At 69.9% G+C, this 112,906-nt stretch carries 104 protein-coding genes and 6 pseudogenes (2 of these 110 running past the window's edge); 57 read left to right on the forward strand and 53 right to left on the reverse strand.

The window, feature by feature from the left end; translation table 11 throughout:
• Positions 1-197, reverse strand: the 5' end (the start) of a protein-coding gene (locus tag D1369_RS01600; protein WP_007386894.1) for a MarR family transcriptional regulator. It extends 289 nt beyond the left edge of the window; 197 of the gene's 486 nt are visible here — the first part of the coding sequence; it begins with the start codon at positions 195-197; the stop codon falls past the left edge of the window.
• Between the two features lie 82 nt (positions 198-279).
• On the opposite strand from D1369_RS01600, the gene D1369_RS01605 reads away from it, so the two are divergent.
• Genes D1369_RS01605 through D1369_RS01615 form a run of 3 tightly spaced genes read left to right on the forward strand, consistent with a single transcriptional unit; the run spans position 280 to position 2,572 of the window.
• A complete protein-coding gene (locus tag D1369_RS01605; protein WP_037902516.1) occupies positions 280-1,137 on the forward strand; it encodes an NAD(P)H-binding protein in 858 nt (285 codons plus the stop codon).
• A 29-nt stretch (positions 1,138-1,166) separates the two neighbouring features.
• Positions 1,167-1,730: a DUF1772 domain-containing protein gene (locus tag D1369_RS01610; protein ID WP_240436036.1), complete on the forward strand. Its 564-nt coding sequence runs from the start codon at positions 1,167-1,169 to the stop codon at positions 1,728-1,730.
• 5 nt (positions 1,731-1,735) lie between these two features.
• Positions 1,736-2,572 (forward strand): alpha/beta hydrolase, encoded by an 837-nt coding sequence (locus D1369_RS01615; RefSeq protein WP_037904048.1) that lies wholly within the window; start codon positions 1,736-1,738, stop codon positions 2,570-2,572.
• Positions 2,573-2,685: 113 nt separating this feature from the next.
• On the opposite strand, the gene D1369_RS01620 is transcribed toward D1369_RS01615, so the two are convergent.
• Both D1369_RS01620 and D1369_RS01625 read right to left on the reverse strand, forming a co-directional pair.
• Entirely contained in the window at positions 2,686-3,099 is a 414-nt protein-coding gene (locus tag D1369_RS01620) for a VOC family protein (RefSeq protein ID WP_037902510.1), read from the reverse strand.
• 122 nt (positions 3,100-3,221) lie between these two features.
• A complete protein-coding gene (locus tag D1369_RS01625; protein WP_007386889.1) occupies positions 3,222-5,363 on the reverse strand; it encodes a discoidin domain-containing protein in 2,142 nt (713 codons plus the stop codon).
• A 291-nt stretch (positions 5,364-5,654) separates the two neighbouring features.
• On the opposite strand from D1369_RS01625, the gene D1369_RS01630 reads away from it, so the two are divergent.
• A complete protein-coding gene (locus D1369_RS01630) occupies positions 5,655-7,010 on the forward strand; it encodes a beta-1,3-glucanase family protein (RefSeq protein WP_007386888.1) in 1,356 nt (451 codons plus the stop codon).
• A gap of 282 nt (positions 7,011-7,292) precedes the next feature.
• Complete coding sequence (locus D1369_RS42780) at positions 7,293-7,439, forward strand: hypothetical protein (protein WP_158680185.1); 147 nt, start codon at positions 7,293-7,295, stop codon at positions 7,437-7,439.
• Between the two features lie 163 nt (positions 7,440-7,602).
• On the opposite strand, the gene D1369_RS01635 is transcribed toward D1369_RS42780, so the two are convergent.
• Positions 7,603-8,493, reverse strand: coding sequence for a phosphotransferase (locus D1369_RS01635; RefSeq protein WP_007386887.1), 891 nt, complete (start codon positions 8,491-8,493; stop codon positions 7,603-7,605).
• Between the two features lie 254 nt (positions 8,494-8,747).
• On the opposite strand from D1369_RS01635, the gene D1369_RS01640 reads away from it, so the two are divergent.
• From D1369_RS01640 to D1369_RS01650, 3 genes are all read left to right on the forward strand, one after another.
• A complete protein-coding gene (locus D1369_RS01640) occupies positions 8,748-9,179 on the forward strand; it encodes an ATP-binding protein (protein WP_007386886.1) in 432 nt (143 codons plus the stop codon).
• Positions 9,180-9,220: 41 nt separating this feature from the next.
• Positions 9,221-9,619 carry a hypothetical protein gene (locus D1369_RS43395; RefSeq protein WP_007386885.1) on the forward strand — a complete coding sequence of 133 codons (399 nt, stop codon included), beginning with the start codon at positions 9,221-9,223 and terminating at the stop codon, positions 9,617-9,619.
• Positions 9,620-9,811: 192 nt separating this feature from the next.
• On the forward strand, positions 9,812-10,573 hold the full coding sequence (locus D1369_RS01650; protein ID WP_037902508.1) for a class I SAM-dependent methyltransferase: 762 nt from the start codon (positions 9,812-9,814) through the stop codon (positions 10,571-10,573).
• An 87-nt stretch (positions 10,574-10,660) separates the two neighbouring features.
• Here the strand turns inward: D1369_RS01650 and D1369_RS01655 are convergent, their stop codons facing one another.
• A complete protein-coding gene (locus tag D1369_RS01655; protein WP_007386883.1) occupies positions 10,661-11,050 on the reverse strand; it encodes a hypothetical protein in 390 nt (129 codons plus the stop codon).
• A gap of 79 nt (positions 11,051-11,129) precedes the next feature.
• Here D1369_RS01655 and D1369_RS01660 point away from each other — a divergent pair, with 79 nt between their 5' ends.
• Positions 11,130-11,408: a GlsB/YeaQ/YmgE family stress response membrane protein gene (locus D1369_RS01660; RefSeq protein ID WP_020120489.1), complete on the forward strand. Its 279-nt coding sequence runs from the start codon at positions 11,130-11,132 to the stop codon at positions 11,406-11,408.
• 770 nt (positions 11,409-12,178) lie between these two features.
• On the opposite strand, the gene D1369_RS01665 is transcribed toward D1369_RS01660, so the two are convergent.
• Positions 12,179-12,871, reverse strand: a complete 693-nt coding sequence (locus D1369_RS01665) for a TetR/AcrR family transcriptional regulator C-terminal domain-containing protein (RefSeq protein ID WP_007386881.1) — start codon at positions 12,869-12,871, stop codon at positions 12,179-12,181.
• 53 nt (positions 12,872-12,924) lie between these two features.
• On the opposite strand from D1369_RS01665, the gene D1369_RS01670 reads away from it, so the two are divergent.
• Together D1369_RS01670 and D1369_RS01675 are read left to right on the forward strand one after the other, a co-directional pair.
• Positions 12,925-14,043 carry an NAD(P)/FAD-dependent oxidoreductase gene (locus tag D1369_RS01670; protein ID WP_037902499.1) on the forward strand — a complete coding sequence of 373 codons (1,119 nt, stop codon included), beginning with the start codon at positions 12,925-12,927 and terminating at the stop codon, positions 14,041-14,043.
• A gap of 328 nt (positions 14,044-14,371) precedes the next feature.
• A complete protein-coding gene (locus D1369_RS01675) occupies positions 14,372-15,295 on the forward strand; it encodes a carbon-nitrogen hydrolase family protein (protein ID WP_240436037.1) in 924 nt (307 codons plus the stop codon).
• Positions 15,296-15,597: 302 nt separating this feature from the next.
• Here D1369_RS01675 and D1369_RS01685 read toward each other — a convergent pair whose 3' ends face one another.
• Entirely contained in the window at positions 15,598-16,194 is a 597-nt protein-coding gene (locus D1369_RS01685) for an NAD(P)-binding domain-containing protein (protein WP_007386878.1), read from the reverse strand.
• Positions 16,195-16,238: 44 nt separating this feature from the next.
• Complete coding sequence (locus D1369_RS01690) at positions 16,239-17,090, reverse strand: 3'(2'),5'-bisphosphate nucleotidase CysQ (protein WP_007386877.1); 852 nt, start codon at positions 17,088-17,090, stop codon at positions 16,239-16,241.
• Positions 17,091-17,225: 135 nt separating this feature from the next.
• Here D1369_RS01690 and D1369_RS01695 point away from each other — a divergent pair, with 135 nt between their 5' ends.
• The gene (locus D1369_RS01695) at positions 17,226-18,137 is read left to right on the forward strand and encodes a LysR family transcriptional regulator (protein WP_037902496.1); all 912 of its coding nucleotides are present in this window, start codon (positions 17,226-17,228) and stop codon (positions 18,135-18,137) included.
• 123 nt (positions 18,138-18,260) lie between these two features.
• Here D1369_RS01695 and D1369_RS01700 read toward each other — a convergent pair whose 3' ends face one another.
• From D1369_RS01700 to D1369_RS01710, 3 genes are all read right to left on the reverse strand, one after another.
• Positions 18,261-19,112, reverse strand: a complete 852-nt coding sequence (locus D1369_RS01700) for a class I SAM-dependent methyltransferase (RefSeq protein ID WP_007386874.1) — start codon at positions 19,110-19,112, stop codon at positions 18,261-18,263.
• Positions 19,113-19,210: 98 nt separating this feature from the next.
• Positions 19,211-20,140, reverse strand: coding sequence for an SDR family NAD(P)-dependent oxidoreductase (locus D1369_RS01705; protein WP_007386873.1), 930 nt, complete (start codon positions 20,138-20,140; stop codon positions 19,211-19,213).
• A gap of 49 nt (positions 20,141-20,189) precedes the next feature.
• Positions 20,190-21,077, reverse strand: coding sequence for an SDR family NAD(P)-dependent oxidoreductase (locus D1369_RS01710; RefSeq protein ID WP_007386872.1), 888 nt, complete (start codon positions 21,075-21,077; stop codon positions 20,190-20,192).
• Positions 21,078-21,148: 71 nt separating this feature from the next.
• Between D1369_RS01710 and D1369_RS01715 the strand changes: the two genes are divergently transcribed.
• Together D1369_RS01715 and D1369_RS44465 are read left to right on the forward strand one after the other, a co-directional pair.
• The gene (locus D1369_RS01715) at positions 21,149-22,090 is read left to right on the forward strand and encodes a LysR family transcriptional regulator (RefSeq protein WP_037902491.1); all 942 of its coding nucleotides are present in this window, start codon (positions 21,149-21,151) and stop codon (positions 22,088-22,090) included.
• Positions 22,091-22,382: 292 nt separating this feature from the next.
• Positions 22,383-22,517: a hypothetical protein gene (locus tag D1369_RS44465; RefSeq protein WP_272920829.1), complete on the forward strand. Its 135-nt coding sequence runs from the start codon at positions 22,383-22,385 to the stop codon at positions 22,515-22,517.
• A gap of 29 nt (positions 22,518-22,546) precedes the next feature.
• On the opposite strand, the gene D1369_RS01720 is transcribed toward D1369_RS44465, so the two are convergent.
• From D1369_RS01720 to D1369_RS01730, 3 genes are read right to left on the reverse strand one after another with little or no spacing between them, the layout of a single operon-like run.
• On the reverse strand, positions 22,547-23,569 hold the full coding sequence (locus tag D1369_RS01720; RefSeq protein ID WP_007386870.1) for an aldehyde reductase: 1,023 nt from the start codon (positions 23,567-23,569) through the stop codon (positions 22,547-22,549).
• A gap of 10 nt (positions 23,570-23,579) precedes the next feature.
• A complete protein-coding gene (locus D1369_RS01725) occupies positions 23,580-24,299 on the reverse strand; it encodes a DUF998 domain-containing protein (RefSeq protein WP_007386869.1) in 720 nt (239 codons plus the stop codon).
• Positions 24,296-25,345 carry an aldo/keto reductase gene (locus D1369_RS01730; RefSeq protein WP_007386868.1) on the reverse strand — a complete coding sequence of 350 codons (1,050 nt, stop codon included), beginning with the start codon at positions 25,343-25,345 and terminating at the stop codon, positions 24,296-24,298. Before D1369_RS01730 ends, D1369_RS01725 begins: the two co-directional genes overlap by 4 nt.
• A 75-nt stretch (positions 25,346-25,420) precedes the next feature.
• Here D1369_RS01730 and D1369_RS01735 point away from each other — a divergent pair, with 75 nt between their 5' ends.
• The 7 genes from D1369_RS01735 to D1369_RS01765 all read left to right on the forward strand — a co-directional run bounded on the left by D1369_RS01735 (position 25,421) and on the right by D1369_RS01765 (position 30,317).
• Positions 25,421-25,957: a TetR/AcrR family transcriptional regulator gene (locus tag D1369_RS01735; RefSeq protein WP_007386867.1), complete on the forward strand. Its 537-nt coding sequence runs from the start codon at positions 25,421-25,423 to the stop codon at positions 25,955-25,957.
• 184 nt (positions 25,958-26,141) lie between these two features.
• Positions 26,142-27,143 carry a hypothetical protein gene (locus tag D1369_RS01740; protein WP_106433552.1) on the forward strand — a complete coding sequence of 334 codons (1,002 nt, stop codon included), beginning with the start codon at positions 26,142-26,144 and terminating at the stop codon, positions 27,141-27,143.
• A gap of 132 nt (positions 27,144-27,275) precedes the next feature.
• A complete protein-coding gene (locus D1369_RS01745; RefSeq protein WP_007386865.1) occupies positions 27,276-28,337 on the forward strand; it encodes a YihY/virulence factor BrkB family protein in 1,062 nt (353 codons plus the stop codon).
• Positions 28,338-28,445: 108 nt separating this feature from the next.
• A complete protein-coding gene (locus D1369_RS01750; RefSeq protein ID WP_007386864.1) occupies positions 28,446-28,865 on the forward strand; it encodes a phage holin family protein in 420 nt (139 codons plus the stop codon).
• Positions 28,862-29,332 carry a DUF3618 domain-containing protein gene (locus D1369_RS01755; protein WP_007386863.1) on the forward strand — a complete coding sequence of 157 codons (471 nt, stop codon included), beginning with the start codon at positions 28,862-28,864 and terminating at the stop codon, positions 29,330-29,332. Before D1369_RS01750 ends, D1369_RS01755 begins: the two co-directional genes overlap by 4 nt.
• Positions 29,329-29,595 carry a DUF4235 domain-containing protein gene (locus D1369_RS01760; RefSeq protein WP_007386862.1) on the forward strand — a complete coding sequence of 89 codons (267 nt, stop codon included), beginning with the start codon at positions 29,329-29,331 and terminating at the stop codon, positions 29,593-29,595. Before D1369_RS01755 ends, D1369_RS01760 begins: the two co-directional genes overlap by 4 nt.
• Before the next feature lie 116 nt (positions 29,596-29,711).
• Positions 29,712-30,317, forward strand: coding sequence for a dihydrofolate reductase family protein (locus D1369_RS01765; RefSeq protein ID WP_007386861.1), 606 nt, complete (start codon positions 29,712-29,714; stop codon positions 30,315-30,317).
• A gap of 401 nt (positions 30,318-30,718) precedes the next feature.
• On the opposite strand, the gene D1369_RS01770 is transcribed toward D1369_RS01765, so the two are convergent.
• Entirely contained in the window at positions 30,719-31,516 is a 798-nt protein-coding gene (locus tag D1369_RS01770; RefSeq protein ID WP_037902485.1) for an FCD domain-containing protein, read from the reverse strand.
• Positions 31,517-31,850: 334 nt separating this feature from the next.
• Here D1369_RS01770 and D1369_RS43670 point away from each other — a divergent pair.
• A pseudogene (locus D1369_RS43670) lies at positions 31,851-31,961 on the forward strand (aldo/keto reductase); the annotation flags it as partial.
• Positions 31,962-32,249: 288 nt separating this feature from the next.
• Here D1369_RS43670 and D1369_RS01780 read toward each other — a convergent pair.
• A complete protein-coding gene (locus D1369_RS01780; RefSeq protein ID WP_007386859.1) occupies positions 32,250-34,934 on the reverse strand; it encodes an RICIN domain-containing protein in 2,685 nt (894 codons plus the stop codon).
• Positions 34,935-36,297: 1,363 nt separating this feature from the next.
• Here D1369_RS01780 and D1369_RS01790 point away from each other — a divergent pair.
• Positions 36,298-36,678 carry a DUF2568 domain-containing protein gene (locus D1369_RS01790; protein ID WP_037902480.1) on the forward strand — a complete coding sequence of 127 codons (381 nt, stop codon included), beginning with the start codon at positions 36,298-36,300 and terminating at the stop codon, positions 36,676-36,678.
• 211 nt (positions 36,679-36,889) lie between these two features.
• On the forward strand, positions 36,890-39,247 hold the full coding sequence (locus D1369_RS01795; protein ID WP_118082207.1) for an alpha-L-fucosidase: 2,358 nt from the start codon (positions 36,890-36,892) through the stop codon (positions 39,245-39,247).
• Between the two features lie 255 nt (positions 39,248-39,502).
• Here the strand turns inward: D1369_RS01795 and D1369_RS01805 are convergent, their stop codons facing one another.
• On the reverse strand, positions 39,503-40,501 hold the full coding sequence (locus D1369_RS01805; protein WP_037902475.1) for an XRE family transcriptional regulator: 999 nt from the start codon (positions 40,499-40,501) through the stop codon (positions 39,503-39,505).
• On the reverse strand, positions 40,498-41,313 hold the full coding sequence (locus tag D1369_RS01810; RefSeq protein WP_037902472.1) for a peptidoglycan-binding protein: 816 nt from the start codon (positions 41,311-41,313) through the stop codon (positions 40,498-40,500). The genes D1369_RS01805 and D1369_RS01810 overlap by 4 nt, the downstream gene beginning before the upstream one ends.
• Before the next feature lie 275 nt (positions 41,314-41,588).
• Between D1369_RS01810 and D1369_RS01815 the strand changes: the two genes are divergently transcribed.
• Both D1369_RS01815 and D1369_RS01820 read left to right on the forward strand, forming a co-directional pair.
• The gene (locus D1369_RS01815; RefSeq protein ID WP_037902469.1) at positions 41,589-42,035 is read left to right on the forward strand and encodes a peptidoglycan-binding domain-containing protein; all 447 of its coding nucleotides are present in this window, start codon (positions 41,589-41,591) and stop codon (positions 42,033-42,035) included.
• Positions 42,036-42,186: 151 nt separating this feature from the next.
• Complete coding sequence (locus D1369_RS01820) at positions 42,187-43,833, forward strand: peptidoglycan-binding protein (protein ID WP_037902468.1); 1,647 nt, start codon at positions 42,187-42,189, stop codon at positions 43,831-43,833.
• Positions 43,834-43,935: 102 nt separating this feature from the next.
• Here the strand turns inward: D1369_RS01820 and D1369_RS01825 are convergent.
• From D1369_RS01825 to D1369_RS01835, 3 genes and pseudogenes are all read right to left on the reverse strand, one after another.
• A pseudogene (locus D1369_RS01825) lies at positions 43,936-44,151 on the reverse strand (alpha/beta fold hydrolase); the annotation flags it as partial.
• A gap of 138 nt (positions 44,152-44,289) precedes the next feature.
• Positions 44,290-44,961, reverse strand: a complete 672-nt coding sequence (locus tag D1369_RS01830) for a class I SAM-dependent methyltransferase (RefSeq protein WP_007386851.1) — start codon at positions 44,959-44,961, stop codon at positions 44,290-44,292.
• Between the two features lie 206 nt (positions 44,962-45,167).
• On the reverse strand, positions 45,168-46,346 hold the full coding sequence (locus tag D1369_RS01835) for a cytochrome P450 (protein WP_007386850.1): 1,179 nt from the start codon (positions 46,344-46,346) through the stop codon (positions 45,168-45,170).
• Positions 46,347-46,471: 125 nt separating this feature from the next.
• Here D1369_RS01835 and D1369_RS01840 point away from each other — a divergent pair, with 125 nt between their 5' ends.
• Together D1369_RS01840 and D1369_RS01845 are read left to right on the forward strand one after the other, a co-directional pair.
• Entirely contained in the window at positions 46,472-47,077 is a 606-nt protein-coding gene (locus D1369_RS01840; protein WP_106433551.1) for a hypothetical protein, read from the forward strand.
• A gap of 252 nt (positions 47,078-47,329) precedes the next feature.
• Positions 47,330-47,866, forward strand: coding sequence for a hypothetical protein (locus tag D1369_RS01845; protein ID WP_050789814.1), 537 nt, complete (start codon positions 47,330-47,332; stop codon positions 47,864-47,866).
• A gap of 120 nt (positions 47,867-47,986) precedes the next feature.
• On the opposite strand, the gene D1369_RS01850 is transcribed toward D1369_RS01845, so the two are convergent.
• Positions 47,987-49,201: an amidohydrolase family protein gene (locus tag D1369_RS01850; protein ID WP_007386847.1), complete on the reverse strand. Its 1,215-nt coding sequence runs from the start codon at positions 49,199-49,201 to the stop codon at positions 47,987-47,989.
• A 103-nt stretch (positions 49,202-49,304) separates the two neighbouring features.
• Here D1369_RS01850 and D1369_RS01855 point away from each other — a divergent pair, with 103 nt between their 5' ends.
• The 3 genes from D1369_RS01855 (at position 49,305) to D1369_RS01865 (ending at position 51,528) form a co-directional block, all read left to right on the forward strand.
• Positions 49,305-49,772 carry a MarR family winged helix-turn-helix transcriptional regulator gene (locus D1369_RS01855; RefSeq protein WP_037902467.1) on the forward strand — a complete coding sequence of 156 codons (468 nt, stop codon included), beginning with the start codon at positions 49,305-49,307 and terminating at the stop codon, positions 49,770-49,772.
• 260 nt (positions 49,773-50,032) lie between these two features.
• Positions 50,033-50,875, forward strand: coding sequence for an alpha/beta hydrolase (locus D1369_RS01860; protein WP_007386844.1), 843 nt, complete (start codon positions 50,033-50,035; stop codon positions 50,873-50,875).
• A 56-nt stretch (positions 50,876-50,931) separates the two neighbouring features.
• Complete coding sequence (locus D1369_RS01865; protein ID WP_007386843.1) at positions 50,932-51,528, forward strand: DinB family protein; 597 nt, start codon at positions 50,932-50,934, stop codon at positions 51,526-51,528.
• 14 nt (positions 51,529-51,542) lie between these two features.
• Here the strand turns inward: D1369_RS01865 and D1369_RS44700 are convergent, their stop codons facing one another.
• Positions 51,543-51,998: a hypothetical protein gene (locus D1369_RS44700; protein ID WP_342364932.1), complete on the reverse strand. Its 456-nt coding sequence runs from the start codon at positions 51,996-51,998 to the stop codon at positions 51,543-51,545.
• A 784-nt stretch (positions 51,999-52,782) separates the two neighbouring features.
• Between D1369_RS44700 and D1369_RS44470 the strand changes: the two genes are divergently transcribed.
• Together D1369_RS44470 and D1369_RS01875 are read left to right on the forward strand one after the other, a co-directional pair.
• Entirely contained in the window at positions 52,783-52,911 is a 129-nt protein-coding gene (locus D1369_RS44470; RefSeq protein ID WP_276147275.1) for a hypothetical protein, read from the forward strand.
• Positions 52,908-53,846, forward strand: a complete 939-nt coding sequence (locus D1369_RS01875) for a hypothetical protein (RefSeq protein ID WP_007386840.1) — start codon at positions 52,908-52,910, stop codon at positions 53,844-53,846. The genes D1369_RS44470 and D1369_RS01875 overlap by 4 nt, the downstream gene beginning before the upstream one ends.
• A gap of 261 nt (positions 53,847-54,107) precedes the next feature.
• On the opposite strand, the gene D1369_RS01880 is transcribed toward D1369_RS01875, so the two are convergent.
• Both D1369_RS01880 and D1369_RS01885 read right to left on the reverse strand, forming a co-directional pair.
• Positions 54,108-54,533, reverse strand: a complete 426-nt coding sequence (locus tag D1369_RS01880) for a DUF4267 domain-containing protein (RefSeq protein ID WP_007386839.1) — start codon at positions 54,531-54,533, stop codon at positions 54,108-54,110.
• A 152-nt stretch (positions 54,534-54,685) separates the two neighbouring features.
• Positions 54,686-55,132 (reverse strand): DUF1772 domain-containing protein, encoded by a 447-nt coding sequence (locus D1369_RS01885; protein ID WP_007386838.1) that lies wholly within the window; start codon positions 55,130-55,132, stop codon positions 54,686-54,688.
• Between the two features lie 91 nt (positions 55,133-55,223).
• Between D1369_RS01885 and D1369_RS01890 the strand changes: the two genes are divergently transcribed.
• The gene (locus D1369_RS01890) at positions 55,224-55,802 is read left to right on the forward strand and encodes a TetR/AcrR family transcriptional regulator (protein WP_007386837.1); all 579 of its coding nucleotides are present in this window, start codon (positions 55,224-55,226) and stop codon (positions 55,800-55,802) included.
• A gap of 437 nt (positions 55,803-56,239) precedes the next feature.
• Here D1369_RS01890 and D1369_RS43675 read toward each other — a convergent pair.
• A pseudogene (locus tag D1369_RS43675) lies at positions 56,240-56,446 on the reverse strand (hypothetical protein); the annotation flags it as partial.
• A 284-nt stretch (positions 56,447-56,730) separates the two neighbouring features.
• On the opposite strand from D1369_RS43675, the gene rox reads away from it, so the two are divergent.
• From rox to D1369_RS01910, 3 genes are all read left to right on the forward strand, one after another.
• Complete coding sequence (gene rox / locus D1369_RS01900) at positions 56,731-58,224, forward strand: rifampin monooxygenase (protein ID WP_007386835.1); 1,494 nt, start codon at positions 56,731-56,733, stop codon at positions 58,222-58,224.
• 241 nt (positions 58,225-58,465) lie between these two features.
• Positions 58,466-59,050: a hypothetical protein gene (locus tag D1369_RS01905; RefSeq protein ID WP_037902465.1), complete on the forward strand. Its 585-nt coding sequence runs from the start codon at positions 58,466-58,468 to the stop codon at positions 59,048-59,050.
• A gap of 207 nt (positions 59,051-59,257) precedes the next feature.
• Positions 59,258-59,881 carry a TetR/AcrR family transcriptional regulator gene (locus D1369_RS01910; protein WP_007386833.1) on the forward strand — a complete coding sequence of 208 codons (624 nt, stop codon included), beginning with the start codon at positions 59,258-59,260 and terminating at the stop codon, positions 59,879-59,881.
• A 598-nt stretch (positions 59,882-60,479) separates the two neighbouring features.
• Here the strand turns inward: D1369_RS01910 and D1369_RS01920 are convergent.
• Positions 60,480-61,091: a dihydrofolate reductase family protein gene (locus D1369_RS01920; protein WP_007386832.1), complete on the reverse strand. Its 612-nt coding sequence runs from the start codon at positions 61,089-61,091 to the stop codon at positions 60,480-60,482.
• Between the two features lie 210 nt (positions 61,092-61,301).
• Here D1369_RS01920 and D1369_RS01930 point away from each other — a divergent pair, with 210 nt between their 5' ends.
• The 3 genes from D1369_RS01930 to D1369_RS01940 all read left to right on the forward strand — a co-directional run bounded on the left by D1369_RS01930 (position 61,302) and on the right by D1369_RS01940 (position 63,970).
• The gene (locus tag D1369_RS01930; protein ID WP_237557704.1) at positions 61,302-61,472 is read left to right on the forward strand and encodes a hypothetical protein; all 171 of its coding nucleotides are present in this window, start codon (positions 61,302-61,304) and stop codon (positions 61,470-61,472) included.
• 426 nt (positions 61,473-61,898) lie between these two features.
• Positions 61,899-62,342, forward strand: coding sequence for a DUF485 domain-containing protein (locus D1369_RS01935; RefSeq protein WP_007386831.1), 444 nt, complete (start codon positions 61,899-61,901; stop codon positions 62,340-62,342).
• Positions 62,339-63,970, forward strand: coding sequence for a cation acetate symporter (locus D1369_RS01940; protein WP_007386830.1), 1,632 nt, complete (start codon positions 62,339-62,341; stop codon positions 63,968-63,970). The genes D1369_RS01935 and D1369_RS01940 overlap by 4 nt, the downstream gene beginning before the upstream one ends.
• Before the next feature lie 96 nt (positions 63,971-64,066).
• Here the strand turns inward: D1369_RS01940 and D1369_RS01945 are convergent, their stop codons facing one another.
• Both D1369_RS01945 and D1369_RS01950 read right to left on the reverse strand, forming a co-directional pair.
• Entirely contained in the window at positions 64,067-68,242 is a 4,176-nt protein-coding gene (locus D1369_RS01945) for a beta-galactosidase (RefSeq protein ID WP_037902463.1), read from the reverse strand.
• Between the two features lie 210 nt (positions 68,243-68,452).
• Positions 68,453-69,637 carry an ROK family transcriptional regulator gene (locus D1369_RS01950; protein ID WP_037902460.1) on the reverse strand — a complete coding sequence of 395 codons (1,185 nt, stop codon included), beginning with the start codon at positions 69,635-69,637 and terminating at the stop codon, positions 68,453-68,455.
• 137 nt (positions 69,638-69,774) lie between these two features.
• Between D1369_RS01950 and D1369_RS01955 the strand changes: the two genes are divergently transcribed.
• Positions 69,775-71,229 carry an APC family permease gene (locus D1369_RS01955; RefSeq protein WP_007386827.1) on the forward strand — a complete coding sequence of 485 codons (1,455 nt, stop codon included), beginning with the start codon at positions 69,775-69,777 and terminating at the stop codon, positions 71,227-71,229.
• A 73-nt stretch (positions 71,230-71,302) separates the two neighbouring features.
• Here D1369_RS01955 and D1369_RS01960 read toward each other — a convergent pair whose 3' ends face one another.
• The 5 genes from D1369_RS01960 to D1369_RS01980 all read right to left on the reverse strand — a co-directional run bounded on the left by D1369_RS01960 (position 71,303) and on the right by D1369_RS01980 (position 78,536).
• Positions 71,303-73,072, reverse strand: a complete 1,770-nt coding sequence (locus D1369_RS01960) for an RICIN domain-containing protein (protein WP_007386826.1) — start codon at positions 73,070-73,072, stop codon at positions 71,303-71,305.
• A 181-nt stretch (positions 73,073-73,253) separates the two neighbouring features.
• Positions 73,254-74,075: a carbohydrate ABC transporter permease gene (locus tag D1369_RS01965; RefSeq protein ID WP_007386825.1), complete on the reverse strand. Its 822-nt coding sequence runs from the start codon at positions 74,073-74,075 to the stop codon at positions 73,254-73,256.
• Positions 74,072-75,055 (reverse strand): sugar ABC transporter permease, encoded by a 984-nt coding sequence (locus D1369_RS01970; protein WP_007386824.1) that lies wholly within the window; start codon positions 75,053-75,055, stop codon positions 74,072-74,074. Before D1369_RS01970 ends, D1369_RS01965 begins: the two co-directional genes overlap by 4 nt.
• Positions 75,056-75,169: 114 nt before the next feature.
• The gene (locus D1369_RS01975) at positions 75,170-76,423 is read right to left on the reverse strand and encodes an extracellular solute-binding protein (protein ID WP_118082208.1); all 1,254 of its coding nucleotides are present in this window, start codon (positions 76,421-76,423) and stop codon (positions 75,170-75,172) included.
• Positions 76,424-76,550: 127 nt separating this feature from the next.
• Positions 76,551-78,536, reverse strand: a complete 1,986-nt coding sequence (locus tag D1369_RS01980) for a beta-L-arabinofuranosidase domain-containing protein (protein WP_037902457.1) — start codon at positions 78,534-78,536, stop codon at positions 76,551-76,553.
• Between the two features lie 261 nt (positions 78,537-78,797).
• Here D1369_RS01980 and D1369_RS01985 point away from each other — a divergent pair, with 261 nt between their 5' ends.
• Positions 78,798-79,817 carry a LacI family DNA-binding transcriptional regulator gene (locus D1369_RS01985; RefSeq protein ID WP_007386821.1) on the forward strand — a complete coding sequence of 340 codons (1,020 nt, stop codon included), beginning with the start codon at positions 78,798-78,800 and terminating at the stop codon, positions 79,815-79,817.
• Between the two features lie 107 nt (positions 79,818-79,924).
• Here D1369_RS01985 and D1369_RS01990 read toward each other — a convergent pair whose 3' ends face one another.
• On the reverse strand, positions 79,925-80,779 hold the full coding sequence (locus tag D1369_RS01990; RefSeq protein ID WP_037902453.1) for an oxygenase MpaB family protein: 855 nt from the start codon (positions 80,777-80,779) through the stop codon (positions 79,925-79,927).
• Positions 80,780-80,972: 193 nt separating this feature from the next.
• Complete coding sequence (locus D1369_RS01995; RefSeq protein WP_162950992.1) at positions 80,973-81,122, reverse strand: hypothetical protein; 150 nt, start codon at positions 81,120-81,122, stop codon at positions 80,973-80,975.
• 199 nt (positions 81,123-81,321) lie between these two features.
• Between D1369_RS01995 and D1369_RS02000 the strand changes: the two genes are divergently transcribed.
• On the forward strand, positions 81,322-81,714 hold the full coding sequence (locus D1369_RS02000; protein WP_037904036.1) for a VOC family protein: 393 nt from the start codon (positions 81,322-81,324) through the stop codon (positions 81,712-81,714).
• 455 nt (positions 81,715-82,169) lie between these two features.
• Here the strand turns inward: D1369_RS02000 and D1369_RS02005 are convergent, their stop codons facing one another.
• Positions 82,170-82,964 (reverse strand): alpha/beta hydrolase, encoded by a 795-nt coding sequence (locus D1369_RS02005; RefSeq protein ID WP_086023291.1) that lies wholly within the window; start codon positions 82,962-82,964, stop codon positions 82,170-82,172.
• A 62-nt stretch (positions 82,965-83,026) separates the two neighbouring features.
• On the opposite strand from D1369_RS02005, the gene D1369_RS02010 reads away from it, so the two are divergent.
• The 5 genes from D1369_RS02010 to D1369_RS02030 all read left to right on the forward strand — a co-directional run bounded on the left by D1369_RS02010 (position 83,027) and on the right by D1369_RS02030 (position 86,362).
• Positions 83,027-83,446 (forward strand): MarR family winged helix-turn-helix transcriptional regulator, encoded by a 420-nt coding sequence (locus tag D1369_RS02010; protein WP_007386816.1) that lies wholly within the window; start codon positions 83,027-83,029, stop codon positions 83,444-83,446.
• 128 nt (positions 83,447-83,574) lie between these two features.
• Positions 83,575-84,066, forward strand: a complete 492-nt coding sequence (locus tag D1369_RS02015; protein ID WP_007386815.1) for a DUF2975 domain-containing protein — start codon at positions 83,575-83,577, stop codon at positions 84,064-84,066.
• Complete coding sequence (locus D1369_RS02020) at positions 84,066-84,332, forward strand: helix-turn-helix transcriptional regulator (RefSeq protein ID WP_007386814.1); 267 nt, start codon at positions 84,066-84,068, stop codon at positions 84,330-84,332. The genes D1369_RS02015 and D1369_RS02020 overlap by 1 nt, the downstream gene beginning before the upstream one ends.
• A 429-nt stretch (positions 84,333-84,761) precedes the next feature.
• Complete coding sequence (locus D1369_RS02025; protein WP_276147276.1) at positions 84,762-85,589, forward strand: adenosine deaminase family protein; 828 nt, start codon at positions 84,762-84,764, stop codon at positions 85,587-85,589.
• A gap of 194 nt (positions 85,590-85,783) precedes the next feature.
• Positions 85,784-86,362, forward strand: coding sequence for a hypothetical protein (locus D1369_RS02030; RefSeq protein ID WP_037902451.1), 579 nt, complete (start codon positions 85,784-85,786; stop codon positions 86,360-86,362).
• Between the two features lie 120 nt (positions 86,363-86,482).
• On the opposite strand, the gene D1369_RS02035 is transcribed toward D1369_RS02030, so the two are convergent.
• The gene (locus D1369_RS02035; protein WP_007386811.1) at positions 86,483-87,253 is read right to left on the reverse strand and encodes a polysaccharide deacetylase family protein; all 771 of its coding nucleotides are present in this window, start codon (positions 87,251-87,253) and stop codon (positions 86,483-86,485) included.
• A 337-nt stretch (positions 87,254-87,590) separates the two neighbouring features.
• On the opposite strand from D1369_RS02035, the gene D1369_RS02040 reads away from it, so the two are divergent.
• The 3 genes from D1369_RS02040 to D1369_RS02050 all read left to right on the forward strand — a co-directional run bounded on the left by D1369_RS02040 (position 87,591) and on the right by D1369_RS02050 (position 89,500).
• The gene (locus tag D1369_RS02040; RefSeq protein ID WP_007386810.1) at positions 87,591-88,259 is read left to right on the forward strand and encodes a DUF4097 family beta strand repeat-containing protein; all 669 of its coding nucleotides are present in this window, start codon (positions 87,591-87,593) and stop codon (positions 88,257-88,259) included.
• A 13-nt stretch (positions 88,260-88,272) separates the two neighbouring features.
• The gene (locus tag D1369_RS02045) at positions 88,273-88,920 is read left to right on the forward strand and encodes a hypothetical protein (protein ID WP_007386809.1); all 648 of its coding nucleotides are present in this window, start codon (positions 88,273-88,275) and stop codon (positions 88,918-88,920) included.
• Between the two features lie 61 nt (positions 88,921-88,981).
• Complete coding sequence (locus D1369_RS02050; RefSeq protein WP_007386808.1) at positions 88,982-89,500, forward strand: hypothetical protein; 519 nt, start codon at positions 88,982-88,984, stop codon at positions 89,498-89,500.
• An 85-nt stretch (positions 89,501-89,585) separates the two neighbouring features.
• Here D1369_RS02050 and D1369_RS02060 read toward each other — a convergent pair.
• Both D1369_RS02060 and D1369_RS02065 read right to left on the reverse strand, forming a co-directional pair.
• Positions 89,586-89,771, reverse strand: a pseudogene (locus tag D1369_RS02060) (VOC family protein); the annotation flags it as partial.
• Between the two features lie 189 nt (positions 89,772-89,960).
• Positions 89,961-90,866, reverse strand: a complete 906-nt coding sequence (locus D1369_RS02065; protein ID WP_240436038.1) for a LysR family transcriptional regulator — start codon at positions 90,864-90,866, stop codon at positions 89,961-89,963.
• A gap of 95 nt (positions 90,867-90,961) precedes the next feature.
• Between D1369_RS02065 and D1369_RS02070 the strand changes: the two genes are divergently transcribed.
• The 3 genes from D1369_RS02070 to D1369_RS02080 are packed head-to-tail and all read left to right on the forward strand — an operon-like array spanning position 90,962 to position 93,277.
• Positions 90,962-91,828, forward strand: a complete 867-nt coding sequence (locus D1369_RS02070) for an alpha/beta fold hydrolase (protein ID WP_007386806.1) — start codon at positions 90,962-90,964, stop codon at positions 91,826-91,828.
• Positions 91,825-92,580, forward strand: a complete 756-nt coding sequence (locus tag D1369_RS02075; protein ID WP_240436039.1) for an LLM class flavin-dependent oxidoreductase — start codon at positions 91,825-91,827, stop codon at positions 92,578-92,580. The genes D1369_RS02070 and D1369_RS02075 overlap by 4 nt, the downstream gene beginning before the upstream one ends.
• The gene (locus D1369_RS02080) at positions 92,507-93,277 is read left to right on the forward strand and encodes a class I SAM-dependent methyltransferase (RefSeq protein ID WP_007386804.1); all 771 of its coding nucleotides are present in this window, start codon (positions 92,507-92,509) and stop codon (positions 93,275-93,277) included. Before D1369_RS02075 ends, D1369_RS02080 begins: the two co-directional genes overlap by 74 nt.
• Before the next feature lie 32 nt (positions 93,278-93,309).
• Here the strand turns inward: D1369_RS02080 and D1369_RS02085 are convergent, their stop codons facing one another.
• The 3 genes from D1369_RS02085 to D1369_RS02095 form a co-directional block, all read right to left on the reverse strand.
• Complete coding sequence (locus D1369_RS02085; protein ID WP_240436040.1) at positions 93,310-93,954, reverse strand: ATP-binding protein; 645 nt, start codon at positions 93,952-93,954, stop codon at positions 93,310-93,312.
• Positions 93,955-94,101: 147 nt separating this feature from the next.
• Positions 94,102-94,803 (reverse strand): GAF and ANTAR domain-containing protein, encoded by a 702-nt coding sequence (locus D1369_RS02090; RefSeq protein WP_037904027.1) that lies wholly within the window; start codon positions 94,801-94,803, stop codon positions 94,102-94,104.
• A 376-nt stretch (positions 94,804-95,179) separates the two neighbouring features.
• Positions 95,180-96,193 (reverse strand): zinc-binding dehydrogenase, encoded by a 1,014-nt coding sequence (locus D1369_RS02095; RefSeq protein WP_240436041.1) that lies wholly within the window; start codon positions 96,191-96,193, stop codon positions 95,180-95,182.
• 214 nt (positions 96,194-96,407) lie between these two features.
• Here D1369_RS02095 and D1369_RS02100 point away from each other — a divergent pair, with 214 nt between their 5' ends.
• Entirely contained in the window at positions 96,408-98,165 is a 1,758-nt protein-coding gene (locus D1369_RS02100) for a serine/threonine-protein kinase (RefSeq protein ID WP_037902450.1), read from the forward strand.
• A 31-nt stretch (positions 98,166-98,196) separates the two neighbouring features.
• Here the strand turns inward: D1369_RS02100 and D1369_RS44480 are convergent, their stop codons facing one another.
• The 5 genes and pseudogenes from D1369_RS44480 to D1369_RS02125 form a co-directional block, all read right to left on the reverse strand.
• A complete protein-coding gene (locus tag D1369_RS44480; RefSeq protein WP_272920895.1) occupies positions 98,197-98,388 on the reverse strand; it encodes an FG-GAP repeat protein in 192 nt (63 codons plus the stop codon).
• A 16-nt stretch (positions 98,389-98,404) separates the two neighbouring features.
• A pseudogene (locus tag D1369_RS02110) lies at positions 98,405-98,638 on the reverse strand (VOC family protein); the annotation flags it as partial.
• Between the two features lie 131 nt (positions 98,639-98,769).
• Positions 98,770-100,020, reverse strand: coding sequence for a 4-hydroxybenzoate 3-monooxygenase (locus tag D1369_RS02115; protein WP_276147277.1), 1,251 nt, complete (start codon positions 100,018-100,020; stop codon positions 98,770-98,772).
• 104 nt (positions 100,021-100,124) lie between these two features.
• A complete protein-coding gene (locus tag D1369_RS02120; RefSeq protein WP_037902449.1) occupies positions 100,125-102,023 on the reverse strand; it encodes a glycoside hydrolase family 97 protein in 1,899 nt (632 codons plus the stop codon).
• A gap of 35 nt (positions 102,024-102,058) precedes the next feature.
• The gene (locus D1369_RS02125) at positions 102,059-104,368 is read right to left on the reverse strand and encodes a hypothetical protein (protein WP_007386795.1); all 2,310 of its coding nucleotides are present in this window, start codon (positions 104,366-104,368) and stop codon (positions 102,059-102,061) included.
• Between the two features lie 269 nt (positions 104,369-104,637).
• Between D1369_RS02125 and D1369_RS02130 the strand changes: the two are divergent.
• Positions 104,638-104,847: pseudogene (locus D1369_RS02130) on the forward strand (DUF5707 domain-containing protein); the annotation flags it as partial.
• Positions 104,848-104,878: 31 nt separating this feature from the next.
• Here the strand turns inward: D1369_RS02130 and D1369_RS02135 are convergent.
• Positions 104,879-105,601: a FadR/GntR family transcriptional regulator gene (locus D1369_RS02135; protein ID WP_007386793.1), complete on the reverse strand. Its 723-nt coding sequence runs from the start codon at positions 105,599-105,601 to the stop codon at positions 104,879-104,881.
• Between the two features lie 548 nt (positions 105,602-106,149).
• Here D1369_RS02135 and D1369_RS02140 point away from each other — a divergent pair.
• The gene (locus D1369_RS02140; RefSeq protein ID WP_050789813.1) at positions 106,150-108,648 is read left to right on the forward strand and encodes a SpoIIE family protein phosphatase; all 2,499 of its coding nucleotides are present in this window, start codon (positions 106,150-106,152) and stop codon (positions 108,646-108,648) included.
• 89 nt (positions 108,649-108,737) lie between these two features.
• On the opposite strand, the gene D1369_RS02145 is transcribed toward D1369_RS02140, so the two are convergent.
• The 4 genes in view from D1369_RS02145 to D1369_RS02160 are tightly spaced (at most 51 nt apart) and all read right to left on the reverse strand, a layout consistent with a single transcriptional unit that may run on beyond the window.
• Positions 108,738-110,021: an FAD-binding oxidoreductase gene (locus D1369_RS02145; RefSeq protein WP_007386791.1), complete on the reverse strand. Its 1,284-nt coding sequence runs from the start codon at positions 110,019-110,021 to the stop codon at positions 108,738-108,740.
• A 51-nt stretch (positions 110,022-110,072) separates the two neighbouring features.
• Positions 110,073-110,738 carry a haloacid dehalogenase type II gene (locus D1369_RS02150; RefSeq protein ID WP_037902448.1) on the reverse strand — a complete coding sequence of 222 codons (666 nt, stop codon included), beginning with the start codon at positions 110,736-110,738 and terminating at the stop codon, positions 110,073-110,075.
• 45 nt (positions 110,739-110,783) lie between these two features.
• Positions 110,784-111,722 (reverse strand): aldo/keto reductase, encoded by a 939-nt coding sequence (locus D1369_RS02155; protein ID WP_007386789.1) that lies wholly within the window; start codon positions 111,720-111,722, stop codon positions 110,784-110,786.
• Positions 111,719-112,906, reverse strand: the 3' portion of a protein-coding gene (locus D1369_RS02160) for an aldehyde dehydrogenase family protein (protein WP_007386788.1). It continues 273 nt past the right edge of the window; only the last 1,188 of its 1,461 coding nucleotides appear in the window; its start codon lies off the right edge, out of view; the stop codon is at positions 111,719-111,721. The genes D1369_RS02155 and D1369_RS02160 overlap by 4 nt, the downstream gene beginning before the upstream one ends.

Raw genomic sequence — 112,906 nt, forward strand, 5'->3', positions numbered from 1 at the left:
AGCGCGGTCGGGCTCAGCGGCCCGTGGGCGTTGATGAGGTCGAGGCAGTCCAGGTCGATGTCCTTGAGTCCGAGGCGCGCGCCGACCCGGCGGTTGAGCAGAGTCAGCTCGGCTCCCAGCTCGCGCAGCCCCTGCTTGACCTCGACCGTGGCCCGCCGTCGACGGCGGGCCTCATCCCCAGATGGTACGGGAACCATAATGTACGCCCCTCAAACTAATATGCTACGGTTCTCGTATATTACGGCACTCGAATGAGTCGCCGAGTCAGGGGGCATCGTCATGTTCGTGGTGATCGGAGCGACCGGGAGCGTAGGACGGGAAACGGTCCGTCTCTTGCTTCAGGCCGGGGAGAAGGCGGTGGCGGTCACCCGCGATCCAGCCGCCGTGCTGCCCGATGGTACGCAGGTGGTGACCGGGGATCCGTCCCGGCCGGACAGTCTCACGGCAATGCCCGACGGCGTGGAGGCGGTCCTGCTCAGCCCACGCGCTGTCGGTGGAGCCGCCGCCGAGCTGCTGGCGCTGGCCGCGGCCAGGGGCGCGCGGCGGGTGGTGGCACTGTCGGCCGCGACCGTGGAGCGCCCAGCCGGACACCGGCGGTTCGCAGACGAGTTCAGGGCGGTGGAGGAAGCGGTCAGGCGCTCAGGTCTGCAGTGGACGCTCCTGCGGTGCGCCGACTTCGCCGCCAACGCTCTGGCCTGGGCTCCGCAGATCCGCGCGACCGGAGTCGTGCGGGGCGCCTACGGCGACGCGGCGACCTCGCCGATCCATCAGCGCGACATCGCGGAGGTGGCCGTACGGGCACTCACCGACGTGCACGCAGTGCACAAGGGCCGCGCCTACCTGCTCACCGGCCCACAGTCACTCGACCAGCGGGACAAGGTCCGTCTCATCGGCGACGCCATCGGCCGGGAGCTGTCCTTCCAGGAACTCGCCCCCACTCAGGTCCGCCAGGCCATGCTCGCCCAGGGCCTCGCCGAGGACATTCCCGACCGGCTCCTCGGCTCCCTGGCCGACTTCGCGAACAAGCCGGGCCCGGCCACGGACACCGTGGAACGGCTCCTGGGCCGCCCGGCACTCACCTTCGCCACGTGGGCCGCCGAGAACAGCGCCGCCTTCACGTCCCCGGTCCGCTCATGAGCCCGCGGCGCCGGCGGAGAGGAACGAACGTGCCGAACAGCCCGGTTGCCACGATGGCGCGAGGGGCCGGCCTGTTGTTCACGGGCGTCTTCACGGGCTTCCTCGTCGCCGTACTCGTCCTCGAACTGTCCCTGCGGGGCTTCGACCGTCACGTCTACACCCAGGTCCGTCAGGTCGAACTCGATTCGCTCGACAAGCTGGCGGTCGTCACGCTCCTGCCCGCACTGATCACCACGGGATTGCTCGTCGCCACCACGTTCAGGCAGGGCGGCCGCACCTCTTGGTGGACGCTGACGGCATTCACCCTGCTGGTCGGGATCCTCGCCCTGACTCTCGTGATCAATATGCCCATCAACGCCGACCAGCTCGACTGGAGCGTGCAGGCGCCGCCCGCGGACTGGACGTCCGTACGTGATCGCTGGCAGATCGCCCACAGCGTGCGGACCGGTGCGGCCGTGCTCGCGTTCGGAGCTCTGATCGCCGACACGGCGCGAACATCGCACCGCCCGCATCAGGGGACACCGGCGGCACCGCCGCACGAACTCCCGGCCGCACCAGAGGATTCCGCACCGCAGCAACGGACAGGAAGGTGACCGCCATGAGGGAGATCGAACTGTCCTCCGGAACCATCGCCTACGAGGACACCGGCGGCGACGGCCCTACGGTCGTGCTCCTGCACGGATGGATGATGGACGCCTCGCTGTGGGACGGCCCGATCGCCGACCTGTCCGCCGACCACCGGTGCATCGCACCGACCCTGCCGTTCGGCGCCCACCGTCACCCGATGTCCGCCGACGCCGATCTGTCACTGCCCGGTATCGCACGGCTGGTCACGGAATTCCTCGACCGCCTCGATCTCCACGACGTCACGCTCGTCGGCAACGACACCGGCGGAGCACTCGTCCAACTGCTCATGTGCGAAGGGGTCGCCCGTGTGGGACAGGCTGTGCTCGTCTCGTGCGACGCGTTCGACAACTTCCCGCCGGGCCTGACAGGCAAGACACTCGCGCTCACCGGCAAGCTCCCGCCCCGCCTGTTCGGACTGTTCATGCAGCAGATGAGACTGCGGCCGCTCCGGCGCCTGCCGTTCGCGTTCGGGTGGCTCACCCTGCGCGGAGACGCCGCCACCGCCCGGTGGACGAAGCCGGTCATGGAGCAGCAAGAGATTCGCTACGACGCCGTACGAACGCTTCGAGCCGCGACGACAGACGCCCAACTCCTGCTCGCCGCAGCCGAACGCCTGCCGAGCTTCGAGCAGCCCGCCCTGGTGGTCTGGGCCGGCGCAGACCGCGTGATGCCACCCGAACACGGCCGACGCCTCGCCGAACTCCTCCCTCAGGGTCGCCTGGTCGACATCGCAGACAGCTACACCCTCATCCCCCTGGACCAGCCGACAGAACTCGCACATCACATCCGCGAGTTCACCCATGCCTGAGCCCCTTGGAGTGGCAGATAGTCGCTCCGCTGACACCGACCGGGATTTCCTCACCGGAACGGGGCACTGCCCGCGGGCAGCAGTCACCCGAGGTCGCCGTCCGCTACCTGGCCCTACTGGTCGCGCTTGGGCCAGATGAGGCCCTGATCGGTCCAGATGACACCCTTGTTGCGGCAGAGGCAGAAGGGGTGGCCGACGGGGTCGGCGTAGACGCGGAAACCGTAGCCCTCGGGGCCGACGCAGTCCCGCTGCAGGGTCGCGCCGAGGGCCAGAACGCGGCGCTGTTCGGCCTCGATGTCGTCGACTTCGAAGTCGAGGTGGAACTGCTTGGGGTGCTCGCTGTCGGGCCACCGCGGGGCGCGATAGTCCTCCACCTGGATGAAGGCCAGTTCGAGCTCGCCGAACTGGATGCCGGCCCAGTTCTCGTTACTGCCCTGCTTGACCGGGAGCCCCACCACCTCGGAGTAGAAGGCTGCCAGCTCCATCGTGTCCGGGCAGTCGATGATGAAGTCGGTTAGTCGTAGCATCCCGCGATCTTGCCACAAGCTCAGACGAGCCGGACTTGCCCAACTGGCCCGGACATCGGCCCGCCACCGAAGCCACAAATCGCGGACTTCGGTGACGGGCCGACGGCGGTGCTTCGCGTCGGTTACGGGAACTGCGTGACTTTGGAGGGCACCGTGTCGGTGCCGGACGTAGGCGCACCGGTGTCGTTGACGACGTGGGCGTACTGGCCCTTGCCGCCCAGCGAGATCACCAGCAGATCATGCATCTTGACACCGGATCTGACCGGCACCTGGAAGCCGTGGTGCTGCACGATGGAGGGATCCGAGGTGTAGTTGCAATAGCTGCCCAGCCCCCACGCCTCGTGCTGTGTCACGGTGTCGGCGACCTTGTAGGCCGCGTAGCCGACGATGCCGTCATGGGTGATGGCGGCGGCGTTCGGGGCGTCGTAGGCCTTCTCGTTCTGGAAGAAGATCGTCCGGCCCCGTTCGCCGCTCCACAGCACGTCGTACTTGTTGAAGTGCTCCACGAACAGCCCGGTGGCCAGGACGTCGTCGCCGTTGACCTTCAGTCCGTAGTCGGCGCGATTGGTGTCCCATCCGACTCCGTCGCCGTGGTCGGCGCGCCACAGCCAGGTGTGGTCGATGACCACGTCGTCGCTGTTGACGACGACGGAGTTGGTCGCGAGCCCAGGGCCCGCTCCGCCGATGCGGACGAAGACGTCCTGCATGGTGGTGGGGTCGGCCGCGTGGTCGGCGGAGGCGCCGGGCTCGCCGATCCGCAGCAGCGTGTCGGAGTTGGCGCGACCGGCGTCGATGAGGAAACCGGCGAGCCGTACGCCGTCGACGTCGGCCACGTGCATGGCGTCGAGGCCGTTGTCCGGCACGAGCGTGGCCAGGCCCAGTCCGAGCACCACGGTGCCGGGCCGTGTCACGTCGATGGTCCGGTCGAGGTGGTAGACCCCGGGAGTGAACAGCAGGTTGAGTCCCTGGGCCAGCGCCTGGTTGATGGTGGCGGCGGTGGCGCCCGGCTTGACGACGTAGAACCGGTCCAGCGGGAGCGAGGTACCGGCGTTCGCCGGCCAGGACACCCCGCGCGCGTTGGTGCGCTTGGCGGGCACGAACACCTTGTAGGTGCTGCCGTCGAGGTAGAGGAACGGTTTCTCGCGGGAGACGGGGGTCGTGTCGAGGGTGGTGTACGGGCCCGAGTCGAAGTTGGTCGCCGGCGCGCCCTGAACCCCGGTGAACGTCATGTTCCACACGCCGTTGGTCCAGCCGCCGACGGAACTGTCGCGGGTGTACCACTGCTGCTGGGAGTACGGGCCGACGGTGCCGTCGATCTTCGAGTCGGCGATGTAGCCGCCGGAGGCCCAACCGTAGCCGTTGGGCGCCAGGTTGAGACCACCCTGGATGTGGATGCGGCGGAAGGGCGCGGCCTGGGCCACGGCCCAGCGGTCGGTGCCGTTGGACGGCCTGATGGCGAGGTTCTCCGCCGAACGCCAGAAGTTCTGGGTGGCGTTGCCGTTGAACCAGCCCGCGTCGACGGTGACGTCACCGTTGATCTGGGTGTCGTCGGGGTTCAGCCCCAGGCCTGAGATCGAGGTGTAGAAGCCGAGTTGGGCGTTGATGCCGTTGTAGGTGCCGGGCTTGAGCAGGAACTGGTAGCGCCCCGACCCGAACTGCGCCGACTCCTGCTGGGCGAAGACCTGATCGAACTTCTGCTGGAGGTTGGGGGTGGACGGGTCCACGACGATCACGTTCGGACCGAGGTCACCGCCGCCCTGGATCGGGCCGCTGCCGCCGCCCGTGGTGCCGAAGACCTGGAACTCCCAGGTGGAGTAGCCCCATTGGGTGGCGCGGTGGATGCCCAGGAGCCGTACGTACCGGCCTTGACCGGAGACGTCGAGGGTGTCGGTTCCGCCGTCTCCACCGGTGACCGAGCGCAGGTCGGTCCAGGTGCTGCCGTCGCTCGAGGACTGGACCTTGTAGTCCTTGCCGTAGGCGGCCTCCCAGTTGATGACGACTTGGCTGATGGAGGCGGTGGCCCCGAGGTCGACCTGCAGCCACTGGTCATCGGTGAATGCCGAGGACCATCGGGTGGCGGTGTTGCCGTCCACTGCCGCGCTCGCGGGAGTGCCGGCGTTCTCGATGCTGGAGGACGTCGCCACCCTGCCCTGGGACAGGTTGGTGTCGGCGCTCGCGGCCGCGGCCGCCGGGAGTTGGGTGGTGGGCAGGGTGATCAGTGCTGCCGTGGCGGCAAGCGCGACACCCAGGGATCTGAGTCTCATGAAGATTCCTGCGGGTGCGTCGGGGGTGAGTGGGGAGCGCCGACGGCAGGGAGCCTGGGGACATGGTTCGTTCGCCGCGGCAGCGCTTAGTTCACGTCTTGATTTAACTAATGAGTTACAAGCTTCGGCAAGCCTTCGGAAGTTGAAATCTTTCCGGGCCTACTCCCGCCGGATCCCTTGACACCTTGATGTCATGCCCTCAACACTCCTCCGCGAGAGAGCGCTCTCACATCTGCTGTTGCTGCTGTTGCTCCATCCCCCCGCACGCCGCACCGGCTTGAGGAGACTCCCATGCAGAGGATCGTCAGCGCCCCCACCAGCAGTCCCCCAGCCGGCGCCGCACGCCCACGCGCGGCGCTCGGCCTCGTCGTCGTCCTGATAGCCGCCTTGTTCACGGTCCTGGCGCCCACGCCCGCACGGGCCGCGGACCAGCTGTTGTCCCAGGGCAGACCGGCCACCGCATCATCGACCGAGAACGCGGGCACCCCCGCGAGCGCAGCCGTGGACGGCGACACCGGCACCCGCTGGTCCTCCGCCTTCTCCGACCCGCAATGGATACGGGTCGACCTCGGATCCGTCCAGCAGCTCAGCCGTGTCAGCCTCAACTGGGAGGCCGCCTACGCGACCGCCTTCCAGATCCAGACCTCCACCGACGCCACCACCTGGACCACCGTCCACTCGACCACCACCGCGACCGGCGGCACCCAGAGCATCACCATCTCCGGCAGCGGACGCTACGTCCGCCTCTACGGCACCGCGCGCGGGACCCCGTACGGCTACTCCCTGTGGGAGTTCCAGGTCTACGGCCCCGGCGGCACCACTCCGCCGGACGACTTCTGGGGCAGCACCACCGACATACCCCCGGCGAGCAACGCCGTCGAGGTGAAGATCCTCAACCGCACCAACGGCAAGTACCCCGACAGCCAGGTGTACTGGAGCTTCAACGGTCAAACGCACTCCATCGCCGAGCAGCCCTACCTCGACATGCCCGCCAACTCCGCCGGCCGCATGTACTTCTACCTCGGCTCCCCCAACAGCCCCTACTACGACTTCATCGAGTTCACCGTCGGCAACAACGTCTTCAACGGCAACACCACCCGGGTCGACGCCTTCGGCCTGAAACTGGCCATGCGCCTGCACACCAAGGACGGCTACGACGCCGAGGTCGGCGAGAACCGGCAGACCTTCGCCGAGGACCGCGCCACCACGTTCCAGCGCTTCACCGACGCCGTACCGGACCAGTTCAAGGTGCTGGCCCGGACCCAGGCGCCGTACCGGATCATCGCGCCCGGAAGCGACCCGAGCTTCCGCGCGGGCGGCGCCAACGCCAACTACTTCACCGCCTACGCCCAGTCCGTGGGCGTGAACGCGGCCACCTCCGACATCTTCGGCTGCGCCGCCTCCCTGGCGGGCAACCCCGACATGTGCGCCGCCCTCAACCGCCACGTCGCCACGCTGCCGGCCTCCCAGCAGTCCGACCCGGCGCAGTTCTACAAGGCGGCACCGGCGAACTACTACGCCAAGTTCTGGCACGACAACGCCATCAACCACCTCGCCTACGGCTTCCCCTACGACGACGTGGCGGGCCAGTCCTCCTTCATCTCCCACGCCAACCCGCAATGGCTCCTGGTAGCGGTCGGCTGGTAGACCGGACGCCTGGAACGTCCTGAACACACCTGGTCGCCGAGCTGCCCCCATGCGGCTGGGGCGGTTCGGCAGCCCGCGTACTGCTGCTGGACCCCGTGCTCCTGCCGCCGACGCTGGCTCGTCTCATCGAACGACTGAGCGCTGAGGGCCGAAGGCACTCGGCGGTGGGAGCCCTGCCCGTCAGCGAGCACCAGGAGCTTCTTCTCCCGGGCCGTCTCGCCGCCGGCCGCGAAGCCATGGAGGTCTGGCGCCGCAGCGGCCCGTAACACGACCTTGTTCGGCATGGCCGGTGAACCTCCGCCGGGCATCATGCGCGGCCTCTTCGGGATTCGCAGAAGCACCGCCGCCCAAGGGGCCGTCCTGGCTCAGGACAGTTGGGCCGGTTACCTCGCCGCCCTGCGCAGAGAAGCTGCTGGCAAGTACGAGTAGTGAGTGATCTCGGTCCTGCCCGAGCACCCTGGACGCCCCCTCCCGAAGCTGTCGGCCCCACGGTGAGCGGGATACGTGGCGCTGTTCACCTCGACCGTGTTCCTGACCGGAGCCCACACTCTCCATCAAGATCGAGAACAGGCTCGAAGCAGCGGAGTGCGCGTCACACGCCTTTCAGAACACGATCCAGTGCCGCCCGGCCTACAGGTCCCCAGTGCGGCTTGCCACCGGGCAGTCCCCGATCTCCGTTCTGCCCCATCAGCATCAGGAAGAGGCTCTTCATAGCGGCCAGCCCGCGGGCGCGTCGGATCGCCGCCTCGTCTGCCCGCGCATACATGTCGAAGAACCGTGAAGCCGTGCCCGCCGGGAGCAGCATCCATGCGGCGGCGAGGTCCCACGCCGGATCGCCGGCGAACATGTCGCCGAAGTCGACGATGCCCGAGAGGGTTCCGTCCGAGACGACGACGTTGGCGGGATGGAGGTCGCCGTGCACCCAGACCCGCGGACCTTCCCATGCCTGGGCCGCAACGGCGTCGTCCCAGACGGCCCGGACGTCGGCGGTGATGCCGTCAAGGACCACGGCCTGGAGGAAGTTCTCGAAGCCGTCGGTGCAGTGCTTGGGATGGGCACCGCGGTCTGCGGCGATCGGCGCCTCGGCGGGTGCCTCCACGTGGAGCGCTCGGAGGAAGCCTGCCAGCGTGTCGGCCGCGTGGTCGCCGTGGATGATCGAGCCGTGGTCCAGCGGCTCACCGGGGACCCACGTCATCACGGTCCAGTGCTTGGGGAAGCGCTCGGTCGGTTCGCCGAACCGCACCGGGACCGGCACCGGGAGCGGCAGGTGGGGGGCCAGCAGAGGGAGCCACCGCCGCTCTTTGAGCTGGAGTTCCGGGGTGGGGTCCATACGTTGCATGCGCACGGCCAACTCGTCCCCGAGGCGCCACATTTGGTTGCCCCAGCCGCCGGGCACCTCGCGGATGGCCAGCCCCGCAAGGTCTGGATGTTGGTCCTGCAGCAGGTCGCGGACCAAGTCCGCGGTGATCTCGGTGTCGGTCATGTGAAGTCACAGTACTGAGGCACCACTGAGGTGGCAGGTGGACGGGTTCTCGCCCCCGAAATGCCGGCCATGCTTCCTCTGCCGCTGGTGGGTGCCTGTTGGTGTGGAGCCACCTCGTCGCGGGGTCGACAGTCAGCGCGAGTTGTCGCAGCAGGCTCGGCGCCGGGACAGAAGTGCGTCGTCATGCCTGTTGACTCGGGGGCCGGGTACACGGTGCGTGCACGCGACGTTGGCCAAGGAGAGGAAGTCGGACAGTGGCGGTGAAGGCGATGGGGTGGGCGCACTCGTTCCCCATGTCCGAAGGAGTGCGCGTCGGCCGGGAGTGGACCCGCAGGCGTCTTGAGTCCCTGCCTTGGACCGCTGCCGAACCGGACACGGTGGACGCCGTCGTGCTGGCGGTGTCCGAGCTGATCACCAATGCGCACATCCACGCGCACAGCGACGCACACCTGGTCCTCACCTGGGACGGTGACTGCCTGCAGGTGAGCGTCCACGACGAGGACCCGTCGCTGCCGCGGCAGCGCGAACCGGAGCAGGGCGCGGTCTCCGGCCGTGGGGTGGCCATCGTGAGCAAGCTCGCCGATGAGTGGGGGACGAGGTGCCAACGGCACGGCAAGACGGTGACGGCGTGCTTCCGCCCCGCTGACCCTGCTGCCGCCACCGGCCATCAGGACAGCGGCAGTTGAGTTCTGCTCACCGGTGAAGCCCACTGTGGAGGACAGGCGTCATGTATCTGGCACGAGGATCGAGTGACGACCCGTACGCCTGGCTCTGGATCCTCGGGGCTCTCGCACTGTACGCACTGATCAGCTACGGGCTGACGTACCGGGCACGTGTCCGGCGCGGATCCGCACATCCAGCTCGTGACGCCGTGCACGATCTCAAGGACCGCGAGGAACCGCAGTCGCCCAGGCAGCGTTTCATCAGTCGCGTGCTCATGCTGTGCGGCGCGGGACTCACCGTTCTGGCCGCCGCCCTGACCAGCGGCACCGTACGGATCGTGGCAGTCGCGCTCACGGCCGGCGTGGCGGTGGCGGTGTGGGCGTACTACGACTACCGCACGGAGAGGCGCGTTCCGCGCAGCGACGATGCGGCGCCGGGGCGCACTCGGACGGGCAGGCCCTGACTCGTGAGGCGGGGGCAGACACCCTGGCGGCAGCAGGATCATGTCGACCGCGACGACAGTCCGAATACGGCGACGCGGCGACGCGGCGACGCGGCGACGCAGCAGGCGGCGCGGCGGGGAGGACGGTTCCCGACGCGGCGATACCGTCATGAGGTGACAGGAATCAATGCCGACCGGCGGTGGTCCGAGTCCATGCCGGGCGCCTATGAGCAGTACCTCGTGCCGGTGATCTTCCGGCCCTTCGCCGAGGACCTGGCCGCCCGGGCCGCCGCACTCAACCCTGGGCGAGTCCTTGAACTAGCCGCGGGTACGGGCGTGTTGACGTCGCGCCTGCTCACAGCGGCACCCTCGGTCGAGGTGACGGCCACGGACCTGAACGAGGCCATGGTCGTTCTCGGGTCGACCCGGGCACCGGGTGCGGTGTGGCGGCAGGCGGACGCGCAGCAGCTGCCGTTCCCGGACGGAGGCTTCGACCTGGTGGTCTGCCAGTTCGGCGTGATGTTCTTTCCCGACCGCGTCGAGGCCTTCAGCGAGATCAACCGGGTGCTGGCGTCGGGAGGCCGGTTCCTGTTCAACACCTGGGCCCCGCTCGAGACGCACGCTTTCGAAGTCGCACTGCAAGCCGGGCTGGAACGGGCCTTTCCCGTCGACCCGCCGCGGTTCTTCCCGACGGTTCCGCACGGTTATTCCGACCCCGCTGTCGTGGCCGCTGATCTGGCGGCCGCCGGGTTCGCTGTCGAGGACGAGCAGGAGGTGACGCTTCAGGGCCGGGCCGTGTCGACCGCCGACCTTGCCACGGGGTACCTCACCGGGACACCGGTGCGCGCGGCCGTTGAGGAGCGCGGCGACGGACCGGCCGTCCGGGCCACCGTCATCGAGGAGATGACGGCCCGTCTGGGCCCTGGGCCGGTCACCGCCCCGATGACGGCGTACGTCTTCCTCGCTGCGGCCTGAAGGTCGGACGGGCCGGCGCCCAATCCCCCATTGCCATCAACTCGTCCGCACAGCAAGGGATGTTGGTGGTGGCAGCGAGGCGTACGCCTACACGGTTTCCGGGCTGCCGTTCAGTCGTCCCGGGCTTGAACTCATTCCGGCACCTCGGCACAGTTTGCGGACGTGCATCGCAATCTGCGCACCGCACTCACCGAGACCGTCGCGGTACCGGGCCAGCATCTCCATCTCCCGGGTGAACACAGCGCGGCCCGCCGACTCGGTACGGATCTTCTGCAGCCCCAGCATCCGGTCAGTCGGCGTGAGCTTGGCTTTGCGTCTGCGACGGGCCACCAGTCGGTCGTGACCGCCCCGCGTGCGGAGCACCGGCTCGTGCGGGACGCCCAGCACCAGTGTGGGCGCGTCGATGATCTCGCTCAGTTGCTGGCTGGGCGCCCCGATCAACTCGGGGTGCGGGCGAGGGGTCTGTCCGCCACGCAACGGCCAGACTTATTCCAGGTTTATCTTTCCCGTCCGTGCGCATCCGGGTGGGGAAGGTATTTCTCAACGAGGAGGAAACGTGGGCATCATCGCCTGGATTCTGATCGGCCTGCTGGCCGGCGCCATCGCCAAGCTTCTGCTGCCCGGCAAGGACCCGGGTGGCATCATCATCACCATGCTGATCGGCATCGTTGGCGGCCTGCTCGGCGGCTGGCTCGGCAAGGTGATCTTCGGTGTCGACTCGATCGACGGTTTCTTCGACCTGTCGACCTGGATAGCCGCCATCGTCGGCTCCCTCATCCTGCTCGTGCTGTACCGGGTGGTCACCGGCAACCGACGGTCGCACCGCCACGCCTGATGTCCCGATCTCGGCCGGCCTGCCGTTCGACGGCAGGCCGGCCGAGGCGTGTTCCGCCGCCGTTGGTACGGGGGCTGGTGACCGTGGGTCTGCGCCGGCGCTGTCGGCGTTCCGGCATGTGCCTGCGTGCGAGACCGAGGCGTTCGCCGAGCACGGCGCCCCGCTCGCGCTGGCGGGCGGCTTCCGGGGCGGTCCCGACACCGAGAAGGCCGCTGGCGAAGGGCCCCACCAGGACTCCGCGGTGCTTCAGCATCGAGACCGCACGCCGATGCGCCGGGCGGGGGGGGATCATCGCAGGCCTACCGGATGGTCGCGGCAGTCCTCCAGTACGGCGCTTGGGACGCAGCTGCGATGGGAGCGCCTGCCCTCCGGCCCTTGCACGAGGGGCCACCAGTGGTGTGACTGGAGATGCGGACCGAGCGGGCCGCGGTCTCGAGCAGGCATTTCAGCGAGGCTGCCGGGCAGGGCAACATCGCCACGGTGGGCCACCGCCACCTCAGCAGCAGGACCATCTGACTTACGGGACTTGGTCGGCCACGCCCGGCCACCGGGTACCTCGCCGCACTCGGTACGCCCTCCTGGCACGCACGCCTCGCAGCTCAGGTGACGGCCTTTCGCAGCACGGGACGATCCGAGATGGCCCGGCCGCCGCCGTCTTCTCCGCGCAGGAGGCGTGAGCGCGCCCGTCAGCGTCCTCATCGACCTCGTCGTCCGAGCCTGCGCGCCCCGCCCGCCCTCCTCGGAAGCGCTGCGACGCAAGAGCCAAGGCGTCACGCAGGCGGACGGGTGAGTCTGGCGGCCACGGCGTCGAGGACCCAGTCCAGGCCGGTCGCGAAGGACGTCTCGGCGTCCACGTCCGTGCCGTCGTACACCGCCTTGGCGAGCGCCGGGAAGCGGCCCGTGGCCAGCATCTTCGTCACATGCGCACCGGAGGCGCGCTGCCAGTCGCGCTTGGACAGGCCTGTGGCGCGCTCGGCCCGGAGGTTCGCGATCTCGCGCCTGATCGCGCCGGTGAAGTAGGCGCTGACGGTCTCCACAGCGCGCATCACGGTGTCGATGTCGGCGAGGCCGTCGAGGGCGGCCAGTTTGGCCTCGGTTACGGCGAGGCCGTTGGGACCCAGGGTCGGCCGGCCGCCGAGCAGGTCGGCCAGCCATTCGTGCCGGAGAGCGGTCTGCCGGGTGCGGAGGGCGAGGACGCGCAGCGCCTCCCGCCAGTCACCGGGCTGCTCCTCGGGAAGGATCTCGGCCTGGACCTCGTCCACCATGAGGTCGAACAGCTCCCCCTTCGTGGAGATGTATCCGTACAGCCGCATCGGGCCGGCGTTCAGCCGGGCGGCGACCTTGCGCAACGACACCGCCTCCAGCCCGCCCTCGTCGGCCAGCGCGATGGCGGCGGCGACGATCCGCTCGCGGTCGAGCGGCACGGGGCGATTCGGCGGCTCCGGCCTGTCCCACACAGTCATGGTCTCACCGTACTGTTGCGATACATCGTCACGTGACAATACAGTGTATCGACATGAGACATCGCATCGCAGTGGTCGGGAGCGGCCCCGGCGGCCTCACCTTCGCCCGCGTCCTGCACCGCCATGGTCACGCCGTCACCGTCCTCGAACGCGATCCCGGCCCCGACGCCCGCCCCCCGGGCGGCACACTGGACCTGCACGAAGGACTCGGCCAGCTCGCGCTGGACAAGGCCGGACTATTGGCGGAGTTCGAGGCGCTGTCTCGCCCCGAGGGCCAGGCCATGCGCATCCTGGACACGGACGGGACCGTCCTGCGCGACTGGCGCCCCCGTACGGATGACCGGGCCAATCCCGAGATCGACCGCAGGCAACTCCGTGACCTGCTGCTGGCCCCTCTCGACGTCCAGTGGGGCCGGAGGGTGACACAGGTGGTGCCGGGGCAACAGGAGGGCACACAGGTCCACTTCGCAGACGGGCGACAGGAGACGTTCGACCTCGTGGTCGGCGCGGACGGTGCCTGGTCTCGGACCCGCCCGGCAGTCTCGCCGGTGGCGCCGCACTACACCGGCGTCACCTCGGTCGAGACCTCCCTCGACGACGTGGACACCCGCCACCCCGACCTCGCCCGGTTGATCGGTGACGGTTCCGTGGCTGCGTACGGCGTCAACCGTTCCCTCGTCGCCCAGCGCAACAACGGCGGTCACGTCAAGGTGTACGCCAAGTTCCGCGCGCCGCTGGACTGGCACACGAACCTGGACCCGGCCGATGCCGAGGCCGTGCGAGCGAGCCTGCTGGCCCTGTTCGACGGCTGGGCCGCTCCCATCCTCGACCTCCTTCGCCACGGCACCGCCTTCGTCCACCGCCCGTTGTACGCCCTGCCCGTGTCCCACACCTGGACCCACGTCCCCGGAGTGACGCTCCTGGGTGACGCCGCCCATCTGATGCCCCCGCTGGGGGCGGGCGCGAACCTCGCGATGCTGGAAGGCGCCGAACTCGCCGAGTCCCTCGCCACCGCCCCCGGAGATCCGGACGAGGCCGTCCGCGCCTTCGAGGAGCGGATGTGGGCACGGGCCGGCCGGTGGGCGAAGATCACGACAGCCGGACTGGAACGCCTCGTGAGCCCCGACCCCGCCGAAGCCATCGCCCAGTTCGACCGGGTCCAACCATCCTGACGGCGAGCGCGAGAGAGCTTGGCCGGGGGATGTTGACGGAGTCTGCGAGCGACGGCATGATGACCGACTGCGTGGCCTACGCCGAACCTCCCGCGACCGTCCCCAGCACGGTCTCCCGTCGGAGGCAAAGGGACCAGCGTCTCAGGCCGTTGTCGCAGCCCGATCGCCTGGAGCGAGGTTGCTGGGGAGCTGTCGTTTCAAGGCGTGGAAGGCCGCGATGACTGCCCGTAGGAACTTCAAGCGCCAGGTGCGTGCCCGCGCCGCCAAGACCGGTGAGTCCTACACGTCCGCCCTCCGGCACTTCCTTCCGACTCCCTCAGGAGACGTCATGTCGGAAGCGTCGGAAGCGTCGGAAGCGTCGGAAGCAAGGAAACTCGAAAGCGTACGGCTCGCCGTAGCGCAGACCCCCGTACGCGAAGACCCCCGAGACGTGGAAGCGCTGCGCGCGAGCGGACGTGAGGTCCGTGCCCTGATGCGCGAGGCCAGTGCTCGGGGAGCGAGGATCGGGCACTTCCCGGAAGGCGCGATCTGCTTTCCCAGCAAGCTGGTCATGTCCGTCGACGGCCCGGACGCGGTCGGCCCGGCGGACTGGAGCCGGTGCCAATGGCCGGTGCTGCAAGCGGAGTTGGCCGCGATCGCCGAGTTGGCCGGCAGGCTGCGGTTGTGGACGGTGATCGCGTCGGTGCACCGTCTGACCGACCCGAACCGTCCGCACAACAGCCTCTACGTCATCTCCGACCGCGGCGAGATCGTCACGCGGTACGACGAGCGCCTGCTGTCGAAGACGAAGGTCTCGTACATGTACTCGCCGGGCGTCTCACCCGTGACCTTCGAGGTCGACGGTGTGCGCTTCGGCTGCCTGCTCGGCATGGAGATCCACTACCCGGAGCTGTTCGCGGAGTACGAGAAGCTGGATGTCGACTGCGTCCTGTTCTCCACAAGCGGCACCCCCGGCAACACCGCCGCACAAGCCCAAGGCCACGCCACGGTCAACAGCTACTGGGTCAGCTTGTCCGTACCCGCGCAGCACCCCACACCGTCCGGAATCGTCGCTCCCAACGGCGACTGGCTCGCACGCTGCCCCGCGGACGGCTCGCCATCCGTAGCCGTCGTGAACCTCGACGACAGGTCCGAGGCCGCCGCCGACGCGGTGACCTACGGGCGTCCCTGGCGTCGTGAGGCGCGCGCGGGCATCTACACCGAGCACCAGGTGAACGACCCGCGCAGCGAAGACCGGACAGCTGCCTTCTAGAGAGTCAGGCCCCGGGTCAGGGACGAAGCCGGCCGGGGTCTGAGGTCGCCCAAGGGCCGCATCCGGGGCCGAGGGTGCCGCACCCCGGTGGTGCGGGTCACCGCCGTCCGCACCGAAGGTGTCCCGATGGCGGCGCTGATCCGCACCAGGGCCGGACGCAGACCACGGCTGATGTGTCGCATCGACCTCGACCGTGGTCCCGCGACCGGCCGTCGCGAGCATTTCACCGAGTCCGACTACGGCCCCCTGCTGGCTGCCGCGCACCGGCAGCGCTCCCGAGCTCACCCCGTCGCGTCGGGCCGTCAGCGGGTGATCGAGATGGCGAAGGGCGTGAATCCGCTGGATCGGATCACGTGGGGTACGAACAGGATCGCGGCCTCGGCGGCCCGCGCGGTCTCGATCCCGCCGAGGTCCGTGATCCACTCCTGCTGCCAGCTGAGGTCGGTGAGAAGGCCGCGTACGACCTGCTTGGCGTCCGTGTCGTCGCCGGAGAGGAAGGCGGTCGGCGTCTGGGTGAGGGCGGTGGGCGCGGTCATCACCGTGTAGAGCATCGTGTTGAGCGTCTTGACGACGCGGGTCTCGCGAAGAGCTGCTTGAAGTTGCTCCGCGAGGCTCGAGCCGGGGTAGAGCAGGTCGGCGGGCAGTCCGTCCGGTCCGTCGACGGTGGCGTTGGAGACGTCCACGAGGATCTTGCCCTGCAGTTCCTCGCGCAGCGCGGTGAGGCGCTCCAGTGAGCCGGCGCCCGGGGTGGCGTTGATGACGAGCTGCGCTGTCCGGGCGGCGTCGGCGGCGGAGTTCGGTGAGCGGTCCGCCACGGTCACCTCGTGCCCGGCCCGGGTGAGGGCAAGGGCGAGGCTGCCGCCGACGCGGCCGTTTCCGAGAACTGCGATCCTGGTCATGCTGATGTGGTCCCTTCGGCTTCTGTTGTTCGTGGGGCGGTCGGTCAGCGGGAGAGCGTGGTGACGGCTGCGGTGTGCACGCCGGGCGCGGCAGCCAGGAAGCTCTCGCTCTGCGGGGTCCAGGGACGGCCCTCGGCGTCGGATATCCGCCCGCCGGCCTCCGTGACGAGCAGCGCCCCGGGAAGCAGGTCCGCGCGGGCCCCGGCGAACTGCCAGAAGGCGTCGATCCGGCCGGCGGCCACGTTCAGCAGGTGCAGGGTGGCGGGCACGGATGTGCGTACCACGAGCGCGTCGAAGAGCATCGAGGTGATCGAGGAGCCGATGCGCCGCACGACCGTCTCGACCTCGTCCGGCCTGGCCTGACTCGTCGCCACGAGGCTCAGGCCGAGGTCCGTGGTCGGGGACACGTGCAGGGGGCGGCCGTCGAGGTGGGCTCCGGCCCCGGCGAGCGCGGTGTAGGTCTCACCGGTCAACGGCAGGTGAACCGCGGTGAGCACCGGCTGGTTGTCGCGAACGAGAGTGGCGGTCACCGCCCACTCCGGCAGGGCGTGCAGGTGGTTGACGTTGCCTTCGGCCGGATCCAGGACCCACCATTCGCCGGGCGGCAGGGCCCCGCCCGCGAGCTCGTCCTCCACCAAGCGGGCATCCGGACGCAGGAGGGCGAGGCGCGGGCGCAGGATGTCCAGGGCCACGTCGTCGTTGGCGGCGAGCGCCCCCATCAGCTCTTCGCGGGTCTCGTAGCGGACCACGTCGCCGAACCGCTCCCGCAGCGCCGAACCCGCATCGCGCACGGCGATCGCGGTCTGCGCGAGCAGCTCGGCGTCGGACGCGGAGCCGGTGGTGGCGGTGGCGGGTGCGGTGGCGGCAATCCCGGTGGTCCGAATCGACTCGGGCATGGCGGTGCTCCCATCTGAGCAGGGGTGATGAGGCGGACCAGGCGAAGATCGTGTTTCTCTCGCGCCTGCACCTCGAAGGTAGGAGGGCCCGTCATTAACAGCAAGTGCATGTAAAGCACGGCTAGGATGACTCTCATGCAATTGGACTTGAACCTCCTCGCCGCGCTCGATGCGCTCCTGGAGGAAGGCAGCGTGGCCGGAGCCGCTGAGCGCCTGCATGTCACCGCCCCCGCGATGAGTCGAAGCCTCGGCCGGATCCGGCGCACGACGGGGGATCAGATCCTGGTGCGTACCGGGCGCACGATGACCCCGACGCCGTACGCGATCGCCGTCCGGGAACAGGTTCATGAGCTGCTGCAGCAGGTCCGGGGCGTCCTGGCGCCGAGCCGCGAACTCGACCTCTCGACACTCGAGCGCACCTTCACACTCCGCTGGCACGACTCGCTCGTCGCCCTCGGCGGTCCCGCGCTTCTCGCGGCCGTACGCGAGCAGGCGCCGGGCGTGCGTTTGCGCTTCATCGCTGAGTCGAGCGTCGACACCCCCGAGCTGCGGCGCGGTGAGATCGACCTGGAGGCCAACGCGAACCGCCCGACCGCGCCCGACCTTCGCGCCGATCAGGTGGCTGAGACCCCGCACGTCATCGTCGTGCGGCGCGGGCACCCGCTCACCCGGGTCAAGGCCGTCACCGCCGCGCGATACGCCACGGCCGAACACATCACGGTCTCGCGGCGCGGCAAGCTGAGCAACGCCCTCGACGACGCTCTCGCGCGGCTCGGCCTCACCCGACGGGTGGTGGCGGCCGCGCCCACCGACTGGGCCGCGTTCGAGTTCGTGCGCGGCTCCGACCTCCTCGTCACAGCCCCCGAGTCGACGACGCGTTCAGCGGCCACGGCTCTCGGTCTGACCCTGCTCCCCCTGCCGTTCGAACTACCGCCGGCCGCGGTGTACCTGTCCTGGCATCAGCGCTATGACACCGACCCCGCACACGTCTGGCTACGCGATCTGGCGCGGACCGCGTTGGCGTCCCGAGGTGACCCACACCTTTGACCAGCAGATGGAGATCCAGTCCCGGAACAACTGCTGGAAGCACGACGAAGACCGGGCGGAAGGCTGCGAGCGGGCCCGTATCGGACGTCGCGAGTGGCGAAGCCCCGGTCAGCCGGAGGCGTTCTACCGGCGTACCGCCGAGATCAGGCCACCGGGCCGCTCCTCCCGCTGCGGCGGGGTGCTGATCGGGCGGCCGTAGGCGGCAGCGCACTCGCGCAGGGTGTGGCTGCGGGCCTCCCAGCCGTGCCCCGCCAGCCAGGCGACCGGGTCGTCGGGCATCTCCGAAAGCCACATGGACGCCGCCGATCCCGGCACCGCGCCCGCGCCGAAGCGCTCGATCACGCCACGTGAGCCCAACGTCAGACCCATCCGACTGCCTGCCGCCGACTGCGTGCTGATGCGGGCCAGCAGGAGCTCCACCGCATCCTCGGGCAGATAGATCAGCAGCCCTTCGGCGATCCACGCGGTCGGCTCGGTCGGGTCGTGCCCTGCGGCGGCCAGCGCGCCTGGCCAGTCGTCACGCAGATCCACCGCGACGGTGATCCGCTCGCAGCGCGCGACGGCCCGCTCCTGGTGCAGCACCGCGGCCTTGAAGTCCAGGGGGGCGGCGGTGTCCACCTCGAACAGCCGGGTTCCCTGGGGCCAGTCCATCCGGAAGGCGCGGCTGTCCATGCCGGCACCGAGCAGCACGACTTGCCGGACCCCGGACGCGCAGGCCTCCTGCAACAGGTCGTCGAGGAACTTCGTCCTGATGACGATGGAGAACGACACGGCCAGCCGGCGGCGTCGCGCGGCCTCGTCATCGGGCAGCGACGGCGAGGAGGGCCACAGACCGCCGGCGGCGGCGAAGGCCCGTGCCAGCGGGTCGCGGAACAGCGCGTTCTCCCGCTCGGTCTCCAGCGCCCGCACCCTGGCCACCCCCACCGACGTGGCCCACACTCCCGACGGCTGCACCCGCTCCTGCTCATCAGTCACCGCGCCAGCCTAGAGGGTCGGTTCCAGGTGGCCTGCTGAGTGAACCTGCGCTCCGGACGGCGTACCCGCGCGACAAGACCCCCGGCTGGTGGGCCGGTTCAGCCTGCCCGGGTGAGGAGTTCCTCCGACAGGGCCCACAGGCGTCGGCCGTTGTCCGGGTCTACGGCGTAACGGGCGACGCCGTGCAGAGTGCCGGAGCGGCGGTCGACGATCTCGGTCTCGTTGCAGTCGACGAAGTAGCGGCCGCCGGCGCCTTCGAGCAGCGGCGAGGTGGCGAGGAGCGCCGATGTGGCGGCACCCTGTTCGACGGATTTGATCAGCTCGGCGGGGACGCGGCCGCTCCCCCGGCCGCCGGTGTGCCGTTGCAGGTTCGTGTAGACGGCGCCCGGCATCAGGGCGTTGGCGGTGATGTTGTCGCCGGCCCAGCGGCGGGTCGCTTCCACCGCGAACAGGACTCCTGCGGTCTTGGACTGTCCATAGGCGAGCCACGGGTCATAGGGGCGGAAGGCGAAGTTGACGTCGTCCCACACGATCGGTGACCGCTGATGACCGGTGGAACTCACCACTACGACACGGGCGTTGCCGTCGGCGGCCAGCGCGGTGCGCAGGCCGGTGGCGAGGGCGAAATGGCCCAGGTGATTGGTGGCGAACTGCCACTCCCAGCCCTGCTCGGTGTACTGCTCGGGGCAGGCCATGACGCCCGCGTTGTTCACCAGGACGTGCAGCGGGTCCTGCCAGGCGGTGGTGAAGGCCGTGACGGACGCGGGATCGGTCAGGTCGAGGTGCATGGTCCGCACGTCCTGGTTGCCGGTCGACCCGGTGATGTCCTTGGCGACGCGTTCGCCCGCCGCCACGTCCCGTACGGCGAGCGTGACGGCCGCACCGGTGGCCGCCAGGGCGCGGGCCGTCTCCGCCCCGATTCCGGAGGAGGCGCCGGTGACCACCGCACGGCGGCCGGTGAGGTCGACCCCTGACACGACCTCGCCGGCGGTGCTGGAGAAACCGAACGGGGTGGTGATGGCACTCATGAGTGAACTCCTTGCGTGTACTCAGGTGTGACGTGACGGCTCGGTGCGTTCAGGGCGTGAGGATCCGGTCCTGCTCCACCGGAGGTGTGCCGTCGTGCCAGTCCAGGGCCTTGCCGAAGCGGATCAACTCGCCGTACAGGGCGGGATCGGCGCCTTCGGTGAAGACCAGGTCGAGCAGGGCCGCGGCGGCCTGGGCCGGTGACTGCGCCTGGCTGTAGTCGCTGAACCAGGGGCGCGAGGTGGCGGTGTCGACCATGCCGGGGCACACGGACGCGATCAGTGTGCCGGTGGCGAGGTCGCGTGCGCGGCGTTCGGCGGCGACGGCACGGACGGCGGCGACCTGGGCCACCTTCGAGGGCACGTTCAGCCAGATCGGCCAACCCGCCTCCTGTGCGGTCTTGTTGTGGATGGCGCCACGCCAGGACTCGACGGCGTACTCGACCTGGTCGAGGCTCGCGCCGTCGAACAGGTGGCGCAGCCGCGGGTCGAGATGGCCGAGGGTGCCCAGGCTGCTGGCCACGACGAGCAGTCGGCCGCCCGGGCGAAGGACGGGGCCGAAGGAGCGCAGAATCGCGTGCGTGGCGGTGTTGGAGACGTCGATGAACTCGTCCGCCCGCTCGGCCTGTGACTCTTCGGGCCGTACACGGGCGACTGCGTTGGAGATGATGACGTCGACTCCTCCGTGCCTGGCGCGGAGGTCCTCGGCGAGGCGGGATATGGCCTCGGTGTCGGTGACGTCCAGGACCCGGCCCTCGACGCGGGCGCGGGTGGCGGGCAGCCGGCTGACCTCACCGACGGCTTCGGTCACGCGCCGGTGACTGCGGCCGGTGAGCAGGACCAGGTCGTCCGGGCCCATGCGGGCGGCCAGTCCTTCGACGAGGGCGCGACCGAGTCCTTGGTTGGCGCCCGTGACGAGGGCGATGCGGGATGCGTTCATGCATGCCACGCTAGGAACCCCTCGTCCATGAGTCCAACGAAAGTTCGGCACGAGTAGCATGCGTAAACGTCATGGACTTCTCGGATGTGTCACTCACCGCGCTGCGCGTCTTCCGCGCCGTCGTCGAACAGGGAACCTTCACCGCGGCCGCCGCGTCGCTGGGCTACACCCAGTCCGCGGTCTCCCGGCAGATCGCCTCGATCGAGCGGGCCGCGGGCGCCGAGCTGCTGGAGCGGCGGCGCGACGGCGTACGGCTCACCGCGGCCGGCCGGGTCGTCCTGCGTCGTGCGACGACCGTGGTCGACGAGATCGACGCGACGGCCCGCGAACTGTCCGGCCTGCCCGGGCAGGCGGGCACGGTCCGCCTGGGATGGTTCCCCAGCGCCGGCGCCGTTCTGGTGCCCCGCACCCTGGCCGCACTGCGCCGCACGGACCCGGACCTGCACGTCGTCGGCCGGGAGGGCAGCACCCCCGCGCTGGTGCGCGCCCTGCGGGCCGGCAGCCTCGACCTCGCCCTGCTCGCCTCGGCCCCGCCCTTCCGGCCGCCGGACGCCGAATCGCCCCCGCTCGTGCTGCAGACACTCACCGAACGCGCCCTCTGCCTGGCGGTGCCCGCCACCCATCCCCTGGCCCGCGGCGACTACATCGACGTGGCCGACCTGCGCGGGCAGCGATGGATCGCCGGTTCCTCCTCGGGAGAGGACAAGCTCATGGGCGTGTGGCCGGGCCTGGACGAGCGGCCCGAGATCGCCCACACCGCCCGCGACTGGCTCGCCAAGCTCCACCTGGTCGCCGCCGGCTGCGGACTGACCACCGTGCCCGCCGTACTCGCCTCCGCCGCGCCACCCGGCGTCCGCATCCTGCCCGTCCGCGGCGGCCCCCAGGAACAACGGCGCCTCCTCCTGGCCCGCCTCCCCCACCCGCCGAGCACCCCGAGCGTCCGCGTGGCAGCCGCCCTCCGCGCGACCGCCCTCGCCGCCGACACACCCCTGGCCGACACACCTCCCGCATGACGCAGCGGGCGACACCGGGCCCGCACCGCACTCGACCGTCGGGCGCGTGTACGCGGCGTCGCGCTCAGAACGACGGTAAGCAGGCCCGCCTCGGGCATCTCCAGGCGCTCCACGACGTGGGCCGGCGAAAGCGTCGCCGTGCCAAGCTTCCTGACGGGACCTTCGACGCGGGCCTCGACAAGTTCCGCTTCCTGGATCCGGTCGCAGCCGGCGACGCGGTGGCCCGCCTCCTGCTGCCGGTGGCCGACCGGCTGGCCCCGAGCCAGGACGCCGCGTCGACCTGCTGCTCCGCGTGGCCGCCACCGCGCACGGCCTTGCCGTATTCCTGCGCCAGAAACCGTTCGGAGTGGGCAGCGGAGCCCTCGCCGACACGGAGGAGAAGGCCGCCCGCACGGTGCGGGACCTCGCACGGCAGCACAGCGCCTGATCCACTTCAGACGGTCGTTCACGAGCTGATCATTTCCCGAGACCGTGGGTGAGAAGGCTCTCCGCGGTGTCCTCGATGGTGTCCTCGATGGGACGCGCCCGCCATCCGAGGAGTTGCTCGGCCTTGGCGCTCGTGGCGTCGAGGTCCCGGCCGAGCTGATGCCTCAGCAGTCGCAGCTCAGGGTTCGCGACGCCCAGCGCGCGTGCGAGCCACACCGGCAGTTCACGGGTCGGGGCCTTCGCGGCGCGTTCACCCAGGCGGTCACGCAGGATGCGCGCGATCTCGACCACACGCAGGCTGTGCCCGGCGATCGCGAGGAATCGTTCGCCGGCGGCTGCCGGATCGGTCATCGCACGCAGGTGCAGATCCGCGACGTCCCGGACGTCGACGAAGCCCATGCCGAAGGGAGGGCACGCGGGCACTCGCCCTTCGAGCATGCGGCGCACGAGACGCAGGGACGGCGGGTCGTCGGGGCCGAGCAGTGGCCCAAGAACCCCCACGGGATGAACCGCCGCCAGTTCCAGAGTGCCGCCCTCTTCCTTGATGAACTGCCAGGCGGCACGCTCGGCAAGCGTCTTGGACCGCTGGTAGGGCGGAATGTCGGCGTCGACGTCGGTCCAGTCCTCCTCGGTGAACGGGGCCGAGCGCGGCGGATGACCTATGCCCACGGCGCCGAAGGCGCTCGTCAGGACGACCCGACGCACCCCGGCGTCCCGGGCGGCGCGCAGCACCCGCAGGACGCCCTCCCGTGCCGGGACCACCAACTCGTCGTCGGTGGCCGGGGTGAGGCGCAGCGTCGGCGAGGCGACGTGAAGGACGTAGTCGCAGCCGGCGACGGCCTCCTCCCAGCCGTCGGGCTGTTCGAGGTCGGCGCGGACGACCGTGAGGCGGTCGTCGTCGAACGTCGTCGCCGCGTGGAGCCAGGAGCGCAACTCCGGCTCACGCTGTGGGGTGCGGACGGTGGTGCGGACGGTGTGGCCGGCGTCGAGCAGGGCCCGCACACACCAGCTCCCGAGGAATCCCGTCCCTCCGGTGACCAGTACGCGTGTCATGTGTGTCTCCTCAACTCGCGAGTCGTGTGTCGAGAGGCGTCAGACGGCGCTCCGCCTGACGCCGTCGGGCAGCGGCCACGCTGCTGCCGAGGAGGGCGTGGCCGATCATGATGGGGTAGATCACGGCGCGCTCGAACATGCCCACGTTCCACATCCAGCCGGTGAACACGTCCGCCATGAAGAGGGGAAACGCGAGCAGTCCGGCGGTGCCGAGCGCGACACTCGCGAGGGACCTGCCCCTGCTGAGACCGATCCGGGCTCCGCTGACTCCGACGACGATCGCCATGAGGTTCCCGGCGAGCATGACGCCCTGCGCGCCGAGGGTGTGAAACGCGATCAGGCCGTTGTCGACGTTCGCGTGGGAGCCCTGGAAGATGCCGACGAGCGAGACCCCGGTGCCGGCGAGGACGGCGAGCGTCACGATGACGGTCGGGCGGACGCCCTGGCGCGGGTCGAACACGAGGAAGGCGCCGACGATCAGGAGGACGCCGTAGATCACCCAACCGGTGTCCATGACGGCGCCGAGTGGGGAGTTGGCGACCTGGCCGAACGCGGTCTGGGGCGGGCCGGTCAGGCCGAGGTGGCTGACCCAGTTGTACAGGGGCGAGTACGGCGGGTCCTGCCATGCGGCGGCGGTGACGAACTCGGCGATCCAGGACACGAGCGGGCCGAGGAGGATGAGGAGGGCTCCGGCGCGGGCCGCCGCACCGGAGCGGACGATGGGGTTCATGCCAGAGCCATGCCGGGGACGCGCTGCCGGATGGCCTCCATCTCGGCCTCGTCGGAGACGCCCTGCCAGTCGTATCGGGGGGTGTACGGCGACTCCAGGGCGCGCACCTCGTCATCAGCGAGCTCGATGTCGAGGGAGGCCACGGCTTCGTCGATCTGCCGGATCGAGCCGGCGCCGACCAGCGGCGCGGTGACGACCGGCTGACGACGCAGCCAGGCGAGCGCGATCTGTGCGCGGCTTGCGCCGTGGGCGTCCGCGACCTGTCCGACCGCGTCGATGATCGCGTGGTTGGACACCTCTTCCGCGGGCGAGTACAGCAGGTCCGCGTAGGCTCCGTCGGTCTCGGAGCGCGCCGTCGAGCGGGCGTCGTCCCAGCCCCGGGCGAGGCGGCCGCGGGCCAGCGGCGACCAGATGATCGTGCCGACGCCCTCGTCCAGGCACAGCGGGATCATCTCCCGCTCCTCCTCACGGGCGAGCAGGTTGTAGTGGTTCTGCATGGACACGAACCGTGCCCAGCCGTTCTGCTTCTGCAGGTTGAGCGCCTTCGCGAACTCCCATGCGTGCATGGACGAGGCGCCGAGATAACGGACCTTGCCCGCCTTCACAAGGTCGCTGAGCGCCTCCAGCGTCTCCTCCCACGGAGTGCTGTGGTCGTTGCGGTGGATCTGGTAGAGGTCGATGTAGTCGGTGCCCAGGCGGCGCAGCGAATGATCGACCTCGGTCATGACCGCCTTGCGCGACAGTCCCCGTCCGTTGGGTCCCAGCCGCATCGGATGGCGGAGCTTCGTTGCGATCACCACGGCGTCGCGGTCGGCGAAGTCCTTGAGTGCGCGGCCGAGGATCTCCTCGCTGGAACCGTTCGAGTACATGTTGGCGGTGTCGAAGAAGTTGATGCCCGCGTCCAGGGCGTGCTTGATCAGCGGCCGTGCCTCCTGTTCGCCCTTCGACCAGACGGGGTGGCCCCGGTCGGGCTCGCCGTAGGTCATCGCGCCGATGGCGATGGGCGACACGTCGAGGCCGGTCGTGCCGAGCTTGATGTATTGCATGACGCTCCTTAGAGTATGTGGAGAGCTCTCCGCATAACGTAGTGGAGAACTCTCCACTTAGCAAGGTGAGGTCCCGTGGCCCGTTCAGACGCCGTTGAGAACAGAGCGCGCATCCTCGCTGCCGCCCGCGAAGCGCTCACAGCGGACGGCAGCACGTCGATGAACCAGATCGCCCAGCGCGCAGGGGTCGGCGCCGGCACCCTGTACCGCAACTTCCCCACGCGCGAAGCGCTGGTCCTGGCCGTCTACCAGGACGAGGTCACACGCATCGTCGACACCGTCCCCGGACTGCTGGCGAAGATGCCGCCGCTGGAAGCGCTCCGCCACTGGACGACCGACCTCGTCGAGGCCATGCGCAGAAAGCACGGCCTCGGGGACGCCCTCAGCCCGGGTGCACACCAGGCGATCAGCGAGCAGAGCTACGGCCCCGTCGTCGCCGCCATCACCGAACTCCTCGACGCCGGCAAGAAGGACGGAAGCATCCGCGTGGACGCCGACCCAGGCGACTTCCTCCAACTCACCGGCGCGCTCTGGCGCGCCGCGTCCACCCCGCAGGACCGCGCTCCCCACATGCTCGCGCTCATCCTCGACGGACTCCGCACGCACCGGTAGACAACGCGCAGCGCACGTCCCACCGATCGCTGATCAAAGTAGTCGGGTTGGCCACGACGACCTGCAACTCGCGGCCCCCGATACGCTGTTGGTTCGATTTCAGGGGTTCGGGGGTTCGGGAGTTCGGGGGTCAGTGGTGACAGGTCGCTATGACGCCGTCCGTGCGGTGGAGGTGCCACCGAACTTGGGAGCGATCGCCGATCTGACCCCGGTGCGTGACCAGGAGCGGCCGGCATGGCTGGCCCTGGGCGAGGACGGGACGATCAGCCGTTGGGACGTGACAACTGGTGATCACGAGGCGGTCGGGACCACAACCGTTTGGGCAGAACCCGACCCCGAACCATGGAACGACCGTGAAATCCGCAGACGCCTGCACGCCTCCCACGACGGCGACTTCTGCGCGGTGGTCAACGACTACGGTCGATTCGGGGAGGTGATCGACCTGCGGACCGGCGAGGTCACGCTGGCCTTGGAGAACGAGGGGCACCACTCGGACACCGTGCCGTTCTCGCTGGCGTTCGGACGGAGCCATGGGCGCTGTGTCGTGATCCACCGCACGGACTGGAACCGGCTTGATGTGTCGGACGCGGAAACGGGAGCGCTGCTGACCGATCGGTCGTTCCTCTCGCCCGCCGAGGAAGACGGCTTGCCGGAGCATCACCTCGACTACTTCCACGGCGCCCTGTACGTGAGCCCTGACGGAAAGCGGATCCTGGACGACGGCTGGATATGGCATCCGGTCGGCGTCCCCTCGGTGTGGGATCTTGACCCATGGATCGAGGGCAACGTGTGGGAGTCCGAGGACGGTCCGAGCCGGGTCGATGTGTGCGGCCGGGAGTACTACTGGGACCACGCCATGACCTGGATCGACTCCGCCCGGGTCGCCATCGGGGGAATCGGCGACGACGACCTCGCCATGCGGCCCGGGGCACGGATCTTCGACACGAGTCGAACCGGTGAGAGGGGAATGGCCGTAGAGCTCCTTACATTTGAGGGCCCGGCCGGGCGGTTCTTCAGCGATGGCACCCGCCTGTTCAGTTCCGGTGACACCGGTCTGTCCACATGGGATCCGGCCGAGGGGAACCTCTTGGGCGCCGTTCCCGGATTCTCCCCCACGCATCACCACCCCAGCACCGGGCAGTTCTTGGAACTCGCTGACGGTGTGGTCCGCCTGTGGACTGCGTGACCGGCACCTTGTCGCCTGAGTGCTCGTGACCGAAGCATGCGTAGACATCTATAAAGACGAGCGAAGCCCATAAAGGGAAATTTATTCGCGAATGTCCGGTATAAGGCCCGCCGGTTCGGCAACCCGCACGGCATGGTACGGACATTGAAACGGCATGGAAGGCACGGCGGGCACAGCGATGCCGACCGCGAGGTCGAGGCTGGTCGGGGGACGGGCGCCGGACCGGATGAGCAGGTGGAGCGGCAGTCACCGGACACCCCGACTGACCTGCCTAAAAGCTCCTGGGGGGCAATACTGAAAGGCACTCTGAAGGAGTTCAAGAGAGATGAGCTGACCGACCGGGCCGCAGCGCTGACCTACTACGGAATCCTGGCGCTGTTCCCGGCCCTGCTGGCCCTGATCTCGCTGCTTGGGATCGCCGGCCACTCGGCGACACAGAAGGTGCTGGACAACATACAGAAACTCGCCCCGGGCGCGGCCCGCGACGTGCTCAGCAGCGCGGTGAAGCAGATGCAGGGCAACGCCGGGATCGGCTCGATCATGGCGATCGTAGGCCTCGTCCTCGCGGTGTGGTCGGCCTCCGGCTATGTCGCCGCGTTCATCCGCAGCGCGAACGCGGTCTACGACGTCCCCGAGGGGCGCCCGGTGTGGAAGGTGCTGCCGGTCCGGGTCGGTGTGACCGTCGTGCTCCTGATCCTGGCCGTGATCAGCGCGCTGATCGTCGTCTTCACCGGCAGCCTGGCACAGCAGCTGGGTACCACGCTGGGCATCGGGGACACGTTCTTGACGGTGTGGTCCATCGCCAAGTGGCCGGTGCTCGTGCTCCTGGTCACCACCATGATCGCGATCCTTTACTGGGCGACTCCGAACGCCAAGGTCCGCGGCTTCCGCTGGATCACACCGGGCAGTCTGCTGGCTCTGGTGATCTGGATGATCGTCTCCGCCGGCTTCGCGCTGTACGTGGCGAACTTCGCCTCGTACAACAAGACCTACGGCACGTTCGCCGGCGTGATCATCTTCCTGGTGTGGCTGTGGATCACGAACCTGGCGATCCTGCTCGGCCTGGAGTTCGACGCCGAGATGCACCGCCAGCGCGTCGTCGCGGGCGGCCATCCAGCCGACCAGGAGCCGTATGTCCAGCCGCGCGACACCCGCAAGTGGGACGAGGAGGACCGCCGCCGCCTCGAGTCATGAGCGGCCGGGATCACGGCCACGGCCTCGTCGGGCCCCACCGACACCTCCCAAGCGACCTCGAAACGTCACAGCACCTACCGGACGCCGACGAAGGACAGGTGAGCACCCATGACAGCTGAAGGCTCCCACCGCACCGGCGGTGCGGCGCAAGAACCGGTCGGCGACCTGGTCCAGCGCGCCTCCCAGCAGTTGTCCCAGCTGGTCCGCGACGAAATGCGCCTGGCGCAGGCGGAGATGACCCAGAAGGGCAAGCGGTTCGGCAAGGGCGGCGGCCTGTTCGGCGGCGCCGGCCTGATGGGTGTCCTCACCCTGCAGGCACTGGTGGCGACCGCGATCGCCGCGCTGTCGCTCGTCCTGGACGTGTGGGCGGCGGCGCTGATCGTCACCGCCGCCCTGGCCGTCGTCACCGCGGTGATGGCGCTGCTGGGCAAGCAGCAGATCAGCAAGGCATCCCCACCGGCGCCGGAACAGACCATGGACAGCGTCAAGGCCGACGTGGCCGAGATCAGGGAGAAGGCACAGCGATGACCCCGGACAACCCGCACAGCGGCGATGAGGCAGCATCCTCCCCGGAGGAACTGCGTGAACAGGTGGAGTCGACCCGCCAGGAGCTCGGCGAGACCGTCGAGGCGCTGGCGGCCAGGACCGACGTGAAGACACGAGCCCACGAGGCGACGACCGCCGTCAAACAGCAGGTCGCGCAGAGGACGACACAAGTCAGGACCCAGCTGCGGGACAAGGCGACGCACGCGGCCCACGTGGTGCAGGACAAGACGCCGGAGCCGGTGCGGACGAAAGCCGCCGCCGCTTCCGAGCAGGTCCGACAGACAGCAGTACATGCCGGTCAGCTCGCCCGGGAGAAGGCTCCTGAGCCGGTACGCGAGAAGGCCGGCCAGGGCATGCAGGCAGCACGGGCCAACCGCGTCCCGCTGCTCGTCACGGCCGGCGCACTCGTCGCGGTGCTGTCCATCCGCCGCCTCAGGAGGCACCGATGAAGGCCTCCAAACTCGCCTACAAGCCGGTGGGCATGGCCATGGGCGCCGTCAGCGGCGTGGTGGCCGGTTCGGTGTTCAAACAGGTCTGGAAGAAACTCGGACACGAGGAGGACGCCCCCGACGCCACCGACGAGCAGCGCACCTGGCGCGAGGTACTGACCGCAGCCGTCCTGCAGGGCGCGATCTTCGCCGGGGTGAAAGCCGCCGTCGACCGCAGCGGCGCCACCGCCACCCGCCGGCTGACCGGCACCTGGCCCGGCTGACCTCTCCCCGGCTCCTTGTACGACGGTCACAGGCCGCGCCATGACCGCCCCCCTTCCGCCGATGACTTTTCGGTGGTCGTGTCGTCTACCCCTCGACGAGACGAAGGGAGCGCACCATGCGCAAGATCATTGTTTGTACGTTCCTGACACTGGACGGTGTCATGCAGGCGCCTGGCGGTCCGGACGAGGACGCCGAGAGCGGCTTCGAGCACGGCGGCTGGCAGAGGCCGGTGACCGACGACGAGGTCGGCGCGGCCATCGCCGACTGGTACGAGCCCTCCGACGCGATGCTGCTCGGCCGCAAGACGTACGACATCTTCGCGTCGTACTGGCCGACCGCCGATCCCGACAACCCGTTCACCGCTCGGATGAACAGCATGCACAAGTACGTGGCGTCCCGGACCCTGACGTCCCTCGAGTGGCAGAACTCCACACTGCTGGAGGGCGACGTCGTCGACGCCGTTCGCACACTGAAAACCACCGACGGAGGCGACATCAACGTCGTCGGCAGCGGCGACCTCGCCCAGACCCTCATGCAGCACAGCCTCGTCGACGAATACCGGCTGACCATCCATCCGGTGATCATCGGCACCGGCAAGCGGCTGTTCGCCGACGGAGCGATCCCCACGGCGCTGGAGCCGGTCAGCGTCTCGACGACCAAGAGCGGCACCATCGTCGGTGTCTACCGGCCGAACGGCGCGCCCCGTTACGACAGCTACTAGCCAGACGCCCTCTGTCAGGCGTTCTTGATCCTGCGCACCGCCTTCACCGCGGCGCCGATCCTGTTCGGGCTGGACAAGTTCGCCAACCTGCTCGTGGACGACCCGCCTGCCTCGCGCGCTGGATCAACGACCTCGTTCCCGGCAGCGTGCAGGCGGCCATGTACGGAGTGGGCGTGATCGCCGGCGTCGCCGTCGGCCTGGCCCGCCCGTCACCGCTCGCCGACCGGGCGTAGCTGCCGGATCACACAGGTCCGATGACGACCCGCAGGTCCCCTTGCTGCCGGCACCGCAGGCGTGCCGGCGGTCGTCGGCGACGGTCGCACGGGCGGCCCGACTGCCCGGCTGCCCGTGGGGCGTTCCTGCCGGCGGAGCCCGCTGATGGAACTACGACCCTGCGGACGCTATCCGAACAGGCGTCGCTGGATCTCCCGCCGGTAGTCCTCGAGTGTCCGGTCGAGATGTGCCGCCGTGGCCTCGGCCGCCTCGTCGGGTCGGCCGTCGCGAATGGCCCGGTAGATGGCCTCGTGTTCCTCGACCGCCGCCCCGGTGTTCTCGCCGAGCGTGTCATGGATACCGATGGCGCTGGACTGCCGCTGCAGACGTCGCGCGTCCCGCACGGCGCTCACGAGGAAGGTGTTGTGCGACGCCGCGGACACGGCCGCGTGGAAGTCTTCGTCCGCCTGGTTGAACACGTCGACCTGGCCGTGCACGAACCCGTGCCGGCACTGCTCCATGGCCACCTCGATGGTGCGCAGTTCCGAAGGAGTGGCGCGGGTGGCCGCCAGACTGCTGGCTGACATCTCCTGGACCCTGCGGAACTCGAACAGCATCAGCACGTGGTCGATGTCGACGGGACGGAAGAAGCCGCCCCAACGGCTGGTGACGAGCATGCCTTCGTCGTCCGCGACGAAGAGACCCCTCCCCTTGTGGGCCCGTATCCGGCCCAGTGCCGAGAGGATCTTCACGGCTTCCCGCACCACCGCCCTGCTGGTGCTCAGCATCTGGGCCAGGTCGATCTCCGTGGGGAGCCGGTCACCTGGCGCCAGCCGCTCCTCGGCGATGTACTCGAGGATCCGCTCCGCCACGATCTCGTACCCGGGACGGTAGCCGCGCCGCTCGTCCGTGCCGTTCACTGCCGCAGGCGCAGCGGGAAGGACCTGAGCAGGCAAGGCCGCTTCGATCGCTGGCGTGTCGTCCATTTGTGCTGCCTCCCGGGTGACTACGGCGACGGCGACTGATCGCTGAGGCGCCGACATCATCGTAACGCAGTGAACTATAAGTCGTACTCATTCTGACCAAGATCTACGATGCGAGTTCGGGATGTACAAGCTCGCAAATGCCATTAACTGGCTGTAATGCCCACCCCTACCCTGACATCAGCCCCAAGTCGCCAAATTGGCGCCGTACACACTCTTGACGCCTCCCTCGATAAGGCGGCTAATTCCTTCCACGTCGATAGCAGTACAGCCGCCTTCAGTGTCGAGGCCCGCCCGGGGCGACCCGGCGTCGACCCATCCTCGCGCCGCCCCCGATCCGGACGAGGAGCCACGTGGCGTCGGCACCGAGGGCTTCGTCGTACGGGACGACCTGCGCCGGCGTTGGGACTGCAGCCGCGACGGTGTGCTCCGCTCCATCGAGGACACCTTCGCCACGCCGCTGATCGACAAGCACGACCACCACGAGGCAGCCACCTGGAGGAACCGGAGGGGTCGCGTTCCGGTAGGGGCGGCCATGGTCAGGCTGACTACGTCTGGGGATGCGACGTGCGTACGACGCCTGCTCTGCCCTGGGTTGGACGAGGCGGCGGCTCTGACCGGCTTCCACGCCTGGCGGCAGGCCATGGCCGGAGGTGGCGGGTGCTGGCACGGCCCCGCCGACCGCCGGCAGCTGACCTGCCGGAGGTGGCGGGGCCGTCGCCTCAGACGCGGAATGTCACTGAATCGTCCAGAGCTGGTTGGTCTGGTTCAGCGGTGTCCACTGGTCGAGCGCTGCACCGTTGGTGGTCGAGCCGCCTGAGACCTCCAAGGCCTGCTTGGTCTCGAAGTTGCGGATGACGTAGCCGCTGCCGGCCGACTCGAAGTACCAGAGCTGGTTGTTGCCGGCGTTGTAGGTGTACTGGACGGCCGCCGCACCCTTGCCGTGGGAGCCGTTGCGGACATCCAGGACCTTGCCGCTGTTGCGATTGACGATCTTGTAGAGGTTTCCGCTGACCCGCACGATGTTCCACTGCTGGTTGGTGCCCGAGTTGGCCTGCCACTGGATCACGGCGGTGTCGTCCGTGGTCGCAGCCTGATAGACGTCGGCAAGCAGACCGCTGTTGACGTTCTTGATCGTGTAGTTCGCCGACGGGTTGAAGGACGGGGCGGTGCCCGAGTTCTCCAGCGCGGTGCCGGCCTGCTGCACGCTGAAGTCGTCGATGTAGAAGTAGCTGCCGTCGGTCTTCGCGACTCGCACGTACCGGAACTTCTGCCGAGCGTCGATCTTGGACGTCAGCGTCGAGGTGTACGGGAGGGTGGCGCTGTCCTGGCGTCCCAGCACCGTGTAGTCGGCGAAGCCGGCGTCGTTGGAGCCGCGTATCTCGAAGTTGCTGCGGGTTTCCGGCTGGTCGATGTCCTGGCGGGTGGTGAAGGAGAACTGGCCGAGTCGGTAAGTGCTGCCGAGGTCGACCTGCCACCAGGCCGAGGTGTCGCTCCCCGTGGGGGACCAGCCGGTCGTCGGGTCGTTGTCATTGGCCTTGGGCGGCGCCCAGCCGGAGTTGAAGACGGAGGACGCGGTGGCCGACTTGCCGTAGGCGAGATTGACCTTCGCCGGCAGTCCGCGGTAGGCCGACTGCAGACCCGAGGCCTGTATGACCGCGGTTCCGGTGGTCGTGTTGTTGGAGAGGGTGACGTTGGGGCCGTTGGCGTTGCGGTTGATGAAGTTGTCCGTGTGCGACAGGACGTTGTTCGCCACCGTCATGTTGCTCGAGCCCTCGTCGAGATAGATGCCGGCGACGGCCGAGGAACACGCGGTGGGCGTGCGGACCACATCGTGGATGTAGTTGTTGTTGATCACTGTGCCGGGGTCGTTGGAGAGGTGGTAGATGGCTGCCGCGTCGCACAGTTGGTTCATCACGTTGCCGATGCGGTTGTAGCTGACGGAGTTGTCGCCCTCCGCGTTGGCGGCCGACTGCCAGCCCCAGCCCAGGGAGATCGCGGCCCACGGGGAGTCGGAGATGTCGTTGTGGTCGATGGTGGTGCCGTGCACGAAGCCCGCGTTGATGCCGGCGGTGCCGTAGTAGTCCTGACCGGTGCGGTTGATCAGGTTGTTGGTGACGGTGACACCGCTGACGACCTCGCGTGCGTCCTCGCCCGCGGGTGAGGTGGGCGGGTTGTATACGGTGTGGTACTCGACGTCGGGGTCCGAGAACTTGCCCACCATGATCCCGTTGCCCGCGATGTCCTGGACGACGTTGCCGGTGACGGCGGAGTTGTGGACGCCGTGGTGCAGGTCCAGGGCGGTCGAGCCCATCTGGGTGAAAGTGTCGCCGGTGAAGGACAGGTTGTCGGCGTTCGCGGCGTGGACACCGGCCGGCGGGCGGTTGACGTACTGCTTGTTGGTGGGGTCCGCGGAGATGTTGTAGTTGCCGCCCTGGCCGTTGAGCAGGCCGTTGTCACTGGCCTCGGTCCAGTTGGTCTGGGTGAAGGTGATGCCGGAGAACTGCAGGTTGTGGACAGGGGAGCCGAGGCTGTCGCCATTGATGTTGAAGAGGGTCTGCAGTGTCGGGACCTGCACGGTGGCCGACGTCATGGTCTCCCCGGGCCGGGGGAGGTAGTAAAGCGTCTGCGCGTCCCTGTCGAGGTAGAACTCGCCCGGCTCGGTGAGGAATTCATGGGCGTTCTCGAAGTGCAGGGGAGAGCCGTTGGACAGCAGCGGATACGGCCGCTGGAAGAGGATGCCGGCCTCGTGGTCCTGGAGCGAGATGTTCGCCATGCCACCGCTGTTGGTGTACGACTTCAGCCGCAGGTAGTTCTCGGCCCACTGCAGCTGCAGCACCATCTCGACCCGGTCGAAGTGGTTCCAGTTCGCCACCTGGGAACTGAGAACCTTCAGAACCTTGGCCGTCTTGTCACTCGCCTGGAGCTGGAAGTTGGAACCGACGTCCGGGTAGCGGGCGCGGGTGGCGCGCACACCGTTGACGTACAGCTGCCGGAAGTCGAGGCTGCCGACCGATGCCTTGTACTGGCCGTTGCCGGCCGACGTCCAGCCGGTGATGGTCTTGGCGCTGGACACGACCGGGGTCTCGGAGCCGTATGCCTGGTAGATGACGTTGTGACCGTTGGTGCCCGAGTCGGCGGTGGTGAAGTCGACCGGGCTGGTGAGGGGGTACGTGCCGCCGCGCAGGTTCACGACGATGTCCCCGGACATGGCCGAGTTCACCGCGCGGACCGCGTCGCGAGCCTTTGCGATCGTCTTGAAGGCCGCTGCCGTACTGGTTCCCGAATTGCTGTCACTGCCGTTGGCGGGGTCCACGTAGAAGCTGGTGTCGGCGGCGTGCGCCGTCTGTGCGGGCAGGACGACGGCTGTTGCCACCAGCAACGTCTGCAGCAGTCCCACGATGAGTCGTGCGGGTCTCACCTGTTGTTCTCCTTACCTTGTTGCGCACCGCGATGCCGGAAGCCCCGTGCGCCGCCTGCGTTCTGGGAGGGGCTGTCGGTGCCCGGGTCGCCGCGATGCCAGATCTCGGGGATGTCCGTCCACTGGCCGCTGGTGCCCCGGTCCGGCCATGGTTCCTGGCGGGGACCAGTGAGCTTCCACCACTCCTCGCGCCGTTCGGGACGGAGCCTGATGGTCTGGGCGATCCCCTTCACTCGCCGCCACGCCCGCCGCGGAGTCCGGTGCCGGACCCCACCGGGGCATCCGCCGAGAACGGCGAGCGGTAGCCAGCGCGGTCGGGGACGAGGTTGACCAGTCGCGAAGCCGATCTTGGTCGTGCAACAGCCCCCCACGATCGGTGAACGGGCTTCCATGTGGCCATGAGTACTCCACTGCGTTGTGGGCGCCCTGAGTAGAGAGGCGGGGTCGACGATGGAAGAAATTAGGCGCTCTATTACGGGCATGGTCAAGACGATGTGCAGGGACAATTTTCGAGAGCCCGGCAACTTTAGGGCCATTTTGTAGGCATTTGCGAAGTACTGCCGTGCCCTATGAGAGGCAGGAGCTCAGAATCACTGGACGCACTGCCAATATGAGTACGACTCATTGAGGGAATCGAGGACTGCAGTATGTCGAGCGGCTGAGAAAGGCGTCAGGTGTGCTCCATCCGCAGCAGCACACGGAGTTGCGTCGGGCTCGTCCCTGGTCTCAGGCTTGGCGAAGCGGAACTCGTTGTCGTGCGCGGAGCGTCGTGTCCGCGGAGCGTCGTGTCCGGCGTCGAAGACGACCAGGATGTCCACGTCCCCCAGCTCCCGCTTGCCACCGTCGACGACGTCGGTGACCACACGGCGACCTGAGCGGCGGTGACCTCAGCGACATCGTCGCCGGAGCCCAGGCGAACTGCGTCCAGCAGCCGGCACCAGGGGTGCGGCCCGTCTCCAGAGCGGCGACGAACGGTACGGCCGGCCCGGCATGAACTGTTCGCTGGAGCGTCCGCTGCGGCTGTGGCAGGACAAGCGGTCCGCGCCACGGAAGGCCGGTGGTCGAGCACGGCGGCCTGATCATCCGCGCAATTGATCATGTCCAGCAGGGCTCCGACGACCGGCCGACGCGGTGGCTAGCACCAGCGTGAAGGCGGCCCCGGACAGCCGGTCTGCCACACGACCGTGACCACCGCGTACACCCCGGGTGAGGCGGAGGCGGCGACCCGTACCTCGGCAAGCGTCAGGACAAGGGCCCCGCACCACCACCCGGACGAGCAAGTCGGCTGTTTGATCGGTTTCTTGAACCTATGTGCGGCAGCATGTGGTGGTCAGGCAGGAGCAACGACGGAAGAAGCGCGCCTATGTCGTCCGGGTACGGCTTTCGCCCCTGGGCTCTCGGCGTGCGGTTCGTGTTGGAGCTGGTGGCCCTGGCGTGCTTCGGCTTCTGGGCGTGGGTCACCGCGCCCGCGTCCCTGCAGTGTGTCTCCGTGATCGCCGTACCCGTGGTCGTGGCTGTGCTGTGGGGGGCGTTCGCCACTCCGGATGATGCGTCCCGGTCCGGGAAGACCGTGATCGCGACCCCTGGCCCGCTGCGGTTCCTGCTGGAGTTGGCCGTGTTCTTCGGTGGTGCGGCGGCCTTGTACGCGGCGGGAGCCCACACTTCCGCCACACTGCTCGGCGCCGCGCTGGTCGTGTACCACCTTCTGTCCTGGGACCGGGTCCTGTGGCTGCTCAGGCACTGAGTACGGTTCTTCTCGCGAAGGCCCTTCCCCGGGGCGAGGCTTGACCTTCCGTCTCGGATCACGTCGGCGACTGAGCCATCCCCTCCGGCTGGACTCACCCACCAACCCACAGCCATCCGACCTATACTCCAACTCCCTTCCACGCGCCCCCCATTGACACCCTTCCGCACCTCCTCAATCAATCAAGACATCCGATGATTGAGGAGCCGTCATGAGTACGTATCCAAGACGTCAGGTCCTCGGCGTCACGGCGGGTGTCACTGCCTCGGCCGCACTTTCCCTCGTCCCCATGACCGACGCCCAGGCTGCTCATGCTGCTCAGGAAGTCGAACAGCACAGGGGGACATGGGCGCCCGTGCCCGCTCCTGTGTCCGTCCCGCTCGACAGCCTCTACGACAACGACGGCATCGACACCGCCTCCGCACGAGGCGGCGACTTCGACGGCTCCGGCTACACGTTCCCCGGCGAGGAGCTCCCGGCCGGCCGGGTGGAGGTGGACGGCGTTCCGTTCGTCTTCCCGTCCTCGGCCGTGGGCGCGAAGAACAACCTCGTTGCGCTCGGTCAGCGCATCGACCTGCCCAAGGGCCGCTACCTGGCGGCCTACTTCCTCACCTCGGGGAGTTACGGCAACGCCTCGGGCAAGGCGACCGTGCACTACGCGGACGGCTCGACCACGACGGCCGGCCTCACCGGAGCCGACTGGTACGCGGCGGGCGGCTCGCTGTCGGCGCCGTACCGCTACGGTCCGGACGGCGCGAAGGACGAACACGGCGTCGGCATCGGCACCTCGGAGGTGTGGGTCGATCCGCAGCGTGAGGCGATCGCCATCACGTTGCCGGTCACCGCCGCACCAGCGCCGAACCAGACCTCGCTGCACGTGTTCGCGCTCTCCCTCCAGCCGGTCGCCCAGGGCCGCGCGCTGGTCCTGCGCGACGTGCACTCCACGAACTCGCTCCTGACGTCCACCGGCGCCCAGAGCGTCGAGGCCATCGTCGTCAACGCGGGTACCGCCGCCGTGTTGGCCGGCGACGACGTGTCGGTACGGGTCACGGTGCCGGGCGCCCGGACCGTGGAGCCCGCCGCCGTCCGCCGACTCGACCCCGGCGAGCAGGCTCGCGTCCGCATCGGCATCCGCAACCGCACGGGGACGGCACCCGGCACGTCCCAGGACGGCGTGGTGACGGTCACCGGCCGGGGCGCCACGGCCGCCACGCGGCGCAGCCGGCTGTCCCTCGGCGTCGCCGACTACCAGCCGACCGAGACCTCCCTCTCCGGTCACCAGGCGCCGTACTGGTTCCACAGCGCCAAGTTCGGCATTTTCATCCACTGGGGCGTGTACTCGGTGCCCGCCTGGTCGCCGGTCGGCAAGCAGTACGCCGAGTGGTACTGGAACCACATGCAGGATCCGGCCAATGCCGTCTACGACTATCACCGGCGGACGTACGGCGAGAACTTCGCGTACGACGACTTCATCCCCCTGTTCAGGGCGGAGAAGTTCGACCCGCGCGCCTGGGTCGAACTGTTCCGGGACGCCGGCGCCCAGTACCACGTGCTGACCTCCAAGCACCACGAGGGCTTCGCCCTGTGGGACACCAAGGCCTCCGACCGCAACGCCGTGAAGATGGGCCCGAAGCGCGACCTGGTCAAGGAGCTGTTCGAGGCGTCCCGGCGCTATACGCCCGAACTCCACCGCGGCCTCTACTTCTCGATGCCCGAGTGGTTCAACCCGGACCAGCCCTGGATGGGCCACGCCCCGCGCAACCCGTACACCCTCGACCCCGTGCCCTACACGGGATACAGCGCGGGCAAGGACTTCGTGAAGGACTATCAGGCCCCGCAGATGCTGGAGCTGATCCACGGGTACGACCCGGAGCTCATCTGGTGCGACATCGGCGGCGCCAACGACAGCGTGCACGTGCTCGCGGAGTACTTCAACCACGCCAAGAACCGGCCCCGTCCCATCGACGTCACGGTCAACAACCGCTCGGGCATCTCCTTCCACGACTTCACGACGCCCGAGTACACGACGTACGACAACACCGTGATCGCCAAATGGGAGTCCAGCCGCGGCCTGGACCCCTTCAGCTACGGCTACAACCAGGCCACGCCCGACGGTTCCTACATGACGACGGAAGAGGTGGTGCACAGCCTGGTGGACATCGTCTCCAAGAACGGCAACTTCCTGCTGGACATCGGCCCGCGCGCCGACGGCACCATCCCGGAGATCATGCAGACGCGGCTGCGGGAGACGGGTCAGTGGCTGCGGACGAACGGCGAAGCCGTCTACGACACGACGTACTGGTCGAAGACGGCGGAACTGGGTGAGGACCTCCGCTTCACCGTCCGCCCGAACCGGGCCTTCTACATCCACTCCCTGGCCCAGCCGGGCTCAAGGCTCACCATCGAGGCGCCGGTGCCGATCCGCAGCGGGGACACGGTGACGATGCTGGGCCACGGCCGGCCACTGAGCTGGACCGTTCGCAACGGAGCGCTGGTGATCGACGTCCCCGCGGCAGCGCGCAAGGCAGGTCAGCACGTGTGGGTCTTCAAGGTGAAGTGGAGCTCCTGACCCGACCGCACCGAACCGACAGCCGTTCCTGCGCGTCATGTGGTGTTCGATCCGGGCTCCGTGGGGATTCCCGTCCTGTGCAGCCCCTCGCCCAGCGAACGGAGCCGACACGGAGTACCCGGATCTGTCCGCACTGCCCGCGGAGTTGCGGGAGGACGTGACCGCGCGTGGTTCGCTCAACGTCCTCCGGATGATGATGCACTCCCCCGCGCCGGCACCGGGCGTGCTGGCGCACCGTGACGGTGCCCGGTACTTCTATCCCCCGGGCAGGACAGGAGCGGACCCGGCCGCGTCCGTGGAGCGGGCATTGACGCATTCCTTGTCGCCGCCGCCCGCGGGGCTGAAGCAGACTTGCACGGGGGTTCCGGGGCTGACCACGCTCATGAGGGTGTGGACGTAGGTCTCGGCCTCGTTGCGGGTGGTGACCTGGGCAGTGTGAAGGGAAGCGTGCCGGCCTCCCACCCGAATCTCGACGCGGTCCTTCATGACGGCGCCCCACATCCGGGCCCAACTCGTCCCGCATTCCTGGCTGTAGCGGATCTGGATCCAGGCACCGGTGGCGGTCTCGTGTTCGGCGAGGGTCAGCGGTTGGGCACCGCATCGCATCACGATCGGGTCCTTGTTCTGACAGGTCGTGTGTCGGCAGAGCGTCCCCGTGACCGCGGAGGGCGTGGGGGTGGGTGCCGCCTCCTCGCGGTGCGTCGAGGGAAGGTGAGTGAGCACGAGCGCCCCGAGGACGACGGCACAGGTCGACAGAAGGGCGGCGACGATGTTCGTCGCGCGCCGGTGGCCGGTCGGGAGAGTGCGCGGGTGGTGGGCGCCGCCCGGGACCGTCTCGCTCGGGCCGGTGGCAGGCGGACGGGTGGGGGAAGCGACGGTGTCGTTGTGAGCCGTCTCGCCGGTGGCGGCGTCGGGTGGGACAGGGGCGGAGCCTGCGGCCGGTGTGTCCGCCCCGGTGGCCGTGCGCTGTCGAACCGGTGTCCCCCCTACCGGCCCGCCGCCTTCCGTCCGGTCCGTGCGGGCGATGTCCAGGAGTGCCAGCGCATGGTCGGCGGGTTCGTCGGCGAGACGGCACAGCTCGTTGACCGCGCTGCGCGGCGGCAGGCTCTTGCCGTTGAGGTAGCGCTCCCAGGACGACTTGCTGTAGGTGGTCGCGTTCGCGAGCTGCGCGAGGCTCAGTCCGGTGCGCTGCCGCAACTGCTGGAGTACGGCGGCCAGTCGTGCGCCCGGCGGTGACGGTGCGCCGGGTGTCATCCCCGCAGCGCCTTCCACGAGCGCGGCCCCAGGATGCCGTCGGCGTCAAGACCCTCGCGATCCTGGAACGTCTTGACCGCTCGCAGCGTCAGCGGGCCGAACATACCGTCGATCCCGCCGGGTGAGATGCCTGCCCGGCGCAGCAGGCACTGCGCCTCCGCGACGTCGGCGCCGCTGGCACCGTAGCCGATCTCGGTGTTGCGGCCCTTGTTGACGCCCGCCGACCAGCGCCCGTCGACCCGTGCGATGCGGCAGGTGTAGGAGGGCGGCGGGGAGGCCGCGGTGGTGCGGGGCGAAACGGTGACGGCTGCCTGGCCGGCGTCGTCGTCGAGGCGCAGCATGAGCAGCAGCACCGCCGAGAGGGCTACGGCCAAGGCGGCGACGCCTGCGGTGAGAGCGATGTGGGGGAAGCGGCCGGGGGCCGGTTCGGAGGCCCGGGGTGGCGTGGGTGCGGTCGGCGCGGCCGTTGTCTCGGAGTGCGGAGCCGTCGAACCGGCCGGTTGCTCCTGAACCCCCTCACGCTGTACGGCGGGTCTTGCGCGGCGGCCGTCCCGGCAGTCGGCGGCGATCTCGTGCAGCGCGAACAGGGGGACGGGGTCGGTGCCGGTGATCTGGGCCAGCGCATTCACGGCCTCCCACGGTGGCAGCGACGTTCCGCCCAGGTAGCGCTCCCACGATTTGGCGCTGTAGCCGGTCTTGGCCGCGAGCTGTCGCATCGTCAGTTCGCTGTGGTCCTTCAGTAGGCGTAAGCGGATCACCAACTGCCGTGCGCTGGGGTCCAGTTCCGCGGGCAGCGTCTTGGAGCGCGGCATGTTTCCCCCAAAGCGGTCATCAGCATGGTCGTGTGCGTGCACAGCGGTCCCCTCCGCTTCTGCGCATTCTGCATGAGCACGCCACATCTGTCACAGGTGTCCCGCACCACCGTCCCACCGGTTGCTGTCTGCGCAGGTCAGCAGGGTGGTCGTCCCGTAAGACCGCCACTTGGGACGCAGCCGTGGCCGCCGTGCCCGGGTGCCGTGCACCTTTGTCTCGCCACCTGGCCCGCTCGGCGTGACAGGTGCAGACCCCACAAACGAAAGAGGAACGCATGCGACCGAACGCTCTGGGCAGGACCATCGCCGGTGTCATCGCCGTTGCCGGCATCGCCGCCGGCAGTGTGGCGACGGCGGGCACGAGCTTCGCGGCGACCACGGGCACCGCGCAGACGGCTGCGGCCGCCCAGCCCGCCGCCGTGGCCGCGACGCAGAACTTCGGTCTGACCTCGGCCGAGGCCAAGAACGTCCAGAATTTCCTCGCGGACTACTGGGGCTACACGGGCGCCATCGACGGTCAGCTGGGCACCAACAGCTGGAAGGCCTTCCAGCGCTGCCTCGCGACGTACTGGGGCTACACGGGCGACATCGACGGGGACCCGGGCCCCAACACGATCAAGGCGCTGCAGCGCCTGCTGAAGGACGACTACGGCTACACGGGCGCCATCGACGGCATCGCCGGTGCGGGCACCCGGGCGGCGTTCAAGCGCTTCGCCGCCTGACCGGTACGACCCCGCTCGACCGGTACGACGTGCCGTTCGGGCTGATCGTCGAGTGACCGACCGCGGCCCGTCCTTGCCCGGCAAGGACGGGCCGCGGATGTGTGTTCCCGCTCCGCCCCACGTTCGTCTCGAGAAGGAGAACCTCGCCGCCATGGGAAGACTCGCGTTCCTCGTTCGTGCCGAAGACCAACACCCACCGCTTCCGGCCGCGCGCCGGACCGGACCGGGCTGGCGGATCCGCGTCGGGACCTTCGCCGCCACCGCGGCCATGGTCTCGGCCGGCATCGTGCTCGGTGCCGGCCCGGCGTCGGCGGCGCCGGCCCCGATCAAGCTGACCTCCGCGTCCTGCCCCAACGAGATCGTGCAGGGCCAGGCGAGCGGCTGTGTCACGGAGTTGCAGAGGCTGCTCAACGCGCATGGCGCCGGCCTGGCGGTGGACGGTCAGTTCGGGTCCGCCACGCTGTACGCCGTCCGTGAGTACCAGGCCGCCACCGCGATCGCCGTGGACGGCCGGGTGGGCCCCGCGACCAAGAGCAAGCTGTACGCGACCGGCGGCTCGGCTCCCGCCCCCGTCAGCCTCAACTCCTCCTCCTGCCCCGCGAACCTCGTCCAGGGTGCCAAGGGCGGATGCGTCACGGAGCTCCAGCGGCTGCTCATCCACCACGGCTACGTGGTCGACGTGGACGGCGACTTCGGCGCCGGGACCGCGAGTGCCGTCCGCAGCTTCCAGTCCGCCCACGGCCTCACGGTCGACGGGCAGGTCGGCACGAACACCAAGCGGGCGCTGTACGACACCGACGAGTCGCCGTCGACGGGCCTGGACCTGCGGTCGGCCTCCTGCCCGGCGAACATCGTGGAGGGACAGAGCGGCGGTTGCGTCGCCACGCTGCAGTCCCTGCTGAACGGCAAGGGACACAGCCTCGACGTCGACGGCAGTTTCGGCCCGCAGACCCTGGCGGCCGTGAAGGCGTTCCAGTCCGCGAGCGGCCTCTCCGCCGACGGCGAGGTCGGCCCGAACACCAAGGCCGCCCTGTACTCGAACATCGGCGGCGGTGGCGGCAACGGCGCGCCCGCCCCGATCAACCTGAACTCCGCCTCCTGCCCGAACGAGATCGTGCAGGGCCAACACAGCGGCTGTGTCACCGAGTTGCAGAGCCTGCTCAACCACCACGGTGCCGATCTCGCCGTCGACGGCGACTTCGGTCCGCTCACCGACAGTGCCGTCAGGGACTTCCAGTCCGAGAAGGGCCTCTCGGTCGACGGCCAGGTGGGGCCGAACACCAAGGCCGCCCTGTACGGCGCGGTCACCCCGCCGTCCTCGCCCCCGCCCGGCGGCGGCTACGCCAAGATCCTCGACGTGGCGGCGGCCGAGGCCGGCACGGTCGAGGGCAGCGCCCGCGCGAACAGCTACGGCTCAGCCGTGGGTCTCTCGCTGTCCACCAGCAACTACGCCTGGTGCGCGACCTTCGTGAGCTGGGTGGCCAAGCAGACCGGCGCCAGCTCCTACCGCAACACCTATGTCTCGGGCTGGGTCAAGCAGGCGCGGGCCGGCAACTACCACCTCTCCGTGACGACCAACCCGCAGCCGGGTGACATCGTGGCCTTCGACTGGGACGGCGGAAGCGACTTCACCGGCGGCCACGAGCACATAGGCATCGTGCGGACGGTGTCCGGGGGATCGTCCTTCACCACGGTCGAGGGCAACACGAGCAACCCGAACGGCGGCGGGGACGGCGTCTACGTCAAGTCCCGTTCCACGAACAGCGGTTACGACGTGGTCTTCATCCGGGTCCGCTGAGCCGGATTCGCTGGTTCCGCGCCCCGGGAACACCACGGGCAGGGCAGGGCCGCACGGACGCATACGAGGGAGTGCGTCCGCGCGGCCCTCTGCAGGGGTGCGTCAGCTCGTCGCGCGCACCGCTTCGCGGATCAGGTCCGCGACCGCCTTGGGCTGGGAGACGGCCACGGCGTGCGAGGCACCCTCCAGCGCGACGACGGTCGCCCCGGCCCGCTTGGCGCCGAAACGCTCGACCTCCGGGTTGATCGCCTGGTCCGAGCCGGCGATCAGCGCCCAGGACGGCTTGGTCTTCCAGGCGGCCGCGGTCTCCTCGAACGATTACCCAGAGTTACGGATCTCGCCTTCCGCCTGTTCAGAGGGGCAGCAACTTGACCGCCGTCCCCATGAGTTGAGGCATCTGACGTCTCCCCCGGCAGCACACGAGGGCATACCGCGCCGCAGGGCGCCGGCGGGTGTTCAGCGCTCCGCGCGGCGGGCCAGCAGGACCGAGTCCTCGGCCTCGACCGGCCCGGTGTCCCGCTTCAGCGTGCGAGTGCGCTGCTCCACGACGACGGGCTCGAAGTCGTCCGGCAGGCCGGGGAGGAGTTCCCCGGCCAGGAACATCGCCTTGCGGTGACTCTCGGAGAGGTGCGTGAACTCGTGGGACGGCGCATGTCCGACCACCAGGAGCAACCCACCAGGGGCGACGGCCGCGGCGAGGCGACGGGTCACTTCGACCATGCCGCCGTCCGGCGCGTGCAGATAGTGGCTGGTGACCAGGTCGTACGAGCGGTCGCCGGCATCGAAAGCCCTGGCGTCCACCTGCCACCAGTCGACGCGGTCTGCCACGCCGGCCTGCTCGGCATGGCGGGCGGCACGGGCCAGGCCCTCGGCCGAGAAGTCGGCGCCGGTCACGTCCCAGCCCTGCCCGGCCAGCCACACGACGTCACCTCCCTCGCCGCAACCGACGTCCAGCGCAGTGCCAGGGGTCAGCTCACCGGCGGCGACGACGAGCTGCGGATTGGGTTCGCCGCTCCAGAACCGCTCCTGACCCGCGTACCGCTCGTCCCAGGCCGCCGGCTCGAACATCTCGGCGGCCGCCGGTCCGTCGTGCTCGCCGCTTCGGCCGTGGTCGTGGTGTCCTGACACCGGATGCCTCCCCTTGCTCGTGACGCTCTGCCGCGCCGCCCCCTGTGGGCATGTCGTCGATGGTGCTCGGGCCTGCACCGATCCGCACGCAAAGTTGCCGGACCGGCAAATCAAGAGGCTATTGACCATGCGCCTGCCGGCTTTCCGGTCGTGGGTGCAGTCGTCGGCGCCCGGCAGCGCGGTACTCCTACGCCCGCCCGACCGACCTACACCGTGACAGGAAGCTCCGCGAGCCCTCGAACGAGACGAGTGCGCCGCCATTCCAGTCGATCGGACGGTACGGCCAGACGGATGCCGGGGAACCGAGTCAGCACCGCTCGCAGGGCGATCTCCGCCTCGGCCTTGGCCAGGGGCGCGCCGACACAGCGGTGGATGCCGTGGCCGAAGCTGAGATGACCAGAGGCGTCTCGGTCCAGATCGAGCAGGTCCGGCGACGGGAATCGCGTGGGATCGCGGTTGGCTGCGCCGAGTGCGACCAGTACCGGGGCCCCGGGCGGAATGTCGACACCGCCGAGCGCGACCGCCTCCGTCGTGAAACGGAAGGTGGCTGTACTGACGGGGGAATCGAACCGCAGCAACTCGTCCAGCACGGCCGGGATGTCGTCCGGATTCCCCCGAAGGCGATCCAACTCGGCGGGGCGCTGCAACAGTGCCAGGGCCGCGTTGCCGAGGAAGTTGGTCGTGGTCTCGTGCCCGGCCACGAGTAACAGCACCGCCAGGGAGACCAGTTCCTCCTCGCTCAGACGCTCTGCTCCGTCGCGAGCCGAGATGAGCCGGTCGAGAAGACTCTCACCGGGGCGCAGGCGCTTGGCGGCGACCAGGCCCGTCATGTAGTCGGCCATGGAATGCGAGGCCGCGTCTATGACGTCGGGCCTGCCTGCCGCGAACAGTTCTCCCGACCAGCGCCGGACGTCGGGCCGATCCTCCTGCGGGACTCCGAGCAGCTGACAGATCACGATGACCGGCAGCGGCACCGCCAGGGCGGCCACGAAGTCGAACCGTTCACCGACCGGCCATCGGTCCAGCAGTTCCTCGGTGACCCGCGCGATGAACGGACGCAGCTGCGCAACGGCCCCGGCCGTGAACGCCTTGGTCACCAGCTTGCGCAGCCGGGTATGCCGGGGCGGGTCGGTGGCCAGCATGGTGTGCGCCACCGCGGGGTGCAGACGACGGCGTGACTCCTTGCCCGCGAAGAAGGCGGCCGTGTCCTTCGAGAGCCGAGGGTCGCAAAGGGCTTTTCTGGCTTCCGCGTAGCCGGTGACCAGGTAGCTGGGGCGCCCGCCCGACTCCGTGGGCATGAACTGCACAGGGCATCTGGACCGCATGGCCGCAAGGGTCGGGTAGGGATCCTGGAGGAAGCGGGGGTCCTGAGTCGGGTCGGTCATGCATCCAGACTCCAACGGACTCTGACTCACCGTCATCGGCGACACGCCCAAGGCGGTGCCGACCCCGCCCTCCGCGATTTGCCAATCGGCGGTGTCGGCGGCTGTGGCCGTGGCATCGTGGGCGAGTGGTGCGTGGAGAGGAAGAGGAGTGGCTGGCGACCCAGCGTCCGTCACGGGTACGCGAGGTCCAGGCCGGTCGCCTGGCCTGGACCGAGATCGACCTGATCGACCTCGGGGGCGGGTTCGCGCGTCCGTTGCGTGACGGGTTGGAAGCCTTCGGTGTCCAGGTCAACTATCTGCGCGTCGGTCAGCCTCGCCATCTGGTGGCCGCGTTGGACGGCAGCAGACCGATCGCCCCCTATGTGATCTTGTCCTGCCACGGCGACGAGGGCCGCATCCTGATGGAGGACGTCGCCGAAGAGCTGGCCAGATTCCAGCCGTTCAACGGTGACATCGGTCCGGACCGCGTACGCGAACATTTCCGGCTGCCAGGCAGCGTCACGCTCGTCACCGGATGTGACACGGGGGATCCCGCGCTCGCCGGCGCCTTCCTCGACGCCGGTGCCGATGTCTATGTCGCCCCTCGGGGCGCCCCGTTCGGCTACGCGAGCATGTTCGCCCCGTTGTTCTTTTTCTACGAGCTCACAGAACAGCGCACTCCCCTGGAGGCCGTCGAACGCCTGCGCGCGCACGACGACGAACTCGCCATGTGGGAGCTATATCAACGCTGACCGGAAAGCGTGCAGCATCCGGTTCGCATGCCAGCCACTATGGGCTCAATTCTTCCTGTCGCCAGCGGGAGTTCCGTCCTTTCACACGTGGGCGAGCATTGCGTAGATGTACTCACCGCCCCAACGCGCTTCGTCGAGATCGCAGAGCGCGCGCGGCTTCGGTGACGTAGCCCTGTCCGGCGTACTGCGGGTGCGGGACGGCCGACCTCAATTCTCCCCGAACAGTTCGGAGCAAAGTGATTCAATGACTCAATGCTGAAGGACGGGGCATTCCTGGGTCCGCTGGAGCTGCACGACGGACGTTGGGTCGTCGGGGACGCCACGCGAGCGGGCACTCGCTGGGTGGAGTTGCGCCCGGACGGGCTCTACCAGCACGAGCCGGATTCCGAAGGACAGCTGTTCCCCTGGCCCAGGATCATGACTGGCATCTGGATCACCTGGGGCAAGCACCCTTGGAACTCGGTCAGCAGGGGCAGCTACACGGTCAAGGGCATGGTCGCCGGGCGCGGCGGAGGCTGGCTGCACATGACGCTGCGCCACCCGTACGAAGACTGCCAACTGCGCTTCGACCAGCACGCGCGCCTGTACAGGGCCGTGGACGTCCTGCGGCTGGAGTATCTGCTGCGGCACCTCATCGACGAGGGAAAGCCGCATCTCCTCGGCGACCCGGAATGGGTGGGCGACGCCGTGGCACACCTGACCGGTGGAAAGAACCGCTGGATCACCAGCCGTGCGCTGCGGCGGACGGCAGCGGAAGCTGTGACGGTGGCCGGCCCGGACAGCCCCTGACGGCCCGCTCGCACCTTCGGCACTTCGCGGGAAGTCCGCCCACGACCGTCCGCACGCCGGTCTGAACTCCGTAAGTCTCAGCCCCTGCCGTCGCGACACCCCACGGGGAAGTCCGTGCAGTCATGCCGCCAGGCGGGTGCCGCGGCGCCAGACCGCTCGCGTGTTGAGGGTGTCGCTGATGTTGCTGGTCGGATCGCCGTCGACCAGCAGAAGGTCGGCGCGGAGTCCCTCGGCGATACGGCCCCGGTCGCTGAGCCGGAAGCAGCGGGCTGTGGTCGCTGTGGCCGCGCGCAGGGCCCGTGCGGGCGTGAGGCCGGCCGCCACGAGGTATTGCAGTTCGTGGTGCAGGCTCGCTCCGTGTGCCAGGCCCCCGAAGAACGTCTCGGGCATGGAGGCGTCGGTGCCGGCCAGCACGTCGACGCCGGCGGCGTCCAGAGCGCGCACGGTGTCGTACACGTCGTCGAGCTTGCCCTGCGGGTAGCGGTCGTAGCTGGACCGCAGGGTTCGTTCCCATGCGCTGTCGAGGCGTGCGGCGACCCGGGGGTCGTCGGCGAGTTCGCTGCCGGTGATTCCCATCATCGAGGCATTGAGGCTGATGCAGGGAATGACGAACATGCCCGCGTCCTTGATGAGGGCGATGATCTCGGCGGTGTGCGGCTGGTCCATGAACACGTGGGTGAGGCCGTCGATGCCGGCTTCGGCCGCCGTCCTGGTGGCCTCCACTGTCAGCGCGTGGGCCACGGTCAGGGCACCGTACTTCTTCGCTTCGGCCACACCGGCGGCCACGGTGGCCCCGTCGAGCGAGGGCAGGCCAGGGTGTCCCTCCACGCTGCCGTCGTCGATCATGAACTTGATGAAGTCGGAGCCCCGGGCGAGGAGTTGGGGCACGAAGGCGGCCGCTTCCTCGGGTGTACTGGAGAACGGCATCAAGGGCATCACCGGGGGGAGATCCCGCGTCGGCCGGAAGCCTTCGGGCATCAGTTCGCTCGGGTGACCCCCGGGCGGTGTGATGGCAAAGCCGGACGAGCGCACGTCAGCCAGGCTGTCGTCCTCGGTGATGAGCCCCCGGTTCTCCCGGGTGTTCATCCCCTGCATCTCCAGTTCGGTCGTCACCCCGAACCGCAGGGCGAGTGCCAGGGAACCCGGAGCGGAGTGAACGTGGGCGTCGATGAGTCCTGGCAGCAGCGTGGCGCCGCTGCCGTCCACGATCTCGCTGTCACGAGGGGCCTCGCCACCGACGCGAGCGATCCTCCCGCCGTCGATGATCACGGTCCGCACGCCTGTCGACTTCTCTCCGTCGAAGATCTGCGCATTGGTGATCGCGGTGAGCGCCATAGCAGTCCGCCTCGTTTTCTCGCTCGTCCAAGATTTACATACCCTAAGCTATATACATATCCGGAGGTATGCAAATGTGTGGACTGGGCCTAGACTCAGTCGCATGAGCAGCCCGTCCTTCTCCGACCAGCCTTCCGACGACACGGCGTTGGACCAGATCGGCCCCGCGCTGTCACGTCTGCGGCGACGCGCACCGGCATCGAGCAAGGACCTCTCGCGCAACCTCGTACTCAATGTGATCGCCGATGCGCCGGGCGAGACGACCGTGGGTGGGCTCGCTGCCGAGATGGGCGTGGCCCAGCCGGTGGCCAGCCGTACCGTCGCCGCCTGCATCGAGGACGGGCTGCTGCGCCGGACGGCGTCCCAGCTCGACGGTCGCCGCACCGTGCTCGAACTCACCGAGCACGGCGAGGCCGAGCGCAACCGCTTCGCCGCTGAACAGCGCAAGGCGTTTCAGGAGATCACCGCTGCCTGGTCGCCGGAGGAGCGGATTCAGTTCGCGCGTCTCCTGGCTCGATACGGAGCTGACGCCACCGCATGGTCCAGGAAACAGGCCGCGAGCCGCGACTGAACGAGCGGTGCCGCTCTGCTGCGTGAGCGATGAGTTCGGGCGGCGGATCGGGTCTGCCCTGGCATGACTCGAATCATCGCTGACATGTCGGTCTCTCCCGATGGCTACGCCGCCGGACCCGACCCCGAGTCCGGCCTCTGCCTCGGCCTCGGCCTCGGCCCGCACGACGATCGCGCCCGCCACAGTGCCCCCGAGGCGGTGGCGTCGGAGAGCGGCAAGGACCGCGACACATCTGGCCTACGACGTCCAGCGGTGATCCGATGACCACTGTCAACGCCCGTGGAATCGTCCTGGGCATCGAGTCGTTCGGTGACCACGACGCGCCACTCGTCCTGCTCGCGGGCGGGACGACGATGCTCTCCTGGCCCGACGCACTGTGTGAGCGCCTCGCGGCCGAAGGGCGCCGGGTGGTGCGCTACGACCTTCGTGACAGCGGGGAGTCGACGACCACGGATCCCACGGCGCCCGCCTACACCCTGCGCGACCTGGCCACCGACGCGGCGGCCCTCGCTGACGCGCTCGGCGGCGGACCTGCGCACCTTGCGGGGATCGGGGTCGGCGGGATGGTCGCCCAGGTGGCGGTGCTCGACCATCCGGACGCGTTCTCGGCGCTCACCCTGGTGGGCACCCGCGCGGTTGCCCCCGGCCCGGTCGACGAGGATCTCCCCGACCATGACCAGGCGACGATGCGTCAGCTGTTCGCGCGCGTGATGCCGGACTGGACCGACCGTGAGGCCGTCGCGGCCTTCGCCGCCGCCGGTGCGGAGATCCTCGGCGACGACCCCGTCGCCGCGCACGCCACCGCTGCGCGCATCTGGGACCGCACGCCCGGCACCGCACCCCCGGTCCAGATGGCCAACCAGATGGGCGTGGTGTTTGCCGGCCTCGACTGCGAACCCCGCTGGCGCGAGCGACTGCCCGAGATCGAGGTCCCCACACTCGTCGTCCACGGCCGCCGCAACCCGTTCTTCCCCGTGGGCAACGGCGAAGCGATCGCGCGCGACATCCCCGGAGCACGGATGCTCGTCCTGGAGGAGGCCGCCACGGCGATTCCCGACGCGGCGGTCGGCGAGCTCACCGAGGCGATGCTCAGTCTCGAATGACCCGGGGTTGATCCAGAGGGAGGCCCGATGTCAGTGCCGGCTGGAAGACTGCCCGCATGATCGAACCGAACCCGAAAGCGGACCTACTTCGATACCTGCAAGAAGCGCGTGATGCCCTGGTCTGGAAGCTCGACGGGCTCTCGGAATACGACATCCGGCGCCCGCTGACTCCCACGGGAACGAATCTGCTGGGGCTGGTCAAACATGTCGCCGGCGTGGAGCTGGGGTACTTCGGCGACACGTTCGGGCGGCCGTTCTTCGACGAGCGACCGCCGACCTGGTGGTACACGCAGGACACGGAACCCAACGCGGACATGTGGGCCACGGCAGACGAGTCACGCGAAGACATCGTCGGGCTGTATCGCCTCGCGTGGGAGCACTCCGACAGCACGATCGCGATGCTGCCGCTGGACGCGGTCGGCGGCGTGCCGTGGTGGCCGGAGGAACGTCGCGAGGCGACACTGCACCACATCCTGGTACGCGTGATCTCCGATACGCAGCGGCACGCGGGCCACGCGGACATCGTGCGGGAACTCATCGACGGATCCGTCGGGTGTTCGCAGGGCAAGGGCGACTTGCCGCCAGGTGACCAGGCATGGTGGGCGAGCTACCGGAGCCGGCTGGAGCGCGTGGCGCGGGAAGTCGGCGGCTGATCCCGGCCGTGGCCCTATCCGTGGTTCAGGTGGGCCAGCAGCAGGTTCGGGTCCGGCTCGGTGGCGAAGTACGAGGCGCTGGGGACGTAGACCGTCCGGTGCCGTACGGCCACGGAGGTCGGGTTCGAGAGCCCGTCCTGCTGGGTGAGGACGACGGAGTGGGTGCCGTCCGGGCAGACCACGACGACCTGGTTGGTGGCGTTGACTGCGGCAAGGACCGTGTCACCGTGGCGTGAGGTGAACGCGAAGTCGTCGATACCGCCGAGACCTGTCGCCCGGGTCTCGATCGGGCCCGCGGCGCCGTTTCGTCGTACGGGGATGCGCAGCAGCGTCCCACGGTCGGTGTTGGACACCCATACGGCGTCGTCGTGGACCTTGATGCCGTTGGCGCCGAAGCCGGTTCCGGACGGGACCGGGGTGAGAGCCGTTCCCGTGGCCCACGCGGTGCGCTCGCCTCCTGCCATGGGCACGCGCCAGAGGATTCCCCGCACCGGGTCGGCCGCGTAGAGCACGCCTCGGTGCTCGTCGAGGGCCAGACCGTTGGGCAACCCGTTGGCGGGCAGCTGTGCGATCTGCTGGGGCTTGCTGCCGTCGGGGGCGATACGCCAGATGCCGGTCTTGCTGGTACCGGTGGCGTAGTTGACGTAGAGCGTTGCCGTCGTGGGCGCGGGCGATGCCGAGAACGATCGCGTTGTGGACGATGGGGGTGTTCGGGTTCGCGACGGCGGGCAGGGTGACGCGTCTGCGGATGTCTCCGTGCCGGGTGACGTTGGCGACCTGGCGGGCGAAAGCGAAGGTCAGGTCGGCGGAGCCGTCGGGCTCGACCGCGATGTTCTCGGGTGTCTCCCCGGCGGCGAAGTCGAAGTGGGCGACCAAACGCGGCTGCGACACGATCGGCTCGTCACCGGAAGCGGGGCCCGATGCGAGCACGCCGAGGGCGACGGCGGTCGCGGCGATACCGGCCAGGTGCGGGAGTCGGGGCATGAACCTCTCCTTGGGCTGCGACACGCGCCACCGCTGTGGCGCCGGAGGCAGACTGCGGTACGCCGGTCGGCGACCACCGGAGTCACGGCCGGGGAGGTCACCCTCGCGGCCCACGGTTCAAGAGGAGAGGGTCCCCCGCCTTGCTCCCGGCGCCTCTTCGGTCGGCGTGGGCATCGCGACTGACGTCTCGACCCGTACCACGCCGATCCTGATGCCGGCCCGACTGCGGGCCAGGATGCGAGATCACTCCTCGCGGGCGACGCTGGTGCCGTGTCCGAGCGTCGAGCGATCGTCCACCCGCCGTCTGACACCGGCGGCCGCCTGGTGCGCATCGGCGACCGGAGCCACGGCACCCACTCGGACATGAACGAACGGCACGAGGGCCGATCAGAGGGATGACCGCCGTGAGCAGGCGCAAGGGCGCGAAGACCGGCACGGAACGCGATGTGGAAGCGGTTCTCGACGACCTCTACACCACTCCGCCGGCCGACTTCGTCGCCCGACGTGAGGAGTTGGCCGCCGCGGCCAAAGCGGCCGGCCACGTCGACGATGCCCGCCGGATCCACGCTGCCCGCCGCCCCACCCTGGCGGCCTGGGCCGCGAACCTCCTGCTGCGTTCCCAGCCGCAGGAGAGCCGGCAGTTCCTGGAGCTGGGGCAGGCCTTGCGCGAGGCGTACCGCACCCTGGACGCCGTAGGGATCAACGAGCTGTCCGAGCAGCGGCGGCGCATCGTGGCTGCCTTGTCCGGGCAGGCGGCGCAGCTTGCTCAGGAGGCCGGGCACCGACTGTCGGACCAGGTCCGGCAGGATGTCGAATCCACTCTGCGCGCCGTGCTGACTGATCCGGATGCGGCCGACCGCTGGGCCGGCGGCCGCCTGGAGGGCGCTCTCACCCCGCCGTCGGACTTTCCCGGCACCGCCCCGCCGACCGGCGCCGCGCACAAGCCACGCCGCGAGACGACTCCGCGGCCGTCGGCGCGGACGCGGGGGAAGAACGAACTCGCCGAGCGGCGCCGCCAAAGGGAAGAGCGGCTCGATCACGCCCGGACAACGGCCGAAGAGGCCGCGCGGCGATTGCGGGACGCCCGGACGGAAGAAGCCGAGGCTGAAGCGGCGCGGCAGCAGGCACGCGACCGGCACGACCAGGCCCGGCAAGAGGTGTCCGCCGCCGAGCAGCAACTGCAACAGGCACGGCAGGAACTCCAGCGAGCCGACCGCGGAGAGCAGGAGGCCGAGGAACGCAGCCACGCGGCCGCTGACGCACACGCACGGGCCCGGCAGGAAGCGCGCGAGGCTGAACGTGAGGTGAAGCGCCTGACCTCACGCAAGACATAGGTCTTGGCGCAAGCGCGCGGTTTCCCGGATTCCTGACTCCTCGTAAGCCGGCGTCCGTGGGTCGGCTGATGACTCATTCTGTCGACGGTCAGAGGCGAATGCCGTGCGGCCAGTGGGTGGCTGGGCAGGCCGATCGCCTTCGTCTGAGCGCCAGACACCGCGGTGAACGTCCCTTCGGTGATCGTCCCTCGCCGAGGTCGTCCTGGATTTTCCACGCCGAGGTGGCCCGGCCGGAGCCCGGGCCACCTCGGTCCGATCGGATCAGGCGGGCTGCGGGGCGGGCGCCGCCGGAGCGGACGCGACCTCGCGGGTCTCGCGCATCATCAGCAGGCCGTTGACCACCATCAGCGTCGCGGTCAGGCCGTGGACGCCGAACGCGGTGGCCGCTGAGCCGTGGTGGGCCAGCACTGTGGTCATGTCGCCGTAGGCGGCCAGGGCCTCCACCAGCAACACCCAGCCCAGCGCCCGGCGGTGGCCCGTCACCAGAAGGATGCCCAGGACCAGGGCCAGGACGACATCGCGGATTCCCTTGATGATCAGAAAGCCGCCACCGTCGCCGGACGGCCAGCTCGGCAGGCCGAAGCCCGGCGCTGTCGTCTCCGGGCTCAGGATGAACTCCGCCCCGAACCAGAGGATGAAGAGGATGAAGGCGGCGGTCAGGACGGTGTTGATCTTCTTCAGCGCCATGGTTCGTCTCCTAGCGAGTCTTCGTGAGCTTGATCAGGGCTTGGTGAGGCTGAGCAGGGTGCGCTTGGGCGAGCCGCCCACCCAGGCCAGGCGGTATGCGGCGACCGAAAACTCCCGCCGCCCGGGTCCCACCGGGCGGTGAGCCCGTGGGCTCAGGCGAGGGCGGCGACCAGCAGGGCGAAGGCGGCGATGAGGACGGCGACGCGGACGTAGTGGAAGCGCTGCCAGCGGTTGAGCTGCTGCTTCCAGTCGGCGGGCCGGTTGTCAGGGGTCCACGTCTTGTTCCGGTTGTTGATCGGAACGAGCAGCAGAATCGACATGACCACGCTGAGGATCAGAAGCGCGGCGGCGGTCACGACGAGGCCGGTGCCGTGGTGGTGCCACCCGGCGACAGCCCAGGTGCCGGCAAGGACGAGCGAGCCGATGTACCAGACAGGCATCACGGCGCCGAGCATCCGGCCCCCGTGGGCGTGGCCGAGTTGGCCACTGTCCTCCGGGAGCGCGTCGAGTATCCGGTTCATGACGAAGGCGACGGAGAACTCCACCCCCACCATCACGCCGACGACCACGGTGGTGATGACCTCGAGTGCGTTGAGCATGACGACCCTCTCAAGAATCTAGTGTTGCTAGATGATGAGGCAACGCTAGTACTGCTGCCGCTCTCTTGTCTAGCAGTGCTAGGATCGAATCATGTCGGTACAGGAACGCAAGCAACGGGAACGGGCGGAGCGCGAACGCCTCATCGTGGCGACGGCCCGTGAACTCGCAGAGCAGCAGGGGTGGGACGCCGTCACCACCCGTCGGCTCGCCGAACGCATCGAATACAGCCAGCCCGTTCTCTACAGCCACTTCCGCGGCAAGCGCGAGATCATCGGCGCGGTCGCTCTCCAGGGCGCCACCGAGATGGCCGTGGCGGTGCGGGCCGCGACCGCCGCCGTGGACGGCCCGCGCGAGCGGGTCGCCGCCCTCGCGCGCGCCTACCTCGACTTCGCCGAGCGCAACCCGGCTGTCTACGACGCCATCTTCCAGCTCGACGGCGGTCTGGCGTACGCCCAGGAGGACACCCCGGCACCTCTCAAGGACGCCTTCGCCGCGCTGCTGGAGTGCCTCGGCGAGGTCGCCGGAGACGGCGTCGACCCGGGGCTGTTCACCGAGACGTTCTGGGCGTGCCTGCACGGGTTGGCCACCCTGACCCGGGCGGGACGGCTGCCGCCACAGGAAACCGAACAGAGGGTGAAGCTGCTGGTGGACCGGCTCGCCATGCTCTGACACACCAACCCGGTCGGCACACGGCCGAGGTCCTCGAACCCCCCGCTGCCCGCCGACGGAGCCCCTTCCACATGGCAGGCAGGCCGGCGGGGTGGCCGTGAACATCGAGGAGCACGTGCCCACCGCGCAGTTGGGGGGCGGATCTTCGAGCCCAGCGGCCTGCCGGGGACCGGCCCGGCTTCGGCACACGGGCCGGACCAGGCGGGCCGCAGGGCGGCAACCCAGTCGCGCGGGAGCACCTCAAACATCACCAGGGCACAACTCCCGTGTAGGGGTCTTTGCCCCGCTGAAACCGTTAGAGGTCGGTGGCCACGTATCCGGGGCAGGCGTTGGTGACGGCGTTGAGGAAGGTCTTATCGGCGCGTACGCCCCGCTGGTGGCGTCACGCGGAACGGGCGAGTCGCTCGCGCACCCGCGCGGGATCGGGGTTGGTGTGCGACCCAGTTCGTCTGCCGGGCCCTCCGACCCAGCCGGATGCGCAGTCGAAGGCAGTACGGGCAACCAGGCCGCCAGAAGACGACCGGCCGACCATCGACCGCACTGCGACGCTGGGCCTCCGGCGCGCCGATCGGCTTCGGGAAGGCGAGGGGCGAGTTCACGCCTGGGAGCAGAACAAAGGCCGGCAGGATTCAGGCGCGCGCCATGAGGACGAGGCCAGCGATGAGTCGACATGCGCCTCGCACTGGGCAGCTCATGCACTGATCAAGGCGAGGGCCGTCCCTACCGAGTCTGCGTCAAGCAGCGGAAAAGCGTTGGACGGGGTGATGACCGGTCTTGTAGCTTGCGGTTGCCCGTGACACGTCCGAGGAGGTGAGACCCATGAACGCTGTAGCGATGTGGGTGCTCCCCCTTGCCGTCACGGCCGGCGATTGACGTAGGTGTCGCCGGGAGCGCCTCGACAACCAGGCACTCCCGAAAGGCAACACCTATGGACTTTCCGCGGTTCACCGCCGAGCCCTCGTCGTATTCCGACGCCGATCGCGCGCGGCTGAGGTTCGACTTCGACGTGATCATCGCCGGTTGCGGGCCGACCGGTGCGATGCTGGCCGCCGAACTCCGGCTGCACGACGTGCGGGTAGTCGTGCTGGAGAAGGAGACCGAGCCCGTCTCGTTCGTCCGCATCGTCGGTCTGCACATGCGCAGTCTCGAGCTGCTGGCAATGCGCGGATTGCTGGATCGCGTGCGCGCACACGGAAGGCAGCGCCCGGCCGGCGGGTTCTTCGCCGCCATCAACAAACCCGTGCCCCAGGGCCTGGATTCGGCGCACCCCTATCTGCTGGGGATCCCGCAGCCTGTCCTCGTCGACCTGCTCGAAGACCATGCGATCCAACAGGGTGCGCAGATCCGCCGCGGGTGCGCGGTCACCGGATTCGAGCAGGACGACGAGGGGGTGACCGTCGAGCTGGCCGGCGGCGAGCAGTTGCGTTCGCGCTACCTCGTCGGCTGTGACGGCGGGCGCAGTACGGTGCGCAAACTCCTCGGTGTCGGCTTCCCCGGCGAGCCCTCCCGGACCGAGACGCTGATGGGCGAGATGGCAGTGGGTGCGCCGCAGGAGGAGGTCACCGCCAAGATGGCCGAACTCCGCGAGACCCACCACCGGTTCTGGCTCCGGCCCTTCGGCGGCGAGGTCTACAGCGTCGTCGTACCCGCCGCAGGAGTCAGCGATCGCGCGAAGCCGCCCACCCTCGAGGACTTCAGACGACAGCTGCACGCCGTCGCCGGAACCGATTTCGGCGTGCACTCCCCGCGCTGGTTGTCCCGCTTCGGGGATGCCACCCGGCTGGCCGAACGCTATCGGGTCGGTCGGGTGCTGCTCGCCGGCGATGCGGCACACATCCATCCGCCCGTCGGCGGGCAGGGCCTCAACCTGGGCGTTCAGGACGCCTTCAACCTCGGCTGGAAACTGGCCGCACAGATCCGGGGCTGGGCGCCGGAAACACTGCTGGACACCTACGAGGCCGAACGTCATCCGGTCGCCGAGGACGTGCTGGACAACACCCGCGCCCAGATGGAACTCCTGTCCACCGAACCGGGACCGCAGGCAGTGCGCAGGCTGCTCACCGAGCTGATGGACTTCGACGAGGTGAACCGTCATCTGATCGAGAAGATCACCGCGGTCAGCGTCCGCTACGACTTCGGTGAGGGCCCCGAACTGCTCGGCCGCCGCCTGCGCGACATCGACGTGAAGCAGGGGCGCCTCTACGATCTGCTGCACCGCGGCCGTGGCCTGCTGCTGGACCGCACCGAACGCCTCACCGTCGGCGCCTGGACAGACCGGGTCGATCACCTCACCGATCCCACCACGGCACTGGATGTTCCCTGCGTCCTGCTGCGCCCCGACGGCCACGTCGCCTGGATCGGCGACGATCAGCAGGACCTGGACAGCCACCTCTCCCGCTGGTTCGGCAGGCCGGCCGACTGACGGACGAGGAGCGAGGCGCCGATCCCGGCGGCTGTTCAGGCCGTACGAGCGTCCGTCCGGCCCCCGGAGCGCTGCTGTTCCGGGGGCCGTTCAGGCGCTGGCCGGGCCGCCCGCCTCGTACACACGGCCCCGGGCAGTGAGACCACCGGCGCCGTTCGGCGACCATGGCACGTCTAAAGCCCCTTCGTTCACACTGGTCGTACTCGGTCAAGAGGGAAACGTGGTGGGGGAAGGAAGACCGTTGTCGCAATCCGACCTGTTCGCACGGGAAGCCCTCGTCGTGGCGCAGCCGAAGCGTTCACGGTGGCGCAGGTACACCGGTCCCGCGCTGGCCGTGTCGACCGTGGAGGGAACCCTGCTCGCCCAAGTCACGCACACCGTCGACTCGCGCTGTCTCCTCACGAGGGTGTCCGGCGAGCGCGTCGTACGTATCGAGAAAAGCTCCAGGTTCGGGCAGTTCGGACCGGTGCGGTTCCGTTTCACCGACGCCGCGGACGGGGAGGCCGGCTCGGTCGATGCCCGTGGCCCCGTCAAGACCGGGCAGCTGAGCCTGCTGACGGCGCGCGGACGCACACTGTTCCTCACACGGCGGGGTCTGCTGTCCACCGAGTGGCAGCTCACGGAGAGCGATCCGCATCGGAGCCCGGCACCGGAGGTTCTCGGCCGGGTCACGGTGAGCACCATCGACGGGTGGCTCGGGTTGCAGCAGTACGTCGTCGTCACAGATCCCCGCCTGGACACGTCCGAACGGCGGACCGTCGTCGCCTCGGTCGTCTGCCTGCACCTGCTCCGTCGGCCTCCGGACAGCAGCAGCGCGCCCGCATGAGCCCGCGCGCAGGCACTCCGTGGGCATACGGGTCTCGGAGGCGGCGTGCGAAATACGCCCTCGACGGCGCCGGACGGCTGAGCAGTGACAGCGGGCGCCCCGGTGACTCGGTGACCCGATCTGACATCATGGCCGAAACGGAACCCGGTTCCCTAAGGCGTACGGAACCCGAACCCGCTGTGCCGTCGCAGGGAGAGGAGCCTCACGGTGAGCGACAGCCGCCAGGGCACGGAGAAAGCCGCCGCGCCCCAGCGCAAGGACGTCCGGCGCAACAAGCAGATCCTGCTGGACGCGGCCGCCGCTGTCTTCGTCACCTCGGGCGTGGAAGCGCCGGTGCGCGACATCGCGGCCAGGGCGGGCGTCGGAATCGGCACGGTCTACCGCCACTTCCCCACCCGGGCGGACCTGATCGTCGCGGTCTTCCGCCACCAGGTCGAGACCTGCGTCGAGGCGGGCCCCGCCCTGCTGGCGAGCTGCCCGACCGCGTACGACGCGCTGGAACGGTGGATCGACCTGTTCGTCGACTTCCTGGTGACCAAACACGGCCTCGCCGCCGCCCTGCAGCACGACAACGCCGGCTTCGAGACGCTGCACGCCTACTTCATCGACCACCTCGCACCCGTGTGCACGCAGCTCCTCGACGCCGCCGCGGCCGCCGGTGAGATCCACTCCGGCATCGGAGGGCTCCAGCTGATGCGTGGCGTGGGCAACCTCTGCGTCGGCGCGGAGAACGATCCCGACTACGACCCGCGCGCCTTGGTCGCGCTCCTCGTCGCAGGACTGCGCCAGCCGACCCGCTCCGGGGCCGTGACGGCCCATGGCCAGCCGTAAGCAGCCCGCACACCCAGTACCCGCACACGAAGTGTGGGCCCGAAGGCGTGGTTGGCGGTGCGGGTCGCGGTCACGCTGAGGAGGTGCCGGTAGACGCACGTCTGCGGCGATGCCGTAGGCGAAGGTGGTGACATAGCCGGCCAGCAGTGCCGGATCGGTCCCCGCAGGCAGATCGCCGTTCGACGGCTCGTCGGAGCCCGATTCCGGACACAGGAGTAGTCGTCGGCGCGCCAGGCGACGAGGAGGTCACGGACTTCCTGCCCCGAGTCGCTCGTAGACAGGGCATCTGAACACCCAGGCACCCGTGGGGGTGGGCCGGGCGGGTGGTGGTCCGGACGGCGCCTGCCAGGATCGCGGTGGCGACATCGAGGGCGGTCGGCTCCTCCAGGGGACGGGCCAGGTAGGCGCTCGGACCGTCGGTGCACCGCTTCAGGGCCTTACGGAACAGTTCCTCCCGACGCGGACGGTCCGACGGGAACGTTCCAGGACGAGAACGGGCACTGCCCTGGTGACCATGTGAACCGGCCGGGGGCGGCCAGGCGGGTTGCCCCCGGGGACGGGCACGGATGTCTGGAAAGCCGCAGCCGCCGTGGCCCGTTCAGCGGCGCACTTTGAACCTCAGGTGCAGCACCCTGTCGCCCTGGATGACCACGTGCGGATCCTCCAGCAGATGCTGCCCGTTGATGCCGCCGAAGTAGCGCCTGCCCGACCCGAACACCACCGGAACCACGTCCATCGCCACCTCGTCCACGAGGCCGGCCGCGAGGATCTGGGCGCCCACTTCGCCGGCGTTCACCGCGACGACCCGCTCCCCGGCGAGTTCCCGGGCCTTGTCGATCGCGGCTGCCACACCATCGACGAAGTGATAGGACGCCTCGGGATGCCACCCCTCGGGCTTGGGCCGATGGGACACCACGACCACGTGGTCGCCCGCAGGCGGCTTGCCCTCCCAGCCGTTGACCAGGTCGAACAGGTTGCGGCCCATCACGATCGTGCCGATCGACTCCCACATCGTGCGGACGTAGTCCGCGGACGCGGCGGAGACCTTGATGCCGCTTCCCGTTCCGGAATGGTCGTACTGCTCGTCGCTGCCCACGACGATCGGGACGTCCCCGCTGAAGTACCACTCGTGAAGGGGCCCGACATCGCCCTTCTCATCGGCGATGTAGCCGTCCACCGACGCCACACTGTGCATGATCACCGCGCCCACGGGCCCTCCTCGGAATCTCTGTGCGAGGTCGCCGCAATCCTCTCCCGCCGACGAGACCGGGGCATGTAAGAAATCAATCAGCCGGCATCGGGCCGTAGTCCTGCGGGCCTCCCCGCTCGACGGGGAACCGACGCCACAGGGCCAGGTACTCCGTCGGGGTGTAGCCGGTGAAATCCTTGAAGCCGGCGCACCGTCGGCGCCCAGTGGCCGATGATCATCAGCGGTGCTCAGTCGGTTCTCGCCGGTACCGTCATCGCCGCCGGCTCGGCCTCGGCGACGAGCGGCCTGTCCACCCTCGCCGGGTACTCGGCCTTCGGCGCCTTCTGGTTCCTCGTCTCCGTCGTCGCCCTGAGCAACCGCGGCCGACGCACGGCGCGTTGACCTGGAGGGCGCCTGACGGTGCACCGGGGCACGTCGGGGCAGCGCGATACCCGCCAGGCATATGACAGCAGTACCACCCCCTCGACGGACGGCACACCACTGCCGCATTCGGCGTACTGCTCGTCACCCCGTCGACCGGTCCGCTCCCGTCGGAGCGGCTCATGCCGACTGGGACTGGTGTACGACGTACGCACGGCCGGTTCCGAAGGGAAGGGGTCACAGGGGACGCCTGTCATCCCTTCCGTCACACCCTCCCCATGGGTACCCGTCGAGGCGGCCCCGGGTTCGGGCCGTCCCCAGGAAAGTTCAACGGAACACCCATCCGCTGCCCGGACACCGCATAACGTGCGGTGACCCGAACCGCCTCCGCCTCCCCCACCTTCCTGCGGTCCGTGACGCCGGGCCCACCGCGCTAGGAGCTTTGGGATGTCCTACGACCGCTCGGAATTATCCCTGCCGCACCGGCACAACGGACGGGTCCCCTCCCCCACCGCTCTCCGGCCGCCGCCCCTCGCGGCGGCCGGAGAGCGCCCGGGCAGCGGGACCCGTCAGCGTTCGTGGTCCAGCTACCACCGCGCCCTGCGCGTCCTGCGCCGCGCCTGCCGGTGGCAGCGGCGCGTGGCCACCCTCGTCGCCCTCGGCTACTTCGCCGTCTTCCTCACCCTCACCGTACGGGCCCCCGCCTTCATGGCCCGCCCGGCCCTCGGCGGGCTCCCCACCGGCCTGTTGCTCGCGGTCGTACAGATCCCCGTCACCTGGCTGGCCGTCCTGCTGTTCGAGTACTCGGCACGGCGGTTCGTCGATCCCCTGGCCCGCCGGGTCAGCCAGTACGCACGCCCGGCCGGCGGCGACGGGCGGGCACAGGCATGACCGACCTCGGCGGCTCCGCGCAGTCCTGGTCCCTGGTCGCCTTCTGCAGCGTCGTCACCCTCACGCTCCTGCTGTGCGTACTGACCGGCCCCGACCGCGACGACCTGGAGGAGTTCTACACCGGCTACCGAACCCTCTCCCCGCTGCGCAACGGCCTCGCGGTCGCCGGCGACTACATCTCCGCCGCGACCGTGCTCACCATCGGCGGGGTCATCGCGCTGTGCGGCTACGACGGCGTCGTCCTGGCCCTGAGCACGCTGCTGTCCCTGCTCCTGCTGATGTTCCTGCTCGCCGAACCCCTGCACAACACCGGCCGGTTCACCATGGGTGACGCGCTGAGCCGACGGGTCCCCGGACGGGCCGTACGCATCACCGCGTGCGTGGTGACCCTGCTCTCGCTGATCCCGATGATGATCGTGCAACTGGCAGGCGTGGGACAGCTGCTGGCCTTCATCCTGGGCTTCTCCGACGGTGCCATGCAGACCGGCTGCATCGTCGGCGCGGGCATCCTGATGATCAGCTACGCCGCCCTGGGCGGAATGAGGGGGACCGCGCTGATCCAGATCATCAAGACGGTGATGCTCCTCGGGTCCGGTCTCGTGGTCGCCGTACTCGTCCTCGCCTCCTTCGGCTGGCACCCGGGAACGATGCTCGACACCGCGGCGCGGCGCAGCGGCACCGGCCGGGCGTTCCTCCAGTACGGCCTCCAGTTCTCGGACGGACCGCACCCCGCCCTGGACATGATCAGCACACAGGTCGCCATCGTGCTCGGCGGTGCCTGCCTGCCGCACGTCACCATGCGGATGTACACCGCGGGCAACGCCCGCCAGGTGCGGCGCACGATGTCCTGGGCCGTGTCCTCGGTGGCCCTTTTCATGCTGGTGATCACCGTGGTCAGCCTCGGCGCCACGGCCCTGGTGGGCCGCGAGCGGATCGCGGCCGCCGACCCGCACGGCAGCACCGCCTATCTGCTGGGCGCGCGGGCCGTGTTCGGCTCGGATGTCTCCCGCGCCGAGGGCCTGGTGTTCAGCACTGTCACGACGGCGATCTTTCTGACCCTCCTGGCGTCCGTCGCCGGGATGACGCTCGCCTGCGCCAACTCGCTGGCGCACGACGTCTTCGCCTCCCGGAACAAGGGCATGCCGGCGCTGCGGGAGATGACCCTCGCTCGGGCCTGCGCGCTGATCGTCGGCATCCCGGTGGTGCTGCTGGCCGCCCTCGCCCAGCACCGCAGCCTCCAGCCCCTGGCCACGCTCTCCTTCTGCATGGGCGCCTCCGCCATCGCGCCGGCCCTGGTCTACTCGCTGTTCTGGCGGCGCTTCAGCAAGGCCGGGCTGCTCGGCACGCTCATCGGCGGCTCGGTCGCCGTCCTGGTCCTGATGTCCGGCACCCGGCTCGTCTCCGGGTCACCGACGTCGGCCTTCCCGGAGGCCGATCTGAACTGGTTCCCCTTCACCACGACCGCCCTGGTGTCCGTGCCGGCGGGCTTCGCCTGCGGCTGGCTGGGCACGGTCCTGAGCGGCCGCCGCAGCGCCCGCCGCGCACGCGAACGGTACGCCGGCATCGAGCAACTGATCCTCGCCGGACCTCCGCGACGCCGCCCGAGCTGGAGCCCGGACGGACCGTAGCGGGAACTCCCGAGAGGTAAGAACGCCCCGCAGTGCGCGTCCCTGCACGAGAACCCGGCGGCGAGCGGTCGCGTACCCGCTTCGCCGCTACGGCCGTCAGCCGCACGTCAGAGTCGGCACCGCCCAGTCGCCGTGGTCGTTGCCGTTGCCGTCACCGGCGTCGCCGACTTTGAGGTCGACCACCTGGGCGCCGCTGACGTCGACGTCGACGGGCACGGCGGCCTGGCTGCCGCGCAGCGTCGGCGTGGTCACCAGGGTCCTGCCGTCGGCGATCACGGAAAACGTCACCGTGCCCGCACCGCCCGTCTCGTCGTCGACACCTACCTCCGCGGTCAGGCGAGAGCACTGTCCTCCGAGGTAGAGCTGGACGTCACTGAGCGCGTTGGTGCCGAGGCCCTTGGCGTAGCCCACACCGCCGACGGTGATCGCCCGGCCGTCCCCGGCCGTCTGCTCGCCGACGCTGCTGTCGCGCTCCACCGGGCCCCACCCGTTGGTGGAGGACAGGAACGGCAGGTCGCTCACCGCGCTCTTCCCGGCCGGTGGAGCCGCCGGTATCCCGCCGACGATGCGCTCGTCGGTGCCCGTGGCCTGCCGTCCGTTCTGTACGTAGTGCACCGTGGTGGTGAGTGCCGAGGCGGACGGCAGGTCCCCCGCCGGTGGCTGGACCTTCCAGGTGAAGGCGGCCGTACCGCCGGGCTTCAGGCTCTTGCGGGACAGCGGGCTCGTGGCGTCCACGCTCCAGCCGTCGGGGGCGGAGAGCGAGGCCGTCAGCCGGGACGCGGACGTCTCCCCCTTCGGCACCCGCACGGTCGTCCGGGCCGTGAAGGCCTCCCCCGGCTGAGCCGTGTCCGGCACCTCCAGGGCGACATCCGCTCCCGGACGCCTGGGCATCGCGTACTTGCGGGAGTCGTAGCGGGGGCTGTCGTTCTGCGCGACGCGCAGGGAGGAGGCGTAGCTGCCGTAGTCGGTGAGGGAGACCTTGCCGAGGCCGCCGGAGCTGCCGTCCAGGTTCCACACGGCGATGGCGATGCTGTTGCGGCCGTTCGGGTTCAGGATTCCGTTCGGGACGGGGAACGTGTGCTGCGGACCGAGGTAGTTGACGTAGTTGCCGACCTGCCAGCCGTTCACGAAGAGCGTTGCCCGGTACTTGCGTGACGGGTCGTCGGTGAACGTCAGGCCCAGTGAGGTGTCCTGGCCGTGCGGCAGGTCCAGAGTGGCGTCGGTGCGGTACCAGGAGACCCCGGGGCGGGTGTCGGTCGTCGGCAGGGACACCCGGTTCCACTTGGCGTCCGGGTAGCCCGGCAGGGACCAGCCCGCCCGCTCGCCGTACAGGCCGCCGGTCGAGAGCGGGCCGCGCACCGGGTCCTGGAGGTCCTCGCCACCGCGTACGCCCTGGAGGCGCCAGGTGACGGACGTCAGCGGGGCTCCGACGAGGGAGGCGCTGGTCAGGCCGCGGGCGGTCTTGTTGCCGTTCGTGGAGTTGTAGTCCTCCTCGTGTCCCATGTTCACGGTGAGCACGGAGATGACGTTGTCACCCTGGGACTTGACCGACCCGGCCGGGAAGGTGAGGTCGGCGCCGCCGGTGGTGGAGCTGCCGAGGAAGGTGCCGTTGAGCCAGGCGGAGAAGGCCTGGGCGCCGCCGCCGGAGTCCGAGACCAGGTGGATGCCGGTCTCCTTTCCGGTGGCGCGGAAGCGGCCGCGGTACCAGGTGTTGCCGGTGTGGAAGCCGTAGTCGTCCGCGTAGAGCACGGGCAGCTTGGTGATGCCGGACACGCTGTTGGTCGTGTTCTTGTCGGCCACCTGCCAGCCGGTGTCGTCGAAGCCGGGGGCCGCTTCGGGGGATTCATCGGCGTGCTTCCAGCTCGTCAGGGCCGGAAGGTGTACCGCAGCGGCCGCCGGGATCGTGCCGGTGCGGCTTCCCGTGGCGGTGGCCCGGGTCTTCACCGGCCTGCCGTTCCAGGTGACGTGGTCGGCGGAGGCGAACACCTCGATGTTCTTGTCGTCGGCGTTGTCGCCGGTGAGCGCCACGGTACGGCCGTCGTCCCGGCTGGTGGCCGTCCGCAGCAGGTGTGTGCCGCGTACCAGCACCGGGCCGGTCGCGGTGTCCTGACGCCAGAAGGTCTTCGCCGTGGCCTTGTCGCCGACGAGCAGCAGGAGCGGGCGATGTCCGCCGCCGCTGACGCTGATCCGGAGGAGGCCCTTGTGGGTGTAGTTCAGCCGCAGGTCACCGGTGGCCGGGTCCCAGGTGGTCGTGGCGGTGCCCCCGCTGGTGGTCACCGTGGGCTTCGAGGAGTAGCGCAGGACGGTTTCGCCGTCGCTGTCCTGGTCGCCGTAGAGCACGGCGACGTCCCGGTCACCGATGGTCGCGCCGGTCATGATCTCGGAGGTCGAGTACTGCAACTGCGCTTCCCCGAGGCGGTAGTTCGCCACGATCACATGGGAGTCGCGGCCGTCGAGCGTGATCGCGGTGCCCGGTTGCTGGGGCACGACCGGGTAGGTCGGCTCCGTGGCGGCGGTACCGGTCGGCACGTCGATGGCGTCGACGGCCACGTAGTTGTCGGTGGACCCCGAGCTGTGGTTGCCGGCGACGACGATCTTCAGCGTGTGTGCCCCGGGAGCCAGACCGGTCTTCTGGAAGACCACCGCCTGGCTCTCGCCGCCGGAGTCGTCGACGGTCGCCACCTTGGTGCCGTCGAGGTAGACGTCGGCGTTGCCGTGGTTGTTCGTCTTCGAGCCGATCCAGCGGATCGCGGTGCCGTCGAAGGGGACGGTGAGCGAGTCACCGGCCTTGTTGGAGAACGACTCGGTGTGCTTGTAGTCACCGCCGGTGTAGCTCGTGTCGTGCACGTGCGACCACGAACCGGCGTACTGGAGCGCGGAGTCGGGATCGTCCCAGGTGTAGGTGGTGTCTCCGGCCGGCTGCGCGTTGAAGTCCAGGGAGATGTGGGCCTTGTCGACTGCCGTGGACGTGGAGTTCCCATGCCGCAGCACGTGGAACTGCGTCCTGGTGTCGGGGTTCATCCGGGCGGTGTCGACGACCGCGGAGTCGTCCGGTGGCGTGGTCCTGATCGCGTCGGTCTTGGTCAGCGGAGCCACCGACTGGGTGAAGTACCCGATCAGCTTGTCCTCGTCGTACTTCGGATCGAGCTCTCGGGTCTCCCGGATCGCGGCTCCGTAGTCGTACGACGTGTAGTTCTGGGGCATGCTCAGCCAGCCCCAGTTGGTGCCGCCGTACGTCATGTAGAAGCTCTGCGCGGTCGCGCCGACCGCGATGTTCTGCTTGTAGAACACGTTGGCGAACTGGTCGTTGATCAGCTCGGCGCACTTGTCGTAGCCCGGGCCGCCCCAGGGGTCGAAGGCGCCGCCCTGGAACTCCGGGGAGTACAGCGGCTTGCCTGCCGGGTGGTCGTAGCTGATGTCGGGGACGCCGTTCCACTTCGAGGGGTTCGAGCAGTCGAAGCCCTGCGGGTAGGAGTCCGGGCCGTCCACGTCCAGAGCCCCGGCACCGGAGTTGAAGGTGCCGTTGTTGTTGCCGGTGAGCGGCACGGTGATGCCGTCGGCGCGGGCCTTGTCCTCCAGGTGCTGCATGTAGGAGCGGGCGGCCGCGGAGCCGTTGTAGTACTCGTTCTCGACCTGGTAGGCGATGACCGACCCGGTGCCGTTGGTCAGTTGGTGCCGGGCGATGATCCGGTCGATCTGGGTCAGCCACTCGTCGGCGTACTTGAGGAACCGCGGGTCGTCACTGCGGTTGTTCTCGGCCTTGGTGGTCAGCCAGCCGGGCAGACCGCCGCTGTCGACCTCCGCGTTGATGTACGGCGCGGGGCGCGCGATGACGTAGAGGCCGGCTTCCTCGGCCATGTCGAGGACCTTGTCGGCGTCGCGCACACCGGTGAAGTCGTACACACCCGGCTTGGGCGAGTGGTAGCCCCAGTCGAAGTACAGGGAGGTGGAGTTGAAGCCGGCCGCCTTCATCTTCTGGAAGATGTCCCGCCACAGGTCCGGGCTCGGGAGCCGGAAGTAGTGGAACTCGCCGGACCAGAGGTAGGTGCGCTTGCCGTCGACGAGGAACGAGTAGCCGTCGAGAGTCACCGTGTGCGCCTGCGCGTCGGCGGCCGTCGCGGCTGCCGGCGGCGGCCCGCTCGCGTCTCGCGCCGTGGCGGGCGCGGTCATGCCGACGGCCAGGGCGATGGTCGCGGCCGTCGCGAGGGCCGCCTTCCACCATCCACGGCGAGCGGGTCTCGCGGTCTGTACATCGGTCCGACTGCCTCGCACTGCGGCCTCCCTCGGGCCTGAGCGATCAGCATCAAACAGACTCAGGCAAAGTCGAACAGTAGGGGGGTCGTTGGCTCAGCACAATGGGGCGGCAGAAGTCGGATGAGGCGGCGGGGGCGGATGAACGCCGGGGCTGTGCGAGGGAGTTGACTGACGGCCGACGAAGACCTCGCAGGCGTACTCGATCACCATGGCCCGCGCCCGGACCGCTCAGGACACGGCCGACCGTCGCTCGAACACCACCTCACGGGCGGTCCCGAGCGCCGTCGCCACCGCGCCGAGGAGGACCGCGTCCTCGCCCAGCCGACTGGGGGCGAGCTTCGGACGCAGCGGGGTCAGGGCCCTGAGGTTGTCCCGCACCGGCTTCAGAAGAAGGTCCACACTGTGCCCGACTCCCCCGCCGAGGACCACGAGATCCGGGTCGAGCACGGCCGCCGCCACGGCCACCGTGTGGGCGATGCGCTCGCCCTCCAGCCGGACCGCCCGGACCGCGGCGTCGTCCCCCTGCCGGGCCGCGTCGAAGACGGCCTTGGCGGTGAGCTGTCCCCGCATGCCGAACCGGCGCGCCGCCTCCACCACCGCCACGCCCGACACCGCGTCCTCCAGCCGCTCCGGCTTCTGCTGCCCCGGCCACGGCAGGAACCCGATCTCCCCGGCGAGACCGTGCGCACCCGTGAACAAGCGCCCGTCACTCACCACGCCCATGCCCAGACCGGTGCCGATGAGGATGTACGCGAACAGCCGGCTGCCCGCCCCGACGCCGTACGTGTACTCGCCGAGAGCGGCGAGATTGGCGTCGTTGTGCACCTCCAGCGGGACACCCAGCTCCTCGCGCATCCGGTCGAAGAGCCCGGCACGCCCCCAGCCCGGCAGATGCATCGCGTACCGCACCCGGCGGTGCTCCTCGTCGTACACACCGGGCGTGCCCACCACCGCGTGCACCACCTCCTCCGGCGCCATGCCCGAATCGGCGACCACCCGCCGGGCCGTCGCAACCACCAGGTCGGCCATCGCCGCCGAGCTGCGGGCCTGGTTGCGTACGTCGGAGCGGGCGACGACGGTGCCGTCCAGGTCGGCCACGGCGACCCGCAGCCAGCTGCGGCCGACGTCGACGCCGAGGACGTGACCAGCCGCCGGATCGGGCGCGTACAGCACCGCCGTACGACCGCGCTCGGGTACATGGGTGCCCACCTCGCGGACCAGTCCCGCCGACTCCAGGGCGGCGAGGGCACTGGAGACGGTCGGCTTGGACAGGCCCGTCCCACGGGCGAGCTGCGCCCGGGACGCGGGGCCCTCCGCGCGCAGCCGCTCCAGCAGCAAGCGCTCGTTGGTGCTGCGCAGCCGCTGCCGGTTCCAGGGCTGCTCCTGCTGCTCCACGACGTCACCGGCGGCCATCACACCATTCTCACGCACGGCGGGCCCCCTCTTGACGCATCAAGTAAGCCTCCTTAACTTTATCGGCCAACAGACACCGGATACCGGCCCGCACGCCGCGTCTCACTCCCTCGCGCCTCACCACTCCAGGAGCCCTCATGTCCGGTAGCCCGCCGCCCAGCGGTGGTTTCGTCCGCCGCGTCGGCCTCTTCCAGGCCACGGCCATCAACATGAGCCAGATGTGCGGCATCGGCCCGTTCGTCACGATCCCGCTGATGGTCGCCGCGTTCGGCGGACCGCAGGCGGTGGTCGGATTCGTCGCGGGCGCGATCCTCGCGCTGGCCGACGGGCTGGTGTGGGCCGAACTGGGTGCGGCGATGCCCGGCTCCGGCGGCAGTTACGTCTATCTGCGCCAGGCCTTCCAGTACCGCACCGGCCGCCTGATGCCGTTCCTGTTCGTCTGGACGGCGATGCTCTTCATCCCGCTGATCATGTCGACCGGCGTGGTCGGCTTCGTCCAGTACCTGGGCTATCTCGCCCCGGACCTGGGGCAGACCTCGGGCGACCTGGTCGGCCTGGGGGTCATCGCCCTGGTCGTGATCCTGCTGTGGCGGGGCATCGAGCACATCGCGCGCATCACCGCCGTGATGTGGGCCGTCATGATCACCTCGGTGCTGCTGGTCATCCTGGCCGCGGCGACCGACTTCAGCGCCCATCTCGCCTTCACCTACCCGGCGCACGCCTTCGACCTGGGCAGCAACACCTTCTGGATCGGCTTCGCGGGCGGCCTGACCATCGGCATCTACGACTACCTCGGCTACAACACCACGGCGTACATGGGCGCCGAGATCAAGGACCCCGGCCGCACTCTGCCCCGCTCGATCATCTTCTCCATCCTCGGCATCATGACGATCTACCTGCTGTTGCAGATCGGGACGCTGGGCGTGATCGACTGGCACCGGATGACGGACGCCAAGGACATCGCCTCCACCTCGGTGGCCTCGGCGGTGCTGGAGGAGACGTGGGGCAAGGGTGCCGCCGACACCGTCACCGTCCTCATCCTGATCACGGCCTTCGCGTCGGTCTTCACCGGCCTGCTCGGCGGCTCCCGCGTGCCCTACGACGCGGCGCGCGACCGGGTCTTCTTCCGCCCCTACGCCCGGCTGCACCCCAAGCACCGCTTCCCGACCCTCGGCCTCGCGACGATGGGCGTGATCACCGCGATCGGCTTCCTGATCGGCCGCCACACCGACCTGGCGACCCTGATCCAGCTCCTCACGACCGTGATGGTCATCGTCCAGGCGCTGGCCCAGATCGTGGCGCTGAGCGTGCTGCGCAAGCGCCGGCCGACGCTGCGGCGGCCGTACCGGATGTGGCTCTACCCCGTGCCGAGCGTCATCGCCTTCGTCGGCTGGTGCGTGATCTACGGCTACGCGGACAAGAACTCGCCGGGCCGCCACCCCATCGAGTGGTCGCTGGCGTGGCTGGCCCTCGGCTGCGTGGCGTACGTCCTGTGGGCACGCTTCGAGAAGGTGTGGCCGTGCGGCCCGAAGGAGATCACGGAGGACTATCCGACGCAGGAGACGACACCGGCGGAGCCGGCGGGCAGGTGAACGCGAGCACACGCCCTTGACCACCACGGCCCCGCGCCGGCCGGATCGTCGGCCTGCGCGGGGCCTGCGGGTGTCAGCGAGCGGTCAGCCTCCACAGGTGGTCGGCGGTGCCGTTGTCGGTCCACTGCAGGACCTGCACGCCGGAGGACGTACTCATCTGGTCCACGCCGAGCAGGCGTCCACTGTTGTAGTTGGCGATCTTGTAGTAGCCGCCGGGGGCCGGGATGACCTGCCAGAGATGGTCGGCGGTTCCGTTGTCGCCCCAGATCAGGGCGGTGCCGCCGTCCGCGGTGCCCGCGTTGGTGATGCCGAGCAGCAGCCCGCTCTTCTGGTTGACGATCTTGTAGAGGCCCGAACCTGCGGACACCAGGGTCCAGTTCTGGTCGGTGCCGGTGGTGGACGTGGCCTGGACGACCGAAGTGCCCTGGGCGGTGCCCGCGTTCAGGGTGTCCAGCGCGAGTCCGCTGTTCTTGTTGGTGATCTGGTACCGCCCGGCCAGCGAGGTGTTGGTGCCACTCGGGGTGATCACCAGGTGGTAGCCGTCGGTGGCGTTCATCGTGACCGGCACGGTGACGGAGCCGTTGCTGACGCTGTAGTCGGCGTCGGAGATGGTGATCGGGCCGGAGGAGGCGGTGGTGCGGCCGGTGTCGGGGCTGTACTCCAGCTTCACGTGGACGGTGCTGCCGAAGGCGGACAGGGAGTTCAGGCCGTTGACCGTCACGGCACAGGAGCCGGCGCATCCACCGGCGAGGACGCTGATCTGGTTGCCCGCGCCGTTGCGCGAGGCGAGGCCGTCGATTCCGGTCTGGGCGGGGGGCGTGGTGGTCAGCATGGTGCCGGACATGTCGCCGTACCACTTGTACGTCCAGTACGAGCCGTTGGGCGAGCCGCCGGTGTCGGTCAGGGTGTCGCCGAGGGTGCCGTAGTGGTTCCAGAAGGCGAGCTCCGCGTCCCGGACGCCGGTCCGCTCGAACTTGGCGGCGTAGCCGATGAGGGCACCGGAGTTGCCCATCTCCGAGGGTGTGCCGTACTCCTCGATGTCGATCGGCCGCGGGCTGATGCCGAGGCTCGACTCCAGCGCGCGGTACGCGGAGACGTGCGCGGCGATGTCCTGGCTGCCCTGGAGCTCGTGCCAGGCGATGACGTCCGGCACCGTGCCGGAGGCCTTCGCGTCGGTGAGGAAGGAGCTCATCCAGGACTGGTTCCACGCCGAATAGCTCGGGCCCTGGATCGGCGTCGTGGCGTCCTTGGCGCGGACCTCCTTGAACGTGCGCGCCCAACCGGCGTTGAAAGCACCGGCGTTGGCGGTGTCCCAGGTCCAGTCGGGTTCGTTCCACAGCGCGTAGGCGCTGATGTTGGTGGCGCCCGAGGCCTGCACGGAGGCCACCTGCTTGTCGACGGCTGACAGCCAGTCGCTCCAGCTCACCCACTTGTACGGGAAGTTCGGGTACCAGTCCGGCATCCGTACGACGACCTTGGCGCCCGCGCGGGCCGCCTTCGCCGCCACCACGAGGGAGTCGCCCGCGGGAGCGGGCTCACCGTTGGGCAGCTGGCTGCCGCCGGGTGCCATCTGGATGAAGGTGTTCGGCTTCAGCGCGGTGACCAGGCTGTCGGCCGGTGTGTTGTTGTCGGCGAGGCCGTAGAGGCTGCCGGTGCCGACGTGGGTGACGGACCGCAGCGTCTGCGCGGCGTTGACCACCAGGGTGGTGGACGAGGTGGGGACGGCGTGGGCGGATCCGCCCGCCAGGACGACAGCGGTGGCGGCGAGGGCGGCGGCCATCGTGGCGGCGGTGGTGCGGCCGAGCGGGACTCTGTGATGGTGACGGGAGCTCAGGTACGACATCAGCGGCTCTCCTGAGGACGGACTGGAGGGGGACTTACCGGTGGCGCGGTGCGCCGGGAGGGGGCGGTGCGGGGACCGTCGGACGAGGGGCGCGGGGAAGACAACCCCCGTGACGGGTGGCGGAGCAGGGCGGGGCTCGGCTCCGCCCTGCCGGTGGGCCGGGAGCGGCGGGCAATGCGGTTCAGTCCTTGACGGCGCCCGCGGTGACGCCTGCGGCCACGTAGCGCTGCGCGAGGACGAGCAGGACGGCCGCGGGCAGGGACGCGACGACGGCGGTGGCCATGATCGCGTTCCATTCCTGGTTGTTGTTGCCGATGTAGTGGTAGATGCCAAGGGTGATCGGCCGCCAGTCACCGCCGCCGTCGAGGGTGTTGGCGAAGACGAAGTCGGACCAGGCCCACAGGAAGCTGAACAGCGAGACCGTGACAAGCGCGTTGCGGCTCACCGGGAGCACGACGGACCGGAAGGTGCGGAAGGTGCCGGCCCCGTCGATGCGGGCCGCGGCGATCAGCTCGCCGGGGATCCCGGACATGAACGCTGTGAAGATCATGACGCCGAACGGCACGGCGATGGTGGAGTCGGCGATGATCAGGCCCCACCAGGAGTTCAGCAGTCCGAGGTCGAGGAAGATGCCGTAGAAGCCCATCGCCATGACGATGCCGGGGATCATCTGGGCGACCAGCAGGACGAGGCCGAGGAAACCCCCGCCGTAGGGCTTGAGCTTGGCCAGTGCGAAGCCGGCCGGGGCGGCGAGAAGGAGGGTGAGGACGACCGTGCCGACACCGATGAGCAGGCTGGTGCCGAGATAGGGCATCTGGTCGTTCAGGACGGCGCGGTAGCCCTCGAAGGTCGGGTGCAGGGGCAGCAGGTCGGGCGGGCTCTTCCGCATGTCCTGCTGCGGGGTCAGGGACACGTTGAGCATCCAGTAGACCGGGAACAGCATCACGGCGGTCAGCAGGAGGCCGATGACGGTGTAACGGCGGGATCCGGTACGGGACTTCATGCTTCCTGCCTCTTCTGGACGCGGATGTAGAGCAATCCGAAGACGAGGGCGATGAGGATGAGGATGTTGCCGACGGCCGCCCCGGGGCCGAACTTCGGGAGCAGGGAGCCGAAGCCGAGCTGGTAGGACCAGGTCGCGAGGGTGGAGGAGGCGTCGCTGGGGCCGCCCTTGGTCATGATCCAGATCAGGTCGAACACCTTGAGGGTGTAGACGAGGCCGAGCAGCAGGGTGATCGCGGACACCGGGCGCAGCAGTGGGAAGGTGATGCGCCGGAACTGCTGCCAGGCGCTCGCCCCGTCCAGGGACGCGGCCTCGTACAGCTCGCCGGGGATGTTCTGCAGCCCGCTGTAGAGGATGACCAGGTTGAACGGGATGCCGATCCAGATGTTGGCGATGATGACCGAGGTCAGGGCCCAGTGCGGTGAGTTGAGCCAGTTGACCGGGGCCACGCCCACCGTGTGGAGGGCGTAGTTGACGACCCCGGACTCGCTGTTGAGCATCCACGACCAGGTCGACGCCGACACGATCAGCGGCAGCAGCCAGGGGATCAGGAACAGCGCCCGGAGCGTGCCGGCCAGCCGGAAGTGCCGGTTGAAGAAGACGGCGAGGGCGAGCCCGGCGGCGTACTGGAAGGCGATCGACACGAAGGTGAAGATCATGGTGTGGCGCATCGCCGGGCCGAACGTGGGATCGTCCAGGACGGTCCTGAAGTTGTCCAGCCCGGAGAACGGCGCGTCGCCCGCCACGAACGAGCGGACCGTGTAGTCGCGCAGGCTCAGGTCGAGGTTGCGGTACAGGGGATAGACGTAGAACGCGGCCAAGTAAAGGGCCAGCGGCGCGAGGAAGGCCAGCGCGGTGAGCCGGCTCCTGCGGCGGCGGTGGCGCCGTAGGGCCGAGCCGTCCGCCGGGACGGGGGTGCCGGCTTCCCGGGGCCTGGCCGGGGACCGCGGGGCGCGGCGGTCGACGCGGGCGATGGTCATGCGGACTCCTGGAGGGGGTGGCCCGCCCGGGACCGGCGGCGGTTCCCGGGCGGTTGCGAGTGCCGTACGGCAGCCGGGGCGGGTCCCGGAAGGTGCCGCGAGGGTGTCGAGTGGTCAGCTCCCGCCCTTGTCCGCGGCCTTCTGCGCGGTGTCGAGAGCGGCCTGCGGGCTCTGGCCGCCGGACAGGGCGCTCTGCACGGCGGTCCACATCGGCTGCGAGATCGTGGGGTACTTGGTGCCCAGACCGCCGCTGGTGCGACCTCGTGCCGCGGCCACCGCGTCGACCCACGGCTTCAGTTCGGGGTTCGCCTTGACCTGCTGGGTCTGCACCGCCGCGCTGGGGGCGACGTAGGCCAGGGTGGTGTCCGTGGCCAGCAGGTTGGCGGAGTTGGTGAGGCAGGTGACGATCTTCTTGGTGACGTCGTACCGTCCGCTGTCCTTCTGGACCGGGACGGTGACGAACTCGCCGCCGGTCGGCACCGGCGCCGCTCCGCCGCTCTGGCCGGGGATGCTGATGACGCCGTAGTCGAAGCCGGCCTTGTCGGCGTTGCCGAGTTGCCAGGTCCCGTTCTCGCCGAACGCGTAGTCGCCGGTGGCGAACTCCTGCCAGCTGGTGGTCTGGGTGTTCTGCAGGACGTCCTTGGGAGCCAGACCGTCGTCCACCCAGCCCTTCCACAGGGACAGCGCGGCCACGCCCTTGGCCGAGTCGAGCTTGGTGAGGTCGCCGCCGGCGCCCCAGAACCAGGGCAGGAACTGGAAGCTGCCCTCTTCCGTGTTGATCGCGGAGAAGGTGATGCCCTTCTTCCCGGCCGCCTTGACCTTCTTCAGGGCGGCCGTGAGGGAGTTCCAGTCCTTGACCGAGGCCGGGTCGACGCCCGCGGCGGTGAGGACCTTCTTGTTGTAGTAGAGCGCGAGGGTGTTGGCACCGATCGGAACACCGTAGGAGGAGCCGTCGATCTCGCCCGCGCCGAGGATGTTCTTCTGGATCGACTTGGTGTCCAGTCCGAGATCGCTGGTCTTGTTGAGGATGCCCGCCTCCACCAGCGTGGAGACGACCGGGTTGTCCACGAGCATCACGTCGGGGGCGTTGCCCTGCTGGGCGGCGAGCAGGGCCTTGTTGCCGAGGTCGGTGGTGTCCATGGCGGTGCGCTTGACCTTGACCCCTGCGTCGGTGCCGCACTTGCTGACGAGCTTGCCCCACGCCGACGAGCCGTCGAACTGCGGGTACGGGTCCCAGAAGGTGTACGTCCCGCCGGCGCCGCCGGTCCCGGAGGCGGAGGAGTCGGAACCGCCTCCGCAGGCGGCGACGGAAGTGAGCGCTCCGACGGTGGCGACGGCGCATATCAGGGTGCGACGGGTGTTTCTCACGGCGACCTCGTTGTCTTGGTACGGCTCATCGGGAGGGACGGGGCGAGGGGGGAATGTAGGGCGTGTGGAGGGCCCGGGAGGGCCCGTGGGTGTCGGTCGGGCTCAGAGGGCGGGCGCAGTGGGGGGCTCAGTGGGTGGGCAGCCAGACCCGCATGCTGCCGTCCTGGCGGTTGGCCCACGCGTAGTACGGCACGGCGGTGAGCTCGACCGGAGCGGGCTCCGTCGCGGGGGCCTGGGCGTCGGCGGGGGCATACGGCCACCAGCCGGTCTCGGTACGGGGTCGGCGGTGCCCGGAGGCCGTCACGGTGGTCACGCCGCCCAGCAGGTCGGGGCGGTGCTCGTCGGCGAGCGGGCCGCCCGGGTCCAGGACGATGTCGTCGAGGCCGCCACCAGGGTGGTCGACCCCCTCCAGGCAGTACACGAGCGGCCCGCGCTCGATGGCGACGCAGCCGCGTACGGCGTCCACCCGGGGGTCGGCGGCGGTGAGCCGGGGTGCCAGCGAGAGTTCGAGGACGACCCGGTCGCCCGGTGACCAGGTCCGCTCCAGGCGCAGCCAGCCGTCGGTGACGGGCGCGTCCGTCTCGTCGTACGCCGTGTCCGCGCACCGGACCCGGTAGGTGCCGCACCACTGGGGAATGCGCAGCGAGAAGGTCCAGGGCCGGTCGGCCGGGGTCTCCTCGACCGTGAAGGCGATCGTGCCCTGCCAGGGGTAGTCGGTCTCGGCGCTCACCGCGACCGGGGTCCCGCCGAGGTCGCCGGTGTAGCGGCCGGTGACGTACTGGTGGATCTGGAGGCCGCTGCCGTCGCTGGAGGCGAGGTAGTGCTCCAGGGAGGCCAGCAGCCGCATCACGTTGGGCGGGCAGCAGGCACAGCGGAACCAGCGGGTGCGGCGGGCCGACTGGTCGCCGCCGGGGTCGGTGTGGCCGTCGCGGACCTGGAGGGGGTTGACGTACAGCCACCGCTCGCCGTCGAGCGAGACCCCGGCCAGGAAGCCGTTGAACAGGGTGCGTTCGATCAGGTCGGAGTAGCGCGTGTCGCCGGTGAGCAGGGCCATGCGCCAGCTCCACTGGATCGAGGCGATGGCGGCACAGGTCTCGCAGTAGGCACGCTCGTTGGGCAGCTCGTACGGGTCGCCGAAGTCCTCCTCGTCGTGGTGGGCGCCGAGGCCCCCCGTGAGGTGGGTCTTGGCGGCGGTCATCGCGGCCCACAGCCGCTCCGTGACGGCCCGCAGTTCCGCGTCCCCGTTCTCCGTCGCCAGGTCGGTCGCCGCCGCCAGCAGGTACAACTGGCGTACGGCGTGCCCCTCGACGTCGGTCGCCTCGCGCAGCGGGACACGGTCCTGGCAGTACGCCTCACCGCCCAGCAGGCCGTGGCCGAAGCGGTCGACGAAGTAACCGGCGAGATCCAGGTAGCGGCGTTCACCGGTCTCCCGGTACAGCTCGACCAGGGCGGTCTCGACCTCGGGGTGGCCGTCGACGCCGTCGATCGGCTTGCCGCTGCCGGGCGGGCCGAAGACCGAGTCGATGTGGTCGGCGAACTTCACCGCCACGTCCAGCAGTTCACGGCGTCCGGTGGCCCGGTGGTGGGCGACGGCGGCCTGGATGAGGTGGCCCGCGCAGTACAGCTCGTGGCCCCAGCGCAGGTCCTGATAGCGCTCGCCGCCCTTGAGGAGCTGGAACCAGGTGTTCAGGTAGCCGTCGGGCTGCTGGGCGACGGCGACGAGGGAGACGATGCGCTCGACCTCGGCCGCGAGCGGGCCGTCCTCCTCGGGAGTTCGCCCGGCCAGCTGCCAGGACGCGGCCTCCAGCCACTTGTAGACGTCGGAGTCCACGAACGGGTAGGCGCCCTGGAACTCGCCCTGCGCGAGGCCGGCCACCACCCGCAGGTTGTTCAGGTTTCCCGCGGACTCCAGCAGTTCGGGGCCCTGCGGGATGGACGTCCGCCCGTTCACCCGGCGCCGGGTGCTCCAGAAACCGCCCCGTACCTCGACTGCGGCAGGGGCGAACGCGGCCTTGGCGTCCGGGCCGGGACGGACCGGTCCCACGGAAGCGACCGGTTGTCCGGACGGGGCCGCGGACTCGAAGGAGGGCACGGCGGAACGAGGGTCGGACATGACTCTCCGAACAGTTGGATGGGGAGCGGGCCGGGGATTACGGTGCACTTTCGGTGCCACGGTGTCCGCGGCGTCGGGCAGACGGTGGGCCGCCTCTCGAACCCGCTTGGGAAAACGTTTTTCTGCCGGAAAAGTAGAGAGCTGGTGCGCACGAGTCAAGAGGTACGACCGAGTATTTTCTTGTCCGCTGGCAGGACTGGCCCGAGCCCGGGAACGGTGCCAGGATGTACAGCGCCGACCCCTCCAGGAAAAGGATTGCGCGTGACCGCTGTTCCGGGTTCCCCCTCCGCCGGACGGGCCAAGCTCGCCGATGTGGCCAGGCTGGCCGGCGTCAGCGTCGGAACGGCCTCGAAGGCGCTCAACGGCAACGGCAGGATGCGGCCCGAGACGCGGCAACGGGTCCTGGCCGCCGTGGAGGAGCTCGACTTCCGCCCCAACCAGCACGCGCAGAGCCTGCACACGGGCCGCAGTTGGACCGTCGGACTGATGACGACCGACGGCATCGGCCGCTTCAGCACCCCCGTCCTCCTCGGCGCCGAGGACGCGCTCGGTGCCGGGAAGATCTCGGTGCTGCTGTGCGACACCCGCGGCGACGCCATCCGCGAGCAGCATCACCTGCGCAACCTCATGGACCGACGGGTGGACGGCATCATCGTCACCGGCCGCCGCACCGACCCGAGGCCGCCCCTGAAGGGCATCGAGCCGATCCCGACGGTCTACGCGCTCTCGCCGTCCACGGACCCGGAGGACATCTCCGTGGTCTCGGACGACCGCAGCGGCGCACGGCTGGCCGTCGAGCATCTGCTGGCGACCGGACGCACCCGGATCGCCCACGTCACCGGCCCGGCGCACCACGCGGCCGCCCAGGACCGCGCCCGCCACACCGTCGAGCTGCTGGAGCACTCCTCGCTCGAACTCGCCACCGGGCGTGTCCACTTCGGCGAGTGGAGCGAGGCGTGGGGACGCAGCGCGGCGGAGGCGGTCCTGCGCATCGCCCCGGACACGGACGCCTTCTTCTGCGGCAACGACCAGATCGCGAGGGGCGTCGCCGACACCCTGCGCGAGAACGGGCTGGACGTTCCGGGCAAGGTCGCGATCGTGGGCTACGACAACTGGGACATCATGGCCCTGGCCTGTCGGCCCCCGCTCACCACGATCGACACGGACCTCTCCGAGGTCGGCCGCCAGGCCGCCCTGCGCCTGCTCGACGCCATCGGTTCCCGGCCGGAGCCCGGGCGGCACACGGTCCCCTGCCGTCTCGTGGTGCGCGAGTCGTCCTGACGCGCAGGTCTGTCGGCGGTGTGCGCGGACCGGGAAACCCTTTTCTCACCCAGCGGGTCGGCGCTGGACGGTCGGCGCTCACCACACCCGCCGGCCGTCTCCGGACCTCACTTCGTCCGGGAACGCGCCCCCGACGTCATGGCCCAGCGAATGGTGTGCGTCAGCAGGAGACCCGAGGGCTGGACGGCGAGACCCTCCACGACAGGGATCCGCGGCAGCCGCAGCACGCTCCGCGCCCACGGCGGAAGCAGGGCGACCGCGTTGGCCGCCAGGACGCCGTAGAAGGGCCGCACGGCAAGCGGCACGGGTGGGTGCAGCAGGAACCTGGCGGCGGCCCACGCCTCCGGGGTGGGCCGCAGTTCCGGCCGGTACGAGGCCAGACACCTGACCAGGGCCTGGCGATCGCGGGGCGGATCGACCACCCCCAGCGCCTCGGCCACGCGCGCGGTGTCGGCCACGTAGGCGTCGTACCCCGCCGCGTCGAGGGGCCGGGCCCCGTAGCGTTCGTGCGCGCGCAGGAAGCTGTCGGTCTCGGTCGCGTGGACCCAGCCCAGCAGGTGCGGGTCCGCCGCGTGGTACGCGAGTCCGTCGGCCGTCGTCCCTCGCACCCGCTCGTGAATACTCCGCACCCGCGCGACGGCGTCCTCGGCGTCGGAAGCGGTGCCGTAGGTCGTGACGGCCAGGAAGGTGCTGGTGCGCTGCAGCCGTCCCCAGGGATCACCGCGAAACCCGGAGTGCGCGGACACCGCGGCCATGGCGAGCGGATGCAGGGACTGCAGGAGGAGAGCGCTCAGTCCGCCGATGAACATCGACGCGTCGCCGTGGACGGTGCGGATGGGACGCTCGGGACCGAACCACCGGGGGCCGGGCGTGTCGTGGATGCGGGCACGGTTGGCGGGCCCGTCCGGACCGGCGACTCGCCGGAACACGGCCCTGCCCAGCCGATCACGAAGGTCGGTCATCTGCGACGCGCCTCCTTCCCCGGCCCGGGTGCGCACGCCTGGTCACCCTTCTTCGGCGGCGGCCGTGCGTACGGATGCAAGGGTGCATCCGCATGTCCCTAGGGCCGCCTCCGAGCGGCCCGCACAGGGCTCGCGCGGGCCACTCGGACCGCTCGGACCCGTCGGACACCTGGAGGCGTCACCTCTGCCCGTTTCAGCGGCTTCGTCCCCGGAGCTTGCCGAGCAGTTGGCGCGCCTGCTCGCGACGACGCGGGTCTGCCGAGGCACGGCGCACCTGCTCGGCGGCCCGTCGCCCCTGCGGGCTCCTGCTGAACTGCTTGATCTTCTCCAACATGCCAGGCATGAGGATCCTCCCCAGAAGGTCGACGACAACTCCGTACGGCATGGTCTTCGTACAGACGCGGTTACCCAGGGCAGCCTGTCCCACCCCTGAAAAGCGGGATGTCAGGACGTGACCGACGGCGTATACGACTTCGGTGGCCGCCTGTGGTGGGGATGTGGATCTCGGCCGTACCGCCGCCCCTTGCGGGCAGTACTACCGCATGAAGCCTCCCCCGCGTTTCACGTTGGCCGCGACCACTCTCGACGCACCGGACGCCCGTGAGCTCGCGCAGTTCTATCTGCGCCTGCTCGGGTGGCGGACGCGGAGGGAGGAACCGGACTGGGTCGAGATCGCGTCGCCCGACGGCACGGCCGGGCTGTCCTTCCAGACGGAGCCGCTCTTCGAACGCCCGCAGTGGCCCTCGCGCGGGTCCGGGCAGCAGATGATGATGCATCTGGACATCGAGGTGAACGACCTGTCATCGGCCGCCGATCACGCCCTTGCGCTGGGAGCGACCGTGGCGGATTTCCAACCGCAGGCCGATGTACGCGTTTTGTGCGACCCCGCGGGCCACCCGTTCTGCCTCTTCGTGCGCACGGGCCCGACGGGCTGATCTGTGCCGTTGACTGCGCGCAGGCGGGTGGCGGGGCCACCGGGGTGATCGACGCCATCGGCTGGACGATTCGACCGGGCACGGTGGGTGCGGCTGCCGGAGGGTCCCGTCTGGTCCTCCCGGCCCTCCGCGAGCCGCACGGCCCTGGGACGTGTCCTTTTGGTTCCTCACACGGACCGGGTGTGAGGTCGTGGCGGGTCACCGGGTAAACGACGAACTGGGCGCCCGCCGCCCGCCGCCCACCGGACGAGTGACGCCGGACAGGGGAACCGGGCGGAACCGGCAGGGCCGGATCTGGCCCACCCGGAGGAATACGGCCCGTTCACGCTCTTTCGCCGTCGCGTGGGCCGGCGCACGACGGTCGCTCGCGGCGGTGTGTGATGGACCCGAAGCGGAAGGCGGCGTTCGGTGTCGACGGCGATCCGGTGACACACGTGCGGGCCCGGACGCGTTGCTCACCGCTGACGCGACGTGCTGCTCGGCCTTCGCAGGTGTGCGTCGACGCGTGCGAAAGTGGCGTCCGGCTGTTCGATCTGCGGAAGGTGACCGGCCTTGGGGATGACCTCGAGTCGGCCGTTGCCGAACGCGTCGGCGTACGCGGCGCCGTACGCGGGAGTGACGACACGGTCGCTCTCACCCCAGAGCAGGAGCGCGGGCACCTGAATCTGTCCCAGCCGGGACAACAGCGCGGGGTTGTGCATGTACGGGTCGCCGGCAAGGACATGCATGGTGGCCATGTTGGCCTGCCTGCGCGCGAGTTCCTCGGCAGGGATGCCGGCCGGATCGAGGTAGTAGCGCTCCGGGTCGTGCCAGGAGTGCTCCGCGACACCGCGGGCGTCCAGGGCGAAGAAGTCGGTGATCGGTTCGGTCTCGACCCGTACGCCTACGGCGTCGATCAGGACAAGGCCGGTGATGCTTCCCGCACTGTCGCGCAGGGCCATTTCGGCGGCCACCCAGCCTCCGAGGGAGGAGCCGACGACGAGGACGTCGCTCAGCCGGCGTTCACGCAGAAGGTTCAGGTAGACGAGAGCCAGGTCGCCGACACCGGTGAGCCCTGCTGGGCGGGGGGTGCCGTCCCAGCCGGGGTGCACGGGCGTGATCGTGTGGGCGGAGCCGGAGAGGTGCTGGGCGAGACCGGCGACGGTGGCGGGGCCTCCGCCGCCGTGCAGGATCAGGGCGGGCCTGCCCGCTCCGGCCTCGGACAGAGTGAGGGACAGGTCGGGGTACATGGCTGACGCGTTGGTGGACATGCGCACCACTGTAACTAAACATCTTTATATAAGCTAGCTTGGTCATGGCGTAGACTCCTCGCATGCACGGTGAGCTGCAAGAACTCGGCAGGGCGGTCAAGCAGGCCCAGTACCGACAGCACAGGGCCCTCGACAGCGCCCTCCAGGGCATCGGCACGACACTGGCCCAGTGGGACGCCCTGCGCGCGATCAGCCGCTCCCCCGGAGCATCCGCCCGCCAGTTGGCCGCGGCGACCTTCCAGACCGAGCAGGCCTTCGGAACGCTCGCCGGCCGCCTCACCGCCCAGGACCTCGTGGAACGCCGACCGGGACACGGCCGACGCATCGAACACCACCTCACGCCCGCCGGCCGGCAGGTCCTGGCGGCCGGCCACAAGGTGGCCGACAAGGTGCTCGCCGACTGCTTCTCCGCCCTGCCCGACACGGACCGCGCCACCCTGCTCGACCTGCTTCGGCGGCTCACCGCACAACAGGAGGCTTAACGAGAGGCTGCCGGGCGCCCCGCCGGCTCAGTACGAGATCGCCATCCCCTCCTCCTCTCCACATCCCCCCTTGCTTGACCTATCGATATTCGATAGATTTCCATCGCAACTCGATGGAAGGGTGGGTCATGGGAAAGCTGGCTGTCGGTGCGTTGCGTGCCGTACTCCTGGCGGTGCTCGTCGGCACCGTGCTCCTACAGGCGTTGATGGTGTGGACGCTGGTCAGCGGGAAAGACCCTGAGGACGGGTCGCTCCCGCTCACCGCCCTGCGTGTGATCACGATCCTGGGCATGGTGTCGGTCCAGGTCGCCTTGGTGTGCGTCGGTCGCCTGGTGACGATGGTGCGACGAGGAACCGTGTTCTCCCACGCCGCCTTCCGGTACGTGGACGGCGTGATCGGCGCGATCGTGGCGGCCGCCCTCGTGTGGTTCGCGGTCACCGTCGTCAACGCGCCCGGCCAGCGGGACGATCCTGGCGTCACCGTCATCATGGGCGGCATCGGCGTGGCCATCCTGGGGGTGGCGCTCATCGTGTACGTGCTGCGGATGCTGCTCGCGCAGGCCGTCGCGCGCGACGCCGAGGCGTCGCAGCTGCAGGCCGAACTGGCCGAGGTGATCTGATGCCGATCACCGTCGACATCGACGTGATGCTGGCCAAGCGGAAGATGTCCGTGGGTGAACTCGCGGACCGGGTCGGGATCACGCCCGCCAACCTGGCAGTCCTCAAGAACGGCCGCGCCAAGGCGGTACGTTTCGCGACGCTCGCCGCACTCTGCGAGGTACTCGAGTGCCAGCCGGGCGATCTGCTGCGCTGGGAGGCCGAGAACACCGCGGACGACGACGTGTCCGACAGCGGACGGGAAACGCCTGTCGGCACCGGCGCGTGACGCGGCACACGGACCGCGTGGGCGTCGATCGCCGATCGCCCTCAGCCCCGTCCCGTCCCGTCCCGGCAGTACCGGGAAACTGGTGGAGGAGCTTGCGGCGGGGCGGGGGAGCTTGCGGCGTCCGGGACCCGACGGCCTCGGACTTCGGCATCTTCTGCCTCCACTGCCTCCACAGTCCATTCTCAGATCGACGCCCCGGGCAGCCGTAGGGTGACGCATCATGCGTAATCTGGCCCACCTGCCGAAGGCCCATCTCCATCTCCACCTCGAAGGTGCGATGCGTCCCGCCACGTTCAGGGAACTCCGGGGCGAAAACGGCCAACAGCATTCCGCGCCGGGCGCGTTCACATCCTTCGAGGACTTCACGTCCCTCTATCGTGCCGCCGCGCGACTGGTGCGCGAGGGCCCGCGCCGGAACCTGCTGCGGCTGTGCGCGAGGTGGTCGAGGACGCCGCCGCGGACGGGGCGGTCTGGGTTGAACCGCACGTCAACCCTTTGACCTACGTGGCCGATCCGGACGCCGCGCTCGACCTGCTGGACATGGTGATCGACGAGGGGCGCAGCACCGCCGCCCGGCTGGGCATCGGCTTCGGCGTCCTGATGTTCGCCCGGCGCAACGGGGATCCCGCGCAGGCTGTCGAGACGGCCCGCCTCGCGGCCCTTCGAGCTGACGACGGCGTGGTCTCCTTCGGTCTGGCCGGCGACGAGGCCCGCTGTCCCCCTGGGCCGTTCGCCGAGGCATTCGCCATCGCCCGTGAAGCCGGGCTGATTTCCGCTCCGCACGCCGGTGAACTCGCCGGGCCGGCCAGTGTGCGCTCCGCACTCGATGTGCTCGGAGCGCGGCGAATCGCCCACGGTGTACGAGCCGTTGAGGACCCCGCCCTCCTCGCCCGCCTGGCGACGGAAGGCGTCGTCCTGGACGTCTGTCCCACCTCCAACATCGCCCTCGGCGTCGTGGAATCCCTGTCCGTCCACCCCCTCCCGCTTCTCCTGCGAGCCGGTGTGCGATGCACGCTGAACGCCGACGACCCGCTGCTGTTCGGCGCCGGCCTGCTGGACGAGTACGAAACGGCCCGCGCAAGCCTGGCGCTCACCGATGCCCAACTCGCCGAGATGGCCCGCGTCTCGATCGAGGCCTCGGGCGCCCCGCGCGCAATGGTGGAGGACGCGGTCACACACATCGGCGACTGGCTCGGCACCCCGCCCGAGCAACAGCATGCCGGACACGGCAGAGATGAGAGCACCCTCTACGGGTAGGTGCGATCAACCCAGCCGGGGTGAGACCGGAGGTGCAGGCTGACGTACCTCTCCGGGCGCACGGCGATCACCGGTGTGCGCCGGGTGAGGGATCGATACGTCAGCTCAGCGGGCGATGTGAGGCACCGTCAGCCCGCGGGACTCTGGGAAGGCGTCCGCGGAGTACGGGCGTCATCCACGAGGAAGGACCAGCGATGAGCCGCACTGCGTCAGCCTCCACCCGCGTCCGTGTCGCCGCAGGCGTCGCCGCCCTGATCACCGTCGCGTGCACCGCCTCCGCCACCGCCATCGACCGCTCACCCGGAGCCGCCTCCCCCGCCAAGCCGCGGGAAGCCGCCGCCCTGACCGGGTCCGCCAAGCTCTCCCGGACACTCGGAGACGACATCACCTTCACCTTCGACGCGCATCTCGCCGCCGAGCACCGGATGGACCCGGCCAAGGCCACCGGGACGTTCCGCTTCAGCCACTACCTCGACGGCGAGGGCGCCTGGGCCAAGGGGCGGATCGACTGCCTGGTGACCGGGGGGAAGGTCGCGGTCGCCACCGGTGTCATCACCGGCAGCGACCTGCCGGGAGCGAAGGGCAAGCGGGTGGGCTTCACCGTGCACGACGTGGGCCGGCACGACCGGTTGGGCTACAGCTGGGCGTCCGTGGGCAACCCCGTGGAGACCAAGGACCTGCCCAAGTGCGTGAGTTCAGCACCGTTCGAGCGCGTGAAGAGCGGCACCGGCGACTTCCGGGTCCTGCCCTGGCAACCGGACTTCGTCGACTAGGGCGCGCAGACCGGGGTGCCCTGCTGACAAGCCTGCTTGCTACGGGGCTCGCGGCTTGGGTTGAAGGTTGACGACCTGCGGCTTGCGGCTGGCGGTTTTGAAGGTCGCCAGCCGCCGAGGTCAGCGCACCGGGAAGCCGAAGGAGTAGCCCTGCTCCTTGAGCCAGGGCAGGATCCGGCGCAGGGCCTCGACGGTCTGGGAACGGTCGCCGCCCGCGTCATGGAAGAGAACGGTCGGGCCACCCGCCAGTTCCCGTTCGACCGTGGCGACGATGGCGTCCGAACCCGGCCGCTCGAAGTCCTTGGAGTCCACGTTCCAGCCCAGCGGACGCATGCCCCGGGAAGCGGCGAGCTTTCGGCTGTAGGGGGTGAAGGCGCCGCCGGGGGCCCGGTAGTACATCGGCCGTACGCCGCCGGACGCCTGGGTGATCATTCGTTCGGCGTCGAGTATCTGCTGCGACTGGTAGGTCTCGGACTTCTTGTCCATGGTGGTGTCGTGGGACACCGAGTGGTCGCACAGCCGGTGCCCGGCGGCGACCACCTGCTTCACCAGGTCCGGATGGGCCTGCGCCTGCGTCCCCACCATGCAGAACGTGGCCTTGACTCCGAACTCCCGCAGTACGTCGAGCACTTGGGGGGTCCATACCGGGTCGGGCCCGTCGTCGATCGTGATGTTCACGCCACGGGCACCCTTGTCGGAAGCGTGCACGATGGTCACCGCGACCGGCTTCACCGCACTGCCCGGCGTGGCCGACGTGTTCGCCTTGGGCGACGTACCGCCGACGGCATCGGCCTGCGCGGTCCACACGGAGGCACCGGCGGCGAGCAATGTCACGCCGAGCGCCGCCCCGAGCACCTTGCTGTTCCAGCCACGCCCGCCGTGCCGTGCCATGTCCGCCCCGCTTTCCCGCAGTTACTCGTCGGTTCCCTGGTCTGTCAGTGACCACCCGACAAGACGAGCGGCAACGGCCATGGGATGCGTCCGTTACCGATCAAGAACAATTCCGGGGGAGTTCGCGGACAACCGACCGGGTTGTCGACATAGCGTTCACTCGAAGCCATTGCAACGACGCGACAACTGCCGTTGCGTTGCTTTCTGATTCGTTGCAATGAAATTGCGGCTCCGACCTGCCGATATTGCCGTTCCCCGCAACAAGTAGGTTGCCGCAATCGTGAATGCAACGTAGCTTTTCACTCATCGGAAACAGCGACGAACGCAGGAGCACCTGATGCAGAAGTTCGACACCCCCGCCCCCGTCACCACCGTCATCGACCTCCCCGCCGGCCGGGTCCAGGTCATCGCCGCCGACCGCGCCGACACCACCGTCGACATCCGGCCCGCCGACCCCGCAAGGAACCGCGACACCAAGGCCGCCGAGCAGATCGACGTCACCCACGGCACCGACGGTGTCCTGCGGATCGCCGCCCCGGCCGCGAAGAACCAGTACTTCGGGCCCTCCGGGTCCGTCGAGATCACCGTCCAGCTCCCCACCGGCTCACACGTCCAGGCCACAGCGGCCGCAGCCGAGTTCCGGGCCGTCGGACGCCTCGGGGACATCGTCTTCGAAGGCGCCCACGGCCCCGTCAAGATCGACGAGGCCGCGAGCCTGCGCCTGACCGTCACCGACGGCGACATCACCGTCGGACGCCTCACCGGCCCCGGCCAGATCAGCCCCCAGCGCGGCGACATCACCCTCGCCGAAGCCGTCACCGGCACCGTCGTGCTCACCACACAGAAGGGCGACATCACCCTCGCCGCCGCCGCCTCCGCCGCCCTGGACGCCGGCACCACCCACGGCCGCGTCCACAACTCCCTGAAGAACGCCGAGGGTTCCGACGCCGCCCTGACCATCCGCGCCACCACCGCCCACGGCGACATCACCGCCCGTAGCCTCTGAAAGGAACGCCCTCATGCCGTCGCCGCTCATACAGAAGCCCGAGACGGCAACCCCGGTCGCCCTGAACCCCGTCGTCTCCTTTCTACGGTTCGTCATCCTGGGAGGCGGCCTCGGGGTTCTCTCCGGGCTCGCGGTGCCGCAGCTGGCCATGGCCCTGCCCTGGGCCGTCTCGAACGCGCTGGTGACCGCCGCCTCCACCCTGCTGTGCACCGAACTCCACGCCCGCTTCACCTTCGGCACCGGGCGCCGCGCCGGATGGCGGGAGCACTGGCAGTCCGCCGGCTCGGCGACCGCCGCATACCTGGCCACCACCGGTGCCGTGTACGTCCTTCACCTGGCCAAGCCCGCCTCCGGCGTCCTGAGCGAGCAGACCGTCTATCTGAGCGCCTCCGCCCTCGCAGGGCTGGGCCGCTTCGCCCTCCTGCGCCTCCATGTCTTCGCCACCCGCCGCGAGCAAAGGGCGAGGACTGCGCCTGTCGTTCTGTTCGGGCCGCGGTGCGCCGACGGTGACCCGGACGCCGTAGAAGAGACCACCCTGAACACCTCCAGGTGGTGCGCGTCGACGCCTTGTGTGTCAGCACACGGGGGCGGTGTCACACCCGCGTGGGACCGTGGAGGTCTGGACGAACGGCGCGTGGTCGACGCCCGGCTGTCGGCCTGAAGGAACCAGCGATGTCGGCCATGGCGACCACCGCGCGCCCTGAGCCGAGAAAGGCCGCGTCATGACCGACATCGACACGCAGTTCCTGCGCAGCCTGTTCGACGAGGAAGGCAGCCTGCACACCGCCGGCCGCACCGCCCTGTACCGGCTCCACGGCCTCGAAGGCCTGCTCTACGTGGGCATCTCCACGTGTCCGCTCACGCGCATCCGTACCCACCTGCAGCAGCAGTCCTGGGGACCCCGCGTCATCGGCATACAGATCGACTACCCCCACGACGCGCACGCGGCCGAACGCGAAGCCGTCCACACCGAACGGCCCCTGTACAACGTCGTCTTCAACGGTCAGGCCCCTCCCCCACCACCCGACCGGGCAGCGCGGCTCAGGGCCGAACTCGCCGCGCAGCAACGCCGACTGGAACAACTCCAGGCCGCCGTACCGCAGTCCACCGCCCACCTACGTCTCATCCTCCGCGGCATCACGGCGGCACAGACGAAAATCGCGAAGCTCACCAGGGACGCCGAGGAGGCCGACGCCGCACAGGGCCCGTCCGGACGGCGGCCCGGACGGGCCGAACCGTGAGCGCAGTGTCGAACCAGCAGCCCAGGCCGCCGAGTTCGCGCTTCATCGCGGCGTCGAGATCCTCGTAGCCGTCCATCCGGCATGCTCAGTCGAGGCAGAACTCATTGCCCTCGATGTCCCTCATCACGATGCACGACTCGTTGTCCTCATCGGCCGGCAGCAGTCGTTCGCGTACCGCGCCGAGCGCGACAAGCCGTGCGCATTCGGCCTCCAGCATGGCCAGTCGCTCCTCACCCACGAGCCCGGTGGCCACCCGCACGTCGAGATGCACCATCGGGGCCGGGTGGCCCGACCCCGTGCGGTACACGACGGCCCTCGGCCGGGCCCACGACATCCTCATCCATCTGCACGACGTCGAAGCGACCACGTATCTGGGCACCCCCTGATCCGCGGGAACACCCCGCGTTGCGAAGTGCGGCTCGGCGGGCGACGGCTCCTGGCGATGGCCAACCGCCCTGCGTCACGCAGTGGGTGGCGGCGGTGCGAGTGCGGCCGCGACCTCGACGGCGACTTCGACGGCACGGGCGGCGAGTGGTGAGTGGACGCGTCCGGCCTGCCAGTGCAGGTAGATCTCCCGGGGCGGCAGGGCGGGCCGTAGCTCGTGGATGCGGAGCCTGGCGTCGGAGGGGACGTCGGCACCGCGGACGGCGAGCCAGGGCAGCAACGCCGAGCCCAGGCCGGCTCGCACCATCGACAGCAGGGTGTCGTTGACCGCGCTGCGGAACACGATCTGCGGACGCGCGCCGCTCCGGGCGAGTGCCTGCTCCATCAGGGGCTGGTCGCAGGTCAGCGGCCAGGCCACCATCGGTGCGCCGTCGAGCCGGTCCAGCGACACGGGACCGTCGGGGAACGTGCCGGCACCCGCCACCAGCAGATACGGATCGTCGAGCAGCTTGCGGTGCTCGACCTCGCCGTCGATGCGGCCGTCGTAGAACAGCAGGTCGAGGTCACCGATCCGGGGCTGCTCCGGCTCCTCCTCGGACAGCCTGATGTCGCAGCCGGGGTGCTCGTCGCGCAGCCGGCGTACGACCGAGGGCAGGATCACGCTGGACACGCTCTGGAACGTGCCGATGTCGATGCGGCCGTCGCCCGCCTGGAACCGGTCCACGGCGTCCGCCAGTGCCTCCGCCTTGGCCAGCACGGCGCGGCCGTGGTCCAGAACCACGATGCCGAGTGGGGTGAGCCGGACCGGCCTGGGGCCGCCCGGCCGGTCGAACACCGGACCGCCGACGGCCCGCTCCAGCGCGGCGATCTGCTGACTCACCGTCGACTGGGTGTACCCGAGGCGGAGGGCTGCCCGGCCGAACGAGCCTTCCTCGGCGATGGCGGCCATCGCCGCGAGGTGGCGCAGTTCGATGGTGCTCACGCGTCCCAGCGTAACGACGTACATCGACATATGCGATCGAATCAATCGGAATTCATCGCTTTTCCCAATGGAGCCCGGGGCTCTAGCGTCGGGACATGACCTCACCTCACTCGCACGGCGAACCGCACGGCGAACAACTCCTCGGCGTCAACGGCGTCGAGTTGTGCACCGAGACCTTCGGAGACCGCGCGGACCCGGCGGTCGTGCTGGTCGCCGGGGCGGCCGCCTCGATGCTGTGGTGGGACGCCGACCTGTGCGAACAGCTCGCCGCCCGCGGCCGGTTCGTGGTCCGCTACGACCACCGGGACACCGGTCGTTCGACCTGCTGCCCACCGGGACGGCCGGCCTACACGTACACGGACCTGGTCCTCGATGTGCTCGGTGTCCAGGACGCCTTGGGCATCGAGGCCGCCCATGTGGTCTGTCAGTCGATGTTCGGCGGGGTCGGACTCCTCCTCGGCGTGGACCATCCCGACCGGGTCGCGTCGCTGACGTTCGTATCGGCCACGACCGGCGCTGACGACCTGCCGCCGCCGTCGAGCGACCTGCCCGTGCCGGCCGAGCCGGACGTCTCCGACGCGGCCGCGGTGGTCGAGTACGTGGTCGCGGGTGCGAGGGCGTACGCCGGTGGCTCGCCGTACTTCGACGAGACCGCGATCCGGGCATTGACCGCGCGCGACGTGGCGCGTGCCAGGAACTACTCGTCGACCCTGGTCAACCACTTCGCCATCGAGCACGACAGGCCGGCACGCGGTGGCTTCGGTGACATCGTGGCGCCGACGCTCGTGGTCCACGGCGACCACGACCCCCTGCTGCCGCTGCCGCACGGCGAGGCGCTGCGTGACGCGATCCCGGGGGCGGAGCTGCTGGTCCTCAAGGGGGCCGGGCATGATCTGCCGCGTCCGGTGTGGGAGGACTTCGTGTCGGCTCTGGTGCGGCACACGACCGTGGGTGGCTCGTGAACGGGCTGCGGTCGGCGCTCTGGCTGCCGCTCTTCGACGACCTCGCCGGCCCGCTGGTGGGCGCCCGGGAGCCCGTGCGGCAGGTCGCCGACCCGTGGATCGCGCTGGCGGCGATCGCGGCCGTGACCGAGCGGATCCGGCTCGGCCCGATGGTGACGGCGCTTCCCCGTCGACGGCCGGTCAAGGTCGCGCGCGAGAGCGTGACACTCGATCGGCTCAGCGAGGGCCGCCTCACGCTCGGCGTCGGCCTCGGCAGCGACCGGTTCGCCGGCGAGCTGACCAGGACCGGCGAGGAGCTCGACGCCCGGCGGCGCGGGTGGATGCTCGACGAGTCCTCGGGCGTCCTGGGCGCCGCCTGGTCCGGCGAGCCGGTACGCCACCGCGGCGAGCACTACACCGTCGACGACATCGCGTTCCTGCCGCGCCCGGTGCGGCGGCCGGGCGTCCCCGTGTGGGCCGCAGGAATGCCGGGCAACGCCAAGCCGATCCGCCGTGCCGCACGGCTCAACGGCGTCTTCCCTGCCAATCTGGAACACCCGGACCAGCTCGCCGAGATCGTCGGCACCGTAGGCGAGAGCGGGCGCGACATGGTGGCTGCCGGAGTGCGCACCGGGCGTACGGCTCGACACTGTGCGGGGCGTACTCCGCGACGGCCCCGCGGCATGAGGAGGTGTCCCCGTGTTCGACTACGACTCCGAGCTCGCTCGGCATCACGAGCGGCTGCTGGAAGCCCTCGGCGTCCGCGCCGGTGATCGTGTCCTGGACATCGGCTGCGGCACCGGACGTACCACCCGGGACGCGGCCCGGGCGGCGTCGCCGGGTACCGCGCTCGGCATCGACGTCTCGGGCCCGATGCTGGCGCGGGCCCGCCGTGCGGCCGCGGCGGAAGAACTCCGCAATGCCGACTTCGTGCAGGGGGACGCCCAGGTCCACGCGTTCCCGCCTGAGCACTTCACCTTGGCCGTCAGCCGGTTCGGGACGATGTTCTTCTCCGACCCGGTCGCCGCGTTCGCCAACATCGGGCGAGCCCTGCGTCCCGGTGGGCGCTTCGTGCAGCTGGTCTGGCAGGCCGCCGAACGTCAGGAGTGGCATACCGCGATCCAGGCGGCGCTCTCTCGCGGGCCCGTGTCATCGGCGTCCGCCCCGGCGGCCCCCGACCCCTTCACGCTGGCCGATCCGCAGGTCACGACCGGCATCCTGACCGCGGCCGGATTCAGCGAGCTGGACGTCGTCGACGTACGCGAGCCCGTCCGCTACGGCCCGGACGCCGAGGGCGCGCTGGCTGCCGTGCTCCAGCTGCGCATGGCGAAGGAATGGGTCAACGGTCTCGATGCCGCGAGCGCCGAGCGTGCCCTCGACCGGTTGCGCACGACTCTCGACGCGCACGACACCGGCGACGGCGTGTGGTTCGACTCCCGCGCCTGGCTGGTCGTCGCGCGCCGGAGTTGACCCTCCGCGCGGGGCCGCCGCCGTGACGTGCGCTACCGGGGCCGGCCGACCGATGAGCGGGATGCGGTGAGCGAGCTGTCGCCCCCGCCGGCTCGCGTGCTCCGTCGTCCCCGGGGGTCGACCGGGCCGTGGATGACGCCGTGCGGCCCCGTCCCGAGGGAGTCGCCGGCCACCCTTTCGTCGGCCCGTGCCCGGTCGGCGGACTCCCCGCGGCCGGTGTCGTCGCTCGCGACGAGCCGCAGATGAGCGGTGATCTGCTTGCCTGTGCCGCGGGAGGTGACGTCGACTCTGTCACTGACCGAGTGCACCAGGTACAGACCGTGACCGCCGACACGGCGGCGGTCGGGCGGCTGGACCACCGGCGCGTCGGGCGAGGTGTCGTACAGGCTGATCGACAACTCTGTGCCGGTCAGCCGCAGCGTCAGGGCGCAGGGGCCGGGGGCATGGCGCAGAACGTTCGAGATGAGTTCGCTGACGACCAGTTCGGCGTCCGTGACCCGGGACGCCTGGACGGCGGGGCGGGCGCCGCGCGGAGCGCGGGCGAGGACGGCGCGCAGATCCCGCCGCGCTTCTGCGGCGTGGACCGTGCCGGGACCCCAGGCCGCGACATACCGCAGTTCGGCATGATCGTCCCTGCCCACCTCATCTGCCGCCTGCTTCATAAGCGGGATGATCATGTGGAGCTCTTTCGTCGCTTTCACCACTCGTGGCTGGTTGACGCTCTTGCGGCTACCCGGGCACAGGCCATGTACGCAGACCGTGCGCGGCCGGCCGGCAGGTGGCGTCCCGCGAGACGAGTGAGGCGCGGGCCGGACGGCGCGGGGTCAGGCCTGGCCGGCGCGGTCCGCGCGGACCCGCTGGGCGACGTCGCGCAGCTTGATGTTGTGCTGCTGCGAGATGCGGCGCAGCACGCCGAAGGCGTCGTCCTCGCTCAGCTTGTGCCGTTCCATCAGGATGCCCATGGCCTCGCCGATGGCATGGCGGGTCTTCATGGCGTCCTCGAGCTGGTCGATGGTGCGGGCGTCGGCCAGGGCGACGGCGGCGTGCGAGGCCAGCATCCAGCCGGCGGTCTCGATGTCCTTGTCGAAGGCTCCGGGGCGGCTGGAGTACAGGTTCAGCGCGCCGAAGTCCTCGTCGTGGGTGTAGAGCAGCACCCCGGTCATACTGCCGATCCCCAGGTCGCGAGCCGCCTCGGCGAACCGCGGCCAGGCCGGCTGCGGCTGGGTGATGTCAGCGATCCGGAACGCGCGCTCGCCGTTCCCGCCGTCGGCGCGAGCGGCGAGATCGAAGCACGGGCCCTCGGCCAGCTCACCCTGCAGCCGGTCGGATGCCTCCACCACGTCGCCGCACGAGGACAGCGTCACCGCCCGGCCCTTGCGGACCGCGAGGATCCCGGCCGCGTCACAGCCCTCCACGAGCTGCACCGCCGACGCCGCGATCTCGTCCAGCGTGCCCTGCAACGACTCCTGCGCGAGCAACTTCCGCGCGAGCTGGGCCATCGCCTCGGCGAACTCCCGCCATTCCACCGCCACCACCCACCTCCACCGGTGCGGCCACCCTACCGCCGACCCGCTCTCCGTCTCGCACCGAGCCGCCGCAGCACGGTTCACACCGTTCGGTCGGCCCTCCGGCCCTGCCCCACTCCCGCACGGAGCGGGCCGTCGTCTCCCGTCAGCGCTGCGCAAAGGGGTGGACCTCACCTGAACGCGGCCTCCCCGGCTCGTTGGCTGAACCGGAGAAGCCTGGCCGGTGCGGCCCCCATGGGTACGCCGCCACGCCCGGCCTGCCCTTCAAGTCCCCACCTCTGCGCGCGCTACTCCTGCGCAGCCAGTGCCGGAAGAGACGGGCCCCGGCCGTGACGCCGACGTCACGAGACGGCCCGTCGCCGAGGGTCACCGACCCTCATGAACGTTCCTCGTGCCGGACGCGGACGACGAGCTTGCCGGTGGCCCGGTCGTGTTCCATGTCGTCGTGGGCCTGCGGCACCTGGTCCAGGCCGTCGTAGACACGGTCCACGGGAAAGGCCAGCCGGCCGGCGGCGACCGCGTCCAGGATCTCCTGGAAGGCCTCGCGGGGCAGGTCGGCCGCGTCGCCGAAGTATCCCGCGAGGCGTACGCCCCTCGGCAGGTACTCGTTGGGGGAGAAGTCCCGCACCGTCCACTGGTTGGAGAGGCTGCCGCCGAAGCAGCCCGTGCCGTGTACGCGTACCGCGCGCAGGGTGTCGCGCAGGGTCGGCGTGCCGACAAGGTCGAGGGCGGCGTCGACGCCGTCCGGGTACAGCTCGCGCACGGCGGGCGCGATCTCGCCGGTGTCGAGCAGCGGGTGGTCGACCCCGTGCTCCGCCAGCAGGGGGAGGCGGTCGGGCCGCCGGGTGGTGGACAGCACCGTGGCGCCGCGCCAGGTCGCCAGCGCGGCGGCTGCCAGGCCGACCGAGGAGGTGCCGCCGCGGATCAGCACGGACTGGCCGGGCTTCAGGTCCAGGCCGACGGTGAGCGAGCCGTAGGCGGTCTGCACCATCTCCGGCAGGGCGCCCAGTACCTCCCAGGGCAGGTCCGTGTCGACGGGGATGACCTGGGACAGCGGCACCGAGGTGTACTCGGCGTAGCCGCCGTCGTAGGTGCGCCCCATGTCCCCCATCATCGCGACGACCTTCTGCCCGGGAGCCAGCCCGCTGCCGGCCGGGGCCGCGTCGACGATGCCGGCGGCCTCGATGCCGGGCACGCGGGGAAAGCTGACGCCCTCGCTCACCCCCAGGCGGAGCTTCAGTTCCGAGCGGTTGAGGCCGAACGCCTCGACGCGCATGCGCACCCAGCCGTCCCTCTCGGGCGGGAGCGGCAGCATGGTCGGCCGCAGGTTGTCCACGGGACCGGGAGCGGAGAGCCGGACGGCGCGCATCATGCGGGGCGAGGACGTCATGAGCCTGCTTTCTACCCGGGGCCGGAGCGTCGGTCGGCGGTGGACAACGTGCGGCCGCCGCGGGTTCATTCCCGACTCGTCCGGACGATCACGCGTGCGAGAGCGATCCGCGTGACGGAGGTGACGGATTTCCTGAACACCTGCGCGAGCTGAGCTACGCTCGTCTCCCGCCGGGGGGAACTGGCGTGCATCGAATGTGATTTCGGGGGATTCCTTGTCGGGACAGCGGCCGGCGTCGGCGGACGACGCGGCTGCCGCGCTGCGGCAGACCGGTGCCTTACCCGTGCGGCTCGGCGACCCGAGGCGCGTCGGCCCCTATGCGCCGGTGGCGCTGCTCGGCAGTGGCGGCATGGGGAGGGTCTATCTGGCGCGTCCCGTGGACGACAGCCCCGGTCTGGTCGCGGTGAAGGTGATCAGGCCGGAGTACGCGGAGGATCCCAGGTTCCGGCGCCGGTTCGAGCGCGAGGCGGCCGTACACGCCCGGCTTCGCACACCGCACGCACCGCGGCTGTGCGGCACGGGCTTCGAGGACGAGCTGCTGTGGATGGCCACGGAGTACGTCCCGGGCTTCGATCTGGCGGAAGCCGTCAAGGAGTACGACGTCCTGGAGACGACCGCGGTGTGGCGGCTGGTGGCGGAGCTGGGCCAGGCACTCGCGGCCCTCGCCGTCGAGGAGATCGTGCACCGGGACCTGAAGCCGTCCAACGTGCTGCTGTCCGTCCGCGGCACGCACGTGATCGACTTCGGGATCTCGAAGGCCGTGGACGCGAGTGCGATCACCGGCACGGGCAACCGGGTGGGGACCCCGGCCTACATGTCCCCCGAGCATCTGAGAGAGGGCCGGTCCGACACGGCCTCGGACGTGTTCTCGCTGGCCGGGACACTGGTCTACGCGGCGACGGGACGTGCGCCGTTCGGCGACGGCACCGGGGTCGACGTGATGCACAGGGTGGCGTACGAGAACCCCAACCCCGAGCTCGTCGGTGAGATCTCGGCGGCGGACGAGGAGCTCGGTGCCCTGCTGACCGCCTGTCTGGACAAGGACCCCGCGCGGCGGCCCACCCCGCAGGAGCTGATCGACGCCGCCCGGGTACGTCCCGTGGCCGCCGCCTGGCCGGACCCCCTGGGCGGCAAGGTGCTCGCCCGGCAGCAGGCGTACGAGGCGCTGCACCGTCTGCCCCTGGCGGACTTGAGCCGTTTACGGTCTCCGGGCGACCTGCCGCTGCCCCTGGCCGTACGTCTTCCCCCACCTGCTCCCCTGCCCGCTGCTCCCGATGCGCCGCCGCCCGTGCAGGCTGAGAACGCCCCTCCCCCGCCGGGCCCGTCCGAGGAGCCCGCCCGGAGCCGCCGGAAGGCGTTACTGGTCGTCGCCGCGGTCCTCACGATCTGTGTCGTAGCCGCGGTGGCGTTGCTGCTCGTCCGTCAGGACCCCCCTGCCGTCGCCTCTCCCAAGGCCGGCGCCACCGGAGCGGACGGCACCGGCCCCCGTGGCGCCTCCGACGGATCGGTGTCCCCGAGCGTCGGCGGACTGAGCCGCCCGGACGTCGACGGTGCCGTGGCGGAGAACCGCGCCCCGACGGCGGGAACCACTTCGGCGAAGCCCCATGCCTCGGGCTCCGCCGACGACCGGGGCGACGACTCCTCGCCTCCCGGTCACGCTCCGTCCACCACGCCCTCCGCCACCGCGTCCGCCGAGGCCCCGTCCGCCGGGACCGACACCGCTCCCTGGCTCTCGGAGTGCACGTACTACGACGGCAACGGACGCACTCGCCTCGGCGACAGCGGCAAACGCGTCCAGCAGGTGCAGTGCATGCTGACAGAGCGCGGATACAGCGTGGGAGGCACCGGCGTGGACGGGGAGTTCGGGTCCGGCACGCAGAACGCGGTCCGGGCCTTTCAGAACGAGCGGGGCCTTGATGCCGACGGTGTCGTGGCGCACGACACCTGGGTCGCGCTGCGCAGCGCCGAGTGAAGGGCCCCGTCCCGCGACGGACGCGCCCCGCTCACTCGTCGATCACGGCGCCGAAGTGGGCGCCGTGGCCGCTGCCGCCGAGAGCCGCGGCGCCGTAGGAGCGGGACCCGTCGGCGAGCAGACCGTCGCCACTCGCAGGCAGCAGCCACACCGCGCCGTCACCGGCGTTCTCGTCGGGCGCCGCCGCCACCAGCTCGGCCCGGCCGTCGCCGTCGGTGTCCAGGTTCGGGCCCTCCGGTTCAGCGGACCGGCTCGCCGATGCCCAGCAGGTTGCCCTCGCTGTCGCGGAACCACGCCGCGCGCTCTCCCCGGGCGTGCTTGCTCGGGTAGTTGCCGTCGACGTCGGCGATGCCGTTCTTCGTGCGGAGGCCGGGGGCGTCGACCCCCTCGAAGACCACGCCGCGCTCCCGGAGTCGGGAGACGGCCGTCTCGATGTCGTCGACCTCCCATCCCATCTGGGTGAAGGTGCCGGGACAGGGGAGGAGCGTGGGCGGCGGCTCCGGCCCGGCGTGGCTCACGCACCGGTCCGCGGCCGGCGACGGTCCCGCTCTTTGTCAGCTCCCGCGCCGGTGGGCGAGCCTCCGGCGGAGGGCACCTGCGACGTTCAGTCGCCGTCTCCGGAGAGATTGCCGAGGACGTTGCGGGACACCGCGTCCCCGGTCGGGTCCAGTCCCGTCATGAGTTCGGCGAAGGCACGGGCCGCGGCCGGGGAGTTGAAGAGCCGGTCGAGGCGGGCGCGGGCCAGGTGGCGCAGGAAGGGTTCGCTGTCGGCCGCGTCGTGAAGGGTGCGGGTGAGCCAGTGGGAGAACTCCTGGTCGTTCCAGACGCGGCGCAGACAGCGTTCCGAGTAGGCGCGCAGGGCGGAGTCGTCGCCTCTGACGACGTCGCGTACGGCCCGGGCGAAGACGTCGGCGTCGTACAGGGCGAGGTTCATGCCCTTGCCGCCCATGGGTGACACGATGTGCGCCGCGTCGCCGACCAGGAAGAGACGGCCGTACTGCATGGGGTCGTGGACGAGGCTGCGGAGCCGGAAGATCTCGCGGTCGGTGATCGGGCCGGGGACCAGGGCGGGGTCGCCGAGCCGGGTGCGCAGGGCGGCCCAGACGCGGTCGTCGGGCCAGGCGCCGGGGTCGTCGTCGGGCGGGCACTGGAGGTAGTAGCGGCTCGCGTGCGGGCCGCGGGGGAAGTGGGCGGCGAAGCCCTCTCGGCCGGTGGCGAGGAGGGGGTGGGCCGGGGGCGGGGCGTCGGCAAGGACGGTGAGCCAGCCGATGCCGTGGTCGAAGGCGTACGCGGTCAGCTCGCCGTCCGGGACGGCCGTACGGCTGACGCCGCGATCGCCGTCGCAGCCGGCGACGAAGTCGCAGGTGATCGCGCGGAGCGTGCCGTCGGCGGTGCGGTAGCGGACGGTGGGGCGGTCGCCGGTCAGGTCGTGCAGGGAGACGTCGGCGGCCTCGAAGCGCAGGTCGCCGCCCTCCTCCAGGAACGTCGCGGTGAGTTTCTGCACGAGGATCTGCTGGGGGCACAAGCGGGCCGGTGGGCCGTCGGAGCCGTCGCTGTCGGACACCAGCCGGCTGTGGCCGTCCACCCGGAACTCCAGGATGCCGTCGTACGGGACACCGCCGAGGACCCGGTCCGACAGCCCCCAGGAGTCGAACATGCGCACCGCGCGCGTCTCGACGATGCCGGCCCGCTGGCGCCGCGCCACGTGGTCGCGGGAACGGCGTTCCAGGACGACGCAGTCGATGCCGCTGTGCCGCAGCAGCGTGGCGACGGTCATCCCGGCCGGGCCCGCGCCGATCACCACGACGGTCGTGGACTCGGGAGAGTCCGGCAACTCGCTTGCCTGTACGGCCACTTGGGTACCTCCGGCGCCAGCCTAGCGAGGCCCGGCGCGCTCCGGGCCGGATTCGATCAGCAGCGTTCTCGCTGATCGAATCCGGCTCCCGGAACGAGGTGCGCTCAGCGGTGGCAGGTGGTGATGCCCGGCCGCCAGGGGCAGGCGAGCCCGGCGAAGCCGCCGTTCGCCACGACGTCGACGGTGAGCGTGTCGCCGCCCCGCAGCACCCGCCGGTCCTGGACGAGACCGTCGGCCCCGTCCCGGATCGTCTCCACCAGCCAACGGCCCGGACCGAGGGACAGCGGTACCTCGGCCGTACGGGCGGCACCGGCGTAGATCCCGCCCAGGAACCAGCGCGCCCCGCTGCGGCGGGCCAGCACGGCCTCCTGGCCGGGTTCGCCCGCCAGGAGGCGGGTGTCGTCCCAGGCCGCGGGGATCTGGTCGAAGTAGGCCCGGGCGAGCGGCCTGGCCTCGTACGACTCCGGGGTGCCCGCCAGCATCTGCAGCCCCGACTCGTAGGCGACGGCGAGGCCGGCCTCGGCCGCGTCCGAGTTGGGCCGCAGGCCCACGCGCTGGAAGGCGCCCGGCGTGAAGTCCATGGAGCCGATGACGTTGCGGGTGAAGGGCAGCGTGGTGAGATGGGCTGCGGTGTTGGTGCGTTTCTCCTCGCCCGCGACGCCCTCCAGGGTCATGACCTGCGGCCAGGTGCGCTGAATGCCCTTGGGGATCGTGGAGCCGTGGAAGTCGACCATGAGGTGGTGGGCGGCCGTCTCCGCGAGGATGGTGTCGTACCACTGGAGCATGGGCTGCGCCTCGGAGTTCATGAAGTCGATCTTGACGCCCCGCACGCCCCACTTCTCCAGGGTCGGCAGCCACTGGGCCCGCTCGGCGGGGGTGTCGAGGTCGCGCTGGTGGATCCAGACGATGATGCCGACGCCCTTGGCGCGGGCGTACCGGACGAGTTCCGGCATCCAGCTGTCGCTCTGCCAGTCGGGGTCGGTGACGTCCCACTCCCCCGGCCGGTAGTACCAGCCCGCGTCAACTGCCTCGTAGGGCCAGTGGCGTTCGGCCGCGTAGTCGACGTACGCCTTCTGCGCGGCCAGACTCTGACCCGCCGCCCTGCCGCCCGCGAGCCACGTCCACAGGACGGTACCGGGACGGATCCAGGAGGTGTCGCGGACCCTGGACGCGGGGGCGAGGTCGTCGGTGAAGGTGGAGCGGGTGACGGTGGCGAGGTCGCCGGTGACCATGGCCCGCCAGGGAGTGGCGAGGGGTCCGTCGCTGTGCACCCGGTCGTCGGCGAGCTCGACGCGGTAGGTGCCGGTGCCCTGGGTGTGGGCGAGGCGGGCACCGGAGTAGGTGCCGGTGAGGCCGGACTCGGCGAGCAGGGTGTAACCGCCGTCGGTCGAGAACAGGGCTTGGTCGGAGTAGTCCCCGGTGGGTGCACTCGCGGCGGTGTACGGGGCGAACTGGCCCTCGTTGTCGACCCGGTAGGTGCCGAGCCAGGCCTTCGCGTCAGCGGGGAGGTTGAAGGCGGACGTCTCACCGAGAACGTCACCGGCTCCGGAGGGCAGGACGTAACGGTAGGCGATCCCGTCCACGGAGGCACGGACGACGAGGTCGAGACGGGCGCCCGCGGCGGTGGCGAAGGACAGGCGGGTCTCGTGCATACGGACCCGGCGGTCCAGCCGTTTGCCGGACTTGGTACGGTAACGCTCCTCCACCGTACGGTCTTTGCGGTGCAGGAAGCGTAAGTCCCGGGACAGGTCGGCCTGTTCGGTGACGACGCCGACGGGTGACGGTTCGATGACCGTACGGCCCTCCCGGGACACCGCGAGGCTCAGCGTGCCCGTGGTGTCGTCGAGGGTGATCTGTGCGCGCGGTGCGTGTGCTCCCCCGGACAGGGACCAGGACTGGTCGTGCCGGTCGTGCTGTTCTGCTTGTGCGGGTGCTGTGGTGAGGAGTGCGGCCGCCAGCGAGGCGCAGAGTGCGGTGACCGCCGTTCTGATCGGAACTGCCATCGAGATCCTCCGAGTTGTGTTGCCCTGGTCGGCCTTTACGGCAGTCCCCACGCCGGTCCCGGCTCGCTGACGGCGACGGGCGCGATGCTCAGGTCGGGACGGGAGCCGGTGTGGACGAGCACCTCGCGGCCGCGGGGCAGGTCGATGGCGAGGGTGCCGTCACCGAGGTCGTGGGTGCGGGCCGCTGTGCCGTCCTCCAGTACCGCGGTGAGGTGGCCGGTGAGTCCGTGCCGGAGCTTGAGGGGTTCGCCCGCCAGGCTCTTGACCCTGATGAAGCGGGTGACTCCCGCCTTGCGGACGGCGCTGACCAGGAAGGCGCCCTGGGTACGGAAGTTGTGCAGGGTGAGGTCCGCCCAGGCGGTCGGGACGCCCGGGAAGACGCGGATCACTCCGCCCCAGCTCTGGCAGAACATGTCGTGCAGGGACTGCGAGGCGGACAACGGGGTCTCGATGACCGGGCCGGCCTCGGTGTAGTGGGTGTTGGCCCGGCAGGGGTAGCGAGTGGTGGGGTCGAAGAACTTGCGGAGGTAGGAGATGGCGGTGTCGCCGTCGCCGGCCATGGCGTACATGGAGGCGGCACCGGTGTAGCTGTAACCGCGGTGAGCGCCGGCGAGCGCGTGCCAGTGGACGATCGACCTGGTGATGAGGTCGCGGTTGTCGGGCTGGTCCCAGTTGACGAGGTAGAGGGGATAGACCATCAGCAGGTGGGAGTAGTGGCGGTGGGACTGGGCGTAGGGCGTGTCGCCGCCGATCATGAAGCCGTTGTCGTCGACCGGGTACGGCGTGAGCTTGGCCAGCACCTCCTGCCAGCGCGGCTTCAACTCGTCGTCGACACCGAGGAGTTCCGCGGAGTCGAGGAGGGTCTGACAGCCCCAGCGGATCAGAGCGAGGTCGTAGTTGGTGTCCTGCGGCGGGACGACGGGGTATTCGGGCGAGAGGGTGCTGGGCAGGTGGAGCTTGCCGTCGCTGCCCGGGGTGAGGAAGTGCAGGTAGTAGTTGATGGCCCGGCGCAGCACCGGGTAGATCGTGTCGCGCAGCAGGGACTCGTCCATGGAGTGGCGGTAGGACAGCCACACGTTGTGCAGGGCCCAGGTGAGGTCGCCGGTCTCGGCTCCGGTGCCCGGCCGGCCGACGCCGCGGTTGGCGAACATGTCGGAGCTGCGGCCGATGCCCGAGCTGTCGGCGCGGTAGGCGGCCGGCACGTTGGCGATGAGCTGTTCCTGGTTCTGGCGCAGGGTGGTGGCCAGGGAGTCGAGCTCCGGGTGGTTGAAGCCGTGGATGAGCCAGTACTCCAGTTGGACGTTGAGGTTCCACCAGACCGCGGGCCAGGGTGTGGGCTCCAGCCAGGGTCCGCAGGTGGCCATGACGGGACCGCCGGCGCGGCTGGCGGAGGCGACCTTGTAGAGCTGGATCCAGTGGAAGCTCTGGAGGCGCTGGTCGGGGAACGACACGAAGCTCTTGCGGTAGAACGCGTGCCACCAGCGGGTGTGCCGTTGCCTGAGCGCGTTGTACGACTTCGCGCGGTGCAGGTTGCGCAGCGAGTCGGCCTCCGCGGCGGTGTCGGACGGGTGGCTGTGGCCGACGGCGAGGAGCAGGTCGTGGCCCGTGCGGCGGTGGGCGGTGGCGGTCTGGCCGCCGCCGGTGAGGGGCTGGAGGACCTGTTCGGTGCCGTCCGAGGCGGTACGGGTGGTCCAGGGCGGGTTGGCGGTGTAGTCGGAGGGCGGTGCCTCGCTGATCTTGCGGGGGCTGATGGCTTCTTCGGGGTGGAAGGTCCATGTCGCCCGCTCACCGCCATCGGCTGTGACGCGGACGGCGAGCACCTCGTCGTGGATGAGGGCGGCGAGGGTGAGGGTGCCCGCCGTGGTGGTGACGGTGCCGGTGAGTTCGGCGTTCCACAGGCTCAGCCGCCAGTCGACGGCGGTGATGGTGCCCACCGGTTCGAGGGTGAGGTGGCCGACGGGGAGGCGGCAGGTGCCCCAGCCGCTGCCGAACTCGGGGCGATGGTCCTGGACTCGGCCGTGCTGGACGGTGAAGCGGATCCGGTTGGCGCCGGGCTCCTGGTAGATCATGCTGCCGAGTTGGCCGTCGCCGAGGAACGGGCCCTCGTGCCAGACGGTGGGCAGCCTGGTCCACAGCAGGTCCTGCGCGCGCAGGAACCCTGCCCAGGCGCCGTCGGTGGTCATCGTGTCGCGCAGCTTCCAGGGGCGTCCGGTGGTCCCCCGCGAAAAAGTCGGCGCCTCGGCGTGCGCCGTACCGGGTAACGCGACCGCCGCGGCTCCGCCCAGCGCGGTGCCCAGGACGGCTCTGCGGGGCGGCTGCGGGTGTTTCTCCGGCTGTGAGGTCATCGTCGTCCTCCAGAGCGGTTCCGTGATACATCGGGTGTATCGGGGAACCTAGGAGGGGCTCGTACACCTGTCAATAACCTCAACAATCCACGGATGCACACTGGTTAAGCCGAAAAGGGGTCATTGCACCGAGATCCGCACGTCAATAGGCCCAGACCATCCCCCGCGACCCCTCCGATGTATGTTGCTGGCCGCATCAACAGGACGGCCAACAAAACGGCCTGAAGGGGGCGTTGACACCTTGTCTTGGCCGGTTCATCCGCGCCATGGGGCTGACCGCCAAGGACATGGCCGCCGTGGAGTCGGCCGTGTGCAAGCCCTCGGGCGGGGACACCGAGCGATGCACCTACAAGGTCACCGTCACCCGCGCCGATGCCGACGCCTCCCCGCGGGGTCCGTGGCACGTGGCCGTCCTGGCCACCGCCGAGGACGGCGACACGACGCTGGACACCAAGGCCGCCGACCTCACGGTGGGCTGAATCCGGACGGCGGCGGGTGAGCGTCCGCTCGTCACATGTGCGCCGTAGTGCCGACGGGAAGGGGTTCGCCTGAGCGCAGGTGCTCCCTCAGCCACTGCTCGGTGTTGCTCACATGCAGCAGGGCGGCGGCCTGGCTGAGGGTGGAGTCCCGGGTGGAGAGGGCCTTGAAGATCGCCTCGTGCTCGGCGAGGGTGCGGCCCGCGGCCTTGTCGTCGACCAGACCGCGCCAGATACGGGCGCGCAGGGTGCGGCCGGAGATCCCTTCCAGGAGGGTGAGGAGGGTCTCGTTGCCCGTGGCCGAGACGACAGCGCGGTGGAAGGCGGCGTCGTGGGCGTTCAGCTGTGCCACGTCGTCGCGGGCCTCGCGCATGGCGTCCAAGTGCCGCTTCACCTCGGCCAGTTGGTCGTCGGAGATCCGGGTGGCGGCCAGGGCCGTGGCCATCGGTTCGAGCAGCCGTCGTACTTCCATGAGGTCCTGCAGCGCGACCGAGTCCCCCTGCAGCAGTTCCACCGCACCGCCGAGCCCCTCCAGGAGCAGGCTCGGCTGCAGGCTGGTCACATAGGTGCCGTCGCCCCTGCGGACCTCCAGAACCCGGGCGACGGCGAGCGCCTTGACCGCCTCGCGGGCGAGGTTGCGGGACAGGCCCAGTTGGGCGGCCAGATCCGGCTCCGGCGGGAGCTTCGAGCCCGGAGGCAGCGCACCGGTCCTGATCAGCTCACGGATGTCCTCGATGGCCTTGTCCGTCAGAGACACCCCTCATCCCTCCCCCCACCGTGCGCCGCGGGCGCGTCAGGCCTGACCAGACCCCGAGTGCGGACAGCCCCCCGGAGGCCGAAGGATATGTGCCGATCATGGTGTTCCACGTTCCGTCCGACCTGTTCTGGGGTTCGCACGCCTAGGGCGACGTTGATGATACTGGGACGCGTCCGCGGCCTCGCAGGGTGGCGTGCACACGGCGCACGGAAGGACCGGGCCGTGATGCGGTGGGGTGACGACGTGGCGTGGCCTGCCTCCGGGACCGGGGTGCCGGGGTGCCGGGGTGCCGGGGTGCCGGTCAGCGACTCCGCGCCGCGGGCCGGCTTGACGGGCTCGCCCTCTTTACGGCGGCCCGAGTCGTCCGCCGACCGGCTCACCTCGTCCGTCGCCGGGGCGCCTACGGGCTGGTGACGAGGGGAGGCACCCGACGGTCCGGTCCGGGGCGCACCGGCCGAGACGCCGTCGAGCGGAAGCGGACCTAGGCTGGAATCAGCCGCTGGAAACCAGCCCTGAGGGACACGGCTGTCCGGACGGAGGCGTCGCGGATGGACATGGCCGACATGAAGGATGCCCCTACTGCCGCGCTCGTGGTGGGTCCGGACGGCCTGGTGAGCGGCTGGAGCGAGAGCGGGCGTCTGCTGCTGGGCTGGACGGCTGAGGACGCGGTCGGGCGCCCCCTGACCGACCTGCTGGCCGCTCCCCCACCGCCGGGCTTCTCCGACCGCTTCGACACCGGTCCCGATCACACGAGTCCCGTTTCCCTGCGTCACCGGGACGGTTCCACGGTGGACGCCATGATGACGGCTCACCCACTGGGCGGCACGGAGGGCCGGGCGCTTGGTCACGTGGTGACCGTCCAGCGCTGGGAACGTCGACCCGTGATCGCCGACCGGGCGTTCGAGCAGTGCCCCTTCGCCCTGGGCGTCTACGACCCCGAGCTGCGGTTCCTGTGGATCAACGCCTCCTCGGGCCGGGTCATCGCGCACTCCGAGGAGCAGGTGCTCGGCAGGAAGTACCGCGAGGTGTTTCCCGAATTCGACCGCTCGCTGTTTCCCGAAAGGGACGACAAGCCCTACACCGACGCGCTCGCAAAGGTGGCGAGGACAGGCGAGCCCACGCGTCTGATCACCGTCTTCCGCCCGCGCGGCAGTGACTACGCCAACGCCTGGGCCACCAGCATCTGGCCCGTACGGGATGCCGAGGGCAGGGTCCGCGCGGTCGCCAACTGGGGATTCGACATGAGCGCCGAGTACTGGGCTCGGCAACGTCTGCTCATCCTCAACCAGGCCAGCGGCGGCATCGGCCGGACACTCGACGTGGTCGGCACCGCCCACGAACTGGCCAGGACCTCGGTGCCGGGATTCACCGACCTCGTCACCGTGGATCTCTTCGACGAGGTGCTGCGCGGGGAGGAACCCCCCTCCCCGGCCACATTCGCTCCTGGCGACACCCTCACGCTCCGCCGTGCCGCCCGGCACAGTGCGCAGGAGGACACCGACCGGCATGCCGGGCCGGCGATGCCCGTCAGCCATGCTCGCGACTCCGTCGCCGCCCGCTGCCTGATCACCGGCCGGTCCACGGTCCAGCTCGCCGCCGAACCCAGCCAGGGCGGCGAATGGGCGTTCGGGCCCGGGCTCGCCGCCGACCCGGCCCACTGGCCGCCGGGGAACCCGTTGATCGACGGGTCCATCGCCGCGGACGGGCTGACCGGCCGGATCACCGTGCCCCTCCGGGCCCGCGGCGCGCTGCTCGGCGTCGTCACGTTCTCCCGCAGCGACCGGCCCGAGGCGTTCACCGCCGACGACCTGATCCTCGCCGAAGAGCTGACCGCCAAGGCGGCCATCGCCATCGACAACGCCCGCCGGTACTCACGCGAACGCGCGACGGCACTGACCCTGCAACGCAGCCTGCTGCCACAGCGACTGCCGAGCCAGGAGGCGCTCGAGGTGGCGTCCGGCTACCTGCCCACCGGGACCGACGCGGAGGTGGGCGGTGACTGGTTCGACGTCATTCCGCTCTCCGGCGCCCGGGTCGGCCTGGTCGTCGGCGATGTGGTCGGCCACGGGCTGCACGCCTCCGCCAGCATGGGCCGGCTGCGCACGGCAGTCCGCACGCTGGCCGACGTGGACCTGCCGCCGGACGAGCTGCTCACCCACCTGGACGACCTGGTCCTCCACCTTGCCAGCGACCTCCAGCCCGCCGGCCCCTTCCAGCCGACCGGTGAGTTCGGGGCCACCTGCCTGTACACCGTCTACGACCCGGTCTCGCGCCGCTTCACGCTGGCGAGCGCCGGGCATCCGCTGCCGCTGGTCATCGCCCCGGACGGCACCGCAACCCCGGTGCCCGCACAGCCGGGGCCGCCCCTCGGCGTCGGTGGGCTGCCTTTCGAGGCGACGGAGATCGAGGTGGCCGAGGGCAGCCTGCTCGCTCTCTACACCGACGGGCTGGTGGCAAGCCGCGAGCGCGAGGTCAACCAGGGGGTCACCGAACTGCTGCGGGTCCTGAACCGATCCGCCACCTCACTGGAGGACCTCTGCGACACGGTGATGGACGCCCTGCTCCCCGAACGCCGCACCGACGACGCCGCCCTGCTGCTCGCTCGCACCCACGCGCTGAATCCCGAACACGTCGCCGGCTGGGACGTCGAGCCCGACCCCGCGGAGGTGCCGCGCGCCAGGAAGTTCACCCTCGACCAACTGGACGCCTGGGGCCTGGAGGAGGCCTCGTTCGTCACCGAACTGGTGGTCAGCGAGCTGGTCACCAACGCCATCAGATACGGCGCGCCCCCGATCAAGCTGCGGCTGATCCGTGACACCTCCCTGATCTGCGAGGTCTCCGACGCCAGCAACACCGCCCCGCACCTACGGCGGGCGCGCGCCTTCGACGAGGGCGGCCGGGGCCTGCTCCTCGTCGCCCAGCTCACCCAGGGGTGGGGCACCCGGCACACCACCTACGGGAAAACGATCTGGTGCGCGCAGGCTCTCCCTGATCCCGATCCCGAGCCCACCCCCTGCGCGAGCGACAGCCCTACGACAACGCCGTGACCTCGACGTCTTCTCTCGGGAGACGTGTTGGGGGCCTTCCGCGCCGACGCGCGAGAGGCCCCCGTGGTGTCACCGGCGTCAGGGCCTGCTCAGAGCAGGCGGTCCTTCGCCTTGTAGTACGCGCCGCCGAACGGCAGGAACCAGGGGGTGCCGTTGTAGAAGGGGACGGGGACCTTGGGGAAACCGAACCCGCGCAGCGGGTTGGCGTCCGGCCTGCCGTCCATCATCTCGGCGACCGCCCGGCCCATGTAGGTGGCCATCTGGACGCCGTGGCCGCAGTACCCCATGGAGTAGTACAGGCCGTTGACCTCTCCCGCGTGCGGGATGCGGTCCCAGGAGAAGCCGACCATGCCGCCCCACACGTAGTCGATCCTCACCCCCGCCAGCTGCGGGAAGATCTCGGTCATCTCCCGCTTGAGGATGTCACCGCTCTTGATGTCGGAGGCCGGGTTGGAGGGGGCGAAGCGGGCCCGGCCGCCGAAGGCGAGGCGGTTGTCGGGAGTGAGGCGGACGTAGTGGCCGACGTTCTTGTGGGCGACCAGCAGGCGGCCGTTGGGGATGAGTTCCTTGGCGCGCGCCTCCCCCAGCGGTTCGGTGACGACGATGAAACTGCCGACGTTGATCAGCCGCTTGCGGAACCACGGCATCGCCTTGTCGGTGTAGGCGTCCGTGGCCGCCATGACCTGCTTGGCACGGATGGTGCCGTGCAGGGTCTCCACCAGGAAGCCTCCATCGGGCAGGCGGGTGAGGCCGGTGGCGGCGTTGCGCTCGTGGATGTCGGCGCCGGCACGCTCGGCGGCGGCTGCCAGGCCGCCGACGAACTTGCCCACGTGCAGGCCGGCGCTGAGCGGGTCGAGCAGGGCGCCGTGGTAGTAGTCCGTGCCGAGCTCGGCCCGCAGTTCGCTCTTGCTCAGCACGACCGTCTCGTGGCCGAAGTTCTCGGCCAGGTCGCGCTGCTTGGCGCGCAGGCCCTCGAAGTGCTGGGGCTTGCAGACCAGGCCGAGACGCCCGGCGCGGTGGAAGTCGCAGTCGATGTTCTCCTTCCGCGTGAGGTCCTCGACGACGTCGACGGCCTCGCGGAAGGCGTTGTACAGCTCGAGTGCGCGTTCCTGGCCGTAGCGCTTGCGCGCCTCGGCGGGGCTGATGGTGATGCCCTGGGTGCACATGCTGCCGTTGCGCCCGGAGGCCCCCGAGCCGACCTTGTCCTTCTCGACGAGGACGGTCCGGGCCCCCTTGCGGGCGGTGTGGTAGGCGGTGGACAGGCCGGTGAGGCCGCCGCCGATGACCACCACGTCCGCCTCGTCGGGCAGGTCCTTTCCGGAACGGTCGGGCAGGGCGGGGGCTGTGTCCAGCCAGTAGGGGATCTGCTTCATGGCGTGCGTCCTCTGTGTCTCTCGGTCCTGTTTCGCCGGTTCACCGCAGCGTCAGCAGCCGAGCAGCTTCGGCAGGCCCGACAGGTCGGGCAGCTCGTCGTAGGGCTGGTAGTCGGCGCTGCCGGGGCGGCCGTAGCGGTTGATCCACACCCGGCGCTTCAGGCCGAGGTCGCGGGTCGGGATGTGGTCGTACTCCCAGCCCTGGGCGGTGTGGATGACCTGGGACGGTTCCACGCCCATGGTCTTGAACGCGTGCTCGAAGGTCTGGCGGTCCGGCTTGTAGGCGCCGGCCTGCTGGGCGGTGATGACGTAGTCGAACTCGACGCCGATGTTCTCGACGTTGCGCGCGATCAGGTTGTCGTCGGTGTTGGAGATGATGGCGATCTCGTACCTGCTCTTCAGGGCCCGCAGGGCGTCCGGGACCTCCGGGAAGGGGCCGAAGGTGGGGACGGCCTCGACCAGGGCGTCGCCGTCGGACTCGCGGTACTCCAGGCCGTGCAGGCGCATGGCGTTGCGGAGGCTGGAGTGCAGGATCTCGTGGTACGGCCGGTAGGCCTCCAGGACGGCCTGGAAGCGCATGACGCGGAAGTCGTCGAGAAACTCGTCGACATCCAGGTTGTCCAGGTCCAGCCGGTCCTCGAGGACCTTCAGGGTCGTGGGGCCGAGCTCGAAGTTGATCAGGGTCGCATAGGCGTCGAAGGTGACGATCTCTCGCATGGTGTCCAGCCTCAGTCTCGCGGGTTTCCAGAGGGGGTGGGAGCTTCAGACGACGCGTTCGCCCGGGGCGACGATCGCGTCGAGCGCGGCCAGGTCGGCCGGGCTCGGTGTACGGTCGGCCGCCGTCGCGTTGGCGGTGACCTGATCGGGGGTCATGGCGCCGCAGATGACGGAGCCGACGGCGGGCAGGGCCGCCAGTGCGCCGACCGCGACCTGGAGGAGGGTCAGGCCGCGTTCGGCGCCGTACTCGGTGAGGGCCTCGACCCGGTCGAGGGCCGCGTCGGTGAGCCAGCCCTGCCGCCACGACAGACGGCTGCCGGGCGGGGGTTGCTCACCACGCCGGTACTTGCCGCTGAGCAGGCCGTTGGCCAGCGGGTAGTACGGCAGCAGGCCGATGCCGTGGCGCAGACAGGCGGGGATCAGGTCCTGCTCCACGCCGCGGTCGAGCAGGTGGTAGCGGGCCTGGGTGGAGACGAAGGCGTCCGTGAGGTGCTCGGCCGGGAGGTTGGAGCAGCCGATGTACCTGATCTTGCCTTCGTCCACCAGCTCCAGCAGGGCGGCGACCGTCTCCTCCAGCGGCGTGACGCCGTCCGGCTCGTGGTACTGGTACAGGTCGATCCGGTCGGTGCCGAGCCGGCTCAGCGATGCCTCTACGGCGTGGCGGATGTAACCACGGGCCCCCCGCGGACCGTACAGGTCGGCGTCCCGGCCCATCTCCATGCCGAACTTGGTGGCCAGCACCACGTGGTCGCGGTGGCCCTTGAGGGCGGCGCCCAGGAGCCGTTCGCCGTCGCCGCGGGAGCCGCCCCGCTCGCCGGAACCGCCGTACATGTCGGCCGTGTCGAACAGGGTGATCCCCGCGTCGAGGGCGGCGTGGACGACGGCCTTCGTGCCCTCCTCGTCGAGGCGGGCGCCGAAGTTGTTGCCGCCCAGGCCGACGACCGAGACGGCCGGGCCGCGCTCACCGAGCGTGCGGTATCTCATGGCCGGTCTCCGAATCCGATGCAGACGTTCTTCGTCTGCAGGTAGCCGGCCAGGCCTTCGAGGCCCTTCTCCCGCCCCCAGCCGCTGTGCTTGTAGCCGCCGAAGGGCAGCTCGACGCCGGTGCCGACGCCGGTGGCGTTGACGTAGACCTGGCCGGCCCGGATGCCCTCGGCCATGCGCAGCGCCTTGTCGATGTCGCGGGTCCACACGTACGAGGCGAGGCCGTACGGGCTGTCGTTGGCGATCTGCAGTGCCTCGTCCGCGTCGTCGAACTCGATGACCGTGACGACGGGACCGAAGATCTCCTCTCGGGCACAACGGGCCTCGTTGTCCAGCCCGGTCAGCACGGTCGGCTCCACGTAGTAGCCGTCGGCCAGCCCGGGGTCCGAGGGGGCGCCTCCCCCTGCCCGGGCCACGGCGCCCTCCTGCCGGGCCAGTTCGAGGTAGCCGAGGACCCGGTCCCGCTGCCGTGCGGCGACGAGCGGGCCGACGTCCGGATCGGTGAGACCCGGACCGAGGCGCAGAGACGCGACGTGCGCGACGAGCTTGTCCAGGAACTCCTCGGCTCCGCGCTGGAGCAGCAGCCGGGTGCCGGCCGAGCAGGTCTGCCCGGCGTTGCCGAACGCCGAGGCGGCGACGGCACCGAGCGCGAGGTCGAAGTCGGCGTCGGCAAAGACGACGACCGGCGACTTGCCGCCGAGTTCCGTGACGGAGGGCACCACGTTGGCGGCGGCGGCCTGGGCCACCTTGATGCCGGTGGGCACCGAGCCGGTGAAGGTGACCTGGTCGATGCCGGGATGGCCGGCCAGCGCCGCGCCGGTCTCGCCGTCGCCGGGGACGACGTTGAGGACGCCCGGCGGCAGGCCGCACTCCAGGGCGATCCGGCCGATCTCCAGCGGGGTGAGCGGCGCCTCGGGTGACGGCTTGAGCACCACCGTGCAGCCCGCGGCCAGCGCCGCGGCGGAGCCCCGCGCGGTGTTCTGCAGCGGGTAGTTGAACGGGATGATCTGGCCGGAGACGCCGATGGGCTCACGGACGGTGTAGTCGATCAGGCCGGGGCCGAGCGGGATCGTGGAACCGCCGAGCTTGTCGGCGACGCCCGCGTAGAACTCGAAGTAGCGGGCCGCCGCCTCGACGTCGGCCTTCGCCTGGCGAAGCGGCTTGCCGACGTCCTGGCTCTCCAG

This window comes from Streptomyces sp. CC0208 (assembly GCF_003443735.1).
Taxonomy (GTDB): domain Bacteria; phylum Actinomycetota; class Actinomycetes; order Streptomycetales; family Streptomycetaceae; genus Streptomyces; species Streptomyces sviceus.

Coding starts and splice junctions, on each gene's coding strand:
- D1369_RS43395 (WP_007386885.1), top strand. CDS start 9,221: ATGTATCTGGCACGAGGATCGAGTGACGACCCGTACGCCTGGCTCTGG.
- D1369_RS02040 (WP_007386810.1), top strand. CDS start 87,591: ATGCAGAAGTTCGACACCCCCGCCCCCGTCACCACCGTCATCGACCTC.
- D1369_RS01935 (WP_007386831.1), top strand. CDS start 61,899: ATGTCCTACGACCGCTCGGAATTATCCCTGCCGCACCGGCACAACGGA.
- D1369_RS01965 (WP_007386825.1), bottom strand. CDS start 74,075: ATGAAGTCCCGTACCGGATCCCGCCGTTACACCGTCATCGGCCTCCTG.
- D1369_RS01625 (WP_007386889.1), bottom strand. CDS start 5,363: ATGAGACTCAGATCCCTGGGTGTCGCGCTTGCCGCCACGGCAGCACTG.
- D1369_RS01630 (WP_007386888.1), top strand. CDS start 5,655: ATGCAGAGGATCGTCAGCGCCCCCACCAGCAGTCCCCCAGCCGGCGCC.
- D1369_RS01855 (WP_037902467.1), top strand. CDS start 49,305: ATGAGCAGCCCGTCCTTCTCCGACCAGCCTTCCGACGACACGGCGTTG.
- D1369_RS01795 (WP_118082207.1), top strand. CDS start 36,890: ATGAGTACGTATCCAAGACGTCAGGTCCTCGGCGTCACGGCGGGTGTC.
- D1369_RS01720 (WP_007386870.1), bottom strand. CDS start 23,569: ATGACACGCGTACTGGTCACCGGAGGGACGGGATTCCTCGGGAGCTGG.
- D1369_RS01820 (WP_037902468.1), top strand. CDS start 42,187: ATGGGAAGACTCGCGTTCCTCGTTCGTGCCGAAGACCAACACCCACCG.
- D1369_RS01635 (WP_007386887.1), bottom strand. CDS start 8,493: ATGACCGACACCGAGATCACCGCGGACTTGGTCCGCGACCTGCTGCAG.
- D1369_RS02120 (WP_037902449.1), bottom strand. CDS start 102,023: ATGGCAGTTCCGATCAGAACGGCGGTCACCGCACTCTGCGCCTCGCTG.
- D1369_RS01665 (WP_007386881.1), bottom strand. CDS start 12,871: ATGACTGTGTGGGACAGGCCGGAGCCGCCGAATCGCCCCGTGCCGCTC.
- D1369_RS01980 (WP_037902457.1), bottom strand. CDS start 78,536: ATGTCCGACCCTCGTTCCGCCGTGCCCTCCTTCGAGTCCGCGGCCCCG.
- D1369_RS01995 (WP_162950992.1), bottom strand. CDS start 81,122: ATGCCTGGCATGTTGGAGAAGATCAAGCAGTTCAGCAGGAGCCCGCAG.
- D1369_RS01950 (WP_037902460.1), bottom strand. CDS start 69,637: ATGGCCGCCGGTGACGTCGTGGAGCAGCAGGAGCAGCCCTGGAACCGG.
- D1369_RS02050 (WP_007386808.1), top strand. CDS start 88,982: ATGACCGACATCGACACGCAGTTCCTGCGCAGCCTGTTCGACGAGGAA.
- D1369_RS01860 (WP_007386844.1), top strand. CDS start 50,033: ATGACCACTGTCAACGCCCGTGGAATCGTCCTGGGCATCGAGTCGTTC.
- D1369_RS01715 (WP_037902491.1), top strand. CDS start 21,149: ATGGACTTCTCGGATGTGTCACTCACCGCGCTGCGCGTCTTCCGCGCC.
- D1369_RS02070 (WP_007386806.1), top strand. CDS start 90,962: ATGACCTCACCTCACTCGCACGGCGAACCGCACGGCGAACAACTCCTC.
- D1369_RS02005 (WP_086023291.1), bottom strand. CDS start 82,964: ATGTCCACCAACGCGTCAGCCATGTACCCCGACCTGTCCCTCACTCTG.
- D1369_RS01675 (WP_240436037.1), top strand. CDS start 14,372: ATGTCGGAAGCGTCGGAAGCGTCGGAAGCGTCGGAAGCAAGGAAACTC.
- D1369_RS01890 (WP_007386837.1), top strand. CDS start 55,224: ATGTCGGTACAGGAACGCAAGCAACGGGAACGGGCGGAGCGCGAACGC.
- D1369_RS02095 (WP_240436041.1), bottom strand. CDS start 96,193: ATGACGTCCTCGCCCCGCATGATGCGCGCCGTCCGGCTCTCCGCTCCC.
- D1369_RS01790 (WP_037902480.1), top strand. CDS start 36,298: ATGTCGTCCGGGTACGGCTTTCGCCCCTGGGCTCTCGGCGTGCGGTTC.
- D1369_RS01755 (WP_007386863.1), top strand. CDS start 28,862: ATGACCCCGGACAACCCGCACAGCGGCGATGAGGCAGCATCCTCCCCG.
- D1369_RS01865 (WP_007386843.1), top strand. CDS start 50,932: ATGATCGAACCGAACCCGAAAGCGGACCTACTTCGATACCTGCAAGAA.
- D1369_RS01770 (WP_037902485.1), bottom strand. CDS start 31,516: ATGGACGACACGCCAGCGATCGAAGCGGCCTTGCCTGCTCAGGTCCTT.
- D1369_RS01650 (WP_037902508.1), top strand. CDS start 9,812: ATGCCGGGCGCCTATGAGCAGTACCTCGTGCCGGTGATCTTCCGGCCC.
- D1369_RS01930 (WP_237557704.1), top strand. CDS start 61,302: ATGATCATCAGCGGTGCTCAGTCGGTTCTCGCCGGTACCGTCATCGCC.
- D1369_RS01885 (WP_007386838.1), bottom strand. CDS start 55,132: ATGCTCAACGCACTCGAGGTCATCACCACCGTGGTCGTCGGCGTGATG.
- D1369_RS02150 (WP_037902448.1), bottom strand. CDS start 110,738: ATGCGAGAGATCGTCACCTTCGACGCCTATGCGACCCTGATCAACTTC.
- D1369_RS01690 (WP_007386877.1), bottom strand. CDS start 17,090: ATGCCCGAGTCGATTCGGACCACCGGGATTGCCGCCACCGCACCCGCC.
- D1369_RS01875 (WP_007386840.1), top strand. CDS start 52,908: ATGACCGCCGTGAGCAGGCGCAAGGGCGCGAAGACCGGCACGGAACGC.
- D1369_RS02020 (WP_007386814.1), top strand. CDS start 84,066: ATGCCGATCACCGTCGACATCGACGTGATGCTGGCCAAGCGGAAGATG.
- D1369_RS01750 (WP_007386864.1), top strand. CDS start 28,446: ATGACAGCTGAAGGCTCCCACCGCACCGGCGGTGCGGCGCAAGAACCG.
- D1369_RS01835 (WP_007386850.1), bottom strand. CDS start 46,346: ATGACCGACCCGACTCAGGACCCCCGCTTCCTCCAGGATCCCTACCCG.
- D1369_RS02140 (WP_050789813.1), top strand. CDS start 106,150: ATGGACATGGCCGACATGAAGGATGCCCCTACTGCCGCGCTCGTGGTG.
- D1369_RS01710 (WP_007386872.1), bottom strand. CDS start 21,077: ATGAACGCATCCCGCATCGCCCTCGTCACGGGCGCCAACCAAGGACTC.
- D1369_RS01850 (WP_007386847.1), bottom strand. CDS start 49,201: ATGGCGCTCACCGCGATCACCAATGCGCAGATCTTCGACGGAGAGAAG.
- D1369_RS01765 (WP_007386861.1), top strand. CDS start 29,712: ATGCGCAAGATCATTGTTTGTACGTTCCTGACACTGGACGGTGTCATG.
- D1369_RS02145 (WP_007386791.1), bottom strand. CDS start 110,021: ATGAAGCAGATCCCCTACTGGCTGGACACAGCCCCCGCCCTGCCCGAC.
- D1369_RS01880 (WP_007386839.1), bottom strand. CDS start 54,533: ATGGCGCTGAAGAAGATCAACACCGTCCTGACCGCCGCCTTCATCCTC.
- D1369_RS02125 (WP_007386795.1), bottom strand. CDS start 104,368: ATGACCTCACAGCCGGAGAAACACCCGCAGCCGCCCCGCAGAGCCGTC.
- D1369_RS02045 (WP_007386809.1), top strand. CDS start 88,273: ATGCCGTCGCCGCTCATACAGAAGCCCGAGACGGCAACCCCGGTCGCC.
- D1369_RS01960 (WP_007386826.1), bottom strand. CDS start 73,072: ATGTCGTACCTGAGCTCCCGTCACCATCACAGAGTCCCGCTCGGCCGC.
- D1369_RS01760 (WP_007386862.1), top strand. CDS start 29,329: ATGAAGGCCTCCAAACTCGCCTACAAGCCGGTGGGCATGGCCATGGGC.
- D1369_RS02035 (WP_007386811.1), bottom strand. CDS start 87,253: ATGGCACGGCACGGCGGGCGTGGCTGGAACAGCAAGGTGCTCGGGGCG.
- D1369_RS01605 (WP_037902516.1), top strand. CDS start 280: ATGTTCGTGGTGATCGGAGCGACCGGGAGCGTAGGACGGGAAACGGTC.
- D1369_RS02030 (WP_037902451.1), top strand. CDS start 85,784: ATGAGCCGCACTGCGTCAGCCTCCACCCGCGTCCGTGTCGCCGCAGGC.
- D1369_RS01815 (WP_037902469.1), top strand. CDS start 41,589: ATGCGACCGAACGCTCTGGGCAGGACCATCGCCGGTGTCATCGCCGTT.
- D1369_RS42780 (WP_158680185.1), top strand. CDS start 7,293: ATGGCCGGTGAACCTCCGCCGGGCATCATGCGCGGCCTCTTCGGGATT.
- D1369_RS01990 (WP_037902453.1), bottom strand. CDS start 80,779: ATGACCGACCTTCGTGATCGGCTGGGCAGGGCCGTGTTCCGGCGAGTC.
- D1369_RS01805 (WP_037902475.1), bottom strand. CDS start 40,501: ATGACACCCGGCGCACCGTCACCGCCGGGCGCACGACTGGCCGCCGTA.
- D1369_RS01705 (WP_007386873.1), bottom strand. CDS start 20,140: ATGAGTGCCATCACCACCCCGTTCGGTTTCTCCAGCACCGCCGGCGAG.
- D1369_RS02085 (WP_240436040.1), bottom strand. CDS start 93,954: ATGATCATCCCGCTTATGAAGCAGGCGGCAGATGAGGTGGGCAGGGAC.
- D1369_RS01730 (WP_007386868.1), bottom strand. CDS start 25,345: ATGCAATACATCAAGCTCGGCACGACCGGCCTCGACGTGTCGCCCATC.
- D1369_RS02000 (WP_037904036.1), top strand. CDS start 81,322: ATGAAGCCTCCCCCGCGTTTCACGTTGGCCGCGACCACTCTCGACGCA.
- D1369_RS01725 (WP_007386869.1), bottom strand. CDS start 24,299: ATGAACCCCATCGTCCGCTCCGGTGCGGCGGCCCGCGCCGGAGCCCTC.
- D1369_RS01745 (WP_007386865.1), top strand. CDS start 27,276: ATGGTACGGACATTGAAACGGCATGGAAGGCACGGCGGGCACAGCGAT.
- D1369_RS01670 (WP_037902499.1), top strand. CDS start 12,925: ATGAGACATCGCATCGCAGTGGTCGGGAGCGGCCCCGGCGGCCTCACC.
- D1369_RS01620 (WP_037902510.1), bottom strand. CDS start 3,099: ATGCTACGACTAACCGACTTCATCATCGACTGCCCGGACACGATGGAG.
- D1369_RS01615 (WP_037904048.1), top strand. CDS start 1,736: ATGAGGGAGATCGAACTGTCCTCCGGAACCATCGCCTACGAGGACACC.
- D1369_RS02010 (WP_007386816.1), top strand. CDS start 83,027: ATGCACGGTGAGCTGCAAGAACTCGGCAGGGCGGTCAAGCAGGCCCAG.
- D1369_RS02155 (WP_007386789.1), bottom strand. CDS start 111,722: ATGAGATACCGCACGCTCGGTGAGCGCGGCCCGGCCGTCTCGGTCGTC.
- D1369_RS01955 (WP_007386827.1), top strand. CDS start 69,775: ATGTCCGGTAGCCCGCCGCCCAGCGGTGGTTTCGTCCGCCGCGTCGGC.
- D1369_RS01970 (WP_007386824.1), bottom strand. CDS start 75,055: ATGACCATCGCCCGCGTCGACCGCCGCGCCCCGCGGTCCCCGGCCAGG.
- D1369_RS01810 (WP_037902472.1), bottom strand. CDS start 41,313: ATGCCGCGCTCCAAGACGCTGCCCGCGGAACTGGACCCCAGCGCACGG.
- D1369_RS01940 (WP_007386830.1), top strand. CDS start 62,339: ATGACCGACCTCGGCGGCTCCGCGCAGTCCTGGTCCCTGGTCGCCTTC.
- rox (WP_007386835.1), top strand. CDS start 56,731: ATGGACTTTCCGCGGTTCACCGCCGAGCCCTCGTCGTATTCCGACGCC.
- D1369_RS01685 (WP_007386878.1), bottom strand. CDS start 16,194: ATGACCAGGATCGCAGTTCTCGGAAACGGCCGCGTCGGCGGCAGCCTC.
- D1369_RS01695 (WP_037902496.1), top strand. CDS start 17,226: ATGCAATTGGACTTGAACCTCCTCGCCGCGCTCGATGCGCTCCTGGAG.
- D1369_RS02015 (WP_007386815.1), top strand. CDS start 83,575: ATGGGAAAGCTGGCTGTCGGTGCGTTGCGTGCCGTACTCCTGGCGGTG.
- D1369_RS01845 (WP_050789814.1), top strand. CDS start 47,330: ATGCTGAAGGACGGGGCATTCCTGGGTCCGCTGGAGCTGCACGACGGA.